The 114,594-nt window shown below is 70.3% G+C and carries 100 protein-coding genes and 1 pseudogene (2 of these 101 only partly in view); 43 read left to right on the forward strand and 58 right to left on the reverse strand.

What is annotated here, in order from left to right; translation table 11 throughout:
* A protein-coding gene (locus ACYUD3_RS14350) for a GNAT family N-acetyltransferase (protein WP_470969778.1) crosses the window boundary here: on the forward strand, window positions 1–225 show its final stretch. The gene continues 801 nt to the left of window position 1, outside the view; 225 of the gene's 1,026 nt are visible here — the last part of the coding sequence; the start codon falls outside the window, past its left edge; it ends in the stop codon at window positions 223–225.
* Window positions 226–412: 187 nt separating this feature from the next.
* Window positions 413–1,219 (forward strand): transglutaminase family protein, encoded by an 807-nt coding sequence (locus ACYUD3_RS14355; protein WP_470968981.1) that lies wholly within the window; start codon window positions 413–415, stop codon window positions 1,217–1,219.
* A gap of 34 nt (window positions 1,220–1,253) precedes the next feature.
* Here ACYUD3_RS14355 and ACYUD3_RS14360 read toward each other — a convergent pair whose 3' ends face one another.
* Both ACYUD3_RS14360 and ACYUD3_RS14365 read right to left on the reverse strand, forming a co-directional pair.
* Complete coding sequence (locus ACYUD3_RS14360) at window positions 1,254–1,529, reverse strand: DUF397 domain-containing protein (protein WP_470968983.1); 276 nt, start codon at window positions 1,527–1,529, stop codon at window positions 1,254–1,256.
* On the reverse strand, window positions 1,526–2,392 hold the full coding sequence (locus ACYUD3_RS14365) for a helix-turn-helix domain-containing protein (protein WP_470968986.1): 867 nt from the start codon (window positions 2,390–2,392) through the stop codon (window positions 1,526–1,528). The genes ACYUD3_RS14360 and ACYUD3_RS14365 overlap by 4 nt, the downstream gene beginning before the upstream one ends.
* Before the next feature lie 180 nt (window positions 2,393–2,572).
* Between ACYUD3_RS14365 and ACYUD3_RS14370 the strand changes: the two genes are divergently transcribed.
* From ACYUD3_RS14370 to ACYUD3_RS14385, 4 genes are read left to right on the forward strand one after another with little or no spacing between them, the layout of a single operon-like run.
* Window positions 2,573–3,481, forward strand: a complete 909-nt coding sequence (locus ACYUD3_RS14370; RefSeq protein WP_470968988.1) for an ABC transporter ATP-binding protein — start codon at window positions 2,573–2,575, stop codon at window positions 3,479–3,481.
* The gene (locus tag ACYUD3_RS14375) at window positions 3,478–4,218 is read left to right on the forward strand and encodes an ABC transporter permease (RefSeq protein ID WP_470968990.1); all 741 of its coding nucleotides are present in this window, start codon (window positions 3,478–3,480) and stop codon (window positions 4,216–4,218) included. The genes ACYUD3_RS14370 and ACYUD3_RS14375 overlap by 4 nt, the downstream gene beginning before the upstream one ends.
* Window positions 4,219–4,271: 53 nt before the next feature.
* Window positions 4,272–5,399: a sensor histidine kinase gene (locus ACYUD3_RS14380; RefSeq protein ID WP_470969781.1), complete on the forward strand. Its 1,128-nt coding sequence runs from the start codon at window positions 4,272–4,274 to the stop codon at window positions 5,397–5,399.
* The gene (locus tag ACYUD3_RS14385) at window positions 5,396–6,016 is read left to right on the forward strand and encodes a response regulator transcription factor (RefSeq protein ID WP_470968993.1); all 621 of its coding nucleotides are present in this window, start codon (window positions 5,396–5,398) and stop codon (window positions 6,014–6,016) included. Before ACYUD3_RS14380 ends, ACYUD3_RS14385 begins: the two co-directional genes overlap by 4 nt.
* Window positions 6,017–6,053: 37 nt before the next feature.
* Here ACYUD3_RS14385 and ACYUD3_RS14390 read toward each other — a convergent pair whose 3' ends face one another.
* Both ACYUD3_RS14390 and ACYUD3_RS14395 read right to left on the reverse strand, forming a co-directional pair.
* Window positions 6,054–6,857: a protein kinase family protein gene (locus ACYUD3_RS14390; RefSeq protein ID WP_470968995.1), complete on the reverse strand. Its 804-nt coding sequence runs from the start codon at window positions 6,855–6,857 to the stop codon at window positions 6,054–6,056.
* Between the two features lie 7 nt (window positions 6,858–6,864).
* On the reverse strand, window positions 6,865–7,743 hold the full coding sequence (locus ACYUD3_RS14395) for a radical SAM/SPASM domain-containing protein (RefSeq protein ID WP_470968997.1): 879 nt from the start codon (window positions 7,741–7,743) through the stop codon (window positions 6,865–6,867).
* 553 nt (window positions 7,744–8,296) lie between these two features.
* On the opposite strand from ACYUD3_RS14395, the gene ACYUD3_RS14400 reads away from it, so the two are divergent.
* A complete protein-coding gene (locus ACYUD3_RS14400) occupies window positions 8,297–9,109 on the forward strand; it encodes a hypothetical protein (RefSeq protein WP_470968999.1) in 813 nt (270 codons plus the stop codon).
* Window positions 9,110–9,215: 106 nt separating this feature from the next.
* Window positions 9,216–10,115, forward strand: a complete 900-nt coding sequence (locus ACYUD3_RS14405; RefSeq protein WP_470969001.1) for a MurR/RpiR family transcriptional regulator — start codon at window positions 9,216–9,218, stop codon at window positions 10,113–10,115.
* A gap of 6 nt (window positions 10,116–10,121) precedes the next feature.
* Here ACYUD3_RS14405 and ACYUD3_RS14410 read toward each other — a convergent pair whose 3' ends face one another.
* The 5 genes from ACYUD3_RS14410 to ACYUD3_RS14430 all read right to left on the reverse strand — a co-directional run bounded on the left by ACYUD3_RS14410 (window position 10,122) and on the right by ACYUD3_RS14430 (window position 15,483).
* On the reverse strand, window positions 10,122–11,372 hold the full coding sequence (locus ACYUD3_RS14410) for a pyridoxal phosphate-dependent aminotransferase (RefSeq protein WP_470969784.1): 1,251 nt from the start codon (window positions 11,370–11,372) through the stop codon (window positions 10,122–10,124).
* A gap of 136 nt (window positions 11,373–11,508) precedes the next feature.
* Complete coding sequence (locus ACYUD3_RS14415) at window positions 11,509–13,818, reverse strand: peptidoglycan binding domain-containing protein (protein WP_470969004.1); 2,310 nt, start codon at window positions 13,816–13,818, stop codon at window positions 11,509–11,511.
* Between the two features lie 154 nt (window positions 13,819–13,972).
* Entirely contained in the window at window positions 13,973–14,380 is a 408-nt protein-coding gene (locus tag ACYUD3_RS14420; RefSeq protein ID WP_470969006.1) for a DUF6113 family protein, read from the reverse strand.
* On the reverse strand, window positions 14,380–15,237 hold the full coding sequence (gene mshB, locus ACYUD3_RS14425; RefSeq protein WP_470969009.1) for an N-acetyl-1-D-myo-inositol-2-amino-2-deoxy-alpha-D-glucopyranoside deacetylase: 858 nt from the start codon (window positions 15,235–15,237) through the stop codon (window positions 14,380–14,382). Before mshB ends, ACYUD3_RS14420 begins: the two co-directional genes overlap by 1 nt.
* 51 nt (window positions 15,238–15,288) lie before the next feature.
* The gene (locus ACYUD3_RS14430) at window positions 15,289–15,483 is read right to left on the reverse strand and encodes a hypothetical protein (protein WP_470969011.1); all 195 of its coding nucleotides are present in this window, start codon (window positions 15,481–15,483) and stop codon (window positions 15,289–15,291) included.
* A 185-nt stretch (window positions 15,484–15,668) separates the two neighbouring features.
* Here ACYUD3_RS14430 and ACYUD3_RS14435 point away from each other — a divergent pair, with 185 nt between their 5' ends.
* Window positions 15,669–17,810 carry a S9 family peptidase gene (locus tag ACYUD3_RS14435; RefSeq protein WP_470969013.1) on the forward strand — a complete coding sequence of 714 codons (2,142 nt, stop codon included), beginning with the start codon at window positions 15,669–15,671 and terminating at the stop codon, window positions 17,808–17,810.
* A gap of 182 nt (window positions 17,811–17,992) precedes the next feature.
* Here ACYUD3_RS14435 and ACYUD3_RS14440 read toward each other — a convergent pair whose 3' ends face one another.
* The 5 genes from ACYUD3_RS14440 to ACYUD3_RS14460 all read right to left on the reverse strand — a co-directional run bounded on the left by ACYUD3_RS14440 (window position 17,993) and on the right by ACYUD3_RS14460 (window position 23,992).
* Complete coding sequence (locus tag ACYUD3_RS14440; protein WP_470969016.1) at window positions 17,993–19,078, reverse strand: ABC transporter ATP-binding protein; 1,086 nt, start codon at window positions 19,076–19,078, stop codon at window positions 17,993–17,995.
* The gene (locus ACYUD3_RS14445; protein ID WP_470969019.1) at window positions 19,071–20,045 is read right to left on the reverse strand and encodes an ABC transporter ATP-binding protein; all 975 of its coding nucleotides are present in this window, start codon (window positions 20,043–20,045) and stop codon (window positions 19,071–19,073) included. The genes ACYUD3_RS14440 and ACYUD3_RS14445 overlap by 8 nt, the downstream gene beginning before the upstream one ends.
* Before the next feature lie 418 nt (window positions 20,046–20,463).
* The gene (locus ACYUD3_RS14450) at window positions 20,464–21,444 is read right to left on the reverse strand and encodes an ABC transporter permease (protein WP_470969021.1); all 981 of its coding nucleotides are present in this window, start codon (window positions 21,442–21,444) and stop codon (window positions 20,464–20,466) included.
* Complete coding sequence (locus ACYUD3_RS14455) at window positions 21,437–22,360, reverse strand: ABC transporter permease (RefSeq protein ID WP_470969024.1); 924 nt, start codon at window positions 22,358–22,360, stop codon at window positions 21,437–21,439. The genes ACYUD3_RS14450 and ACYUD3_RS14455 overlap by 8 nt, the downstream gene beginning before the upstream one ends.
* Window positions 22,361–22,366: 6 nt before the next feature.
* The gene (locus tag ACYUD3_RS14460; protein ID WP_470969026.1) at window positions 22,367–23,992 is read right to left on the reverse strand and encodes a peptide ABC transporter substrate-binding protein; all 1,626 of its coding nucleotides are present in this window, start codon (window positions 23,990–23,992) and stop codon (window positions 22,367–22,369) included.
* 208 nt (window positions 23,993–24,200) lie between these two features.
* On the opposite strand from ACYUD3_RS14460, the gene ACYUD3_RS14465 reads away from it, so the two are divergent.
* From ACYUD3_RS14465 to ACYUD3_RS14485, 5 genes are all read left to right on the forward strand, one after another.
* A complete protein-coding gene (locus ACYUD3_RS14465; protein ID WP_470969029.1) occupies window positions 24,201–26,138 on the forward strand; it encodes an ABC transporter substrate-binding protein in 1,938 nt (645 codons plus the stop codon).
* Window positions 26,139–26,248: 110 nt separating this feature from the next.
* Complete coding sequence (locus ACYUD3_RS14470; RefSeq protein ID WP_470969787.1) at window positions 26,249–27,226, forward strand: ABC transporter permease; 978 nt, start codon at window positions 26,249–26,251, stop codon at window positions 27,224–27,226.
* Window positions 27,223–28,110 carry an ABC transporter permease gene (locus tag ACYUD3_RS14475; RefSeq protein ID WP_470969032.1) on the forward strand — a complete coding sequence of 296 codons (888 nt, stop codon included), beginning with the start codon at window positions 27,223–27,225 and terminating at the stop codon, window positions 28,108–28,110. Before ACYUD3_RS14470 ends, ACYUD3_RS14475 begins: the two co-directional genes overlap by 4 nt.
* Window positions 28,107–29,054 carry an ABC transporter ATP-binding protein gene (locus tag ACYUD3_RS14480; protein ID WP_470969035.1) on the forward strand — a complete coding sequence of 316 codons (948 nt, stop codon included), beginning with the start codon at window positions 28,107–28,109 and terminating at the stop codon, window positions 29,052–29,054. Before ACYUD3_RS14475 ends, ACYUD3_RS14480 begins: the two co-directional genes overlap by 4 nt.
* Complete coding sequence (locus ACYUD3_RS14485) at window positions 29,036–30,016, forward strand: ABC transporter ATP-binding protein (protein WP_470969037.1); 981 nt, start codon at window positions 29,036–29,038, stop codon at window positions 30,014–30,016. The genes ACYUD3_RS14480 and ACYUD3_RS14485 overlap by 19 nt, the downstream gene beginning before the upstream one ends.
* 55 nt (window positions 30,017–30,071) lie before the next feature.
* On the opposite strand, the gene ACYUD3_RS14490 is transcribed toward ACYUD3_RS14485, so the two are convergent.
* The 7 genes from ACYUD3_RS14490 to ACYUD3_RS14520 all read right to left on the reverse strand — a co-directional run bounded on the left by ACYUD3_RS14490 (window position 30,072) and on the right by ACYUD3_RS14520 (window position 40,658).
* Window positions 30,072–31,220 carry an ABC transporter ATP-binding protein gene (locus ACYUD3_RS14490; RefSeq protein WP_470969039.1) on the reverse strand — a complete coding sequence of 383 codons (1,149 nt, stop codon included), beginning with the start codon at window positions 31,218–31,220 and terminating at the stop codon, window positions 30,072–30,074.
* Window positions 31,213–32,262, reverse strand: coding sequence for an ABC transporter ATP-binding protein (locus ACYUD3_RS14495; RefSeq protein ID WP_470969042.1), 1,050 nt, complete (start codon window positions 32,260–32,262; stop codon window positions 31,213–31,215). The genes ACYUD3_RS14490 and ACYUD3_RS14495 overlap by 8 nt, the downstream gene beginning before the upstream one ends.
* A gap of 11 nt (window positions 32,263–32,273) precedes the next feature.
* Entirely contained in the window at window positions 32,274–33,218 is a 945-nt protein-coding gene (locus tag ACYUD3_RS14500) for an ABC transporter permease (RefSeq protein ID WP_470969044.1), read from the reverse strand.
* On the reverse strand, window positions 33,211–34,143 hold the full coding sequence (locus ACYUD3_RS14505; protein WP_470969046.1) for an ABC transporter permease: 933 nt from the start codon (window positions 34,141–34,143) through the stop codon (window positions 33,211–33,213). The genes ACYUD3_RS14500 and ACYUD3_RS14505 overlap by 8 nt, the downstream gene beginning before the upstream one ends.
* A 140-nt stretch (window positions 34,144–34,283) precedes the next feature.
* Window positions 34,284–35,906, reverse strand: coding sequence for a peptide ABC transporter substrate-binding protein (locus ACYUD3_RS14510; RefSeq protein ID WP_470969049.1), 1,623 nt, complete (start codon window positions 35,904–35,906; stop codon window positions 34,284–34,286).
* Window positions 35,907–36,454: 548 nt separating this feature from the next.
* Window positions 36,455–38,362, reverse strand: a complete 1,908-nt coding sequence (gene typA / locus ACYUD3_RS14515; protein ID WP_470969052.1) for a translational GTPase TypA — start codon at window positions 38,360–38,362, stop codon at window positions 36,455–36,457.
* 145 nt (window positions 38,363–38,507) lie between these two features.
* Window positions 38,508–40,658, reverse strand: coding sequence for an ABC transporter family substrate-binding protein (locus tag ACYUD3_RS14520; protein ID WP_470969054.1), 2,151 nt, complete (start codon window positions 40,656–40,658; stop codon window positions 38,508–38,510).
* A gap of 369 nt (window positions 40,659–41,027) precedes the next feature.
* Between ACYUD3_RS14520 and ACYUD3_RS14525 the strand changes: the two genes are divergently transcribed.
* The 5 genes from ACYUD3_RS14525 (at window position 41,028) to ACYUD3_RS14545 (ending at window position 46,548) form a co-directional block, all read left to right on the forward strand.
* A complete protein-coding gene (locus tag ACYUD3_RS14525; protein ID WP_470969056.1) occupies window positions 41,028–41,309 on the forward strand; it encodes a hypothetical protein in 282 nt (93 codons plus the stop codon).
* 19 nt (window positions 41,310–41,328) lie between these two features.
* Complete coding sequence (locus ACYUD3_RS14530; RefSeq protein ID WP_470969059.1) at window positions 41,329–42,162, forward strand: hypothetical protein; 834 nt, start codon at window positions 41,329–41,331, stop codon at window positions 42,160–42,162.
* Window positions 42,163–42,177: 15 nt separating this feature from the next.
* The gene (locus ACYUD3_RS14535; protein ID WP_470969061.1) at window positions 42,178–44,217 is read left to right on the forward strand and encodes a fumarate reductase/succinate dehydrogenase flavoprotein subunit; all 2,040 of its coding nucleotides are present in this window, start codon (window positions 42,178–42,180) and stop codon (window positions 44,215–44,217) included.
* Window positions 44,214–44,987, forward strand: coding sequence for a succinate dehydrogenase/fumarate reductase iron-sulfur subunit (locus tag ACYUD3_RS14540; RefSeq protein ID WP_470969063.1), 774 nt, complete (start codon window positions 44,214–44,216; stop codon window positions 44,985–44,987). The genes ACYUD3_RS14535 and ACYUD3_RS14540 overlap by 4 nt, the downstream gene beginning before the upstream one ends.
* A 172-nt stretch (window positions 44,988–45,159) precedes the next feature.
* Complete coding sequence (locus ACYUD3_RS14545) at window positions 45,160–46,548, forward strand: hypothetical protein (protein ID WP_470969065.1); 1,389 nt, start codon at window positions 45,160–45,162, stop codon at window positions 46,546–46,548.
* A gap of 36 nt (window positions 46,549–46,584) precedes the next feature.
* On the opposite strand, the gene ACYUD3_RS14550 is transcribed toward ACYUD3_RS14545, so the two are convergent.
* The 7 genes from ACYUD3_RS14550 to ACYUD3_RS14580 form a co-directional block, all read right to left on the reverse strand.
* The gene (locus ACYUD3_RS14550; RefSeq protein ID WP_470969067.1) at window positions 46,585–49,251 is read right to left on the reverse strand and encodes a SpoIIE family protein phosphatase; all 2,667 of its coding nucleotides are present in this window, start codon (window positions 49,249–49,251) and stop codon (window positions 46,585–46,587) included.
* 256 nt (window positions 49,252–49,507) lie between these two features.
* Window positions 49,508–49,942 carry an ATP-binding protein gene (locus tag ACYUD3_RS14555; RefSeq protein ID WP_470969070.1) on the reverse strand — a complete coding sequence of 145 codons (435 nt, stop codon included), beginning with the start codon at window positions 49,940–49,942 and terminating at the stop codon, window positions 49,508–49,510.
* Between the two features lie 167 nt (window positions 49,943–50,109).
* Window positions 50,110–50,499 carry a (deoxy)nucleoside triphosphate pyrophosphohydrolase gene (locus ACYUD3_RS14560; RefSeq protein WP_470969072.1) on the reverse strand — a complete coding sequence of 130 codons (390 nt, stop codon included), beginning with the start codon at window positions 50,497–50,499 and terminating at the stop codon, window positions 50,110–50,112.
* Window positions 50,500–50,514: 15 nt separating this feature from the next.
* A complete protein-coding gene (locus tag ACYUD3_RS14565; RefSeq protein WP_470969074.1) occupies window positions 50,515–50,706 on the reverse strand; it encodes an SPOR domain-containing protein in 192 nt (63 codons plus the stop codon).
* A gap of 328 nt (window positions 50,707–51,034) precedes the next feature.
* Window positions 51,035–51,787, reverse strand: a complete 753-nt coding sequence (locus tag ACYUD3_RS14570) for a GntR family transcriptional regulator (protein ID WP_470969077.1) — start codon at window positions 51,785–51,787, stop codon at window positions 51,035–51,037.
* A 154-nt stretch (window positions 51,788–51,941) separates the two neighbouring features.
* Window positions 51,942–53,078: a DUF4190 domain-containing protein gene (locus ACYUD3_RS14575; RefSeq protein ID WP_470969079.1), complete on the reverse strand. Its 1,137-nt coding sequence runs from the start codon at window positions 53,076–53,078 to the stop codon at window positions 51,942–51,944.
* 320 nt (window positions 53,079–53,398) lie between these two features.
* The gene (locus ACYUD3_RS14580) at window positions 53,399–60,097 is read right to left on the reverse strand and encodes a DUF3320 domain-containing protein (protein ID WP_470969081.1); all 6,699 of its coding nucleotides are present in this window, start codon (window positions 60,095–60,097) and stop codon (window positions 53,399–53,401) included.
* Window positions 60,098–60,678: 581 nt separating this feature from the next.
* Here ACYUD3_RS14580 and ACYUD3_RS14585 point away from each other — a divergent pair.
* The gene (locus ACYUD3_RS14585) at window positions 60,679–62,832 is read left to right on the forward strand and encodes an N-6 DNA methylase (protein ID WP_470969084.1); all 2,154 of its coding nucleotides are present in this window, start codon (window positions 60,679–60,681) and stop codon (window positions 62,830–62,832) included.
* 49 nt (window positions 62,833–62,881) lie between these two features.
* On the opposite strand, the gene ychF is transcribed toward ACYUD3_RS14585, so the two are convergent.
* The gene (gene ychF / locus ACYUD3_RS14590; protein WP_470969086.1) at window positions 62,882–63,970 is read right to left on the reverse strand and encodes a redox-regulated ATPase YchF; all 1,089 of its coding nucleotides are present in this window, start codon (window positions 63,968–63,970) and stop codon (window positions 62,882–62,884) included.
* Window positions 63,971–64,148: 178 nt separating this feature from the next.
* Between ychF and ACYUD3_RS14595 the strand changes: the two genes are divergently transcribed.
* Entirely contained in the window at window positions 64,149–64,775 is a 627-nt protein-coding gene (locus ACYUD3_RS14595) for a DUF6542 domain-containing protein (RefSeq protein WP_470969088.1), read from the forward strand.
* 83 nt (window positions 64,776–64,858) lie between these two features.
* On the opposite strand, the gene ppgK is transcribed toward ACYUD3_RS14595, so the two are convergent.
* Both ppgK and ACYUD3_RS14605 read right to left on the reverse strand, forming a co-directional pair.
* Complete coding sequence (gene ppgK / locus ACYUD3_RS14600; protein WP_470969091.1) at window positions 64,859–65,599, reverse strand: polyphosphate--glucose phosphotransferase; 741 nt, start codon at window positions 65,597–65,599, stop codon at window positions 64,859–64,861.
* Between the two features lie 81 nt (window positions 65,600–65,680).
* On the reverse strand, window positions 65,681–66,688 hold the full coding sequence (locus ACYUD3_RS14605; protein WP_470969093.1) for a 4-hydroxy-3-methylbut-2-enyl diphosphate reductase: 1,008 nt from the start codon (window positions 66,686–66,688) through the stop codon (window positions 65,681–65,683).
* A gap of 113 nt (window positions 66,689–66,801) precedes the next feature.
* On the opposite strand from ACYUD3_RS14605, the gene ACYUD3_RS14610 reads away from it, so the two are divergent.
* The 4 genes from ACYUD3_RS14610 (at window position 66,802) to ACYUD3_RS14625 (ending at window position 70,491) form a co-directional block, all read left to right on the forward strand.
* Complete coding sequence (locus tag ACYUD3_RS14610) at window positions 66,802–68,178, forward strand: APC family permease (protein WP_470969095.1); 1,377 nt, start codon at window positions 66,802–66,804, stop codon at window positions 68,176–68,178.
* A gap of 56 nt (window positions 68,179–68,234) precedes the next feature.
* Window positions 68,235–69,500 (forward strand): exodeoxyribonuclease VII large subunit, encoded by a 1,266-nt coding sequence (gene xseA, locus ACYUD3_RS14615; RefSeq protein WP_470969098.1) that lies wholly within the window; start codon window positions 68,235–68,237, stop codon window positions 69,498–69,500.
* Window positions 69,497–69,724, forward strand: a complete 228-nt coding sequence (locus tag ACYUD3_RS14620) for an exodeoxyribonuclease VII small subunit (protein WP_470969100.1) — start codon at window positions 69,497–69,499, stop codon at window positions 69,722–69,724. The genes xseA and ACYUD3_RS14620 overlap by 4 nt, the downstream gene beginning before the upstream one ends.
* Window positions 69,725–69,900: 176 nt before the next feature.
* Window positions 69,901–70,491 carry a malonic semialdehyde reductase gene (locus ACYUD3_RS14625; protein ID WP_470969102.1) on the forward strand — a complete coding sequence of 197 codons (591 nt, stop codon included), beginning with the start codon at window positions 69,901–69,903 and terminating at the stop codon, window positions 70,489–70,491.
* Between the two features lie 76 nt (window positions 70,492–70,567).
* Here the strand turns inward: ACYUD3_RS14625 and ACYUD3_RS14630 are convergent, their stop codons facing one another.
* A complete protein-coding gene (locus ACYUD3_RS14630) occupies window positions 70,568–71,089 on the reverse strand; it encodes a DUF4245 domain-containing protein (RefSeq protein WP_470969104.1) in 522 nt (173 codons plus the stop codon).
* A 132-nt stretch (window positions 71,090–71,221) separates the two neighbouring features.
* On the opposite strand from ACYUD3_RS14630, the gene glpX reads away from it, so the two are divergent.
* Entirely contained in the window at window positions 71,222–72,256 is a 1,035-nt protein-coding gene (gene glpX, locus ACYUD3_RS14635; RefSeq protein WP_470969106.1) for a class II fructose-bisphosphatase, read from the forward strand.
* A gap of 77 nt (window positions 72,257–72,333) precedes the next feature.
* On the opposite strand, the gene ACYUD3_RS14640 is transcribed toward glpX, so the two are convergent.
* Together ACYUD3_RS14640 and ACYUD3_RS14645 are read right to left on the reverse strand one after the other, a co-directional pair.
* Window positions 72,334–72,708 (reverse strand): WhiB family transcriptional regulator, encoded by a 375-nt coding sequence (locus ACYUD3_RS14640; RefSeq protein WP_470969109.1) that lies wholly within the window; start codon window positions 72,706–72,708, stop codon window positions 72,334–72,336.
* A 129-nt stretch (window positions 72,709–72,837) separates the two neighbouring features.
* Window positions 72,838–73,500: a DUF1707 SHOCT-like domain-containing protein gene (locus ACYUD3_RS14645; RefSeq protein ID WP_470969111.1), complete on the reverse strand. Its 663-nt coding sequence runs from the start codon at window positions 73,498–73,500 to the stop codon at window positions 72,838–72,840.
* Between the two features lie 190 nt (window positions 73,501–73,690).
* On the opposite strand from ACYUD3_RS14645, the gene ACYUD3_RS14650 reads away from it, so the two are divergent.
* From ACYUD3_RS14650 to ACYUD3_RS14670, 5 genes are all read left to right on the forward strand, one after another.
* Window positions 73,691–75,358 carry a fumarate hydratase gene (locus ACYUD3_RS14650; protein WP_470969114.1) on the forward strand — a complete coding sequence of 556 codons (1,668 nt, stop codon included), beginning with the start codon at window positions 73,691–73,693 and terminating at the stop codon, window positions 75,356–75,358.
* Window positions 75,359–75,454: 96 nt separating this feature from the next.
* Window positions 75,455–75,892 (forward strand): hypothetical protein, encoded by a 438-nt coding sequence (locus tag ACYUD3_RS14655; protein ID WP_470969116.1) that lies wholly within the window; start codon window positions 75,455–75,457, stop codon window positions 75,890–75,892.
* A gap of 64 nt (window positions 75,893–75,956) precedes the next feature.
* Window positions 75,957–77,342 (forward strand): class II fumarate hydratase, encoded by a 1,386-nt coding sequence (locus tag ACYUD3_RS14660; RefSeq protein ID WP_470969119.1) that lies wholly within the window; start codon window positions 75,957–75,959, stop codon window positions 77,340–77,342.
* Between the two features lie 83 nt (window positions 77,343–77,425).
* Window positions 77,426–78,112, forward strand: a complete 687-nt coding sequence (gene fomD / locus ACYUD3_RS14665) for a cytidylyl-2-hydroxypropylphosphonate hydrolase (protein WP_470969121.1) — start codon at window positions 77,426–77,428, stop codon at window positions 78,110–78,112.
* Window positions 78,113–78,407: 295 nt separating this feature from the next.
* Window positions 78,408–80,459: a SpoIIE family protein phosphatase gene (locus ACYUD3_RS14670; RefSeq protein WP_470969123.1), complete on the forward strand. Its 2,052-nt coding sequence runs from the start codon at window positions 78,408–78,410 to the stop codon at window positions 80,457–80,459.
* A 49-nt stretch (window positions 80,460–80,508) separates the two neighbouring features.
* Here ACYUD3_RS14670 and ACYUD3_RS14675 read toward each other — a convergent pair whose 3' ends face one another.
* Window positions 80,509–82,860, reverse strand: a complete 2,352-nt coding sequence (locus ACYUD3_RS14675; RefSeq protein ID WP_470969126.1) for a transglycosylase domain-containing protein — start codon at window positions 82,858–82,860, stop codon at window positions 80,509–80,511.
* 215 nt (window positions 82,861–83,075) lie between these two features.
* On the opposite strand from ACYUD3_RS14675, the gene ACYUD3_RS14680 reads away from it, so the two are divergent.
* From ACYUD3_RS14680 to ACYUD3_RS14700, 5 genes are read left to right on the forward strand one after another with little or no spacing between them, the layout of a single operon-like run.
* Window positions 83,076–83,978: an SPFH domain-containing protein gene (locus ACYUD3_RS14680; RefSeq protein WP_470969128.1), complete on the forward strand. Its 903-nt coding sequence runs from the start codon at window positions 83,076–83,078 to the stop codon at window positions 83,976–83,978.
* Entirely contained in the window at window positions 83,975–84,211 is a 237-nt protein-coding gene (locus tag ACYUD3_RS14685) for a type II toxin-antitoxin system antitoxin (RefSeq protein ID WP_470969130.1), read from the forward strand. The genes ACYUD3_RS14680 and ACYUD3_RS14685 overlap by 4 nt, the downstream gene beginning before the upstream one ends.
* A gap of 48 nt (window positions 84,212–84,259) precedes the next feature.
* Window positions 84,260–84,784, forward strand: coding sequence for a PadR family transcriptional regulator (locus ACYUD3_RS14690; RefSeq protein WP_470969132.1), 525 nt, complete (start codon window positions 84,260–84,262; stop codon window positions 84,782–84,784).
* The gene (locus ACYUD3_RS14695; protein ID WP_470969135.1) at window positions 84,781–85,470 is read left to right on the forward strand and encodes an ABC transporter ATP-binding protein; all 690 of its coding nucleotides are present in this window, start codon (window positions 84,781–84,783) and stop codon (window positions 85,468–85,470) included. The genes ACYUD3_RS14690 and ACYUD3_RS14695 overlap by 4 nt, the downstream gene beginning before the upstream one ends.
* Entirely contained in the window at window positions 85,467–87,839 is a 2,373-nt protein-coding gene (locus tag ACYUD3_RS14700; RefSeq protein WP_470969137.1) for an ABC transporter permease, read from the forward strand. The genes ACYUD3_RS14695 and ACYUD3_RS14700 overlap by 4 nt, the downstream gene beginning before the upstream one ends.
* Before the next feature lie 85 nt (window positions 87,840–87,924).
* On the opposite strand, the gene ACYUD3_RS14705 is transcribed toward ACYUD3_RS14700, so the two are convergent.
* Window positions 87,925–88,878 (reverse strand): LysR substrate-binding domain-containing protein, encoded by a 954-nt coding sequence (locus tag ACYUD3_RS14705; RefSeq protein WP_470969140.1) that lies wholly within the window; start codon window positions 88,876–88,878, stop codon window positions 87,925–87,927.
* 144 nt (window positions 88,879–89,022) lie between these two features.
* On the opposite strand from ACYUD3_RS14705, the gene ACYUD3_RS14710 reads away from it, so the two are divergent.
* Window positions 89,023–89,574 (forward strand): peroxiredoxin, encoded by a 552-nt coding sequence (locus ACYUD3_RS14710; protein ID WP_470969143.1) that lies wholly within the window; start codon window positions 89,023–89,025, stop codon window positions 89,572–89,574.
* A gap of 2 nt (window positions 89,575–89,576) precedes the next feature.
* Window positions 89,577–90,116: an alkyl hydroperoxide reductase gene (locus ACYUD3_RS14715; protein ID WP_470969145.1), complete on the forward strand. Its 540-nt coding sequence runs from the start codon at window positions 89,577–89,579 to the stop codon at window positions 90,114–90,116.
* 24 nt (window positions 90,117–90,140) lie between these two features.
* On the opposite strand, the gene ACYUD3_RS14720 is transcribed toward ACYUD3_RS14715, so the two are convergent.
* From ACYUD3_RS14720 to ACYUD3_RS14745, 6 genes and pseudogenes are all read right to left on the reverse strand, one after another.
* Window positions 90,141–91,595: an AI-2E family transporter gene (locus ACYUD3_RS14720; protein WP_470969147.1), complete on the reverse strand. Its 1,455-nt coding sequence runs from the start codon at window positions 91,593–91,595 to the stop codon at window positions 90,141–90,143.
* 140 nt (window positions 91,596–91,735) lie between these two features.
* Window positions 91,736–92,434 carry an aggregation-promoting factor C-terminal-like domain-containing protein gene (locus ACYUD3_RS14725; RefSeq protein ID WP_470969150.1) on the reverse strand — a complete coding sequence of 233 codons (699 nt, stop codon included), beginning with the start codon at window positions 92,432–92,434 and terminating at the stop codon, window positions 91,736–91,738.
* Window positions 92,435–92,844: 410 nt separating this feature from the next.
* A complete protein-coding gene (locus ACYUD3_RS14730) occupies window positions 92,845–94,170 on the reverse strand; it encodes a PhoH family protein (RefSeq protein ID WP_470969152.1) in 1,326 nt (441 codons plus the stop codon).
* A gap of 324 nt (window positions 94,171–94,494) precedes the next feature.
* Entirely contained in the window at window positions 94,495–95,268 is a 774-nt protein-coding gene (locus tag ACYUD3_RS14735) for an isoprenyl transferase (protein WP_470969154.1), read from the reverse strand.
* A 626-nt stretch (window positions 95,269–95,894) separates the two neighbouring features.
* Window positions 95,895–96,575 carry an SAM-dependent methyltransferase gene (locus ACYUD3_RS14740; RefSeq protein ID WP_470969790.1) on the reverse strand — a complete coding sequence of 227 codons (681 nt, stop codon included), beginning with the start codon at window positions 96,573–96,575 and terminating at the stop codon, window positions 95,895–95,897.
* 126 nt (window positions 96,576–96,701) lie between these two features.
* Window positions 96,702–96,911, reverse strand: a pseudogene (locus ACYUD3_RS14745) (SAM-dependent methyltransferase); the annotation flags it as partial.
* A 46-nt stretch (window positions 96,912–96,957) separates the two neighbouring features.
* Here ACYUD3_RS14745 and ACYUD3_RS14750 point away from each other — a divergent pair.
* Window positions 96,958–97,311, forward strand: a complete 354-nt coding sequence (locus ACYUD3_RS14750; protein WP_470969157.1) for a DUF192 domain-containing protein — start codon at window positions 96,958–96,960, stop codon at window positions 97,309–97,311.
* A gap of 72 nt (window positions 97,312–97,383) precedes the next feature.
* Window positions 97,384–97,620, forward strand: a complete 237-nt coding sequence (locus ACYUD3_RS14755; protein ID WP_470969159.1) for a hypothetical protein — start codon at window positions 97,384–97,386, stop codon at window positions 97,618–97,620.
* A 1-nt stretch (window position 97,621) separates the two neighbouring features.
* On the opposite strand, the gene ACYUD3_RS14760 is transcribed toward ACYUD3_RS14755, so the two are convergent.
* From ACYUD3_RS14760 to ACYUD3_RS14825, 14 genes are all read right to left on the reverse strand, one after another.
* Window positions 97,622–98,233, reverse strand: coding sequence for an OmpA family protein (locus tag ACYUD3_RS14760; protein WP_470969160.1), 612 nt, complete (start codon window positions 98,231–98,233; stop codon window positions 97,622–97,624).
* 8 nt (window positions 98,234–98,241) lie between these two features.
* A complete protein-coding gene (locus ACYUD3_RS14765; protein WP_470969163.1) occupies window positions 98,242–98,820 on the reverse strand; it encodes a hypothetical protein in 579 nt (192 codons plus the stop codon).
* A gap of 28 nt (window positions 98,821–98,848) precedes the next feature.
* A complete protein-coding gene (locus tag ACYUD3_RS14770; protein ID WP_470969792.1) occupies window positions 98,849–99,484 on the reverse strand; it encodes a pilus assembly protein TadG-related protein in 636 nt (211 codons plus the stop codon).
* Window positions 99,481–99,639, reverse strand: coding sequence for a Flp family type IVb pilin (locus ACYUD3_RS14775; protein WP_470969795.1), 159 nt, complete (start codon window positions 99,637–99,639; stop codon window positions 99,481–99,483). The genes ACYUD3_RS14770 and ACYUD3_RS14775 overlap by 4 nt, the downstream gene beginning before the upstream one ends.
* Before the next feature lie 121 nt (window positions 99,640–99,760).
* Complete coding sequence (locus tag ACYUD3_RS14780) at window positions 99,761–100,564, reverse strand: response regulator (RefSeq protein WP_470969165.1); 804 nt, start codon at window positions 100,562–100,564, stop codon at window positions 99,761–99,763.
* Window positions 100,561–101,940 carry a sensor histidine kinase gene (locus ACYUD3_RS14785; RefSeq protein WP_470969168.1) on the reverse strand — a complete coding sequence of 460 codons (1,380 nt, stop codon included), beginning with the start codon at window positions 101,938–101,940 and terminating at the stop codon, window positions 100,561–100,563. The genes ACYUD3_RS14780 and ACYUD3_RS14785 overlap by 4 nt, the downstream gene beginning before the upstream one ends.
* 5 nt (window positions 101,941–101,945) lie before the next feature.
* Entirely contained in the window at window positions 101,946–102,833 is an 888-nt protein-coding gene (locus ACYUD3_RS14790; protein ID WP_470969170.1) for a DUF5936 domain-containing protein, read from the reverse strand.
* Between the two features lie 17 nt (window positions 102,834–102,850).
* Complete coding sequence (locus tag ACYUD3_RS14795; RefSeq protein WP_470969172.1) at window positions 102,851–103,795, reverse strand: type II secretion system F family protein; 945 nt, start codon at window positions 103,793–103,795, stop codon at window positions 102,851–102,853.
* Between the two features lie 94 nt (window positions 103,796–103,889).
* On the reverse strand, window positions 103,890–105,227 hold the full coding sequence (locus ACYUD3_RS14800) for a CpaF family protein (protein WP_470969175.1): 1,338 nt from the start codon (window positions 105,225–105,227) through the stop codon (window positions 103,890–103,892).
* A gap of 9 nt (window positions 105,228–105,236) precedes the next feature.
* A complete protein-coding gene (locus tag ACYUD3_RS14805; RefSeq protein ID WP_470969177.1) occupies window positions 105,237–105,614 on the reverse strand; it encodes a TadE/TadG family type IV pilus assembly protein in 378 nt (125 codons plus the stop codon).
* The gene (locus tag ACYUD3_RS14810; protein WP_470969798.1) at window positions 105,611–105,937 is read right to left on the reverse strand and encodes a pilus assembly protein; all 327 of its coding nucleotides are present in this window, start codon (window positions 105,935–105,937) and stop codon (window positions 105,611–105,613) included. The genes ACYUD3_RS14805 and ACYUD3_RS14810 overlap by 4 nt, the downstream gene beginning before the upstream one ends.
* A 725-nt stretch (window positions 105,938–106,662) precedes the next feature.
* Window positions 106,663–107,904, reverse strand: a complete 1,242-nt coding sequence (locus tag ACYUD3_RS14815; protein WP_470969179.1) for an AAA family ATPase — start codon at window positions 107,902–107,904, stop codon at window positions 106,663–106,665.
* A gap of 10 nt (window positions 107,905–107,914) precedes the next feature.
* Window positions 107,915–108,622, reverse strand: coding sequence for a Flp pilus assembly protein CpaB (gene cpaB, locus ACYUD3_RS14820; RefSeq protein WP_470969181.1), 708 nt, complete (start codon window positions 108,620–108,622; stop codon window positions 107,915–107,917).
* Between the two features lie 50 nt (window positions 108,623–108,672).
* A complete protein-coding gene (locus tag ACYUD3_RS14825; protein ID WP_470969184.1) occupies window positions 108,673–109,551 on the reverse strand; it encodes a hypothetical protein in 879 nt (292 codons plus the stop codon).
* Between the two features lie 440 nt (window positions 109,552–109,991).
* Here ACYUD3_RS14825 and ACYUD3_RS14830 point away from each other — a divergent pair, with 440 nt between their 5' ends.
* Window positions 109,992–111,353 (forward strand): M14 family metallopeptidase, encoded by a 1,362-nt coding sequence (locus tag ACYUD3_RS14830; RefSeq protein WP_470969186.1) that lies wholly within the window; start codon window positions 109,992–109,994, stop codon window positions 111,351–111,353.
* A 13-nt stretch (window positions 111,354–111,366) separates the two neighbouring features.
* On the opposite strand, the gene ACYUD3_RS14835 is transcribed toward ACYUD3_RS14830, so the two are convergent.
* The gene (locus tag ACYUD3_RS14835) at window positions 111,367–112,005 is read right to left on the reverse strand and encodes a hypothetical protein (RefSeq protein WP_470969189.1); all 639 of its coding nucleotides are present in this window, start codon (window positions 112,003–112,005) and stop codon (window positions 111,367–111,369) included.
* Window positions 112,006–112,107: 102 nt separating this feature from the next.
* Between ACYUD3_RS14835 and ACYUD3_RS14840 the strand changes: the two genes are divergently transcribed.
* Complete coding sequence (locus ACYUD3_RS14840) at window positions 112,108–113,382, forward strand: amino acid deaminase (RefSeq protein ID WP_470969191.1); 1,275 nt, start codon at window positions 112,108–112,110, stop codon at window positions 113,380–113,382.
* Between the two features lie 25 nt (window positions 113,383–113,407).
* On the opposite strand, the gene ACYUD3_RS14845 is transcribed toward ACYUD3_RS14840, so the two are convergent.
* Complete coding sequence (locus ACYUD3_RS14845) at window positions 113,408–114,286, reverse strand: S1 family peptidase (RefSeq protein ID WP_470969193.1); 879 nt, start codon at window positions 114,284–114,286, stop codon at window positions 113,408–113,410.
* Between the two features lie 153 nt (window positions 114,287–114,439).
* On the opposite strand from ACYUD3_RS14845, the gene ACYUD3_RS14850 reads away from it, so the two are divergent.
* On the forward strand, window positions 114,440–114,594 hold the start of the coding sequence (locus ACYUD3_RS14850) for a pyridoxal phosphate-dependent aminotransferase (RefSeq protein WP_470969196.1). The gene runs 1,057 nt beyond the window's last position; only the first 155 of its 1,212 coding nucleotides appear in the window; its start codon is at window positions 114,440–114,442; its stop codon lies beyond the right edge, outside the window.

Here is a 114,594-nt window from a genome sequence, read left to right on the forward strand (position 1 = left end):
GACGGGCGGTGGGCCGGGTTCTCGGCGGTGGAGGTCGATCCGGCGCTGCGCCGGCGGGGCCTCGCGACCCGGGTCATGGCCGCGCTGGCCGCGCGGGCGCTGGAGGAGGGGGCTTCGGCGGGGTGGCTGCAAGTGGAGGAGGGGAACGCGGGGGCTCGGGGGTTGTACGAGGGGCTGGGGTTCGGGGTTCATCACTCGTATCACCACTATCGGGGGGTGGCGTGAGGGGCGGGGGCGGGGTCTGCGGGAGCGGGCAGGCTGGGGTCTCGGGGGCTGGGGCCGGGGTCGCTGGGGCTCGGACGGACGCGAGCCTGATTGTCGGCCGGGTCGGCGTGAGGGGCGGGAGTGTGGGTGCTCGGGTCGGTGTGAGGAGCCGCGGCTGCTCCGGCGTACGAGGCGAGGTGCCCGGCGTATGAGCTTCACCCCCGATGAAGTGCGCCGGCTCTTCGCCGAGGAGGCCCGTGCCGGGCGGCCCGATCTCGTCGCCCTCTGTCTTCTGATCGGTGCCGCCGCCGAACCCTCCCTCTCCCAGGCCGACTTGGACGCCGCGCAGGCGGAACTCGACCGGCTGGCCGGGGAGTTGCCGTACCGGCCGGGCGGGGCGCGGGAGTGGGCGCAGGCCGTGCGGGAGCTGCTGGGCGAGCGGTACGGGTTCGGCGGCGGCCCCTCCGACTACGAGCGGCTCGACTCCTCGCTGCTCCACCAAGTCCTGCTCCGGCGGCGGGGGTTGCCCATCCTCCTGTCCGTGGTGTGGATGGAGGTGGCCCGGCGGGCGGGCGGCCCGGTGCACGGGATCGCGGCGCCGGGCCACTTCCTGGTGGGCTTCGGCGATCCGGCGGACGCCGGCCGGGTCGTCGTCGACCCCTTCACCGGCGGCCGGCTCCTGACACCCGCCGAGTCGGCCCGCGGCGCCGGCCCGAGCGGCCCCGCGGAGCCCTTGGCCGTCGTCGCCCGCATCCTCAACAACATCCGCGCCTGGTCCGCCGGCCGCCTGGAGCGCACCTCCGTCGCCCTGTGGTCCGTGGACCTCTCCCTCCTGCTCCCCTCCCACTCTGCCCAGCTGCGCTACGAGCGCGCTCAACTCCTGGTCCAGTCGGGGGACTTCGTGACGGGGGCGCGGGAGCTGGAGGCGTACGCGGAGATCGTGGGGGCGGTGGACGAGGGGGCCGCGCGGCGGGTACGGGGGGAGGCGCTGGCGGCTCGGGCGCTGCTGAACTGAGCGGACCTCGTGTGCGTGTGGCCGCTCGGGGCGGTCAGCGCTCCGAGGTGTATGTGACGAAGGCGGACCAGGTGGCGGGGCGAACGTCGAAGACGGGGCTGCCGGTGCGGAACTTGGAGTCGCGGATGTGGATGTGGCAGGGGGTTTCGGCGATCTCTACGCAGGAGTCGCCCTCGGGGCCGTCGCTGTAGCTGCTCTTGAACCAGTTCAGCGCGACCTCGACGCAAGACTCGCCGTCCGGGCCGCTGCTGTAACTGCTCTTGAACCACGCCAGTTCGGACAGGTCACCGGCGGAGGTCTTGCGGATCATGTTTCTCCCAGCAGTTGCTCGATAAAGGCCAGCGACTCACGCGGGGCAAGCGCCTGTGCCCTGATGGCGCTGTACCGCAGCTCAAGGATGCGCAGTTGCCTCGGATCGGAGACGGGGCGGCCGTTGTAGGCCCCTTCGGAGCGTCCCACCGCCGTGCCGTCGTCGAACTTCAGCACCTCGATCTTGCCGCTCAGCCCCGGATGGGCACCAGAGTCCGTCGGCATGACCTGGAGTGTGACATTGCGCAGCCGTGTCACCTCCAGCAGGTACTCAAGCTGGCGACGCCAGACCATTGTGCCTCCGACCTGTCGGCGCAGAGTCACCTCTTCCTGGACGAAGCTGAGCAAGGGCGCCGGTTCCCGCGCGAAGATCGATTTACGCTCCATACGGGCCGCCACCAGCCGCTCCAGATCGGCATCTGTGTAGGCGGACTGGGACACTTCGAACAACGCCCGCGCATGCTCCGGCGTCTGCAACAACCCGTGCAGACTCAGCCCGACATACACCCCCATCTCGACAGCCTTCGCCTCCGACGCCTTCAAGTCCCGCACCTTCTTGGGGTACCGGACCTTCTCCACGTTCTCTTTCAGAGCGACGATCGTGCCCTTGGCATCCAGCACCCTGTCCGAGTCGTCGAGGAAACCAGGACTGGGAATCCGCTCCCCGCGCTCGATCTTGTAGATCATGTCCTCGCTGTAGCCCACGGCCTTGCCGAAGTCCGCCGCCCGCACCCCCTTGTTCTCCCGGTGCGCCTTGATCTGCTTCCCGGCGGTCTCCAGCACCTCCTTCCCCCATACATCGCCCGGCTCAAGCATCCATCCCTGCTCGTCATCGTCCACCTCACCCTGCGGCTCCACCGACATACCCACCCCTCACTTCACGCTGTGACCATTCCGCGACGCCTGGTACCCGTACAACGCCGCACCCCCTCAAGACAGGACGGGACAGCGCCAAGACAATCGCGGCCCCGCATGACATCTGTCATCCCCCACTCCGGACACCGGACACTGCCCCCACCCCACCCCCGCCCCCACCATGGCCGTATGACAACGACAGCTTCAGTGGTCGCGTTCGACCAGGTGAGCAAGGCCTACGGTGCGGTCAAAGCCGTGGACGGGCTCAGTCTCAGTCTGCGGCCGGGGGAGACCGTGGCGCTGCTCGGGCCCAACGGGGCGGGGAAGTCGACGACGCTCGATCTGCTGCTCGGGCTGAAGCACGCCGACTCCGGCAAGGTCAGCCTCTTCGGCCTCACCCCGCGTGAGGCGATCGTCGCCGGGAAGGTCGGCGCGATGCTCCAGAGCGGCGGCCTGATGGACGAGGTGACGGTCGCCGAGCTCGTACGGCTGGCCTGCGCGCTGCACCCGAGGCCGTACCGGCCCTCCGACGTGCTCTCGCGCGCCGGGATCACCCAGATCGCCGACCGCAAGGTCAACAAGCTCTCCGGCGGCCAGGCGCAGCGGGTGCGGTTCGCGCTGGCGACGGCCGGGGACAGCGATCTGATCGTGCTGGACGAGCCGACGACCGGGATGGACGTCACGACCCGGCAGGGCTTCTGGGCGACCATGCGGGAGCAGGCCGACCAGGGGCGTACGGTCCTGTTCGCGACGCACTACCTGGAGGAGGCCGACGCGATCGCCGACCGGGTGCTGGTGCTGCACCGGGGGCGGCTGCTCGCGGACGGCACGGCGGCGGAGATCAAGGCGAAGACGGGGCTGCGCAAGATCTCCTTCGACCTCGACGGCGACCTCCCGGGCGCGCTCAGGGACCTGCCGTTCCTCACCACCATCGACGTCTCCGGCCGCACGGTCCGCATCCAGTCCACCGACGCCGACGCGACCGTGCACGCCCTCTACGGCCTCGGCCTCTACCCCCGCAATCTCGAGGTCTCCGGGCTCGGCCTGGAGCAGGCCTTCGTCGCCATCACCGCCGCCGAGGAGGCGAAGCAGCAGTGAACAGCCTCATCCGGCTCGAACTGACCCGGGCCCTGCGCAACCGCAGGTTCATGTTCTTCTCCGTGATCTACCCGTCGGTCCTCTTCCTGCTGATCGCGGGCAGCGCGAACGGCACGGACCGCGTCGGCGACACGGGACTGACCCTCCCGACCTACATGATGGTCTCCATGGCCTCCTTCGGCGCCCTCACGGCCGTCCTCATGGGCAACAGCGAACGCATCGCGAAGGAACGCGAGAGCGGCTGGGTACGGCAGCTGCGGCTGACGACGCTGCCGGGGCACGGGTACGTGCTGGCCAAGACCGCCGGTTCGGCGGTGGTGAGCCTGCCGTCGATCGTGGTCGTCTTCGCGGTCGCGGCCGTCGTGAAGGACGTACGCCTGGATGCCTGGCAGTGGCTCGCGCTGACCCTCGCGATCTGGGCGGGCAGCCTGGTCTTCGCGGCGCTCGGCGTGGCCCTCGGCTACCTGGCCAGCGGCGACGCGGTCCGCCCGATCACGATGATCATCTACTTCGGGCTGTCCATCCTGGGCGGCCTGTGGATGCCTACGACGACCTTCCCCGGCTGGCTCCAGTCGATCGCCAAGTGGGTGCCGACGCACGCGTACGCCTCCCTGGGCCGCGCGATCGAGCGGAGCCAGGCGCCGGCCGCCGAGGACGTCGTCGTCCTGGTCCTCTTCTTCCTGCTCTTCGCGGGCGGGGCGGCCTGGCTGTACCGGAAGGACACACTGAAGGCGTGAATGACGACCTGACAGGACTCCCCCCGGGGGCGCGCGAGGAGCTGGCGGCCGGTATGGGCCGGCCGCCGCGCACGCTCGCGGAGGCGTGGCGCAAGCTGGTCTGGATCGTGCCGTGGCTGATCTTCCTCGGCTCGCCGGTGCAGGACCTGACCTCCGGTAAGCACAGCGGTCCGGCGACGCTTCTGGGCTGGTTCGCGCTGGGGTCCTTCACCGTCGTCTACCTGTGCCTGGTCTTCCGCAACATGGGCCGCCCCTTCGGCGGACGCGCGATCGGGGTCCTGGTCCTCCTGCTGGGCACCCTGGCCGTCACCCTCTGCCTCACCCTGGGCAACGCCTGGATCGGGCTGTTCGTATACGTCTCGGTGACGCTCGGGACGACGCTGCCGCTGCGCGCCGCCTACTGGGGGATCGGCGCGAACGCCCTCGCGATGATCCTGGTCGGCCTGCGCGAGAGCGACTTCGACTGGAGCCTGCTGCTGATCGTCGTCCTGCTGGGCTTCGCGATGACGGGCGTGAAGCAACTGGTGCAGACGACCATCGAGTTGCGCCGGGCGCGCGCGACGGTCGCCGGGCTCGCGGCGAACGAGGAGCGGCTGCGGCTGGCGCGGGACCTGCACGACCTCCTGGGCCACTCCCTCTCCCTGATCACCCTCAAGAGCGAGCTGGCCGGGCGGATGCTGCCGGAGCAGCCGGAGCAGGCGGCGCGACAGATCGCGGACATCGAGCAGGTCAGCCGGCAGGCGCTGGTGGACGTGCGGGAGGCGGTCTCGGGGTACCGGCGGCCCCGGCTGGCGGCCGAACTCGCGGGCGCGCAGGTCGCGTTGAGCGCGGCGGACGTCATCGCCGCGGTGCCGGTGCCGCCCGATCTGACGGACGTGCCGGAGGAGAGCGAGGCGGCGCTGGCGTGGGCGCTGCGGGAGGCGATCACCAACGTCGTACGGCACAGCGGGGCCGTGCGCTGCACGGTGGAGCTGGTGCGCCGGCAGACGCTGGACGGGCCGGTGCTCGAACTGTCGGTGGAGGACGACGGGCGGGGCGGCGCGGTGCCCGCGAGTCCGCCGGGCAACGGTCTGACGGGGCTCGCGGAACGCCTGGAGAAAGCGGGCGGGAGCCTGGAGGCGCGGCACGTGAAGCACGGCTTCCGCCTGGTCGCCCGGGTCCCCGTAAGATCCGCCCCATGACCAGCCGCCCGATCAAACTCCTCCTCGCGGAGGACCAGTCGATGGTCCGCGAGGCGCTGGCGGCCCTGCTGGGCCTGGAACCCGACATCGAGGTGGTCGCCCAAGCGGCCCGGGGGGACGAGGTGTTGGGGGCGGCCCGTGCCCGACCCGACCTGGACGTCGCCCTGTTGGACATCGAGATGCCGGGCCTGACCGGGATCGAGGCGGCGGCTCAACTCCACGCGGAGTTCCCCGCGTTGAAGCTGATCATCCTCACGACCTTCGGCCGCCCCGGATATCTGCGCAGCGCGATGGAGGCGGGGGCGGACGCGTTCCTGGTCAAGGACGCTCCGGCGGCCCAGCTGGCGGCGGCGGTGCGCAAGGTGCTCGCCGGGGAACGGGTCATCGACCCGGCCCTGGCGGCGGCGGCCCTGGCGGACGGGGCGAACCCCTTGAGCGAACGGGAACGCGAGGTACTGCGCGCGGCGGCGGACGGCTCCACGAACGCGGAACTGGCGGCGGCGCTGCATTTGTCTCAGGGGACGGTGCGGAATTATCTGTCTACGGCGATCCAGAAGCTGGCGGCTCGGAATCGGGCGGAGGGGGTGCGGATCGCTCGGGAGAAGGGGTGGTTGTAGGGGGCGGATTCCTGGCGCCGGGTGCGGTACGGCCTCATCAGGGCGCTGACCGCCGACGATGGGCCACCCAGGTCTGCGCGGCCGAGACCATGGCCTTCAGCCAGGGTTCCTCGGGCCGCCGGCCGGCGAACGTCCGGTACATGCGCAAGCTGGCGGCGGCGAAGGCGTCGACCGCTCTCGGCGAGGCTTTCGCCCAGGCCTCGCTCCGGGCGGCCCACGCCTCCGCAGCCGCCGGGCTGTGCCCTGCCGCCACCAGCTGGAGCGTCAGCAGGGCCGGATCGATGAACCCCGCGCCCCGGGTGGGCCAGGCCCAGTCGACGGCCCACATCCGCCGCTCGTCCATGATGAGGTTGCCGGGGTTGATGTCCGTGTGGAGCAAGGTGTCACCCCGGAACAGCTCGGCCTCCGCCGGGCCGTCAGCGAACCGGTCCCAGCGGGTCTCCGTCCACCACCACGCCACCTCGGGCAGCTCGACCTTCCCGATCCGCGCGACGAGGTCGGCGATCGCGGGCAGGTCGGGGGAGTCCGGCGAGAAGTCGGACGGCCTTCCCCGGACGGCGTCGAAGAGCAGCACGGCCCAGTCGTCGTCCTGGATCCACCACACCAGGCGCGGCGCCAGGGGACGGACGTAGGGGTTGATCTCCCGCTCACGGACGAGGGAGTCGAGACGCCCGCCCGGCCTGTTGCGCACGGCCTTGACGAAGAAGGTCCCTTCGGGGGACTCGACCAGGGCCGTCAGGTCCGAGCTGAAACCCCGTTCGGTGCGCCGGATCCCGTGCACCGGACCTGTGCGCCGGCTGATCAGCGGGAGAAGCTCGGATGCGAGGTGGCTGGTGCTCATGCGCCCTTCAGTTCCTCGGCGTGCACTCGCTGCCGGGGAAGCCCGGCGAGCATTCGTCGTCGTTGTCGTCCGGACCGCACGGTTTGGCGCTCACGCCCCGCCCTGCCCGGATGGTGGCGTTGGCGTACGCCATTGCGGGGCCGCCGAGAATAGCGGCCAGCGAGGAAGTCTGGACGTTTCCCGCGCGCAGCCAGGTCGAGAAGACACACGGGGAGACCGAACCGTCCGGGCCGACGCAGGCCCGGCCGGTACCGCACCGCCCGCAGAGGCCGGCCGTGCCGGGCTCCTGCCCGTCCGCCCCGCGTCCAAAGGGGCGGATGTGGTCGACACGGACCTCGTCCACCCCCAGGGCCGCGAGCTCCCGCCGGGTCTCGTCGCCGGAGTCGGAAGGCCCGGTGACGATCACGGAGACGCGGATCGGGATGCCGTACTCCACGGCCCTCAGGATGTTCGCCCGGGTCCGGGCGTGACTCGGGCGTCCCGTCAGCGCGTTGTGCCTGCCCTGGTCGGGGGAGTAATACGAAGTGGCCAGCGAGACACCGGAACGCCGCAGAAGCGGCCACCATGCCTCCGGGACGTGGACGAGATTGCTGTAGACCTCCGTTTTCAGACCGAGGCTCAGCGCGTGTCCGATCAGCTCCGGCGCGTCGGGGTGCAGCGTCACCTCACCCCCGGTGAACTGCACGCCTGGGATGCCGAGCGAGGCGGCCTGGTCGAGCACGCTCGTCCAGTGCTCGGCGGTCATGCCGCCGTGCGTTCCGTCCGGTCCCGACCCGTTGTGGCAGTGGGCGCAGTTCAGCTGGCACTTCCGGGTCAGGTCCAGCCACAGGAACCGGGGCGGGGCGGACTTCGGTCCGGTGGCCGGTGTTTCCGCGAGCACAGTCATGGTCGTCCCTCTCAAGGCGACTGGTTCTTTTCGGTGAGCCCAAGTGAAAGCGCGCGCAACAGAGTTGGACAGGTGACAGGCTGTAGACAAGTTGCCGACACGGTGTAGACGCGGGTGGGCCGATGCGTACAGGTGACCTGATCCGAGAGCGCCGCGAAGCCATGTTCCTGAGCCACGCGGGACTGGCGCGGGAGCTGAGCATCGCCCGGGGCTGGCATCCTCGGGCCCTTCACCGCAGTCAGGTGGCGCGGTGGGAGAAACCAGGCGGTCCCGAGCCCAAGACATGGCGTCCCTACCTCGAACAGGTGCTCCGCGTCGACCTGTCCGGTTACCGTGATCGGACCCCGTCTCCAGCGGGTAGCACTCCTGTGGAAGGGGTTGATCCTGTGGACCGTCGAGCGTTCATCGGAGCCGGTGCCGTTCTGGGACTGTCGGTCGCTGCCGCACCGCCTGCGATGGCCCAAGGCCGTCGGCTGGGAAGTCCGACATCGATCGCTTCTCCCAGCGGCTCGTCGATCTGAGGCGGCTCGACGACTACAACGGCAGCACGGCGGTGCTTCCGCTGGCCGCGGAAGAAGCGCAGGCCCTTTCCGGGCTCGCGAGGAACGGAAGTTACGGGGAGTCCACCGCCCGGGGGCTGCTCAGCCTGCTCGGCGAGCTGTACCAGTTCTCGTCCTGGGTCGCCTTTGACAGCGGGCGGGAGGAGAAGGCCCGACAGCTGGCGCAGGCCGCCGCGGCGGCCGCCGCCCAGGCCGGGAACCGCACCTTGGCCTCCACCGCGCTCTCCGAACTGTCGTACATCACGGCGTCTTCGAAGAACCCCCGAGAGGGCGTGGCCATGGCGCGCGCGGCCCTCGCGAACGCCCCCAAGGACATGCTCCCCGCCGTCGAGGTCGTTCTCGCCGACCGGCTCGCATGGGCATGTGCCCGCACCGGAGACGCCGGGGGGGCCGACCAGGCGCTGGGGATCTCGGCACAGGCCCACGACCGCCGTGACCGCGACGCCGTGCCGGAACCGGACACGGTGTACTGGATCAACAGGGACGAGTCCCAGATCATGGCGGGACGCTGCTGGGCGGAGCTGAAGAGGCCGGACAAGGCGGTACCGGTGCTGGAAGGGCTGACGGCTCCGTACGACGATTCACACGCGCGCGAAGTCGCCCTGTACCAGGCTTGGCTCGCCGGTGCTCATGTGGACGCGGGCGACCTGGATCGCGGGGTTCACGCGGCGGGCAGGGCCATGGAGCTGTCCCGGAGCACCGCCTCCGCGCGGCTCACGGCCATGCTCGACGACATGGTGAGCCGTTTCGAGCCGTACAGGAATGCCCTCCCTGTGCGGGAACTGCTGGGTGCCTGGGGTAGCTAGAGGGCGCCCTTGCGCGGCGACTTCTCATGGGCCAACGGCTCAGTTACAGGGGCGCTGCCCGGTCTCCGCACCCCCCGCCCGCCCCTCGTCGAGAGACAATCCCCCCATGCCCCCAGCCTCCCCCCGCCCCACCCCCCAGACCTTCGACGACCTCCTCGCCGAGTTGCGCCGCCGGGAGTCCTCGCTGACTCCCTCGCAGCGGCGGCTGGCCGAGCGGGTCATGGCCGATCCGGAGGGGGTCGCGTTCATGACGGTGTCCGAGCTGGCCTCGGCGGTCGGGGTGAACGAGGCGACGGTGGTGCGGTTCGCCGCCGGGCTCGGGCTCGACGGGTATCCGGGGCTGACCCGGCTGTGCCGTGAACGGCTGCGCGAGCAGGCCCAGTTGCTGCGCCGGTACCGCAGCCTGGAGCAGCTCGGCGCGGAGGGCGGCGCGCCGCTGGAGCGGACCGTCGCCCTCGACCAGGCCAACATCGCGCGCACCTTCGCCCGCATCCCCGAGGAGACCTGGACGGCGGCCGTCTCCGCGCTGGCGAACTCCCCCCGGGTGCACGTGATGGGCCTGCGCAAATGCCACGCGCCCGCGTACCTCCTCGGCTATCTGCTCGGCATGCTCCGCGAGGACGTCCATACGGTCACGGCGTCCGCCGGCGGCCTCACCGACGAGCTGCGCCGCATCCGCGCGGACGACTGTTTCGTCGCCGTCTCCATCCACCGCTACAGCGCGGAGACGGTCGAGGCGCTGCGGTGGGCGCGCTCCAGAGGCGCCCGCTGCGTCGCCCTGACCGACAATCCGGCGTCCCCGCTGGCGGCGACCGCCCACGACACGTTCTACGTCGACGCCGCCGGCCCGTCCGTCCTGCGCTCGATGACCGCGTTCACGTCCCTGACACAGGCACTGGCGGCGGGCGTCGCGCAGGAGAGGGGGCACGAGGCCCGGTCGACACTGCTGCGGGAGGAGGAGCTGCTGGAGCGGTTCGGGGTTTATGCGGGGGGCGGGGAGGGGTGAGGGATATCAACCCCGCCCCACAACCCCCTCCAACACCCCCCTCAACTCCCCCAACACCCCCGCCACCCAAGGCAACTCCACCGCCCCCTCCCCCTCCCCCAGCGCCGCCCACCGCTCCCCCTCCGTCTCCCCGTACAGCAGACTCGTCGCCACCCTCACCCGCAGCGCCCCCGGCTCGTCCCCGAACGCCTCCCCCGCCAGCACCCCGACCCCGTACCGCTCCAGCAGGGCGGACGCCAACTCCGCGCCGGTGCCGATGCCTTGGGCGGCGAGGGCGTCCCGGAGGGGCTCGAAGTCGGGGTACAGGTAGAAGCCCGCTTCCGGCGCCCTGCACACCGCCCCCGCCCGCACGAACTCGGCGTGCACGGCCCGCGCCACCGCCCCGTGCAGCCGCCGGGCGGCGTCGATGTGCCCGGTGACCTCGGGCGGATCACCCAGGACGTACGCGGCCACCGCCTGCATCGGCGCGGCGAGGCTCGACCAGATCTCGCTCGCGACGCCGGTCAGATCCCGCGTCAGCGCCCGCCCCCACGCCCCGTCGGGCACCCGCGCGAACCCGATCCGCCAGCCGCCCAGCGCCATGGACTTGCTCAACCCGCTGGTGACGACGGTCCGTTCGGGCAGATACGGCAGCGCGCTGGGCGCGGCCCCGCCGTCGTGGCACAGCTCGGCGTAGATCTCGTCGCAGACGACGGCCAGCCCGTGCCGCCCGGCGGTCTCGCACACCGCGCGGACGTGATCGGCGCGGGCGACCGTACCGGTCGGGTTGTCCGGGACCGTCAGCAACAGGACGCCCGGGGCCAGCCCTTCGGCCCGCGCGCGCGTGAGGGCGTCGTCCAGCAGCGCCGGGTCGGGGACGCCCCCGGACTCGGCGGGGACGGGCACATGGACGGTCCGCTTGCCGGCGAGGGCGGCCTGGGCGGCGTAACTCACCCACGCGGGACGCGGCAGCACCAGGTCCCCGGGCAGCACGGTGAGCAGCGCGAACAGCAGCGCCTTGCTGCCGGGCGCGAACAGCACCTGCTCGGGCCGGGTCGGCGTACCCCTGCGCGCGAACCAGCCGGCCGCCGCCTCCCGGGCCTCGTACGAGCCGACGACCGCGCCGTAGCCGTTGCGCCGCGCCGCCCCCGCGAGGACGCCGGCGACCGGGTCGGGCACCGGCAACCCGGCCTCCCCGAAGCCCAGATGGAGCACTTTCTCACCGGCCGCCTTGCGGGCCCGGATCGTCTCGTTGATGGCCAGGGTCGCCGAGTGCATCGTCACCGGGGGGCTCCTCAGAGTCGGGTGCGGCAATTCTATGTGCACAGAGATGCTTACGTGCAATTAAATTTGCACAGCTCGTCAAAAGAACAGCGCCCCCGGCCGGTGAAAGGCCAGGGGCGCCGCTCCCCGATCAGGTCGGGTTGGTCTCGATGACCCCCACCCGCTCCGCCGTCGTCTTGCCGACCAGCGCCTTGCGCAGCGCGTTGACGACGTCCTGGGGCAGCAGCGCCCGCTTCCCGGTGGCGGTGGTGATCTGGACGCCGTCGAAGGTGCTGCCGTACGCCTCCTTCAGGGCCTCCAGGTTGTACGAGTCGACGAGCTTGCCGTCGACCGCCTTGAAGCTGATGATCTTCGGCAGCGACTTGGGGCCGAACAGGATGCTCTGGGCGCCGCCCGCGGTCTGGACGGTGACCCGCGCGGACATCGCCGGCTCGGCGAACTCCTTCATCTCGCGGTCGACTTCGGCGTTGGAGACGGTCGGCTGCCGGCTGGTCGTGGGCACGCTCACGACGGTCGACTTCCCGGTCTCGACCTGCGTGCGGTACGCCGCCTCGACCGCGGGGACGGCCTTGGCGGTGTCGATGCCCTCGCCCGCCTTGCCGTAGACGGCGACGGCCTTGCCGTCCTCGAACTTGATGGTGCCGTCGGAGACCGAGCCGGTGCCGCCGGCCGCGCTCTCGATGGCGGCCTGGAGCTTCTCCTCGTCGACCGGCATGTCGGGCGCGACGACGCGCTGCTGCCCGAAGAGGGCGCCGATGACGGAGACCGGGTTGTAGTCGCTGCCGGAGGCGGAGTCGACGGTCGCCGGGATGTCGAACTGGAGGCCCGCCTGGTCGGGCTGGAGGGTGATCTCCTTGTCGCCGACCTTGAGCTGGACCTTGGCGTTCTGGGCGCGCGTGCCGAAGGCGTCGTCGAGCTTCTTGACGGCCTCGTCGCGGGTGCCGCCGCCGATGTCGACGCCGAGGACGGTGGTGCCCTTGGGGACGTCGGAGTGGTTCATGAGCAGGCCGGCGCCGTAGACACCGGCGCCCGCGACGACGACCAGGCCGACGAGGAGGCCGAGCTTGCCGCGGCCCTTCTTCTTGCCGGAAGCCTTGCCCTTGGCGGGCGTCTTGGGCGCCGGGGTCTGGCTCGCCGGGGGGACGACCGGGATGCCGCTGGTGACGGTCTGCCCGGAGACGTTGCCGTCCGCGCGGAAGCCGGCCGGGGCGGGGGACTGCTTCTGGGGGGTGAGGATCGCGGTGTCGTCACTGAGCCCGCCGCCGGGGAGACGGCCGGTGCCGGGGACGCCGGTCGCACCGGGGGCGCCGGGTACGCCCGTTGCTCCCGGCGTACGGCTCTGCGGCGGGGCCGTCGCCGCCTGCGGGGAGACGAGGCCGTGGGTGAGGCCGGGGCCGCCGGGGCCGGGGGCCGTGCCGGGGACGCCGGGGCCCGGGAGGATCGCGGGGGCGTCGCCGGTGACGGCGGAGGTGGGGCCGTTCGGGCCGAGGGGGCCGCCGGGGCCGAGGGGACCGTTGGGGCCGCTGGGGATGCCCATGCCGTCGGTCTCGGGGTATCCCCCGCCGAGGCCGGCCGTCGGGATGCCCCGCCCGTTGGTGTCCGAGTAGCCGTTCCCGTTCGGGGAGGAGAAGTTGTGCTGGTCCGGGAAGGGGTTCTGGGCAGTCGTGCCGTTGCCCGGGAACGCGTGCTGTCCCGTCGTGCCGCTCTCGGAGAACTCGTCGCCGGGGTCGGGGAATTCGCGGGCCATGGTCCCGAAGTCCGGTGCGCCGCCGGGGGAGTTCGCGGAGCCGCCGGCCGAGTTCGCCGCGCCGCCCGCCGAACCGCCCGCGCCGCCCGCCGACTTGTCCGCCTCCGCGCGGGCCACCGCCTCCGTCACGTCGAAGGACCCGGTGCCACCGCCGTGTCCGGGCGCGACGGGACCGCCGGTCGCGCCGCCGGGCAGGCCGGGCCGCTTGCCGGGAGCCGTCATGGCGCCGACCACTCCGCCGGGCCGGGCCCCCGCCGCGCGGGGCGCCGAACCGCCGGGGATACCCGCGCCGTTGGTCCCGCCGCCGCCCGGACCGCCCTTGGCGGGGCCGGACCTGCGCGGCGCGAACCAGTCGCTGGTCTTCTCCTGCGCGCCCGGCGCGGACGGCTGCGCGGGCACCTCGGGCACCACGGGCATGGCCGCGGTCGCCTCGGCGTCACCGCCCTCGGTCTCGCCCTCGCCGACGGGCTTGCGCACGACGACCGGCGGAATGGGCCGGGAGCCGGGGATGTTGATCCGGATCCGGGTCGTCACCGTGGTCTCGGTCTTGCGTTCCTCCGGCCGCGCGGCCGGACGGCCCGCGTCCGCACCGCCGTCGGACACCATGGGCGTCCCGTACGGAGGCGTGCCCGAGGGGTACGCGGCTCCGGCGCCGCGCCCGTCGGTGGACGGAGTGTCAGTTTCACGACTCAAGGCAGGTTCTCCAGGTTGGCTCCGCCGACCGCGCGACCTCACGGGCGGCTCGGCGGCGCTGCACCACGATACTGGCCGCGTCCGGCCCGTATCCCCCGGCCGCCCGGGAAACCCACACCGGATGGGCACGCGCGCACACGCGCGAAGTGGTACGTCACTTCCCAAGTCGGGCGGCGCCGCCGATCGGTTGCCGCCCGGCGCCGATCGTGGCGCAGATCACAGCGAGCGCCATGCCGCCCAGCAGGAACAGATACGAGCCGCCGCCCGCGCCGAACATGAAGTCGCCCTCCGGCCGTCCGGCGGTCAGCAGGACGACGGCGATCATCCACCCGGCGGCGGGCGCGACGGCCCCGGCCCGCGCGTCGGTCGCCCGCGCGCCCCCGACGAACAGCCCGGCGGCCCCGGCGAGCGCGAGGAGCAGCCCGCCGGGGAACCAGCCGGCCTGGACGAGCGCCCCGGCGATCCCGGTGACCGCGCCGAGCAGCAGCAGCCCGGCGTAGGCGGCGGCGCGGGGGAAGGAGGGGAGGGTGAGGGGCTGGGCGATGCGGTCCTGGTGCGCCATCACGCGACCCCCTCGAAGAGGTCGCTCTCGCGGCCCGCGCCGCCGCGTTCGCCCTTGACGAGCTGGTAGTACTCGTTCGTGAACAGCGGCTGCGCGAGGAAGTTGGAGAGCGCGAAGTACCGGTCGCCGGGCGCGACTTCGAGCTGGGTGACGTGCGCGCGCAGGGCGGCGGCCTTTGCATCCGCGTACGCGGCGCCGGAGATCTCGGTGGTGATCACGTCATCAGGAACCACACCGGGCACATCACCGATCGCCGCGGCCTTGTCGAACGGCAGCCCGGCGAGGTCCCCTTCCAGCCGCGCGAACCCCTCCTCCGCGACGGACCGCGGGACGCGGTTCCAGTAGACCTTCGGTACGACGATCCCGTCGTCCCCGGCGAGCTCCACGGCCCGCATAGCGATGCGGTGGGCCTGGATGTGGTCGGGGTGGCCGTACCCCCCGTTGTCGTCGTACGCGACCACGACCTGGGGCCGTACCTCGCGGATCACGTCGAGGAGCTGCCCCGCGGCGGCGTCGACGTCGGCCTGCCAGAAGCAGGCGGGGTCGTCGTTGTCGGGGAAGCCCATCATCCCGGAGTCGCCGTAGCGGCCGGCGCCGCCGAGGAGGCGTACGTCGCGCACGCCGAGGGCGGCCATGGCGGCGGCGAGCTCCTGGCGGCGGTGGGTGCCGAGGGCGGCGCCGGAGAGGTGCGCGAGGTTTGGCGGGATGACTTCCCCGCGCTCCCCGAGGGTGCACGTCACCAGGGTCACATGGGCCCCTTCGGCCACGTACTTGGCCATGGTGGCGCCATTGTTGATCGACTCGTCGTCGGGGTGGGCGTGCACCAGGAGGAGGCGCCGGGCCGGGAGATCCGTCATGGGGCCAGCCTACGAGGTGGCCCCATGCCGTGAAGTGTCAGGCAGCGGGGGTCAGAACTTGATGCTGCCGATCATGCTGGCCACGCTCGACGTCAGATCGCTGATCGTGGGTGCGACGGTGGAAGAGGCGAGATAGAAGCCGAGCAGCATGCAGATGACGGCATGCCCTCCCTTCAGCCCCGACTTCTTGATCAGCAAGAAGACGACGATCGCCAGCAGCACCACCGCCGAAATCGAGAGTGCCACGGCGGCTCACCTCCAAGGACCCGGATACATGGGGGACAGAGCGGGAGAACGTGTGAATCCATACAACAGCCAGCAGGTTCATACCCACATGGCGCTAGTGATCATAGCTACGACTATGCGCGCATCTGTCGGCGCACGGACGCGCAAGGGGGCGCGCGGCCATTCATCCGCCATAGGGTCGTGGCATGACGATCGAGCCCGATTCTCCGTCCGTCTCCTTCCCCCGCAGGCACGCCCGTACCCAGCGTTTCAGCCTCGGCGCGCCGCGTTCGTTCACGGTCGCACCGGACGGCACGCGGGTGGCGTTCCTGCGTTCGTCCTCGGGCACGGACCGCGCCAACTCCCTGTGGACGCTGGACCCTTCGACCGGCGCCGAACACCAAGTCGCGGACCCCTCAACCCTGTTGGGCGGATCGGCGGAGAACCTCCCCCCGCAGGAGCGCGCCCGCCGTGAGCGCCTGCGCGAGGGCGGCGCCGGCATCGTCGCCTACGCGACCGACACAGCCGTGCAGTTGGCGTCTTTCGCCTTGTCAGGCCGCCTTTTCACGACGGACCTGGCCTCCGCCGAGACGGCTGAACTCCCGTCCCACGGCCAGGTGTTCGACCCCCGCCCGGCCCCGGACGGCCGCCACATCGCGTACGTCGCCGGCGGCACCCTCCGCGTGACCGGCGCCGGCGGCGAGGACGACCGCGCGCTCGCCGAACCCGAATCCCCGTCCGTTTCCTATGGATTGGCCGAGTTCGTCGCGGCCGAGGAGATGGACCGCCACCGCGGCTTCTGGTGGTCGCCGCGGTCGGACCGGCTGCTGGTCGCGCGCGTGGACGACACGCCGTTGGAGCACTGGTGGATCGCCGACCCGTCCCACCCGGAACGTGAGCCACAGCACATCCGCTACCCGCTGGCGGGCACAGCGAACGCGATCGTACGCCTGTTCGTGATCGCACTCGACGGGACCCGTACGGAAGTCGCCTGGGACCGCGCCCGTTTCCCCTATCTGGCGCGAGTGCACTGGTCAGCGGCGGGTGCGCCGCTCCTGCTGGTCCAGGCGCGCGACCAGCGCAGCCAGCTGTACCTGGCGGCCGACCCGGAGACGGGGGCCACCAGGATGGTGCACGCGGACGAAGATCGGATTTGGCTGGATCTTTTCCATGGCGTGCCCTGCTGGAGCCCTTCGGGACAGCTCGTGCGCATCGCGGACGAGGCCGGCGCCCGCGTCCTCGCGGTCGGCGAACGCCCGCTGACCACGGCGCAGTTGCAGCTGCGAGCGGTGCTGGACGTCTCGGCCGACGACGTTCTCGTGTCGGCCGCCGCCGGGGAGGAGGCGGCCGATCCGGAACTCGGCGAGGTGCACGTCTACCGCGTCAACGAACTGGGCGTGGAGCGGATCTCCACCGAGCCGGGCGTGCACAGCGCCGTGCGCTCCGGCCCTGTCACGGTACTCGTGTCGGCGACGCTCACTCACGCGGGGCCGGTGGCAAGGGTGCTGCGGGACGGAAAGGTGGCGGCGACGGTGACGTCGTACGCGGAACACCCCGGTATGTCCCCGCGCGTCCGCCTGGCGACAGGGGGCGCGCGCCGGATTCCGTGCGCCGTGCTCCTGCCGCGGGACCACGCCGGAGACACCCCCCTCCCCGTCCTGATGGACCCCTACGGCGGCCCGCACGGCCAGCGCGTCCTGTCGGCCCACAACCCCCACCTCACGTCCCAGTGGTTCGCCGACCAGGGCTTCGCGGTGGTGGTGGCCGACGGCCGCGGCACTCCGGGCCGCTCCCCCGCCTGGGAGAAGGCGGTACGGGACGAGCTGGCGGCGGTGGTCCTGGAGGACCAGGTGGCCGCCCTCCAGTCCCTGGCGGGCGACTTCCCCCTGGACCTGAGCCGGGTCGGCATCCGGGGCTGGTCCTTCGGCGGCTACCTGGCGGCGCTGGCGGTCCTGCGCCGCCCGGACGTCTTCCACGCGGCGGTGGTGGGCGCCCCCGTGACGGACCTGCGCCTGTACGACACCCACTACCAGGAGCGCTACCTGGGCCTGCCGGCCGAGCAGCCGGACGTCTACCGGCGCAACTCCCTGGTGGACGACGCCGGCCTGGTCGACGCGGCGGAGCAGCACCGCCCGATGATGATCATCCACGGCCTGGCGGACGACAACGTGGTCGTGGCCCACTCCCTCCGCCTGTCCTCGGCCCTCCTGGCCGCCGGCCGCCCGCACTCGGTGCTGCCGCTGTCCGGGGTCACCCACATGACCCCGCAGGAGGAGGTCGCGGAGAACCTCCTACGCCTCCAGCTGGACTTCCTGCGCAAAGCGTTGGGCGTGAATCAGCCGAACTGAGGACCTCCGGGTACAGCAACGGGCCGGGACGACATGGCGCGTCCCGGCCCGTTTACGGCACCCGCACGGCCGTACGTTGTTCAGCGTGACGCGTCCGTATATCGGAACGGCGTCGGGGAAGTTGCCTGCGTGTTAACGCAGTTAGGGTACGTTGGGGCGGTTTTGTGACCACGTTTCCTTGATCATCCGGGGTCACCGGGGGCCGTCTCGGAATCGGCGGGCGACCCCTCCTCAGGCGGCACGACCTGCCGCTCCTCGGCGAAATGACAGGCGGAGTCATGCACGGCCGGCCCGGTCCGGTCCCGGAACGCGGAGGGCACGGCGAGCCGGGGCACCTCCCGCTCGCACCGCTCCTGAGCCTTCCAGCACCGGGTACGGAACCGGCACCCGGACGGCACGTTGGTCGGCGAGGGCACATCCCCGCTGAGGATGATCCGGTCCCGCCGCTCCCGGGCGGCGGGGTCGGGCACGGGGACGGCGGAGAGCAGCGCCTGGGTGTACGGATGCGTCGGATGGTCGTAGATCTCGGCGTCCTTGCCGATCTCCACGATCCGCCCCAGGTACATCACCCCCACCCGGTCCGAGATGTGCCGCACGATCGACAGGTCGTGCGCGATGAACACGTACGACAGGTCGAACTCGTTCTGCAACCGCTCCATCAGGTTGATGACCTGCGCCTGCACCGACACGTCCAGCGCCGACACCGGCTCGTCGGCCACGATCACCTCCGGCCGCAGCGCCAGCCCCCGCGCGATCCCGATCCGCTGCCGCTGCCCGCCGGAGAACTGGTGCGGATACCGGTTGACGTACTCCGGGTTGAGCCCGACGACATCCAGCAGCTCCTGCACCCTCCGCCGCCGATCCCCCTTCGGCGCCACCTCAGGATGGATCTCGTACGGCTCCCCGATGATGTCGCCGACGGTCATGCGGGGGTTGAGGGAGGTGTACGGGTCCTGGAACACCATCTGGATGTTCCGCCGGACGGCCTTCAGCGCCCGGCCGGTCAACTTGGTGATGTCCTCACCCTTGTACTTGATCGACCCCGCGGTGGGCCGCTCAAGATTGACCAGCATCTTGGCAACAGTTGACTTGCCGCACCCTGATTCCCCGACGATACCGAGGGTCTCTCCACTATTGAGCGTGAAATCAACCCAATCAACCGCCTTGACGGCACCGACCTGTTTCTTGAGGAGAACGCCTTGAGTCAGCGGATAATGCTTGACCAGTCCACGAACTTCCAGGATCGGCTCAACTGTTGATTCAACCATTGAGACACTCCCTCCAGAAGTGACAGGCACTGGCACGGTGTTCGCCGGCCTCGTGCAGCGGCGGTACATCCGTCCGGCAGACATCTTGAGCCATCGGACACCGAGGGTTGAACGCGCAACCCATAGGGATGTTCATCAAGTTGGGCGGCAATCCCTTGATCGCGTACAGCTCCTGCCCCTTCTGATCAATACGGGGGATGGAATCAAGCAGTCCCCGCGTATACGGATGAGCCGGCGCCTTGTAGATGTCGTGCACAGGAGCTTGTTCAACGATCCGCCCGGCATACATGACGGCAATACGATCGGCGACATCGGCGACGACCCCGAGGTCATGAGTGATAAGGATCAGCCCCATGTTGTACTCACGCTGCAACTCCGCGAGCAGATCCATGACCTGGGCCTGAACGGTCACGTCCAGAGCGGTGGTCGGCTCATCGGCGATGATCAGCGCCGGCTCCAGCGCGAGCGCCATCGCGATCATGATGCGCTGCCGCATCCCCCCGGAGAACTGATGCGGATAGTCACCGACCCGCTGCTTGGCCCCCGGAATCCGCACCCGCTCCATCAGCTCAACAGCCTTACCACGGGCGTCTTTCCGTGACATCCCCCGATGCACCTCGAACATCTCCCCCAGCTGAGCCCCCACACTCAGCACAGGATTGAGCGAACTGAGCGCATCCTGAAAAACCATGGCCATCCGAGCCCCACGAACCTGCCGCCGCTCATCCTCTTTGAGCAACAGCAGATCCCGCCCCTGAAAAAGAATCTCCCCAGCACTGATCCGCCCAGGAGGAACATCAAGAATCCCCATAATGGCCTGAGCGGTAACAGACTTCCCAGACCCGGACTCCCCAAGCACAGCAAGAGTCTCCCCGGCATCAACGCTGTAGGACACCCCATTGACGGCCCGAGCAACACCGTCCCGGGTATGAAACTCCACATGCAGATCACGCACTTCGAGCAACAAGGGAAGCTCACCTCATTTCAATGGCGGGGTGGCGCAGGGCGGACGGGAGGCCAGCCGGCGGGGCCGGGCGGGAAAGCCGCGAACGGCGGAAGGAGGAACGGCGGGAAGGCGGGGGAAGCCGCTGACGGCGGGAGGGCAGGACGGCGGGAAGGCGGGGGAAGCCGCTGACGGCGGGAGGGCAGGACGGCGGGAAGGCGGGGAAACCCGCGAACGGCGGGAAGGGGACACGGCGGGGGGTGTCCCGCCCGCAGCGTCCGGCGTGAAAATAGGGCTCTTCTGAACAGGGAGAACCGCCGGACCGAGGACGGGACACCCCCCGCCGGGTCCCCGCCCCACGACGAAGGCATGGGCGCTACACCAGCCCCCACCGACCCCGAGCAGGCCGCCGCAGGCACCCCCACCCCACCCACCCACACCTTCACCGCAGCTTCGGATCAAGAGCGTCCCGCACCGCATCCCCCAGCATGATGAACGCGAGCACAGTGATGGCAAGCGCCCCGGACGGCCAGAGAAGAGCATGCGGGGCATTACGGATATAGGGCGAGGCGGCAGAGATATCGATACCCCAGGAAACGCTGGGCGGCTTGAGCCCGACCCCCAGATAAGACAGCGTCGCCTCAAGAGCGATATACGTGCCCAGCGCGATGGTGGCAACCACGATCACCGGAGCGACAGCGTTAGGCGCGATATGCCGCAGCAACATACGAGAGTTCGAGGCACCAAGCGCCCTGGCCGCCTGAACATAATCGTTCTGCTTGGCAGTGATGACCGACCCTCGGGCGATACGCGAGATCTGAGGCCAGCCGAGCAGAACCATGAACCCGATGACGGGCCAGATGGTGTTGCTGGTGACGACGGACAGCAGAACCAGCCCGCCCAGCACCACAGGAATCGCGAAGAAGATGTCGGTGATACGGGAGAGGATCGAATCCCAAACCCCACCGAAGAACCCGGCAAGCCCCCCGAGAACGCTGCCGAACAGGGCAACCCCCAGCGTGGCAAGAACACCCACCGCGACAGATGTCCGAGCCCCATAAACGGTCCGCGTATAGACATCACACCCTTGCCCGTCATACCCGAAGGGATGCCCGGAGGACGACCCCTCCTGCGCCTTGGCGAGATCACACTTCAGCGGAGACCCGGAGGCGATGGCGGAGGGCCAGAGGGAGATGAAGACGAGGAAGAGGATGACGAGGGCGGAAACGAGGAAGACGGGATTACGCCGAAGGTCAAGCCAGGCGTCGGACCAGAGAGACCGAGGCTTACCGGAAGGACCGGAACCAGCACCCCCCGGAACCCCCCCTTTCTCCAAGCTGTTGCCCTCACTGACCGCCAGATCCATCGCCCCACCCATACCGGTACCGGCGATAGCGACCTCAGGCTCCTGCGGCTCAGGCATAACGAATCCTAGGATCGAGTACGGCATACAGCAGATCGACGAGCAGATTGGCGACGAGGAACACAAGAACCAGGACCGTCACAAACCCCACGACGGTCTGAGTGTTCTGCCGAAGAATTCCTTGGTAAAGCTGATACCCGACCCCATGAATATTGAAGATCCGCTCGGTGACGATCGCACCCCCCATCAACGCCCCCACATCGGTCCCGATGAACGTGACGACCGGAATAAGGGAGTTACGCAGAAGATGCCGAACGACAACCCGCCGCCGAGGCAATCCTTTAGCGATCGCCGTACGAACATAATCCGCCCGCCGATTCTCAGCGATGGAGGTCCGGGTCAGCCGAGTGACATAGGCAAGTGAGACGGACGCCAACACCAGCCCAGGCACAAACAGCTCCCCGAACTCCGCATCAGCGGAGACGGACGGCTTGATCCACCCCCACTCCACCCCGAGCAGTAGCTGGAGAAGAAGGCCCGTGACAAACGTAGGCACGGAGATGACCACCAGCGTGACCAGCAGAACCCCCGTATCCACAGGCCGCCCCCGCCGCAACCCAGTCACCACCCCCAACGAGATCCCCACAACGATCTCGATGAGAACAGCCACGACGGTCAGCCGAATGGTGACGGGAAACGCCGTCGACATCAGCTCGGTGACCTTCTGCCCGTTGAACGCGGTCCCGAAATCCCCGGTGAACACGTTCCCCATGTACGTCAGGTACTGCTGAATGACAGGCTTGTCCAGCCCGAACTCCCGCTTCAGCTGCGCGGCGGTACCGGGATCACACTGCCGCTCACCGCACAGCCCGGCAATGGGATCCCCCATCACATTGACCATGAGAAAGATCAGCAGCGTGGCCCCGACGAACACGGGAACCATCTGGAGCAGCCGCCGGACGACATAGCGCCCCATGCCGGCTCAGCCGACCTTGATCTCGTTGTACACCGGGACGGAGAACGGATTGAGCTTGACGTTGGAGAGCCGGTCGGAGTACCCGGCGCTGCCGTTCTGGTACCAGAGCGGAATGGCGGCCATGTTGTCCCGGACGACTTCCTCGGCCTTCTGGAAGTCGTGGACCGCTTTCCCGGTGTCGGTCTCGGCGTTCGCTTGGTCGACGAGTTTGTCGAAGTCCTTGTTGGACCACTTCCCGTCGTTGGACGAGGCGTCGGTGTAGTACAGCGGCTGGAGGAAATTCTGGATGAGCGGATAGTCCATCTGCCACCCGGCCCGGAAGGGCCCGCTCATCTTGTGCTGGGTGATCTGGTTCCGGAAGTCGGCGAACGTACCGATGGGATTCCCGACACAAGCCTTCTCATTCCCCAACGCGTTGTTGATGGAGTTGCAGACGGCGTCGACCCACTCTTTGTGCGAGCCGGTATCGGCGTTGTAACTGATCTTCACCTGCCCCCCAGGAATCCCACCCCCTTCCTGGACAAGCTTCTTGGCCTGAGCGGGATCATATTCACAAGAAGCACCGCACAACCCGGCCTTGTACCCCCCGGCGGCGCCGAGCACCGGAGAGGTCCAGTCAGTGGCAGGAGTGCGGGTCTTCTGGAAGATGGTCTCGGTGATCTGCTGCCGGTTGATCGCCATGGAAAGCCCTTGACGCACCTTGTCGGACCCACTCTTGTTCCACCGCGCGTCGTAATAAGGAAACGCGAGCGTCTGGATGATCCCGGCAGGAGTGTTGAGATACCGGTCCCCGAGATCCTTCTTGACGTTCTTGAGCTGCGCGGCGGGAACGTCGTCGACGAGATCGAGATTCCCGGCCATGAGATCGGTGTAGGCGGTGTTGTTGTCGGTGTAGACCTTGAGATCGACACCGCCGTTCTGCGCTTTGTCGCTCCCCGGATAGGCGTCCCACTTCTTGAGGCTCATCTGGGAGCCCTTGGTGTAGGAGCCGATCATGTAAGGACCGTTCCCGACCGGCTTCTTCAGCCAGCCGGCGTGGTCGGTGAAGAACGTCTGGGGCAGCGGGGCGAAGGCGTTGTAGCCGAGAGTGTCGGGGAAGGTGGAGAACTTCTGGGTGAGGGCGACGGTGAAGGTGCGGTCGCCGGTGACTTTGAGCCCGGAAAGGGTGCCGGCGGTCTGGGCGCTGCCGTCGTCGGGGTGGGTTTTGGCGTAGCCCTGGATGTAGCTGAAGAAGTAGGCGTTCTTCTGGTTGTTCTTGAGGCTCGCCGCGTAGTTCCAGGCGTCGACGAAGGATTTCGCGGTGACTTTCTCGCCGTTGCTGAAGGTCCAGCCGTCTTTGACGGTGACGGCGAAGTTCTGCGAGTCGGTGGTGTCGATCTTCTCGGCGAGCATGTCGTTGGCTTTGCCGGTGACGGGGTCGTACCGCTTGAGGCCCCGGAAGACCATGTCGAGGACTTTGCCGCCCTGTACCTCGTTGGTGTTGGCGGGCTCCAGGGGGTTCTGGGGGTCGCCCCAGGAGGCGCTGAGGGTGCCGCCCGTGTCGCTGCCGCCGCCCCCGCCTCCGCAACCGGTCGCCATCAGGGCGACCGCCGCCGCGCCGACGGCCCACTTGGCGTGCGTGGCTCCGCGCATGGATGCCCTCCTCGTCCCCGCGCGGGCCGCTGTGCCAGCCGCCCTGCGCAATGATCCGTTACCGGCCAATATCGCTACCCTCCGGCCATACGGCACATTCGGCGCGCCCATCTGCGGGACGACAGCCCGTACACCTGAGGGATTACGGGCCGTCAGGGCCCCACCTGGGAGGCGTCAACGGTAGAGACCAATGAGGTATGACGATCCGATGATCGGTGTGTTTCCGCAGGCCACATGGGGTGCGCGGCCCGTTGACGGCTTCACCGCGCCCCTGGTAGACACCCTCCGACAGGCGGTCCCCCCGGGTGAGCGAGGTCCTGTGAAGACGATCAGACGGTTCTGCTTACGCGCGCTCGCCCTGGCCCTGCCCACAGCGCTGCTCCCCACAGCCGCACTGCTCCCCACAGCGCCACAGGCCCAGGCCGCCGACACCGCCGGCACCGCCGGCACCACCCTCACCGCCGCCGTCGCCCAGAGCGTCGACTCCCTCAGCCCCTTCCTCGCCACCCGCCTGACCAGTACGAGCGTCCTGCGGCTGATGTACGAGTACCTGACGGACTACGACCCCGGCGACGCCCACCCGGTCCCGGGCCTGGCGACGGCGTGGTCCGCCTCCCCCGACAAGCTGACCTGGACGTACACGATCCGCGCGGACGCGACCTGGTCGGACGGCGAGAAGGTCACCGCCGAGGACGCGGCCTGGACGTTCACGAAGATGATGAAGGACCCGAAGGCGGCTGCGGCGAACGGCAGTTTCGTCGCCGACTTCGCGCAGGCGACGGCTCCGAGCCCGACGCGGCTGGTGATCCGCCTGAAGCGGCCGCAGGCGACGATGACCGCCCTGGACGTCCCCATCGTCCCGAAGCACGTCTGGGAGAAGGTCGGCGACTTCTCGTCGTTCAACAACGACAAGAAGTTCCCGGTGGTCGGCGACGGCCCGTACGTCCTCACGGACTTCAAGCCCGACAGCTACGTCCGCCTCAAGGCGAACAAGGACTTCTGGCGCGGCGCCCCGAAGTTCGACGAGCTGCTGTTCCGCTACTACAAGGACGGCGACGCGGCGGTGGCGGCGCTCCAGAAGGGCGAGGTCGACTTCGTCTACGGCCTCACCCCGGCCCAGGCGAACGCCCTCGACGGCCGCGCGCACATCAAGGTCAACGACGCCCCCGGCCGCCGCTTCTACGCCCTGGCCGTCAACCCGGGTGCCCGCGCCAAGGACGGCACCCGCTTCGGCGACGGCTCCCCGTCCCTCCAGGACCCCCGCGTCCGCGAGGCCCTGTTCCGCGCGGTGGACCGAACCGCCCTGATCGACAAGGTGTTCCAGGGCCACGCGGTGGAGGGCGAGGGCTACCTCCCGCCCCGCTTCGCCCCGTACTTCTGGAAGCCGACGGCGGCCCAGAAACGTACGTACGACCCCCAACGCGCGGCCCAACTCCTCGACGAGGCGGGCTACAAGAAGAACGCGGACGGCCGACGCACCGGAAAAGACGGCAGACCGCTCTCCTACCGCATCCTCTGCCACGCAACCGACCCCAACGACAAGGCGGTCGGCCAGTACCTCAAGGAGTGGTGGGCCCAACTCGGCATCGGGGCCAGCCTGGAGTGCCTGGACAACGTCAGCGACCCCTGGCTGGCCGGCCGCTACGACCTCGCCTTCGACGGCTGGTCGGTGAACCCCGACCCCGACTTCGTCCTGTCGATCCACACCTGCGCGGCCCTCCCCGCGACCCCGAAGGAGACGGCGTCGACCGACAACTTCATCTGCGACAGGCAGTACGACGCCCTGTACGCCCGCCAGTCGGCCGAGTACGACCCGGCGAAACGCGCCGCTCTGGTCAAGCAGATGGAGTCACGGCTGTACGACCTCGGCTACATGAACGTCATGGCGTACCCCGACGCCGTGGAGGCGTACCGCACGGACCGGATCGCGGCGATCGAGACGATGCCGAGGGCGGCGGGGAACATCTTCGGGCAGGACGGCTACTGGAGCTGGTGGTCGGCGGTACCGGCGGCGGCCGACAAGGGCTCCTCGTCGGGGACTTCGGCCGGCGTCCTCGTCGGCATCACCGCCCTGGTCGTCCTGCTGCTCGGCGCCGGGGTGTTCGCGGGGCTGCGGCGACGGGCGAACGCGGAGGACAGGGAGTGACCGAGGCGGCTGCCCCCAAAGAGGGGTCCTCCAAAGAGGCTTCCCCTCAAGAGAGTTCGCCCGGAGAGCCCGGCAAGGCTTCCGCCGAGGCGACTTCCCGCCCGGCGGCGATCCGCTATCTCCGCTACGGCGCCACCAAGTTGACCGGCGCCCTCGTCTCCCTCCTCGCCGTCCTGGTGACCGCCTTCTTCCTGTTCCGGCTCATCCCCGGCGACCCGGTGAAGACGATGACCGGCGGCCGGCCGGTGTCGTCGGAGCAACTGGCCCAGTACCGCAAGGAGTTCGGCCTCGATCTCCCCCTCTGGCAGCAGTTCACCGACTACTGCGGCAAGGCGCTCACCGGGGATCTCGGCACGTCGTACCAGTTCCGCGCCCCGGTCGTCGACAAGATCTCCGAAGCCCTCCCGAACACCCTCCTGCTCACCGGAACGGCCTTCGTCCTGTACACCGCCCTCGGGGTCGTGCTGGGCACCCGCTCGGCGTGGCGGCACGGGAGTGTGGCCGACCGCCTCAACACCGGTCTGGCGCTGACCCTTTACTCGGTCCCGTCGTTCTGGCTGGGCCTGCTGCTGATCGTCGTCTTCGCGGTGGGCGCGGGCCCGGTCCCGGGGCTGTTCCCGACGGGCGGGATGGAGTCGGGCGGCGAGAGCGGCTTCGCGTACGCCGTCGACGTCGCCCATCACCTCGTCCTGCCGGTCGTCACGCTGGTCGCCGTCGAGTACGGGCAGACGCTGCTGGTGACGCGGTCGGCGCTGCTGGACGAGATGGGTGCGGACTATCTGACGACGGCGCGGGCGAAGGGGCTGCGGGACGCGCTGGTGCGGCGGCGGCACGCCGTGCCCAACGCCCTTCTGCCGACGGTGACTCTGGTCTTCGTGAACCTGGGCCGGACGGTCGCGGGCGTGATCCTCGTGGAGACCGTGTTCTCCTGGCCGGGCCTGGGCGGGCTGTTCTACCAGGCGCTGTCCGTCCCCGATCTGCCGCTCGTACAGGGCCTGTTCCTCTTCTTCGCCTCGGCGGTGATCATCATGAACACGGTGGCCGACCTGGTCTATCCGCTGCTCGATCCGAGGGTGGCGGCGCGATGAGCGGTTCGCTGGCCTGGCAGCGCCGGCGGCTGAGCGCGGGCCGTTTCTGGCGGTCGTACCGAGCGCATCGGGCGGGGGTCGCCGGGCTCGTGGCGCTGGCCGGGTTCGCGGTGGTCGCGGTGGGGGCGCCGTTGTTCGTCGGGGCCGATGTGACGAGTGTGGTCCGGGCGCCGGGGCGGCCGTTGGAGCCGCCGGGCGGGGAGTTCTGGCTGGGGACCGACCGGTACGGGCGGGATCTGCTCGGGCTCGTGGTGTGGGGGGCGCGGGTGTCGTTGCTGGTGGGGCTGTTGGCGGCGGTGCTGTCGGTGGCGATCGGGGCGCTCGTCGGGGTGACCGCCGGGCATTTCCGGGGGGTGTACGCGACAGTCGTGATGCGGGTGACGGACTGGTTCCTGGTGATGCCGACGCTGGTGCTGGCGACGGCGCTGGCGACGGTGATGTCGCGTTCGCTGGGGACGATGGTCCTCGCGATCGGGGTGACGTCCTGGCCCACGACGGCCCGGCTGGTGCGGGCGCAGACGCTCGCGGTCCAGGCGCGGCCGTACATCGAGCGGGCGACGGCGCTGGGCGGGGGGCATCGGCACATCATGGTCCGGCATGTGCTGCCGAACGTGATGCCGCTGGTGCTGGCGCAGACGACGCTGATGGTGTCGTCGTCGATCCTCGCCGAGGCGACGCTCGCGTTCCTCGGGCTCGGGGACCCAACTGTGGTGTCCTGGGGCGGACTTCTCCAGGACGCGCGGGAGGCGGGGGCGGTGAGTGCCGGGGACTGGTGGTATCTCGTGCCGCCGGGGATCGCCGTCGCGGGGGTCGCGCTGGCGTTCACGCTGTGCGGGCGGGCCGTGGAGTCGGTGCTGAACCCCCGGCTGGGGGTGGGGAGTTGAGTGCGCTGGAGGTGCGGGGGCTGACGGTGACGTATCCCGGGGGCGCGGCGGCCGTGCGCGGGGTCGACCTCGATCTGACGGAGAGTCAGAGGATGGGGATCGCCGGGGAGTCGGGGTGCGGGAAGTCGAGTCTGGCGCTGGCGCTGCTGCGGTTGCTGCCGGCCGAGGCGCGGGTGTCGGGGCGGGTGCTGCTGGACGGGGAGGACGTGCTGGGGATGCGGTGGGGGCGGCTGCGGGCGGTGCGGTGGGCGGGGGCGGCGGTGGTGTTCCAGGGGGCGATGCACGCGCTGAACCCGGTGCACCGGGTGGCGGACCAGATCGCCGAGCCGATCGTTCTGCACAGCGGGGCGACCTCAACTGCCGCCCGGCGCAGGGCGGGTGAGCTGCTGGAGCAGGTGGGGCTGCCGGGGGTGCGGGGGCGGGCGTATCCGCATGAGCTGTCCGGGGGGCAGCGGCAGCGGGTGATGATCGCGATGGCGCTGGCGTGCGGTCCCGGCCTGATCGTCGCGGACGAGCCGACGACCGCGCTGGATGTGATGGTCCAGGCTCAAATCCTGCGTCTGATCGGGGAGTTGGTGGACCGGGAGGACCTGAGCCTCATCATGATCAGCCATGATCTGGCGGTGCTCGCGGAGACCTGTGACCGGCTCGCGGTGATGTACGCGGGCCGCGTGGTCGAGGAGGGCCCGGCCCGCGAGGTGTACGAGGCCGCCCGCCATCCCTACGCCAAGGCCCTGTCCTCGGCGTTCCCGCGCGTGGGTGACCCGGCGTCCCGCTTCACCCCGAGGGGGCTGCCCGGCGATCCCCCGGACCCGTCGGATCTGCCGGCGGGCTGTGCGTTCCACCCCCGCTGCGAGGTGGCTCTGAGCAGCTGCGCGGTACAGGACCAACTCCTGCGCGCGGCAGGGCGGGAGAGGAGGGCGGCGTGCGTCCACGTGAGCTGACGCTGCTGAGCGCCGAGCAGTTGAGGGTGACGTTCCCCGGCCGCCGGGGCGGACCTCCCGTGCGGGCGGTGGACGGGGTGGAGTTGACCGTCCACGCGGGCGAGATCCTGGCCCTCGTAGGCGAATCGGGCTGCGGCAAGACGACGTTGGCGCGCGCCCTGCTGGGCCTGGTGCCCCCGGCGGAGGGCACGGTGTCCTTCGCCGGCACCCCTCTGTCGTACACCTCCCGTGCCCTCAAGTCCTACCGCCGCAAAGCCCAGTTGATCCTTCAGGACCCCAGCGGTTCGCTGAATCCGCGGCACACGGTGTACGACGCGGTGGCGGAGGGGCTGCGGATCCATGGCTGCGGCGGGGACGAGCGGGCCGCTGTCGCGGAGGCGTTGGCGCGGGCGGGGCTGCGGCCTCCTGAACGTTTCTTCCTGCGCTATCCGCATGAGTTGTCCGGGGGGCAGCGGCAACGGGTGGTGATCGCGGGGGCGTTGGTCCTGGAGCCGGAGCTTCTGGTGGCCGACGAGCCGGTGGCGTCGCTGGACGCGTCGGTGCGGGGCGAGATCCTGGCCCTGCTGCTGCGCCTGCGCCGGGAGTTGGGCCTGGCGGCGCTGGTGGTGACCCATGACCTGGGCCTGGCGTGGAACATCGCGGACCGGGTGGCGGTGATGTACCTGGGCAGGATCGTCGAGACGGGCCCGGTGGAACAAGTCCTGACGGCACCTCAACACCCGTACACACAGGCCCTGTTGTCGGTCCTCCCAGAATCCCCGACCCCACCGACGATCCTGACCGGCGAACCCCCGGACCCGTCCCACATCCCCCCAGGCTGCCGCTTCCAGCCCCGCTGCCCGGTGTTGCTGAACGGGGAGGCGGAACGGGCGGGGGTGGCGGGGAGATGCCGGGGGGAGGAGCTGCCGGTACTGACGGGGGACGGGGTGGCCTGCCACTACAACTCCGCTTCGAGCCCCTGAAAACACCGGTTCCCGGCACCCAACCCTCAGGTGCCGGGAACTGTGGACCAAGAAGCTACGCCGCGTGCACGACGTCCTTCTCCTCTGCGAAGTGGCACGCCGACTCGTGCGCCGCCGGAGTGTCCTGGTCCTTGAAGCGTTCGGGGATCGCCAGGAGGGGGACCTCCTCCGCGCACTTGTCCTGGGCCTTCCAGCAGCGGGTGCGGAAGCGGCAGCCGGAGGGGGGGTTGGCCGGGGACGGGACGTCGCCGGTGAGGATGATCCGGTCGCGGTTCGCGCGGGCGTCCGGGTCGGGGACCGGGACCGCCGACAGCAGCGCCTGGGTGTAGGGGTGCGTCGGGTGCTCGTAGATCTGCTCGTCCGTGCCGATCTCGGCCAGCTTGCCGAGGTACATCACGCCCACGCGGTCCGAGATGTGCCGGACGATCGACAGGTCGTGCGCGATGAAGATGTAGGACAGGTTGAACTCGTCCTGCAAGCGCGCCATCAGGTTGATGACCTGCGCCTGGACGGAGACGTCCAGGGCGGAGACCGGCTCGTCGCAGATGATGATCTCGGGGTTGAGGGCCAGTCCGCGCGCGATGCCGATGCGCTGGCGCTGGCCGCCCGAGAACTGGTGCGGGTAGCGGTTGATGTACTCGGGGTTGAGGCCGACGACGTCGAGGAGTTCCTGGACCTTGCGGCGGCGGTCGCCCTTGGGGGCCACCTCGGGGTGGATGTCGAACGGCTCCCCGATGATGTCGCCGACGGTCATCCGGGGGTTCAGGGACGTGTAGGGGTCCTGGAACACCATCTGGATGTTGCGGCGGACGGCCTTCAGCGCGCGCCCGGACAGCTTGGTGATGTCCTGGCCCTTGTAGAAGATCTCGCCGGCGGTGGCCCGCTCCAGGTTCATCAGGAGCTTGGCGACGGTCGACTTGCCGCAGCCGGACTCGCCGACGATGCCGAGGGTCTCGCCCTGGTGCAGGTCGAAGGAGACGCCGTCGACGGCCTTGACGGCGCCGATCTGCCGCTTGAAGAGGATGCCCTGGGTGAGCGGGAAGTGCTTTTGCAGATTGCGGACCTGCAAAATCGGCTCCCCGCGCTCGACGGGTGCCTCGATGGCGCTGACGGCCTCGTCCTCGGTGGCCGCGGCGACGACGTCGACCTCGGAGACGTTGGGCGTGGCGTCCCGCTGGTCGTCCTTCTTGGCGGGCTCAGCCATGGAGTGTCTCCTTCCAGAAGTGGCAGGCCGAGGCGCGGCCGGCGAGGTCGGTGCCGTCCTGCTCGGTGACCGGCGCCAGCGGCGGCACGGTCTCGCGGCAGATGTCCTGGGCCTTGGGGCAGCGCGGGTTGAAGGCGCAGCCGGTGGGGACGCGCAGCAGGTTGGGCGGCAGGCCCTTGATCGCGTAGAGCTCCTGGCCCTTCTGGTCCAGGCGCGGGATCGAGTCCAGCAGACCCCGGGTGTAGGGGTGGGCGGGGCGCTTGTAGAGCTCGCCGACGGGGGCGCGCTCGACGATGCGGCCCGCGTACATCACCGCGATCTCGTCGGCGACGTCGGCGACGACGCCGAGGTCGTGGGTGATGAGGATGAGCCCCATGTTGTACTCGCGCTGGAGCTCGGCGAGGAGGTCCATGACCTGGGCCTGGACGGTGACGTCGAGGGCCGTGGTGGGCTCGTCGGCGATGATGAGGTCCGGTTCCAGGGCGAGCGCCATGGCGATCATGATGCGCTGGCGCATACCCCCGGAGAACTGGTGGGGGTAGTCGTTGACGCGGGCGGCGGCGGCCGGGATCTTCACCCGGTCCATCAGCTCGATCGCCTTGGCCTTGGCGTCCTTCTTGGACAGGCCCTGGTGGACGCGGAACATCTCGCCGAGCTGGTAGCCGACGGTGAGCACCGGGTTCAGCGAGGACAGCGCGTCCTGGAAGATCATGGCGATCTTGCTGCCGCGCAGCTTGCGGCGCTCGTCGCCGGACATCTTCAGCATGTCCTGGCCGCGGAAGAGGATCTCGCCCTGCGGGATGCTCGCCGGGGGCATGTCGAGGATGCCCATGATGGCCTGCGCGGTGACGGACTTCCCGGACCCGGACTCACCGAGCACGGCGAGCGTCTCACCGGCGCTGACGCTGTAGTTGACCCCGTTGACGGCTCTGACGACGCCTTCGCGGGTCTTGAACTCGACGTGGAGGTCGCGGACTTCGAGCAGCGGGCCGCTGTCGCCCTCACGCGGCGAGGGCACGGATACTTCTTCGATGACGGTCACGTACGCCTCCCTCAGCGCATCTTCGGGTCGAGGGCGTTGCGAACGGCCTCACCGAGCATGATGAACGCCAGCACCGTGATGCTGAGCATGATCGACGGGTAGAGCATGATCCACTGCGCGACGCGGATCTGGTTGCCGCCGTCGGAGATGTCGTTGCCCCAGGACACGCCGTTGAGGCCGAGGCCCAGGTAGGACAGCGTGGCCTCGGCGCCGATGTAGGCGCCCAGCGAGATGGTGGCGACGACGATGACGGGGGCGAGGGTGTTCGGCAGGATGTGCCGGAACATGATGCGCGGGGTGCCGGCGCCCAGGGCCTTGGCGGCCTGGACGTAGTCGGCCTGCTTGGTGGTGATGACCGCGCCGCGCATGACGCGGGCGATCTGGGTCCAGCCGAAGAAGCCGAGCGCGCCGATGACGACCCAGGCGGTGCGGTTGGTGAAGGAGTTCAGCGCGACCATCGTGCCCAGCAGGAACGGGATGCCGAAGAACACGTCGGTGAGCCGGGACAGGATGGTGTCGACGATGCCGCCGAAGTAGCCGGCGATCATGCCGACGAGCCCGCCGACGACCGTGACGAGGATCGTCGTGCCGAAGCCGACGGCCACGGAGGCGCGGGTGCCGTAGATGACGCGGGCGTAGACGCTGCGGCCCTGCTGGTCGTAGCCGAGCCAGTCGGCGGTGGCTATCTGGCCGAGCTTGGGTTTTTGCAGGTAGTGCTTGGTCAGGTCACCGAGGTTGGGGTCGGTGCCGGTGAACCAGCCCGGGAAGAAGGTGATCGTCAGCAGGAAGAGGATCAGCACGCCGGAGATGATGAAGATCGGGCTGCGCCGCAGGTCGGCCCAGGCGTCGCCCCACAGGCTGCGGGCCTTCTCGGGCTTCGCCGCCACTGCCGCCGCCGGGGCGGGGGCCGTGTCCTCGACGGTGCTCTCGGGAGCGGTCTTGGTCACGTCAGGCATAACGAATCCTCGGGTCCAGGACCGCGTAGAGCAGGTCGACGATCAGGCTGGCGACGAGGTAGACGAGGACCAGGATGGTCACCAGGCCGACCAGGGTGGTGCCTTCACGGCGGGTGATCGCCTCGGCGATGGTGCCGCCGACACCGTGCAGGTTGAAGATGCGCTCGGTGACGACGGCGCCGCCCATGAGCGCGCCGAGGTCGGTGCCGAGGAAGGTGATGACCGGGATCAGCGAGTTGCGCATCAGGTGGACGCCGACGACGCGGCGGCGCGGCAGTCCCTTGGCGATCGCCGTACGGATGTAGTCGGCGCGCAGGTTCTCCGCGATGGAGGTGCGGGTGAGCCGGGTGACGTAGGCGAGCGAGGTCGTGCCGAGGACCACCGCGGGCAGGATGAACTGGCTGAGGTCGGTGTCGTCGTTGACGCTCGGCGCGACCCAGCCCAGCTGGTCGGCGAAGACCATCTGGAGGATGAAGCCGAGGACGAAGACGGGGACCGAGATCAGCAGCAGCGAGACGAGCAGGATGCTGTTGTCGGTGAGCCGGCCGGCGCGCAGTCCGGCGAGGACGCCGAGCGCGAGACCGAGGACGGCCTCGATGGCGAAGGCGAGTCCGGCCAGCCGCAGCGTCACCGGGAAGGCGTCGCCGAGGACGTCGGTCACGGCGCGTCCGCTCGCTATCTGGGTGCCGAAGTCGGCGTGCAGGATCATGTCCCGCATGTAGTGCCAGTACTGCACCATGATGGGCTGGTCGAGTCCGTACTCGTGTCTCAGCGAGGCGATGACCTGAGGGCTGCCGCCCTTGTCGCCGAAGAGGCCCGCCACGGGGTCACCGGGCAGGGCGTAGACCATCAGGAAGATCAGCAGGGTTGTCCCGATGAACACCGGGATCATCTGGAGCAGTCGTCGTGCGACGTAGCGCCCCATCGTGCCTCCATGTCGATCACGGCAGCGCAGGCGGGCCCTTTCCTCGCGCACCCGTGGATGATGCGTGTGGAAAGGGCCCCCCAGCCACTGCCGTCACCCGGGGCGCGGTGCACCGCGCCCCGGGGTAAACGGGCTTGTGGTTACTTCTTCTTGACCTCGACGCCGGTCAGGATGGGGTCGCCGTCCTGGGCGTACTTCACACCGGTGACGTTCTCGGAGTAGCCGGCGTTGACCTTGTAGTACCAGAGCGGGATGCTCGGCATGTAGTTGGCCAGCTGCTTCTCGATGGCCTGGTAGTCCTTCACCGACTCGTCGAGGGTCGTGGCGGCGTCGGCCGCGGCGATCTCCTTGTCGACGGTCGGGTTGGAGAAGCCACCCTGGTTGCCGTCCGACTTGGTGCCGAACAGGTCACGGATGAAGTTGGCGTTCATCGGGTAGTCGAGGACCCAGCCCGAGCGGTACAGCGACTTGACCTGCTTGGCCTTGCGGGCCTGGAGGTCGGTCTGGAAGTCCGGCTTGGAGTCGCCGGTGCACTTCACGCCGGTGGCGTTGGTGATCGAGTTGCAGACCGCCTCGACCCAGTCCTTGTGCCCGCCGTCGGCGTTGTACTGGATGGAGATGGCGTTGCCGGGGACGCCGCCACCCTCCTTGATCAGTTCCTTGGCCTTGGCGGCGTTGAACGTGGTGACGTCGCCGGCCGCGTTCGGCTGGTAGCCGAGGACGCCCTTGGCGACCCAGCCGGTGGCCGGCTCACGGGTGCCCTGGAGGACGGTCTTGGTGATCGTGTCGCGGTCGATCGCCATCGACAGGCCCTGGAGGACCTTGGGGTTGATGTCCTTCCACTGCTTCGTGTAGAAGGCCACGGCAATCGACTGGATCGCGGAGTAGGCCTGGCTCACGGCGCGGTCACCGAGGTCGGCCTTGTAGACCGGGAGGTCCTTCGGCGCGACCTGGCGCAGGACGTCGACGTTGTTCGACTTCAGGTCCTGGTAGGCGGTCTCCAGGCTGGAGTAGTTCTTGAAGATCACCCCGCCGTTCTGCGCCTTGTTCGGACCCTGGTAGCCGTCGAACTTGGCGACCTCGATCGACTTGTTGTGGTCCCAGCTGACGAACTTGTAGGGACCGTTGCCGACCGGCTTCTGCCCCGCGGCGGCCGGGTCCTTGTAGAAGGACTCGGGCAGCGGGTCGAAGACCTCGTAGCCGAGCTTGTAGACGAAGTACGGCAGCGTCTTGCTGAGCGTGATCGTGAAGGTGTTGTCGTCGACGACCTTCAGACCCGACAGGCTCGTGGCCGTGGGCTTGCCGGTCGCGGGGGCGACCTGGTCGTAGCCCGCGATGTCCGAGAACCAGAAGCTGTTGGTCTGCTTGTTGGCGGGGGCGGCGGCCCAGTTCCACGCCTTGACGTAGGACTCGGCGGTGACCGGGGTGCCGTCGTGGAACTTCCAGCCCGGCTTGAGCTTGACCGTGAAGGTCTTGCTGTCCTTGGTGTCGACCGACTGGGCGTTCACGTACGTGATCTTGCCCGTGGAGTCGTAGTCGACGAGCCCGGCGAACAGCGAGCGGATGACGATGCTGCCGTTGGACTCCATGGTGTTGGCCGGCTGGAGCGGGTTCTCCGGCTCGCCGACCTCGATGGAGAACTTGCCGTTCGGGTCGATCGCGGCCTTGCTGCTGCCGCTGTCGTTCCCACCCCCACAGGCGGTCGCGCCCAGTGCCACTACCGCAGCTATCGCCACCCACTTGGCGCTCTTGGCACCGCGCATGGGTTCCTCCTCATGAGTCCTGATGTTCAACCGCAAGGGGGGCACACGTGGCAGATCACCGATACCTGAAATCGGAGATGGCCAGTCGCCCGTATGTGCTCGACCCGAGCTCTACGCGCCTAACTATCTGCCATGCGGAGTGGCCGAACCACACCCTCAAGGTCTCGGTTCGATCACACCTGGCGTGTACTTCTTCCAAAATCCGGACAAACGGTTTGCAGATAGATCGCTGCGAAACGGACTTGTTACACATCTATCGATGGGGACTGTCCGCATTCCGGACACAGCGAAGGAGAAATTCAATTGCGACTTACTGTCGCCTTGTGCGGGGGGCGTCGCGTCATGCCCGCACCCGCTCTCCCAGCAGATTAGTAGGGAAAACAGCCCGGGTGCGGCTTCCCGGCGAGGATGAAGGGTTTTCCCTATGTCCCCCTAAAGCCCACACCCTTCACACCGCCCCCACGCAACACGCCTGACACACGCCGCACACACGACATGGGCCGGGCCCCCGCCAAGACGGCGGGGGCCCGGCCCAATGCGCTGTGCGACTAGCCGTGCTTGGCCCGGCTGGCGGCCCGGGCGCGCTCGCGCCCGTCCAGCGCCACCTTGCGGATGCGCACCGCCTCCGGGGTCACCTCGACGCACTCGTCGTCACGGCAGAACTCCAGGGACTGCTCGAGCGACAGCTTGCGCGGCGGGACGATCGCCTCGAACGAGTCGGCCGACGAGGACCGCATGTTCGTGAGCTTCTTCTCCTTGGTGATGTTGACGTCCATGTCGTCGGAGCGCGAGTTCTCGCCGACGATCATGCCCTCGTACACCTCGGTGCCCGGCTCCGTGAACAGCACGCCGCGCTCCTGGAGGTTGGTCATCGCGAACGCGGTGACGGCACCGGAGCGGTCGGCGACCAGGGAGCCGTTGTTACGGGTCTGGAGGGTGCCGAACCAGGGCTCGAAGCCCTCGTGGATGGAGTGGCCGATGCCGGTACCGCGGGTCTGGGTCAGGAACTCGGTCCGGAAGCCGATCAGACCGCGCGAGGGCACGACGAACTCCATGCGCACCCAGCCCGAGCCGTGGTTGGACATGTTGTCCATCCGGCCCTTGCGGACACCCATGAGCTGCGTGACCGCGCCCATGTGCTCCTCGGGCACGTCGATCGTCATGCGCTCGACGGGCTCGTACGTCTTGCCGTCGACGTCCTTCGTGACGACCTGGGGCTTGCCGATGGTCAGCTCGAAGCCCTCGCGGCGCATCTGCTCGACCAGGATGGCCAGCGCCAGCTCGCCGCGGCCCTGCACCTCCCAGGCGTCGGGGCGCTCGGTGTCGAGGACGCGCAGCGAGACGTTGCCGACCAGCTCGCGGTCGAGGCGGTCCTTGACCTGGCGGGCGGTGACCTTGCGGTCCTTGACGGCCGCCTTGTTGTCGGCGCCCTTGCCGGTGCCGCCGCGGCCGACCAGCGGGGAGGTGTTGGTGCCGATGGTCATGGAGATCGCGGGCTCGTCGACCGTGATCAGCGGCAGCGGGACCGGGTTCTCGGGGTCGGCGAGGGTCTCGCCGATCATGATGTCCGAGATACCGGCGACCGCGCAGATGTCACCGGGGCCCGCCTTCTCGGCCGGCTTGCGGGTGAGCGCCTCGGTCATCATCAGCTCGCTGATGCGGACGTTGCTGACCGAGCCGTCGCGCTTGATCCACGCGACCGTCTGGCCCTTGCGCAGCTCGCCCTGCTCCACGCGGACCAGCGCGATCCGGCCGAGGAAGTTGTCGGCGTCGAGGTTGGTGACGTGCGCCTGGAGCGGCGCCGCCTCGTCGTACGTGGGGGCCGGGATGTGCTGGAGGATCGTCGAGAAGAACGGCTCCAGGCTGGTGGAGTCGGTCGGGACCGTGCCGTTCTCCGGCTTGGTCAGCGAGGCGATGCCGTCCCGGCCGCAGGCGTAGACGATCGGGAACTCGATCTGCTCCTCGTCCGCGTCGAGGTCGAGGAAGAGGTCGTAGGTCTCGTTGACGACCTCGTCGATCCGGGAGTCCGGGCGGTCCGTCTTGTTGATGCACAGGATGACGGGCAGCCGCTGCTGGAGCGCCTTGCGCAGCACGAAACGGGTCTGCGGGAGCGGGCCCTCGGAGGCGTCGACGAGCAGGACCACGCCGTCGACCATCGACAGACCGCGCTCCACCTCACCGCCGAAGTCGGCGTGGCCGGGGGTGTCGATGATGTTGATGGTGATGACGTCCCCCCCGTCCTTCGGGTGGTACTTCACCGCCGTGTTCTTCGCCAGGATCGTGATGCCCTTCTCACGCTCCAGGTCGTTCGAGTCCATCATGCGGTCGTCGACCGAGTCGAGCTGATGCGCGGCGAAGGCGCCGGCCTGCTTCAGCATGCCGTCGACGATGGTGGTCTTGCCGTGGTCGACGTGGGCGACGATGGCGACATTACGGATGTCGTGGCGCGTGGCCATGGGTGGCGTACTCCTGGAGTGTGCGGAAGGCCTCTGCTGCGACACAGACCCTGCCGGGCTTGACACGCCACGGCCTCACCCAAGTCTACGTTCCCCCGGGCGTGCGGGCTCGCCGGGCCCGGGGGACCCCCTCCTCAAAGGCCCCTCAGCGCCCGCCGGGCGACGCCGACGCCCCCGCCGCGCCCTTCTTCAGGAACCCCATGTCCTCGAAGACCGGGGTCTGGAAACCGAAGGCGCCGGCGTTGGCGAGGTCCTTGCGGGCGGCGGTCAGCTGGGGGCGCTGGTAGAGGGGGATGGAGCCGGCGGCGGCCCAGATCCGGGCGTCGGCCTTGCGGATCAGGGTGCGCTCCTCGTCGCCGTCCAGGGTCGATACCGCCTGGTCGAAGAGCTGGTCGACCTGGTCGGTGCCGACGCGGGTGTAGTTCTGCTCGACGTTCAGGGAGCCGTCGGCCGCCGGGACCGGCTTGGCGTAGATCGGGCGGGCGTCGGTCGCGGGGAAGGCGGAGGCGGGCCAGGAGTACAGGGCCATGTCGTACTGGCCGGAGGCGACGTGGTCCTTGAAGTAGCTCTCGTCGGCGACCTTCGTCACATCCGTGCGGATGCCGATCTTCGCAAGCATCCGGGAGACCCGGTCGGCGACGACCCGCAAAGACTCCGAGCCGGGGCCCGAGGGGACGACGAACTTCAGCGTCAGCGGCTTGCCGTCCTTGGCGAGGGCCGCCGCGTTGCCGCCCTGCGCGGGGGCGCTCGCGCCGGGGGCGGCGGTCCCCTTGGGCGCGTAGGCACCGGCGGCGCCGCCCTGCTTGGCGTACTGCTTGGCGTCCTCGGCGCGGCGGGGGGACTCGTCCGAGGGTGCCTTGTTGTCCTCGCCGACGATGTACGCCCCGTCGCTGCCCCCCTCCGACTCCGACTCGGTGCGCTCGCCCTGCGAACCGGCCGTCTTCTTCTGCTCCTTGACCGGCCCCCCGGCGACCCACCCCGCGTCGGTGAGCAGCGCCTGCGCCTCCGCGGTGTCCTGGTCGCCGAGCGCCCCGCTGCTGTCGGTGTACGCCTCCTGCCCGGACAGCGCGAGATGCGAGCCGACGGGGACGGCCGGCAGGCCGAGCGGCTTGAGGACGGCCTCCGCGAGTTCGGTGCGGTCCAGGGCGCGGGCGACGGCCCGGCGCACCCGCTCGTCGGCCAGCGGCCCGCTCTCCCCGTTCAGCGCGAGCTGCGTGTACGCCGGTTCCAGGGAGCGCCGCACCTCGAAGCCCTTGAGCGCGTCCTGCTGCTTGTCCCAGACGGCGATGGCGGTACGGAGCTTCTTGCGGGCGTAGGTCTCCTCGTCGGCGGCCTCCTCGTCGGAGCCGTGGGCGACGGCCCAGGAGCGCAGCGCCTTCGCGGCGGTACGGCCGCTGCCGGGGCCGCCGAGCGGACCGGAGGCGCCCTTGCCCTTGGCGGCGGCGTCGATCCGGCCGGCGAGCGCGGTGTCGACGTCGGCGAGGTCGACCTGTCCGTCGGCGAGGGCGGCGGCGCGCTTGTCGCGGGGGACGGCGGTCAAGACGATCTCGGTGAGCTTGGCGGGCCTGCCCCACCAGCGGGGGTTGCGGGTGAGCTGGACCGAGCCGTCCTTGCGGTCGACCTTGGCGAGCTTGAACGGGCCGGCGGTGGTCTTCAGGCCGCGCCGGCCGGCCTCGTTGAAGGCGTCCGGGGTGCCCATGACGTCCTTGGGGTACAGCGGGGAGAACAGGGAGCGCCAGTCCGCGTAGGGGCGGGCGAAGGTGACCTTGACCTCCAGGTCGTTGGCGCCGCGCTCGACCTTCTCGATGCGGTCGTACCCCGCGTTGCGGGCGGTCCAGTAGGCGCTGTCCTTGCCGGCGAGGGCGCGCCACTGGGCGGCGAAGTCGGCGGCGCCGATCTCGCGGCCGTCGCTCCAGACGGCCTGCTGGTTCAGGCGGTACAGGACGACCTGCTTGGGTTCGGTGCCGACGACCTTCGCGGACTCCAGGTAGTCGGCGTCGCGCCGGGGGCGGCCGTCGGCGTCGAGGCGGTACATCGCGGGCAGGACGGCCTGGGCGACGCGGGTGCTGGTCGCGTCGGCGTCGGCCTGGAAGGTGTTGAAGGTGTCGGGGACGGCGTCGACGGCCCAGCGCAGCGTGCCGCCGTCGGCGACCTGGGCGCGTTCGGCCTTGGCGATCTGCTGGGCGGCGAGGGGGGAGCTGTCGTTGTCGCTGCCGCAGCCGGCGAGCAGGGGGACCGCGAGCACGCCCGCGGCGAGGAAGGCGACCGAGCGCATCACCGCGCGTGTGCTGACCATCTCTGTACCTCCGGTGAGGCACCGACGGGGGGCGCCCCTCGATCTGCATATGAACCGATCGACACCTGATCGGATGTAAAGCGCGCTTTACACGCCGCCACTGAAGAGGAAGCACCCGCCCGAACGCGTCCGACACGACACGAATCGCCGGCAACCCCACCCGCACGGCGCAACGCGCTTCGCACCCCGGCGCGCGATCCGGCCCCTCACGCCTCCCGTGTCACCCAATCCGTGCACACCGCTTCCCAGCGCCCGCTGTGACTTGGGACACTCGCAGGCGCATGAGCGTCACCGCCCGGGGCCCTCGCCGGCCCGATCCGCCGGACACGGCCCCAGGCCCACGCCGGCCCACGGAAGTGAGGTCACGTCATGTCCGTGCACGACGAACTGACGTCGGTCCAGCGCTGCCTGGAGGATCTGCTGCGCGCCCTGGGCCGGCTGGAGAAGCAGCTCGACCCGGGCGTCCTCGAGGTGCGCCGCGTCCGCGCGGACGCCACGCATCTGCGCGAGAGCCTGGCGCTGCTGCGCGAGGTCACCCCGGCCCCGCCCGCCCGCCGCCCCGACCTGCTCCCCATCCCCGACACCCCGTACGACAGCTCGCTGTGGACGGACTCGGACGACGAGGGAGTGGGCAGCCGGCACCGACCCTGACCACCGACGGGAGTCATCCTTGGCAACCGACACGGAACCCGGTACGGAATCCCATCCCCCGCGCGGCGGCGTCCGGCACGCGAGCCGCGCCGCCATCGCCGCGCCCCATCTGCGCACCGACCGCTGGTGGCTGGCCCCGGCCGCGACCGCCGCCGGCCTGCTGGCCTTCATCGCCTACTCGACCTGGCGGGCCTTCGCCGACTCCCACTATTACGCGGCCCCTTACGTGTCGCCGTTCTACTCCCCCTGCCTGGCCGAGAACTGCGTGACGATGCGCTCGGGCCCCAACTGGGAGCTGTTCGGGAGCTGGTGGGGCCTCTCGCCCGCGATCCTCATCCTGATCTTCCCGCTGGGCTTCCGGCTGACCTGCTACTACTACCGCAAGGCCTACTACCGCGGCTTCTGGGCGTCCCCGCCGGCCTGCGCGGTCGCCGAACCGCACACGAGGTACTCCGGCGAGACCCGCTTCCCGCTGCTCCTCCAGAACCTGCACCGCTACTTCTTCTACGCGGCGCTGCTGGTCGCCTGCACGCTGACCTACGACACCGTCCTGTCGTTCCGCGACGAGCACTACAACTGGGGCCATATGGGCCTGGGTTCCCTGGTGTTCCTCGTCAACATCACACTGATCTGGGCGTACACGCTGTCCTGCCACTCCTGCCGGCACATCGTCGGCGGCAAGCTGCGGCACTTCTCCAGACACCCGGTGCGGTACCGGGCGTGGCGGCTGGTGGGGAAGCTGAACGAGCGTCACATGCTGCTGGCCTGGGCGTCGTTGGTGAGTGTGGGGGTCGCCGACTTCTACGTGTATCTCGTCTCATCCGGTGTCTTCAGTGATCCGCGATTCTTTTAGAAGGGGGGGCTTCTGATGTCGGTGGTCGAGCGCCAGCAATGGGACGTGGTCGTGATCGGGGCGGGCGGCGCGGGCCTGCGGGCCGCGATCGAGGCGCGCGAGCGGGGCGCCCGTACGGCCGTGATCTGCAAGTCGCTGTTCGGCAAGGCCCATACGGTGATGGCCGAGGGCGGGATCGCGGCGGCGATGGGGAACGTCAACGCGGGCGACAACTGGCAGGTCCACTTCCGCGACACGATGCGCGGCGGGAAGTTCCTGAACCAGTGGCGGATGGCCGAGCTGCACGCCCGCGAAGCCCCGGACAGGGTCTGGGAGTTGGAGACGTGGGGCGCCCTCTTCGACCGTACGAAGGACGGCCGTATCTCGCAGCGCAACTTCGGCGGCCACGAGTACCCGCGCCTGGCCCACGTCGGCGACCGCACCGGCCTGGAGCTGATCCGCACCCTGCAACAGAAGATCGTCAGCCTGCAACAGGAGGACCACCGCGAGAGCGGCGCCTACGAGTCACAGCTGAAGGTCTTCCAAGAGCACACGGTGACAAGGCTGTTGAAGTCCCCCGACGGCCGCGTGGCGGGCGTCTTCGCGTACGACCGCGAGTCGGGCCGCTTCCTCGTCCTGGAGGCGCCGGCCGTGGTGATCGCGACCGGCGGGATCGGCAAGTCGTTCAAGGTGACGTCCAACTCCTGGGAGTACACCGGCGACGGCCACGCCCTGGCCCTCCTCGCCGGCGCGCCCCTGCTGAACATGGAGTTCGTGCAGTTCCACCCGACCGGCATGGTCTGGCCGCCGTCCGTGAAGGGCATCCTCGTCACCGAGTCGGTGCGCGGCGACGGCGGGGTGCTGCGCAACTCCGAGGGCAGGCGCTTCATGTTCGACTACGTCCCGGACGTCTTCAAGGAGAAGTACGCGGAGTCGGAGGAGGAGGGCGACCGCTGGTACGACGACCCCGACCACAACCGGCGCCCGCCCGAACTGCTCCCCCGCGACGAGGTGGCCCGCGCCATCAACTCCGAGGTCAAGGCGGGCCGGGGCTCCCCGCACGGCGGGGTCTTCCTGGACGTGTCGACCCGGATGCCGGCGGAGGTGATCCGGCGCCGGCTGCCGTCCATGTACCACCAGTTCAAGGAGCTGGCGGACGTCGACATCACCGCCGAGCCGATGGAGGTCGGGCCGACCTGCCACTACGTCATGGGCGGCATCGCGGTCGACTCGGACACGGCGGCGGCGCGGGGGGTGCCGGGCCTGTTCGCGGCGGGCGAGGTCGCCGGCGGCATGCACGGCTCGAACCGGCTGGGCGGCAACTCCCTGTCGGATCTGCTGGTGTTCGGACGCCGGGCGGGGTGGCACGCGGCGAACTATGTGGACGATCTCGAGGGGCGGCCGGTGGTGGGGGACGGGGTGATCGAGGCGGCGGAGGTGGAGGCGTTGCGGCCGTTCTCGGCGGAGGGGGGGTCGGCGGGGGCTGTGCCGGCGGCGGGGGCTGTGCCGGCGGGGGGCGCTGTCTCGGCGGTCTCTGCGGCGGGGGCTGCCGCGGAGGCTTCTTCGGGAGGCGCCGTGTCGGCAGGCGCCGCCGCCTCACCGGCCCCGCCGGAGAACCCCTACACCCTCCACCAGGAACTCCAGCAGACCATGAACGACCTGGTCGGCATCATCCGCCGCGAGGGCGAGATGCGCCAAGCCCTGGAGAAACTCGCCGAGTTGCGCGTACGGGCGCGGCGGGCCGGGGTGGAGGGCCACCGCCAGTTCAACCCGGGCTGGCACCTCGCGCTGGACCTGCGGAACATGCTGCTGGTCAGTGAGTGCGTGGCGAGGGCGGCGCTGGAGCGCACGGAGTCGCGCGGCGGCCACACCCGCGAGGACCACCCCACGATGGAACGCACCTGGCGCAACGCGAACCTGATCTGCCAACTCACGGACCCCGAGGGCGGGTTGACGGCCGGCGACCAGATCTCCCTGACCCGCGAGACCACCACCCCCATCCGCCCCGACCTGCTCGCCCTCTTCGACAAGGAGGAGCTGGTCAAGTACCTCGCCGAAGAGGAGCTGTACGAATGAGCGGCTACGAGGCCCACTTCAGGGTGTGGCGGGGGGACACCGGCGGCGGGGACCTGGAGGATTTCACGGTCGAGGTGAACGAGGGCGAGGTGGTCCTGGACATCATCCACCGGCTCCAGTCCACGCAGGTCCCCGACCTCGCCGTCCGCTGGAACTGCAAGGCGGGCAAGTGCGGTTCGTGCTCGGCGGAGATCAACGGCAGACCGCGGCTGATGTGCATGACGCGGATGTCGGTGTTCGAGAGGACGGAGACCATCACGGTAACTCCCTTGCGGGCCTTCCCCGTTGTGCGGGACCTCGTGACGGACGTCGGCTTCAACTACCAAAAGGCGCGCGAGGTACCGGCGTTCGTACCGCCGCAGAAACTCGGCCCCGGCGAGTACCGCATGTTCCAGGAGGACGTCGACCGCTCGCAGGAGTTCCGCAAGTGCATCGAGTGCTTCCTCTGCCAGGACACGTGCCACGTGGTGCGCGACCACGAGGAGAACAAGTCCGCCTTCGCGGGCCCGCGCTTCCTGATGCGCGTCGCGGAACTGGACATGCACCCCCTGGACGCGGCCGAGACCACGGGCCTGGACCGCAAGAGAACAGCCCAGGAGGAACACGGCCTCGGCTACTGCAACATCACCAAATGCTGCACAGAGGTCTGCCCCGAGGGCATCCACATCACCGACAACGCCCTGATCCCCCTGAAGGAAAGAGCGGTCGACCACAAGTACGACCCCCTGGTCTGGCTGAGCGCGAAGATCAGGAGGCGCCCAGGATCCTGAGCAGCTCAGCGAGGTCGTAGCCGGCGTACAGCTACCGGGGTGCGCGCATCTCACGGCGGTCAGCCGGGCGCGCGCCCCTGCTCCGACCCGTCGTCCCCACCCTCATCACACCCCCCACCTCCCCCTCCCCCGGTCGCGCCCGCGCATTCGTGGCCATACCCTCCGAAATGTGATGCCCTCCTCCCTGATCCGTGGCCGCCCGAAGCGGGCTCGGGCGGTGATATGGGTGCGGGTGGTGCAGACGGTGCTGGGCGGGCTGGTGGGGGTGGTGTGGCTGGCGTTGCCCGGGGCGACCGCCGATCACGGGATCTCCCGGGAGCCGGCCGCCGAGGGCCACGCCTCCGCCGCCGACCTGGTCCTCCCCCTGGCCGCCGGCGCGGTCGTCTGCGCGCTCGCCGCGTACGGTTATCTGCGCCGCGTCCGCCGCAGCCGCCTGCGCACCACCCCCGCCTCCGCCGGCACCCGGCACGTCGGCGCGTACGTCGCCCCGCCGCACCCGCCCCCGCTCGCCGACCTCGACGCCGAGTCCCGTGCGGCCCTGGTCGGCGCCGACAACCTGCTGCGCGCCCTGCGCGAGGAACTGGCGTTCGCCCCCGACGAGGCGAACCCCCAGGTAGCAGCGGCCGCCGCGGAACTGACCACCGCGTTCGCGATCCGCCGCCGGTACGACGAGGGCGTACCCGGCGAGGAGAACGCCCGCCGGCACGCGCTGACGGGGATCGTGGGCCGCTGCGCGGAGGTACGCCGGCTGGTGGAGCAACCGCGCACGCGGAGAGCCGCCGGGGACAGATTCGAACGCCGGGGCGGCGAGGAGGAGCGGTTCCGGGAGCGGGAGCACGCCGGGGACAGAAGCGGCTCCGCTCAGGAACACGCCGGGGGCGAGAGCCGGGCACCTGACTCCACCGCTCCCGGAGTACGGCCACCGCAGCACACCGCCCCGTCGGCCTGCACCCCCGCCCTCCCCCTAGCCGAATCCCGCTTCCGCGAGCTCACCGCCCGCACCCCCGCCGTAGCAGCCCTCTACACCGACCTCACCGATCGATACGCCCCCTCCGCGACCGAATCGGTGGCCGGTTACCCCGAGTTGGCGAAGGACCAGCTGGTGACCGCGACGACCGAGCTGAACCTGGCGCACCAGGACCCCGCCCGGCTGCGGGCCGCGCGCAGCGCGATCGTGCGGGCGTCGGTGCTGCTGGCGGCCGTCCCCCGGCTGGCGGCGGTCCTCCAGGAGGCGGCGGCACTGACGGCCGTCCCCGGCGACGACCCGCTGGAGGCGCTGCGGACGGCGGCCGACGCCCCCGCGCGCGGCGCGCTGCTGGTGGCCCGGGAGTCGGTCGCGGCGGCGGAGGACTTCATCGCCGTCCACCGCGAAGCGGTCACCGCGGGCCCCCGCACCCTGCTCGCGGCGGCCCGCGAACTCCTCGCGACGGACACCACCCGCGCGGACACACTGGGCCGCGAGGCACGGGCCCGGGCGGAGCAGGACGTACGGCTGCGGGGAGCGGCGGGGACGGACGAGACCGCCGCCGACGACACAGGCGGCCTCACCTCGGAGCCGTGACCCACGACCCACGACCCACACTCCAGCGAGCCCCCCTCAGAACAGACTCAGCAACGCCTCCGCCGGATCGACCAACCCGTTCCCCCCATCAGGCAACGGCAGTTCGAACCACACCGTCTTCCCCAGCGGCGTCCGCCGAGACCCCCAGGCCGCCGACAGCAGCCCGACCAGCTGGAGCCCCCGACCCCCCTCGTCCGTGTCCCGGGCCCGCCGTCTGCGCGGCTGGACCAGACCCGAGTCCCACACCTCGCACACCAGCGTCCGGTCCAGCAGCAGCCGCAGCCTGATCTCCCCCTCGCCGTACCGCAACGCGTTGGTGACCAGCTCGCTGACGAGCAACTCCGTTGTGTCGACGAGGGGTTCGAGATCCCAGGAGAGCAGCTGCGCGCGAGCGTACTCCCGGGCCCGCCCCACACTGCGCGGCTCGCGCGGCAGCGTCCAGTCCCCCACCGACTCGGCGGGCAGCCCCTGGACGCGGGCCATCAGCAGGGCGATGTCGTCCTCGCCGTGATGGGTGTCGAGGGTGTTGAGGACGTGGTCGCAGACGTCCTCGAGCGGCCGGGCCGGATCGGTCAGCGCGCCGACGAAGGCCTGGAGCCCCTCGTCGAGCGGATGGTCCCGGGACTCCACCAGACCGTCGGTGTACAGCGCGAGCAACGCCCCTTCGGGCAGCTCGACTTCGACCTCCTCGAACGGCTCCCCGCCGACCCCGAGCGGCATGCCGGGCGGCACGTCGAGCATCAGCGCGGGCTCGCCGGGTTCGACCAGCACGGGTGGCAGATGGCCCGCGTTGGCGAACGTACAGCGGCGGGTGACGGAGTCGTACACGGCGTACACGCAGGTCGCGAGGTACACCTCGGAGAGGTCGGCCTCACGGGGGCGGCGGGCGGCCCGAGTCGCCTGCTGGACCCCGCCGGGGGTGCCGAGGCCGCGGGCGATCTCGTCCAACGCCGAGAGCACTTCGGCCGGTTCGAGATCGAGGAGGGCCAACGTCCGTACGGCCGTACGCAGTTCGCCCATCGCGACGGCGGCGCGCAGGCCGCGGCCCATGACGTCGCCGACGACCAACGCGGTGCGGTGGCCGGGGAGTTCGATGACGTCGAACCAGTCGCCGCCGACCTCGCTGGGGCGGCCGGTGGCGACATTGCCGGGGAGGTAGCGGCAGGCGATGTCGAGCCCGGAGGCGACCGGGTCGCCGGGCGGGAGGAGGGAGCGTTGCAGTATCAACGCCCGTTCGTGCTCGCGCCGGTAGAGCCGCGCGTTGTCGATGCAGACGGCCGCCCGCGCGGCCAGCTCGACGGCCAGATCCCGGTCCCGGTCCCCGAACGGCTCGCTCCCCTTGGTCCGCGAGAACTGCGCGAGCCCCACGACGGTGTCGTGCGCGACCATCGGCACGGCGAGCGTGGACTGCACCAGCCCGCCTTCCTCGCCGGGCAGATGCTGCGGCCGGGCGGTGCGCAGGGCGTCCGCGCGGGGGGAGTTGAACGGGAAGTGGTGGACGGCGCCGACGGGCACGGGGGCGTCGCCGGTGGCGGTGAACGGGATGTCGGAGACGGCCGAGGCGAACGCGACGCGGCGCAACTCGGCGCTGCCGTCGGCGAGTCCGGGCGGGGTCTCGTCGCCGGCGAGGAGACCCTGGTAGAGGTCGACGGTGGCGAGGTCGCAGAAGCCGGGGACGACGACGTCGAGGAGTTCGCGGGCCGTCGTCTCCAGGTCGAGGGAGTTCCCTATCCGGGCGCCCGCCTCGTTCAGCAGGGCGAGATTGCGCCGGGCGGCGGCGGCCTCGCGGGCGGCGGCGCGGCGGGCGGTGATGTCGGTGCCGAGCCAGGCGATGCCGATGGGACGGCCGGAGCCGCTGTGCACCCGGTAGAGGTTGATCGACCAGTGCCGGCGCTCCTGCGAACCCGGGACGAAGCCGGTGACGTGCATGTCGGTGATCGAGTCGCCGGTCTCCAGCACCCGCTTCATGATCGCGGTGACCCGGTCGGCCTCCGAGCGGGCCAGATACTCCTGCACCACCCGGCCCCGGTGGTCGTCCGGCGTCCCCCCGAACAGCGAGGCGAACCGCTGGTTGGCCCGCCGCACCTTCAACTCCGGGTCGATCAGCAGGAACCCGAACGGCGATTGACCGAAAATCGCCTCCGAAGCAGCCAAGTCGGTCTCGATGCTGCGCAGCGTGCGGACGTCGACGACGATGCAGACGGCGGCCCGGTCGCCGTCGGGGGTGGCCGTCGGCATGACGTACACCTCGGCGAGCCCGCGCTCCCCGGCCCGGCCCGGCACGTCGAACGGCACGACGCCGGTCCACTCGCGCCCGTCGAGGATCTCCGCCATCTTGCGCTGGCTGCGTTCGCGCAGGTCGGGGTCTATGAACGCGGCGATCGGGTCCATGCCGACGGCGCGTTCGGCGGGGATGCCGAAGATCTGCTCGGCGCGCAGGCTCCACTGGTCGACGAGTCCGTCGGGGCCGATGGAGAAGGACGCGACGCGGATGTAGTCGTAGATGGAGCCCGGGGGGCTGGTCTGCCAGACCGCGTCGCCGTCCGCGGGGTCCACGGGGGCCGGCAGGCCGGCCGGGGTGTGCGGGGACGCGGGGGGCCGGGACACGGGGTGGCGGGCAGGGCTGTCCGCGCCCGCGGCTTTCGCCTTCGCGCCGCCCGACGGGTCCTGCGACTCCGTGGCCTTCGCTGGTATCTCGCTCACGCGAACCGTCCCCTCCAGCTCACCGCGCCCGGCCGGTCACCGTAAAGCGGCTGCCCGCAGTATCCAGCACTACGGGGCCGCTCGGCACGGTGTTCACGATCACAGCACGGTCCCGATGCTTTTTGGACCGTGCCGCACGAACACTTCCACTCTTCTAACCAGCGGACACCTCGTCGAATCACCACGCGCACAACAGGTCGGTGGCCGATTTCGTTCGGTCGACGGACCGGGGTCCCGCGTACCCCCGCGCGAGGTCTCACCGGGGCACCGCCAGCTCGAACCACACCGTCTTGCCCGCCGCCCGCGGGCGGGTGCCCCAGCGGTGCGCGGCGGAGGCCAGCAGCTGGAGCCCCCGGCCGTCCTCGTCCTCCTCCCGCGCGATCCGCTCCCGCGGCGGGTCGGGCAGCGGGTCGGAGACCTCGACCAGCAGTACGTCGCCCAGCCCCGCCGGGCGGCGCACCAGCCGTACGCCGATGGGGCCCGAGGCGTGTCTGAGGGAGTTCGTCACCAGCTCGCTGACCAGCAGCGTGGCGGTGTCGGTGACCTCGTCGAGGCGCCAGCCGCGCAGCTGGCCGCGGACGACGGCGCGGGCGGCGCGGACCGCGCCCGGGTCGGCGGGGAACGTCCACTCGACGCAGTCGCCTTCGGTGTCGATCACGCCGATCACATCCCAGCCAGCGAGGTGTCCCATGTCCGGATTCGTGGGGTTAATGGGCACATACCCGATATCTCGGGGGCGATACCGGGGTGGTGGGCGCACTGTGGCACGTACAGCGCAACGCGCTCCGCTGGGTGGGGCCGAGTGCGCCCGACGCTTCGCTGGAGGGGGCCGGGCGCCTAATAGCTCGGGTGCTCCCCTTAAAGGCCTACTGCCTTCACCGCTTCTACGTCCTGGGCCAACCACTCCACATCCCACAGCTCGCCCGGCGTCAACCAGCGCAGTTCGTCGTGGTCCTGGAGTGGTTTCGGGGCCGGGGAGTCCGGGCGCAGCTGTGCCCTCCACACCTGCAAGACATAAGGCGCCCTCAGTGGCCACTCCCCCGCCACCCGCTCCCCCACGACCACCTCGACCCCCAACTCCTCGCGCAGCTCGCGCTCCAGAGCCTGCTCCGGGGTTTCCCCTTCCTCCAGCTTGCCGCCGGGCAGCTCCCAGCGGCCCGCGAGGTCGGGGGGTGCGCTGCGGCGGGCGGACAGGAGGCGGCCGTTCGCGAGGAGGGCGGCGGCTACCACGAGGATGCGTTCCGTCATGCGCGGGAGCCTATGTCAGGCGCGGCCTCCGTCGCCGTTCGTGGGGACGCGCTCGACGCAGTACAGCTGCTGGGGGCCGCCGATGCCCAGACTGTCGGCGATCTTCTGCGCCTCCGCCTTGGTCGCGAACCGGCCCACGCTGTAGCGGTTGCCGTTGTCGTCCTGGCGTATGACGCTCCAGGGCAGAGAGATGGTGCCGTCGGTCATCGCGCCCCTCCGCTTCCCATATGCGTCCCACCCGCTGAGGAAACCTCACTCCGCATATGCCCGAGCGTACGCCCAACCTTCACGCACCGAACACGGCTTCTCACAAACGGGTACGCAACCAGCCAGACCGAAGGGGGCGCACAGTCCTGAACACGCCCTGCGGGGACGGCGATCCGCCCCTTCTCCGCCGCCTCGGGTGCATACGGGGAGAGCTGCGAGAACGACCGGAATCGACCTGATCCGCACGGTCCGCGCGGCCCGCGCCCTCCGGCACATCCGCCTCAGGGGGCGCACGCCGCCCCAGGACCGCCGGCGGGGAGCGGTCCGGCTACCGGACCGGGAGGTGATAGGCGACGCGGTAGCGATCGGCCGGAATCACCACGTCGGCCGTCTCGACCGGGCGCCCGGAGGCGTAGTACGTGCGCTGTACGACGATCACGACGTGGCCCGGGACGCCGCCGAGGACGAGGAGTTCCTCGGCGAGGCCGGGGCGGGCGCCGACCTCCTCGGTGACGTTGTCGACGATGACGTCGATCGCGCGCATCCGCTCGACGACGCCCATGCCGCCGAGGGGGCCCTCCTCGGGGAGCATGACCGGGGTGCGGCCGGTGACGGAGAGGGGTTCCCAGGAGGTGGACAGCATCATCGTGCGCCCCGCTTCCCGGAAGACGTAGCGGGTGCACATCACGCGGTCGCCGGGGTCGACGGCGAGGCGTTCGGCGACGGCGGGGCCGGCCTCGGCCTGTTCGCTGCGCGACTCCCAGGTGCCCCGGATCTGGCCCTCGGCCTGCTCCTGCCTGAAGAGCGTGGCCCCGCCGGAGGGGCGGAAGCCGGAGCGGGCGATGCGGCGCGGGACGGGGCGCTCGCGCACATACGTCCCCGAACCGGAGCGGCCCTCGACGAGGCCTTCGGCCATGAGGACCTTGCGGGCCTCCAGGGCGACGGTGTCCGAGACGCCGTACTCCTCGCGGATCCTGGCCTGGGAGGGGAGGCGGGTGTGCGGCGGCAGCGACCCGTCGGTGATCTTCTTGCGGAGGTCGCCCGCGACGCGCAGATACGCCGGCTGTTCACCGAATGTCACTGGCCGCTCCCATCGCGCTGTACAGACAGCTACAGCGTGGCAACCGTGGGTTCGGCCATGCAAGCAAAGGCCAGAGAATCACTCGATGTGATGACACACTCCGGGGTGGCGCTTTACGCAGGCACTTTCTCCCCGCTATAGGGGAGTTCACACCTCAGACGCTCAAACCGCCGCCGTCACCCCTGTCACTGCCGCTGCCGCCGGTGTCCGAGTCGGTCGCCGGGGGCTCGGTCGCGAGGCCGAGCGCCTTGCGGGCGTCGACGGTCGTGTCGCCGTCGACGTACGCGTAGCCCGAGTCGTAGTACCCGTAGAAGTCGTCCGGGCCGGTGGCCGCCGCCGCGCGGGACCAGTCCTTCTCGGCGTTCGTCATGTCCTCGGTCAGCGCGTCGATCGAGGGGCGGGCGGCGTTCGGCCAGGGGAAGATCTTCAGGACGGCGATCTGGTCGGAGAGGGTGTCGCGGACGTTCTTCGCCCAGGCGGTGTTGGCCGCCAGGTCGTCCTCCGCGTAGTCGGACGGCTCGGCGGCGAGCGCGTCGTCGACGGCCGTCATCGCGTTCAGGAACGCGACCTGATCGCCGTTCAGGTTGCTGCCGTCCCGGCGCAGCGAGCCGGTGAGGGTGCCGCCCTCGTCCTCGCTGGCGAAGACGCAGGTGATCTCGCGGTCGCCGTACCCCCAGCTGTCCTCGGTCGGCGTCAGCGAGTAGACGTCCGCCTCCTTGGGCACCGCCCACGGGTCCATCGCGTAACCCGCCTTGCGCGCACGGCACTTGCTGTCCGCGTCGAGCCCCGCGTGCCCCGGGTAGGTGTCCCCGTCCAGCGCGATGACGGCGAACACCTCACCGTCGTGCGCCTCCTCGCAGGGCACCTCGTCGACGTCGTACACCTCGCTGTCGTCCAGCGTCCCGTACGGCAGGTCGAAGCAGTCGCCGGCGGCCAGCTCCGTGACCGTACCGGTCCCCGCCGCCGCCTCCTTGACGCCGTCCCACGCGCGCGAGACGACGTTCGTCGACAGCACCACCACCCACAGGGCCAGCCCCACCGACGACAGCACACCCCCCGCGATCGCCATCCCCTTCCCACGCTCCTTGCTGCGCCGGATCTGCAACAGCGCGATGACCCCGAGGACCAGCCCGAGAGCGGGCACGAAGCAGAGGGCACCCAGGACGAGGGCGGAGATGGCCACACCGTTGACCGGGGTGGAGGGGTGGTGGGGGTAGCGGGGCGGGGGGTAGTAGGCGGCGGGGGGTGCGGGTACGGGTACGGGTCCTGCGGGTGCCTGCCGGCCTTCCACCGGCGCACGGAACGGATTCTCCGGAGATCCCTGAGTGCCCTGCGGGCCGGACGGCGGGGGTATGGACACAGGCACCGGGCTCCTGGTTCGGACAGGTGTACGGAAACGGGTGGGGCTGGGCGCATCGTAAGGGGGTGGGGGGGTGGGGTGGTAATGGGTATGCGGGGCAGAGCGGAGGCCGCAAAATTTGCCGACCTCCCGCCCTGGGCGACGAAGCGGTACGACCCCGCCTTCCGAGCAGCCCTGGAACACAGACAAATAAGCCTGTTCTCGATTAATTCCGTAACCTGATTACGGCAACCGTCCCACCCTGAAGTGCATTACCTGTAAAACCTACCGGAAAATCCCCCCTGCTGCTCCGTCAATTCCCCGGACTCGACCAGCGCTTCGATATCACCTGACAGCGCTTCCCTGATATCGGAGCCGAGACGCGCCCACCCGAAGAAGCGTGCCGTCTCACGCAGCAATTCTTCACGCAGCGCACCCGGACTTTCCTCGACCGTCTTGCGTACGACGAAGCGGCGCTCGGCCGCCGGCACCTGGCCGACCTTGCGCTCACAAAACTCCGTCGGCGTACGGGCGAATGTGACAGCCCGGCCCGGAAGGTCGTACGAGGAACCCGTCCGCGTAAGGCGGCCCTGCCGGGCGAGACGGCTCAGAGCCCGTTTGACGCGGTCTTGGATCACCGTTCCCGAGCGGGCGATCCCCCACGCGGACCGGACCCTGGTGAAGATCAGTTCTTCCTCGATCGGGCCTTCGACATCGACCGCGTGCAAAATCACTTCGGCCACCGCCGGCCCGGCGTCCGGGTCCTGAAGACCGATGTCCCACGGCAGTCCGTGCTCCTCGCAGGCGCGCACCCTCAGTTCGGCCAGGCCACCCGGCTTCGTGTCGCGGTACGGGCGGCTCCATGCCGCCGGTTCCTCCACGACCGGTACGAACACGACGGCCGGAGGCGGCTCAGCGATCAGCTCGTCTCCGTCGGGCTGTGCCACCACGCGTGTGGAACCGGAAACCGCGGAGTCATCCTCTTCTCTCCTGCCGTACGGGTCCCGCGCACACGCCGTCTCCACGGCTGTACGCAGCCGTGCCATCGCCTCCTTCCGGTTGCGGTACCAGTCCGTGCCCCAGATCCGGTGGAGGGTCCAGCCCAGATCGCGCAGGACCGACTCACGGAGCCGGTCACGGTCCCGGGCCGCTCTGGAGGAGTGATACATCGCGCCGTCGCACTCGATGCCCAGCGCGTATGTGCCGGCCGCGGCGGGGTGGCGTACGGCCATGTCGATACGGAAGCCCGCGACGCCCACCTGCGGCTGTACCGAATAACCCCAGCCACGGAGTACGTCGATGACCTCCTCTTCGAAGGGGCTCTCCGGTTCTGCGTCCGGATCAGCGGCGTCCGTTTCCAGGATCTGCGGGCCATGCTGCGCGTATTCCAGATACCGCTTCAGTTCACGCACGCTGTAATTCGTGCTTTCCGACAGGTCGCCGCCATGGAAAGAGGCAACGACCTCCATACGACGGCGAGCTCGCGTCACGGCCACGTTGAGCCGCCGCCAGCCCCCCTCCCTGTTGATGGGGCCGAACTCCTGTCTCAGCCTGCCCTGCTCGTCAGGGCCGTAGCCGACCGAGAGGATGATGACGTCGCGTTCGTCGCCCTGGACGGTCTCCAGGTTCTTGACGAAGAATCCGCCCAAGCGGTCCTCCGTGAAGAAGTGCTCGAGGTCAGGGCGGGACGCCCGAGTCTTCTGAACCGCTTCCTCGATCGCTTCGGCCTGGGCCTTCGACAACGCCACCACACCAAGCGTGCGACCGGGGCGGGTCGCGAAGTGGTGCATGACGCGCTGGGCGACGAAAGCAGCCTCGCGCGGATTGTTGCTGCGGCCCCCGCGGTCGTACACGCCGTCGGTCTTGAAGAACTCCACCCCGACGTCCGGACTCCGCTCGAGCGCACCGGGAAAAGTCACCATCGGGGCATCGGCGTAGAAGTCGTGGTTGCTGAAGGCGATGAGGTTCTCGTGCCGGCTTCGGTAGTGCCAGCGCAGCGAAAGGCTGCGCAGGACTCCACTCGCCTTGCAGGCGTCGAGGATCGATTCGAAGCTGTCAGCGGTGTCGTCGTCCCACTCGTCGTCCTCGTCGCTGTCCGTACCGGCGTTGAAGAACGAGGTAGGGGGGAGCTGCTTCTGGTCCCCTGCCACGATCAGCGCGTCACCACGGTAGATCGAGTTGACGGCGTCCTGTGGCAGTACCTGGGACGCCTCGTCGAAGATGACCACGTCGAAGCGGAAATCGGGCGGCAGGAACTGGCTCACCGTCAGCGGGCTCATCATGAAACAGGGTTTGATGCGCTGCACCGCAGGGCGGGTCCTGTCCAGAAGAAGCCGGACCGGCATATGGCGGCGCTGTTTCTGTGCCTCGCTGCGGATCGTGTTCATCGACCCCACTTTTGAAGTGCCGCGCGGGCGCCTTCCGTTGCAGGCCGCGATGACCTCGGCGTGCGCCGCTTCGACAAGATCGCGGTCCACGGTACGGAACCGCTCCACCAACTGGTCGCGCTCGGCCGCTCGCATGGGCATCAGCCGTGCGTCCACGGCGAATTGATGCTCGATCCAGGCGGTGAGGACGGCCCGTTCCACCGCCGGCCGGAAGTCGCCCGCCGAGACGCCGCGCTGAGCGAACTGGGCCGGGAGTCCGTCAAGACCGTATTCACGCAGTTTTGCCAGGCCTTGCGCGCAGGACGTCCATGCCTCCGGCCCGTACGGATCGCAGTGGAGGCGGGACAGCGATTCCCCGGCCGAGGACAATGACGCGCCCAGAGCACTGCGGATCTCGCCCGCTCGCTCGGGTTCGAAGCAGTCGGCGAGAGCGTCGCCCAGCCGTCGCCAGTCATCTCGGCGTTTCGTCAGCAACAGATCGGCGGGCGCCGTCAGCATGGTGCGGGCCGCCGCCTCGGGCAACGGTCCTGAGCTGCCCCCGTGTGCGATGCGCCGAACCTGCTGAGCCCAGTCGACCGCGCCGAGCACGGCGTCGCGGCTGGTGTCGGCGCCTCGGTAGAGCTCACCGAGCAGTACGCGGTAGTCGACGTCCCGCTGTGTGAACTCCGCTTCAGTGGTACGGGCGCCGGCCACTGCCCGTACCGCCGCACGTGCCCCGGCGAGCGTCAGTGTGCCCGTCGGGGTCTCCGTGACGCGTGCCACCGCGTGAACGAGTTCGGCCGCGTCCTCGAAGGGCTCCACATGGGCGCGCAGCCACTGTGCGATCCCATCCGGCGAGCGGACCGCGAGCGCCGGTGCCTCGACGGCCAGGTGTGGTTGCCGCATCTGCTCGTTCCAACGGTCCAGCTCCGTACGCACCGCTTCCGCTTGGCGCAGCAGATCATGCGGAACCTGACGGCCTGCGGTCAGTGCTTCGGCCAGCCGTGCGCGCCGTTCGGGTGCTTCGAGCGTGTCGGGAGCGAGACGGGCGACCATGGCCGCCGTGTCCAGAGCTGCGCTCAGCGCGGCCGTGTCCGTATGTCCTTGTGCCGCGTACGGGCCGAGCAAGTCGCGTTCGCGGTCGGTGGCGCAAGGGCTCTGCTGATGGCGGAGCAGGTCCTGCGCCGATCGCAGGAGCTGCCCCCGGGAGTCTGTGGTGCCCTCGCCGAGGTCCGTCGAGTCCGTGTCCAAGGCCCGGTACCAGGGGCCGAGGAGCCCGCGATCGGCAGCCTCCGCCGCTTTGAAGGCCGCCGTCTCCTGGTGCGCCGCGTGGGCGGCCAGGACAGCGGTCCTGGCGGTGGCGACCGTGTGCTCGAAGCCCGGATCGCCGACGCCGCGACCGGTCGACGTGACTGCTTCCAGGAAGGAGGCGGCCTGGCGGAACGGGGCCAGGTGAGAGCTCAGCCAGCCGGCCGCGTCCGCGAGACGGCACTTGGTGAGCTCCGTCGTGTACGGCGACAAGGGGGCCCTGCTCAGTTCTTGTCTCCAGGCGGACAATTCACGGGTGAGCTCCGTTCCCTGGGCCCGCAGTTCGGGGGTGGCCGTGTTTCCGTGGGCCAGCTGTGCGGCGAGGAGGCTTCGCCCGTAGGGGTCCGCAAGGGTGTGGGGCGCCAAGCGGTGGATCGTCTCGGCATGGGCCAGGGCAGCGCGTGCTCCTGCCACGTCCGGCATCTCGCCGTCCGGGCACCGGGCGTGGCTGCCGAGCGTCTGGGCGTGCTCCGTCGCGAGTGTGCGCAGCCGGGCATGAGCTGTGTGCCAGGCGACGGCAAGAGGCAACTTCTTGTACAGGTCGCTGTGCCACGAGCCCGTATGGGTCAATGCGGCGATGGTCTTCCGGTCGGCGCGGACATCGCTTGAGAACAACCCGCCGATGCCGCGCGCGCCGTCCAGAAGACGCCGGGCCACCTGGGGCAGTCCGGCGAAGGCCGCGGTACGCGCGGTGAATGTTTCTCGCGCTGCCGCCTCGGCCGCCGCCAATTCCTGTGCTGCTGTGTCGATCTCTCCGACAACTGACCGCACATGGGCCCGCTCAGCGGGGTCGAGCCACGCGGCCGGCGCCCGGTTCGAGTGAGTGGCGGTCGCGACGAGCGCGGCGATGTCCTCGGCCTCAGCCGTCGTCGCCGGCTGGGGGCAGCCGAGCAGCGCAGCGGCCGAGTCCGCGTGCCGGCCGGCCGACTCCACTGTGCGGGCCAGGGACTCGAACCGGTCCGAGAACTCCGTGGCCCGCTGCCGACCGATCCCGGCGACATCCAGTCCGGGCGGTACGAGACGGGTGAGCGCCTGTTCCTTATCGGGTTTCCGCGCGCTCAGTCCACTCAGACCGTTCCAGCCCGGGCCCGCCTCAGCCGAGGCGAGCGCCTGTGCGGCCAGCACGTTCTCACGTCGGGTGAAGAATTCGTCCAAGGCGTCCGCGACGACGGCGACGGCGGCTCGTTCGGCCTGCGCAACGCCATCGGGAACGAGCCACCGGTCCAGTGGGCGATGTTCCTGGCCGGCGAATCCGATCACTTCGCACACGACACGTGCGGCTTCGAGCGTCTCCGGCTCACCGAGACCGGTGCGGGCGCAGAGGCCGACAAGGTCCTGGTGCGTACGCCGTAGCCCGTCCGCGGCGGATTCGAACTCCCGGGCCAGTTCTTCGGCTCGCTTCTCGGTGAGACCTGTCAGATCGATGCCGGGCGGTGTCATCGTGGGCAACGCCCGTTCGGCATCGCCCGCTTCCGGTTTCAGTCTGGGAGAGAGCTCGGACCAGCGCCGGCCGGCCTCCGCCTGCGCCGCGGCACGGCTGCGGTGCACTCTGCGCAGTTCCGCAGTGAATGCGTCGACTCCGTCGTCCACCGCACGGGCGAAGTCATTCGTGGTCAGCCAGGTCTCCGGCACCGCGCTGCGGGAGGCGAGCAGGTTCACCAAGCCGACAAGCCGTTCGATGCCAGGGCCGTCGTACGCCTGCTCGCCACCGGGTGTCAGGTCGCTGTAGCGCGCCAGGGCTGTCTCCAGACCCTCTCGTGCGGCCATGGCCTGTTCCAGGGCGGGCCGTGGGTAGGGGCCTTCGGGACGCAGCTCCCGCCAGGGGAAGGCGGGATCGGCAACTGCCTCCCATGCCTCAGCGATCGTCTGTGTCGCTTCACCGATCAGGCGCAGGTCACGCGCGTCGAGACGCTCGGCACGGAAAACTCCGCATGCTGCGCGGTCTGTTTCCGCGGTCGTCGACAGATACGCCACCGGGGCGTCGGACAACCGGCCGAACCGCCCGATGACGTCATGCAGGGTCTGCCCCAGCGGCTCACGGATCTCGTTCATGGCATCGGCGTAGCCACTGAGTGCCTGCCGGGTCTCACGAACCTGTGCCAGGGCTTCCTGCGAGAGCTGCGATGCCCGCGGCTCCTCCTCCAGGGCCCGGCCCAGCGCCTGAGCCACTGTCTTCCGGCTCGTACTGTGGCTGTGCAGAGCGAGGACATACGAGTCGAGCCCCACCGAGCGCAGCCTGTTGAGCACCACGTCGAGGGCCGCTGCCTTCTCGCTGACAAACAGCACGCTGCGGCCCGCGTGCATGAGAGCCGCGATCATGTTGGTGATGGTCTGGCTCTTACCGGTGCCAGGAGGGCCGTCCAGCACGAAAGACCGGCCTGCCACAGCCGCGGCCACTGCTTGGCGCTGGGAGGCGTCGGCGTCCAATACCAGCGGGCTGTCCTCCGGCGGGCTCAGTTCGTCGATCCGGTCGAGATCGAGCGCCTCGAAGGAGAACCGGTCCGGGGCAAGGCCTGCGCTCGGGCCGAGCGCCACGGCCCGCACCAAGTCGCTGGCAAGGATGTGAGCCTCGTTGTCCCGCAGATCCTGGTACATCGACTCCTTGTGCGAGGCGAAGAGAGCGAGCACCACACGGGGCAGGACTTCCCAGCCGCTCTTACCCGCGACCGCGCGAGCGGCGGCATCCAGTACCCCGGCGACATCCAGCGGGTCCTGATCTGTCACCGGGGTCCAGTCGATGGAGAACTGCTCCAGCTTCACCCGCAGCGCCGGGTTGAACTTGGGGTCCTCCTCGTCGTTGAGACGAAGTCTCATCCGTCCATTGGCCATGCGCTCGATCTGGACCGGCAGAAGAATCAGTGGGGCGTCGCTGCTGGATTCAGCCCCGTCTTCCCGCCAACGAATCATGCCTACACCGAGGCTGAGCGTCCACAGGCCATAGTCGTTGAAGAGCTGAGTCGATTTGCCGCGCAGGGTGCGCAGCGCGCGGAGCAAGTCAGGGCCTGTGGTCTTCTGCGTCACGATCCCGCGTGCGGCAGCGGCCGGCAACGCCACCGGCTCCGAGTCCGCTGCCGGCTCCTCGTCGGGGAGCGAGGCGAAGTCCCAGCCCGATTCGATCTTTTCGACCAGTTCTTCGGCCGGAGGGTACGAGATCTCCAGTGTCGCCGACCGGGTGTGCCGGAAGTTGAGCAGCCGGTTACGCCCGCTCAGATCGACCAGGGATGTCCGCCATCCTTCCAGCTTCGCTCTGAGCCGTTCAAGGTCTGAACCCCCGCCGAAGGCGCCCGGAATCGTCACGCTGTTCCCTGGATCTCGTCGTCTCGGGGGCCGGACAGGGCGCGGGTGAACCCCCGCCCACAGCCGTTGAACTCCCCCATCTCCCCTGAACGAGAAATTTTACGGGCAACGCTGCGGACAGTGAAGGCACCGCTACAGATCAGCCAGCGCACACCCGAGACCAAGGCTGTGTCCCGCCTCACACTCGAGACCTCCTGCGCCCCCAAGTCGCCGCACATCACAGCCTTCCCCACACCCCTATGAGCAGCAAGAACCCTGGAGGAAGAATGCGCAGTATCACTGCGCATGGACGTCCCTTGGGCGAACAGGCCCATCGGGCATCCAAGCTGGTCGCTTCCTCGCTGCTAAATTCCTCACCACGGCGCCTCCCCGCAGGGAACTTCAAGGAGGCACCATAGTGCGCAGAGATGCTGCGCACTTACGAGAGGGGGCCGAAGGATGAAGGCGTTCTTCGATCTGCTGGGAAAGGCGATGCAGAGCACTGGAACGACACTGCGACTGTGTCTGCTGATGCTCGTGCCGGCAGCCGCGTACGTCATGAGCCAGTTGAAGTGAGCCGGCGTCCGAGCGAGGAGTCCCTGGTGGAGAGCACAGAAACCGAACACCCCGCCACAGCGGTCGTCGACCGGCTATGGCGTGCGTACGCCCCCTTTCAAAGAGGTCGAAGCACGGACCGCGACCTCACCGCGATGCTCACCATGGTGTTGCTCGCGGGATTCATCGACTCGAAGGACCCCAGCGACGAACTCGTCAAGCGATGGTCCAGAGCCGCTGCGGAAGCACGTATCGGCTACTCCCCGCTACAGGATCTGCGGGCCCTGGCCGCGCTCACCGCCAAAGACGAGCGGTTCCCCACCCAAGCTCCCCGGCACCTCGAGGGGGCTTTCGCCGACGACGGCACAACAGCGGACGACCTGCCGTGGACGGCGCCTTTCCTCGCCTCGCTCCAGCAGTCGCCGACAGCCACCGAGGCCGGGCTCGAAGAAGTCAGCGGCATGCTCCTGGAGCGGTTCGCCTCCGAGAGCACCGGCCCGACGGGCGAGTACCACACCCCGCAGGCACTCACGCGTCTGGTCGTGGAATCCCTTTCCCCGCAGCCGGGTGACCGCGTGCTGGACCCCGCCTGCGGCACCGGGGGTTTCCTCGCCGCCGCCGCGCAGTACATCGCGGAGCAGGGCCATGCCGGCGACACCTCGATCGAGGGCTATGCCCTCGATCACCGCAACACCCACCTGGCCGCGCTGAACCTGGTCATACACGGGGTCGACCGGCCCCAAGTACACGCCACCGATCCCAGCACCTTGTTCCGGAGCCTGGGTGACGAGATGGCCGATCTCGTACTGAGCAATCCGCCGTTCAACCTGCGGGTCCAAAGTCTCGAGCACGTCAGATGGCCTTTCGGTGCGCCGCCCGAGTCGAACGCGAACTTCGCATGGCTCCAACTCGCCTGGACCCGGCTGAGCGCGAAGGGGAAAGCCGCCGTGATCATGCCGGTGGGTGCTGCCTCCGTACGAGGCCGCGAGGCGGCGATCCGCAAGGAGATGCTGACCGGGGGGGCGCTTCTCGGCATCGTCGCGCTGCCGTCCGACCTCTTTCCCCGAACAGCCGTCCCCGTTCACCTCTGGCTGCTCGCCCGCGACAAAACCCGCCACATGCCTGCCGCCGATACGGACTCGGTCCTTTTCATCGACGCAAGCCACCTGGGCTCTCAAGCTCCGCGACAAGCGCACGGGCTCAGCTCCACGGACGTGGGACGCATCAGCGACCGGTTCCACACATGGCTGCGGTCTCCCCGCACGGTCCCGGACGAGCCTGGCTTCTCCCGCACGGTCTCCTACAGCGAGATCTTGAAGAATGCGGACTGTCCCCTCGACCCCAGGCTGCACGTGCCATCAGCGAAGGAGCGACCGTCCACCGCGCTGGGCACCCTCCGCCTGCTCGAGGAACTGACGGAATACGCCGAGGCGACGACCATGGCGACCGGTCTCCTTCGCGAAAGTTTCGACCAGGGTGCGCGAGTAGCCCACAGCCACCCCGTGGTCCCGCGCACTTCGCTTCAAGACATCAGGAAAGGCACCGGAGGAGAGAACCGCGAAGCCCTGGCCTTGCTGCTCGCGGGCCCATCGGGCAGCCTGATCCGCGCCGAGCACTACGTCGACGCCGACGGCGTCCCTGTCGTCATGCCCAAGGACCTTGCGGGAAACGGCTTCAGCGCGGCCGGCATCCGTCATATCAGCGAGCGGCACGCCGCGAAGCTGGAGCGCTTCCGGCTCCGCCCCGGCGATGTCGTCCTGGCACGCCGTGGGGAGTTGGGGCGCGCCGCCGTCGTCCGAGAAGAACAGGACGGCTGGGTATGCGGCACTGGATGCTTCATGTTCCGTCCCCCTTCACACCTCGACTCCGAGTATTTCGCCGCATACTTGCGCAGTCCGGAGGCACGGGCATGGCTGGAGACCCACTCCACCGGGAGCATGAAGATGAAGACCATCTCCCTCGACGTTCTCTGCGAGCTGCCTGTGCCACTGCCTGACCTCGCGATCCAGCAGACGATCGCCGGCACAATGGCGCGACTGGACGAACAGGAGCGTCTGCTGCGCGAGCAGCTCAGCCTGGTGCAGCGCATCCGGCACAGCGCGTTGGACGGAGACCTGATTCCTCCGCCGCAGGAACGAGACACCCACCGGGATCAGCCGGATCATCGACAAGCACCTGGCCTACCCGGCGCCCGGCGCTGACGCTCAGGGCCGGGCTCCCGGCAGCCCGGCCTCTTTTCGTGCGGGTACGTCAGACGTTGAACCGGAACTCCACGACATCCCCGTCCTGCATGACGTACTCCTTGCCCTCCATCCGAGCCTTCCCCTTCGCCCGCGCCTCCGTCACCGACCCCGTCTCCACCAGGTCCGCGAAAGAGATGACCTCCGCCTTGATGAAGCCCTTCTGGAAGTCGGTGTGGATGACTCCCGCCGCCTCGGGGGCGGTGGCGCCCTTCTTGATGGTCCAGGCGCGGGATTCCTTGGGGCCGGCCGTCAGGTAGGTCTGGAGGCCCAGGGTGTTGAAGCCCACGCGGGCCAGCGTCGCGAGGCCCGGCTCCTGCGCGCCCACCGACTCCAGCAGCTCCAGCGCGTCCGCCTCGTCCAGCTCCGCGAGGTCCGCCTCCAGCTTGGCGTTGAGGAAGATCGCCTCGGCGGGGGCGACGAGGGCGCGCTGCGCGTCCTTGAACGCGTCGTCGGTCAGCTCGTCCTCGTCGACGTTGAAGACGTACAGGAACGGCTTGGTCGTCAACAGGTGCAGATCGTGCAGGAGTTCGGCGCGCTCGGTGCCCTGGACGATGCCCGCGGAGAACAGGGTCTCGCCCTTCTCCAGGATCCCCTGCGCCGCCTCGACCGCCGCGACCTTGGGCGCGACGTCCTTCTTGATCCGGGACTCCTTCTGGAGCCGCGGCAGGACCTTCTCGATGGTCTGGAGGTCGGCGAGGATCAGCTCGGTGTTGATCGTCTCGATGTCGTCCTTGGGCGAGACCTTGCCGTCGACATGGACGACGTTCTCGTCCTTGAACGCCCGGATGACCTGGCAGATCGCGTCGGACTCACGGATGTTCGCGAGGAACTTGTTGCCCAGGCCCTCACCCTCCGAAGCACCCCGCACGATCCCCGCGATGTCGACGAAGTCGACGGTCGCCGGAAGGATCTTCTGGGAGCCGAAGATCTCGGCGAGCTCGCCGAGGCGGGCGTCGGGGACGCCGACGACACCGACGTTGGGCTCGATCGTGGCGAACGGGTAGTTGGCCGCCAGCACGTCGTTCTTGGTCAGGGCGTTGAACAGGGTCGACTTGCCGACATTCGGCAGACCGACGATTCCGATCGTGAGCGACACGTTGCGACTTCCCGTTGACGAGGGTGACGAAAGGAGGGGGCGGCCCATATGCCGGCCGATCCCCCAGTCTACGGCGTGCCCGCCGCCGCGCCCCGCCCCGCGTCGAACGCATGCCCGCGCTCCGCCCACGGCGTGTCCGAGCCCGGATTCACCACATAAGCCGACCTAAGTTGGTCCAGTGGAGCAACCCAGGAGCCACCGTCCGTCCCCGTCCGGCCCCCCGAGACCGCAGCCGCCCCAGCAGCGCGGGCGCGGTCCGCGGCCCGCCGCGCGGCAGCAGGTCAGGGCCCGCGGGACGGCCGCGCGCGGCGGGAACGCGCGCGCGGCGAGCGCCCGCGCGGTGGCGGTCCCCCGCCGCCGCAGGCCCTCCGGTTCACCCGTACGCCGCCCCCCGGCGCCGGCCCTGGCCCGCTTCCCCAACCCCCGCCTCACCGGCCTCGGCTGCGGCCTCCTCAGCGGGCTGCTGATGCTGCTCCTCGGCTTCCTCGACGCCCAGCTCCTCGGCGCCTCCCTCACCGTCTACGGCGTCCTCTTCGTCCCCGTCTGCCTGCTGATCGCCTTCTGGGTGCGCCGCGGCGACCTGCTCTCCGCCCCCGTCGTCCTCCCCCTCGCCTTCACGGCCGGCCTCTTCACGCTCTGCGCCGCCGACGACGGCCTCGGCAACCGCCTGATGGCCCTGGTCACCGCCCTCGCCACCCAGGCCGCCTGGCTCTACGCCGGCACCCTCACGGCCCTGGTCACCTCAGCGGTACGCCGCCTGCGGCTCGCGCCGGAACTGCGGGGGCCGGTGCTCGGACGGAGGTGAGCCCGCCACAAAAAGAGCCGTCCTAAAAAGAGCCGTCCTCAGGACAGCACCGGCGCCCCCTCAAAAACCCCTAAGGGCCCCCCTCACCCCGCCGCCCGCATCGCCGCCCCCACGATCCCCGCGTTGTTCTGCAACTCCGCCGCGACGATCTCCGCCTTGATCCCCTCGACGTACGGCAGGAACTTCTCCGCCTTGCGGCTCACCCCGCCGCCGATGATGAACAGCTCCGGCGAGAACAGCATCTCCACGTGCGCCAGGTACTTCGTCACCCGGTGCGCCCAGTGCTCCCAGGTCAGATCGCCGTCCTCCTTCGCCTTGCTGGAGGCCCGCGTCTCCGCGTCATGGCCGTGCAGCTCCAGATGGCCCAGCTCGGTGTTGGGCAGGAGTGCGCCGTTGACGAAGACGGCGCTGCCGATGCCCGTGCCGAACGTCAGAAGGATGACCGTGCCCTGCCGGCCGCGCCCGGCGCCGAAGTTGACCTCCGCGACACCCGCCGCGTCCGCGTCGTTGACGACCGTCACGGGCAGGCCGCCGAGGCGCTCGGAGAAGAGGGCGCGGGCGTCGGCGTCGATCCAGGACTTGTCGACGTTGGCGGCCGTGCGGATCGTCGACCCGCCGGTCACCACGCCCGGGAACGTGAGCCCCACCGGGCCGGTCCAGCCGAAGTGGTCGACGACCTGTTTCACGCCGTCGGCCACTTTGTCCGGGGTCGCCGGATGCGGGGTGAGCACTTTGCACCGCTCCTGGGCGAGATCGCCCTTGTCCAGGTCCACGGGCGCACCCTTGATCCCGGATCCTCCGATGTCCACGCCGAAGATCTGCATGCGACCACGTTACGACGGCCCACTGACAGTCACCCGTCCGGTGCCGTGCAGGCCGCTCCCCGAGCCGCCCGAGCCCCTGTCTCAGGCCTCCCCGGTCCCGCTGCCGCCCCGCTCGGCGACGAGGTTCGCCGCCTCCTCGCGCAGGTCCCGCCGCAGCTCCTTCGGCAGCGAGAAGACGATGGACTCCTCGGCGGCCTTGACCAGCTCGACGTCGCCGTAGCCGCGCGCCGACAGGAACTCCAGGACCTCCTCGACGAGGACCTCGGGGACGGACGCGCCGGAGGTGACGCCGACCGTGGTGACGCCCTCCAGCCATGCCTCGTCGATCTCGCCGGCGAAGTCGACGAGGTACGACTCCCGGGCGCCGGCGAGCTTGGCGACCTCGACGAGGCGCACGGAGTTGGAGGAGTTGCGGGAGCCGACGACGATCACCAGCTCGGCCTCGGCGCCCATCTGCTTGACGGCGAGCTGCCGGTTCTGCGTGGCGTAGCAGATGTCGTCGCTGGGCGGGGAGATGAGCTGGGGGAACTTCTCCTTGAGGGCGTCGACGGTCTCCATGGTCTCGTCGACGGACAGCGTCGTCTGGGACAGCCAGACGATCTTCGACTCGTCGCGGACGGTGATCTTCTCGACGTCCTTGGGGCCGTCGACGAGCTGGATGTGGTCGGGGGCCTCGCCGGAGGTGCCGATGACCTCCTCGTGGCCCTCGTGCCCGATCAAGAGGATGTCGTAGTCCTCCTTGGCGAAGCGGACGGCCTCTTTGTGCACCTTGGTGACCAGGGGGCAGGTGGCGTCGATGGTGGCGAGGCGTCCGCGCGCGGCCTCTTCGTGGACGGTGGGGGCGACGCCGTGGGCGGAGAACATGACGATGTTCCCGGGCGGCACCTCCTCCGTGCGCTCGACGAAGACAGCGCCCTTGTTCTCCAGGGTCTGCACGACGTACTTGTTGTGGACGATCTCGTGCCGGACATAGACGGGGGCCCCGTACTGCTCCAGGGCTTTCTCGACGGCGATCACGGCGCGGTCCACACCCGCGCAGTAGCCCCGGGGGGCGGCGAGCAGGACACGGCGGCGCGGCGAAGCGGTCATGCGCCCCATCGTACGGGTGCGCCCGGGGGGTCAAAGATCCGCCGGCTGGGGAGACTGGCGGGTGGCGGGAAGGGCGGGGCGGTACGCGACGCGCGCGGGAGCGGAGGCAGCTGATGTCCGACACCGGTACGCATGTCCGTACGTCCGGCGAACGGCCTGAGGGGCTGCGGCGCAGTCTGGGCTTCCGGGACCTGGTCGTCTATGGGCTGCTGTTCATCGCGCCGATGGCCCCGGTGGGCGTGTTCGGCACCCTGGACGCGAAGTCGCACGGGGCGGTGGCCCTGGTGTACGTCGTCGCGACGATCGCCATGGCGTTCACCGCGTTCAGCTACGCGCAGATGGTGCGGGTGGCCCCTTTGGCAGGGTCGGTGTTCGCCTACGCGCGCGCGGGGCTCGGCAAGGGGGCGGGGTTCGTCGCCGGGTGGATGGCGCTGCTGGACTACGTCCTCATCCCGGCGGTCGCCTATCTGTTCTCCGGGATCGCGATGAACTCCCTGGTCCCGGACGTGTCCCGGTGGGTGTGGACGGCCCTGGCGGTCGTCGTGACGACCTTGCTGAACCTGTGGGGGGTGCGGACGGCCGCGCGGGTGGGGTTCCTCGTCCTCGCGATGGAGATCGTCGTCCTCCTGGTGTTCGTCGTCTCGGCGGTCGTCGTCCTGGCGCGCGACGGCGCCGAGCGGGGCTGGCTGTCGCCGTTCGGCGGGGACGGCTCCCAGGGGGCGTTCGCGTTCTCGGCGGTGCTCGGCGCGGTGTCGGTGGCCGTCCTGTCGTACCTGGGCTTCGACGCGATCGCCTCGTTCGCGGAGGAGGTCACCGGGGGGTCGGCGAAGGTCGCGCGCGCGTTGCTGTTCTGTCTGGCCCTGGCGGGCGTCCTGTTCGTCGCCCAGACCTACCTGGTGGCCCTCCTGGAGCCCCTGTCCTCGGCCCAACTGGCCACCGATCCGGGGAAGCAGGGGTCGGCCTTCTACGACGCCGTGGACGCGTCCGTGGGGACGTGGCTGCACGATCTGGTGGCCGTCAGCAAGGCGGTCGGCGCGGCGTTCGCCGCCCTGGCGGGCCAGGCCGCCGCCGGGCGGCTGCTGTTCGCGATGGCCCGCGCGCGCAGGCTGCCCGGTGTCCTCGCGCGGGTCGACGCGGGCGTCCCCCGGGTGGCGCTGCTGTCGTCGGCGGTGATCACCCTGGTCGCGGCGGTGTGGGCGGCCCGCCGGGACGACGGTCTGGATCATCTGGTGTCGGTGGTGGACGTCGGCGCGCTGACGGCGTTCACGCTGCTGCACGCGAGTGTGGTCGGCTGGTTCGTGGTGCGCCGCGCCGGGGGGCCGGTGAGCTGGTGGCGCCATCTGGTGGTCCCGCTGCTGGGGGCGGCGATCACGGTCGCGGTGATCGCCGAGGCCTCCGGGACGGCCCAGGTGGTGGGCGCGGTGTGGCTGGCCGTGGGTCTTGCGGTGCTGGTGGCGCAGCGGGGGCGGGACGTCGTCGAGGCCGGCTGAGCCGGGGTCGCGCAGCGTCGGGGCCCGTTGTCAGTGGCGGCCGTTACTCTCGGCGCATGGCTGTCAACACGTCCGCGGAGACCCCGCTGCCCGTCGGGGAGGTGTCCCGGCTGATCGGCGGGTGGATCGACCGGCTGGGCGCCGTGTGGGTCGAGGGGCAGATCACGCAGTTGTCGCGCCGCCCGGGGGCGGGGGTGGTGTTCCTGACGCTGCGGGACGTGGCGCACGACATCTCGGTGGGTGTCACGTGTTACCGGTCCGTCTTCGACTCCGTGGCGGACGTCGTCGGCGAGGGCGCGCGGGTGCTCGTCCACGCGAAGCCGGAGTGGTACGCGCCCCGGGGGCAGCTGTCCTTGCGGGCCGCCGAGATCCGGCCGGTCGGGGTCGGTGAACTGCTCGCGCGGCTGGAGCAGTTGAAGAAGTCCCTGGCCGCGGAGGGGCTGTTCGCGGACGGGCGCAAGAAGCCGCTGCCGTTCCTGCCGCAGCTGATCGGCCTGGTGTGCGGGCGGGCGTCGGCGGCCGAGCGGGACGTGCTGGAGAACGCGCGGCACCGCTGGCCGGCGGTCCGTTTCGAGGTGCGCAACGTCGCCGTGCAGGGCGTGCACGCCGTCTCCCAGGTGGTGCAGGCCGTCAAGGAGCTCGACGCCCTGGACGCCGTCGATGTGATCGTCGTCGCGCGCGGGGGCGGGAGCGTGGAGGATCTGCTGCCGTTCTCCGACGAGCAGTTGGTGCGTACGGTCGCGCGGTGCCGTACGCCGGTGGTCTCGGCGATCGGGCACGAGCCGGACCATCCGCTGCTGGACTATGTGGCCGATCTGCGGGCCTCCACGCCCACCGACGCCGCCAAGAAGGTCGTGCCGGACGTCGGGGAGGAGCTGGAGCGGGTGCGGATGCTGCGGGGGCGGGCGCGGCGGTGTGTGGAGGGGTTCGTGGAGCGGGAGGAGCGGGGTCTTGCGCACGCGCTGGCGCGGCCGTCGATACAGGATCCGCACCGGATGATCGACGAGCGGGCCGACCAGGTGGCGTCGCTGGCCGAGCGCTCCCGGCGCACGCTGCGGCATCTCCTGGACCGCGCTGACAGCGAGCTGACCCACACGCACGCGCGCGTGGTGGCCCTCTCCCCCGCCGCCACGCTGAAGCGGGGGTACGCGGTCCTCCAGCGGGCCGACGGGCACGCGGTGCGCGCGCCGGACGAGGTGACGGCGGAGGAGACCCTCCGCGCGCGGGTCGCCGGGGGCGAGTTCCAGGTGAAGGTCCAGGCAGGAACACAGGCAGACGCAGCAGGCACGGCAGGCACAGAGGAGCAGGGGACACAGGGATGAGCAGCGGTACGGAAGAGACGCTCGGGTACGAGCAGGCGCGGGACGAGCTGATCGACGTCGTGCGGCGGCTGGAGGCGGGCGGCACGTCACTGGAGGAGTCCCTCTCCCTGTGGGAGCGCGGCGAGGAGCTGGCGAAAGTGTGCCGGAGATGGCTGGAGGGCGCGCGGGCCCGGCTGGACGCGGCGCTGGCGGAGGAAGAGGAGGGGGCGGACGAGGAGGGGTGAGCGCCCTTCCTGAGGCGAGCGCCCCCCGTGGCGAGCGTGCTTCCTGAGGCGAGCGCCCCCCGAGTGAAGCGGGTCACCCCACCCTTTGTTGAACGTTGAACTTCTGTGGCGTACTGTCGTCCCCGTCAGCCGGTCCGGCGCCCCGGACCCGGACGCACCCCCTCAGAAAGTCAGCTATGTCTCTCGTGCTTGACCCCGCCGCCCAGGACCTGCTGTTCCGTGAGGCGCACACCGCGAACGCGTTCACCGCGGAGCCGGTGACCGACGAGCAGGTCCAGGCGATCTACGACCTGGTCAAGTTCGGCCCGACGGCCTTCAACCAGACCCCGCTGCGCATCACCCTGGTCCGCTCCCCCGAGGCCCGCGAGCGCCTGGTGCGGCACATGGCCGAGGGCAACCAGGCCAAGACGGCCGCCGCCCCGCTGGTCGCGATCCTCTCCGCGGACAACGAGTTCCACGAGGAGCTGCCGGCCCTGTTCCCGGCGTTCCCGCAGGCCAAGGACCTCTTCTTCGGCGAGCGCCCCGCGCGTGAGAGCGCCGCCGGGCTGAACGCCGCCCTCCAGGCCGGCTACTTCATCGTCGGCGTGCGCGCCGCGGGCCTCGCGGCCGGCCCGATGACCGGGTTCGACGGCGAGGGCATCCGCAAGGAGTTCCTGGACGGCGACCACACCCCGCTGATGGTCGTCAACATCGGCAAGCCGGGCGAGGGCGCCTCCTACCCGCGCTCCCCGCGCCGGGCGTACGAGGACGTCGTCACGACCGTCTGACGCCGCTGAGAGCGCCGCAGCGCGACAAAAGGCCCCCGGATGCGTCCGGGGGCCTTTTCGTGGACGAGGGCGGCGCTCAGGCCGTCTTGAGAGCGCGGGCCATCTCGCCGAGGCGGTCGTAGGAGGCGGTGCCGGAGACGACGGTGGTGGCGCCGCCGGCCTCGCGGACCAGGGCCTTGTACCGGCCGCCGGAGTAGCGGGTCCAGGTCTCGCCGTTGATCTGCTCGGTGGTCTCCGTGGCCGTCGCGCCCTGGGTGGCGTCGTCGGTGAACTCCTTGGCCTTCTTCGCGGCCTGCTCGACCTGGACGTACTGGCCGTCGGGGGCGCGGAAGCCGAGGTGCCAGGTGTCGGCGTCGGCGCCGTTGAAGCGGACCGACGTCGCCTTCCAGGTCTCGGGCAGCCCCTGGGGCGCGGCGATCGGATAGGACGCGGCGCGGCGGGCCGTGGCCAGCTCGACCGTGTAGTCCACGCGCGCCAGTTCCGGTTCCTTGTCGTCGTGCGGGATGAACAGGTAGATCACCCACGCCGCCAGCACGATGATCCCCAGCGAGAGGATCATGTCCCGGGCCGTCTTCTGCTTGCCGTTAGCGCCTGCCACGCCTCCTATGGTCGCAGGTGCCCTTTCCGCTCATCCGTGGGGTCCCCTGCTCATTTTGTAAGACTGGGGATAAAGTCGGGAGTCGAACCCCCGTCCGGCCGTCGCCGTACAGACCCAGAAAGGTGCGCTCCGATGACCGAGCACCATCACCTGCCGTCCGAACTCGACGTGCCCGCCGAGGCGCCCGACCGCAACCTCGCCCTGGAGCTGGTCCGGGTGACCGAGGCCGCCGCGATGGCCGCCGGGCGCTGGGTGGGCCGCGGGGAGAAGAACGGCGCGGACGGCGCCGCGGTGCGCGCGATGCGGACCCTCGTGTCGACCGTGTCGATGAACGGCGTGGTCGTCATCGGCGAGGGCGAGAAGGACGAGGCGCCGATGCTGTTCAACGGGGAGCGGGTCGGGGACGGGACCGGGCCCGAGGTGGACATCGCGGTCGACCCCATCGACGGGACGACGCTCACCGCGAAGGGGATGCCCAACGCGATCGCCGTCCTCGCGGCGACCGAGCGGGGGGCGATGTTCGACCCGTCCGCCGTGTTCTACATGGACAAGCTGGTCACCGGTCCCGAGGCGGCCGACTTCGTCGACATCAACGCGCCCGTCTCCGTGAACATCCGCCGGGTCGCCAAGGCCAAGCGGGGCACCCCGGAGGACGTGACCGTCGTCATCCTCGACCGGCCGCGGCACGAGGGGATCATCAAGGAGGTCCGGGAGGCCGGGGCGCGGATCAAGCTGATCTCCGACGGCGATGTCGCCGGCTCCATCCTCGCGCTGCGCGAGGGCACCGGCATCGACCTGCTGCTCGGCGTCGGCGGCACCCCCGAGGGCATCATCTCCGCGTGCGCCGTCAAGTGCCTCGGGGGGACGATCCAGGGCAAGCTGTGGCCCAAGGACGACGAGGAGCGGGCCCGCGCGATCGACGCCGGGCACGATCTCGACCGGGTGCTGACCACCGAGGACCTCGTCACCGGCGAGAACGTGTTCTTCGTCGCCACCGGGATCACCGACGGGGAGCTGCTGCGGGGGGTGCGGTACCGGGCGGAGACGGCCACCACCGACTCGATCGTCATGCGGTCCAAGTCGGGGACCGTGCGGCGGATCGACTCCGAGCACCGGCTGAGCAAGCTGCGGGCCTACAGCGCGGTCAACTTCGACCAGGCCAAGTGATCAGGCCGCGCAAGGAGCGCGGCACCGGCGGCAACTGAACGCGGCGGACAAGGGCGCCGCAAGGCGCCCTTCCCGTCTCAACCCGCCTGCGCGATCCGCCCGTTCGCCCTCGCCGCCTTCTTCAGCTCCAGCTCCCTGCGTCGGCGCCGCGCCAGCACCACCCGGCGCTCGGCCGCCGTGAGGCCGCCCCAGACGCCGTAGGGCTCGGGCTGGAGGAGGGCGTGTTCGCGGCACTCGACCATCACCGGACAGCGGGCGCAGACGCGTTTGGCGGCCTCCTCACGGGACAGCCGGGCCGCGGTGGGCTCTTTGGAGGGGGCGAAGAACAGTCCGGCCTCGTCGCGGCGGCACACGGCCTCGGTGTGCCAGGGGGCGTCTTGGTCCCTGTCCCGCGCCGGCGCCCGCTGAGCCGGAACGGCAGCTACCAGGGACGAATGCGACGGTTGCAGCACGGTCTACTCCTGACGACGGCTTCGCGAGCGAGAGACGATTGCGAGAGGCGATGCAGCAAGGCCTACCCGCTGTACGCGCACCTATGCACTGAGTTCCGAACCGTCGGCTTCCCGCAACTGCCGCTCCCCTCAACGCTCCAGACGCCGGTCCACCTTGCGCTGCACCCGATCCAGAATGTCCGCCACGAGCCGGCCGCGCCGGGGCTTGCCCTCGATGCTGCCGAGGACCGCCCAGCCGTCGAGGCAGACCACCGGCGCGTCCGGGTCGCCCGCGTCCAGCTGACGGACGTCGAAGCTGCCGAGGACGCCGCCGCCGGTGCCGTACAGCGAGACGTTCTCCGGGACGCGGACCTCGACGCTGCCGAAGACGGCGTACGCCTTGATGACCACCTGCCGGTACTCGAACAGGGCCTCGCTGAGGTCGATCTCCACGCTGCCGAAGACCGCCCAGGCCCGGATGTGCCGCCCCGCGCGCCAGCGCCCGCGCCGGGTGGCGCTGCTGAAGACGGCCACGACGCTGTCGTCCGGGTCGGCCGGGAGGGGGGCCGGGTACGGGCGGGGGCCCTGCGCCGGGCGCGCGCCGTGGGCGGCCGGCAGGTCCTGGACGTAGGACTCCAGTTCGCCGACCGTCTTGGCCGCCAGGGCGCCCTCGACCCGCTCGGCGTGCTCCTGCGCCGTGAGGCGGCCCTCGGCCAGGGCGTCGCGCAGGAGGTCGGCGATCCGGTCCCGGTCCGCGTCCGAGGCGCGCAGCTCGGCGGGCGGCGCGGGTGCGGTGTGCTTCTGAAGGTCCACGACAGCAGGATAGGCCCGACACGATAGATCGCGATAGCCCCTATCGGGTGATCCCGCCGCGGGCACACCTTTGATCGTCATCGAACCAAGGCTTGCCTCACCACGGCCCTGTCCGCGGCAGGTTCTACGCTGGAAGGCGCCTGTCGATGGCAGGCCGACCGTCGTTGGTTCGAGTGAGGAATGGGCACCGATGCCTGAGTTCGCGTACACCGATCTGCTCCCCCAGGGCGAGGACACCACTCCGTACCGGCTGGTGACCTCCGAGGGTGTCTCCACCTTCGAGGCCGACGGGCGGACGTTCCTCAAGGTCGAGCCGGAGGCCCTGCGCGCGCTCGCGGCGGAGGCCATCCACGACATCCAGCACTACCTGCGCCCGGCGCACCTCGCGCAGCTGCGGCGGATCGTCGACGACCCCGAGGCGTCCTCGAACGACAAGTTCGTCGCCCTGGACCTGCTGAAGAACGCCAACATCGCCGCCGCCGGCGTGCTGCCGATGTGCCAGGACACCGGCACCGCGATCGTCATGGGCAAGCGCGGCCAGAACGTGCTCACCCAGGGCGGCGACGAGGAGGCACTCAGCCGGGGCATCTACGACGCCTACCTGAACCTCAACCTCCGCTACTCCCAGATGGCCCCGCTGACCATGTGGGAGGAGAAGAACACCGGCTCCAACCTGCCCGCCCAGATCGAGCTGTACGCCACCGACGGCGGCGCCTACAAGTTCCTCTTCATGGCCAAGGGCGGCGGCTCCGCGAACAAGTCGTTCCTCTACCAGGAGACCAAGGCCGTCCTCAACGAGGCGTCCATGATGAAGTTCCTCGAGGAGAAGATCCGTTCGCTCGGTACGGCCGCCTGCCCGCCGTACCACCTGGCGATCGTCGTCGGCGGCACGTCGGCCGAGTACGCCCTGAAGACCGCCAAGTACGCCTCCGCGCACTACCTGGACAACGCGCCCACCGAGGGGTCGCCGCTCGGGCACGGGTTCCGGGACACCGACCTGGAGGAGAAGGTCTTCGAGCTGACCCAGAGGATCGGCATCGGGGCGCAGTTCGGCGGCAAGTACTTCTGCCACGACGTCCGGGTGATCCGGCTGCCCCGGCACGGCGCGTCCTGCCCGGTCGCCATCGCCGTCTCCTGCTCCGCCGACCGGCAGGCCGTCGCGAAGATCACCGCGGAGGGCGTCTTCCTGGAGCAGCTGGAGACGGACCCCGCGCGGTTCCTCCCCGACACCACCGACGAGCACCTGGACTCCGCCGAGGACGTCGTCCGCATCGATCTCAACCAGCCGATGGACGACATCCTGGCCGAGCTGACCAAGTACCCGGTCAAGACGCGGCTCTCGCTGTCGGGGCCGCTCGTCGTCGCGCGGGACATCGCCCACGCGAAGATCAAGGAGCGGCTCGACGCGGGGGAGGAGATGCCGCAGTACCTGAAGGACCACCCGGTGTACTACGCGGGTCCCGCGAAGACGCCCGAGGGGTACGCGTCGGGGTCGTTCGGGCCGACCACGGCCGGGCGGATGGACTCCTACGTGGAGCAGTTCCAGGCGGCCGGCGGCTCCAAGGTGATGCTCGCCAAGGGCAACCGCAGCAAGCAGGTCACCGAGGCGTGCGGGGCGCACGGCGGCTTCTACCTCGGCTCCATCGGCGGTCCCGCCGCGCGGCTCGCCCAGGACTGCATCAAGAAGGTCGAGGTCGTCGAGTACGAGGAGCTCGGCATGGAGGCCGTGTGGAAGATCGAGGTCGAGGACTTCCCGGCGTTCGTCGTCGTCGACGACAAGGGCAACGACTTCTTCCAGGACCCGGCGCCCGCGCCGACGTTCACCACGATCCCGGTGCGGGGTCCCGGCCTGGCGTAGCGACTGCCGTGCGCTGAAGGGCATTTGCCTCTGTTCCAGGCGCCGCCGCCCTTTCGATACTGGGGCCTCACCCCCCACGATCGAAAGGGCGCACCCATGTCCAGCAGGAGTCTCCCCCGCCGTCCCAAGCTGACGTCCGCGGCCGGTCTCGCGGTGGCGTCGGCCGCGGCGCTCGGGCTCGTCCTCGGGGCCGGCGGCGTCGCGTCGGCCGGCGTGCAGTGGCAGGTCCAGCTGCTCAACGCGAACCTGCCGGGGAACACGGGCAGTGTGCAGGTCGTGTACTCGGCCTCGGGCCAGACCACCTGTGTGAAGCCCGCCTCGGGTTCGAAGACCACCGATACGGGCGTGGTCAACCGGTGGGGCAACGTCCTCACCTTGACCGCGTACAGCGACGGGGCCTGCCAGGGGGCCTCCCTGGGCGGCGCCACCTACAAGTTCGGCAAGGACGACGACGTCGCCGAGAACCACCTGAACTGCACCACCGTCGCGGTGGGCGTGCGGACCGCCGAGCACCACTTCCGTCTGTGCGGCTGACACGGATCGGGTGAACTTGTCCCGCTTCAGGAACAAGCGCCCGGCCCCGCCCGCTGTACAGGGCATGAGCGACTACCGCATCGAGCACGACTCCATGGGCGAGGTCAGGGTCCCGGCGCACGCGAAGTGGCGGGCCCAGACCCAGCGGGCCGTCGAGAACTTCCCGGTCTCCGGGCAGACCATCGAGCGCGCCCACATCCGGGCCCTCGCCCAGATCAAGGGCGCCGCCGCCAAGGTCAACGCCCGCCTGGGAGTGCTCGACGCGGAGGTCGCCGAGGCGATCCAGGAGGCCGCCGCCGAGGTCGCCGAGGGCAGGTGGGACGAGCAGTTCCCGGTCGACGTCTTCCAGACCGGCTCGGGGACGTCGTCCAACATGAACGCCAACGAGGTCATCGCGACCCTGGCGAGCGAGCGGACCGGGAAGGACGTCCACCCCAACGACCAGGTGAACGCCTCCCAGTCCTCCAACGACGTCTTCCCCTCCTCGATCCACATCGCCGCGACCGCCGCCGTCACCCATGACCTGATCCCGGCCCTCGGTCACCTGGCCGCCGCCCTGGCGCGCAAGTCCGAGGAGTTCGCGGACGTCGTCAAGTCGGGGCGCACGCATCTCATGGACGCGACCCCGGTCACCCTGGGCCAGGAGTTCGGCGGGTACGCCGCCCAGGTGCGCTACGGCGTCGAGCGGCTCGAGGCCTCCCTCCCCCGGCTCGCCGAACTCCCCCTGGGCGGCACGGCGGTGGGCACCGGCATCAACACCCCGCCCGGGTTCTCCAAGGCCGTCATCGAGGAGGTCGCGCGCGCCACCGGGCTGCCCCTCACCGAGGCCCGCGACCACTTCGAGGCGCAGGGCGCGCGGGACGGGATCGTCGAGACCAGCGGGCAGCTGCGGACGATCGCCGTGGGGCTCACCAAGATCGCCAACGATCTGCGCTGGATGGCGTCGGGGCCGCGCACGGGGCTCGCCGAGATCTCCCTGCCCGACCTCCAGCCGGGCTCCTCGATCATGCCGGGGAAGGTGAATCCCGTCGTCCCGGAGGCCGTTCTCATGGTCGCGGCCCAAGTCGTGGGCAACGACGCGACGGTGGCGACGGCGGGGGCGGCCGGCAACTTCGAGCTCAACGTCATGCTGCCGGTGATCGCCAAGAACGTCCTCGAATCGGTCCGGCTGCTCGCCAACGTCTCCCGGCTGCTCGCGGACCGCACGGTCGAGGGAATCGTCGCGCACCGCGAACGGGCCCTGGAGTACGCCGAGTCGTCGCCGTCGGTCGTCACGCCGCTGAACAAGTACATCGGGTACGAGGAGGCCGCGAAGGTCGCCAAGAAGGCGCTGGCCGAGCGCAGGACGATCCGGGAGGTCGTGCTGGAGGGCGGGTACGTCGAGCGGGGCGACCTGAGCCTCGCACAGCTCGACGAGGCACTGGATGTCCTGCGGATGACACGGCCGTAACCTGCGGCGACGGGGCTTTAAGATCGCGAGAACCATGGCCCGAGCCTTGGGCGTCACCGGTGAGGGGCCCCTAATATCTGGTCATGACAGACGACGGAGCGTTGAGACCCGTGGAACAGGCGGTGGGCCACTGGGCGCCCGGCAGTCGCATCCTGTGGCGCTACCGCGAGAACGGGGGCGCGCGCTTCCACATCGCGCGGCCCGTCACGGTCGTCCGGGACGATCCCGGACTGCTCGCGGTCTGGCTGGCGCCGGGCACGGAGTGCGTGAAACCGCGGCTCACGGACGGGACGGCCGTGCACGAGGAGCCGCTGGAGACCCGGTACACCAAGCCGCGCACCGCGCAGCGCGAGCGCTGGTTCGGCACCGGGGTGCTGAAGCTGGCCCGGCCGGGCGAACCGTGGTCGGTGTGGCTGTTCTGGGAACCGGGCTGGCAGTTCAAGAACTGGTACGTCAATCTGGAGGAGCCGCTGTCGCGTTGGGACGGCGGGGTGGACTCCGAGGATCACTTCCTCGACATCTGCGTGTATCCGGACCGGAGTTGGGACTGGCGGGATGAGGACGAGTTCGCACAGGCACAGCGGGTGGGGCTGATGAACCCCGAGGGAGCCGCGAGAGTGCGGGCGGCCGGACGGGCCGCGGTGGAGGTGATCCGGTCCTGGGGGGCGCCTTTCCGGGACGGCTGGGAGTCCTGGCGTCCCGATCCGTCCTGGAGTGTCCCCATCCTGCCGCAGGACTGGGACTCCGCCCCCGCGCAACTGGCGTCATGAGACCCTTGATGCGCCCCCGGATGGGAAACGTAGGATCGTCGTCCGCAAGGGCGAACAGCAGCAACTCCCGGAGCAGACGCCAGGTCTGACCGAATGTCACCGAGGGGCGGCAGGACGTGAGCGTGGGATACGAGGGCAACACGGGCACGGGCGGCGAAACGTCGTCTCCCGGGGCCGCCGCTTCCCCTGGGCTCGCGGGAATCCCGTTCCAGGGACACGTATTCCGGGTATCGGGTTTTCTGCGGGACCAACTGCGCGTACGGCGCGCAGCCCCGGACGGACGGATTCGACACGCGTGACGGAGCACCCGACCTCCTTCGAGCGCCCTCAGGGCACAGGCCCCACGGACCCCCGCGGGGCGCTCCTGCGTTCCCCGGCGCACCCACCGGGCACCGCGGCGGCGGCCTTACCGACACCGCCGTACGAGCCGTATGACAAGGGCAAGGACCAGGACATGGACCCCACAGGGTCCGACACCGAGCACTCGCAGCCCGACGCCCCCGAGCTGACGGGCACGCACAGACCCCGGCCCGCGCCGGACGGCATCCCCGTGCAGCCCGGCGGCGCGCAGCACGCTCCGCAGGAGCGGCGCCGGGGCCAGGGGCCGGCGCCGGGCGAGGTGTCGCCGATGCGGCGCGACGGCGACCGGCTGCGCTTCGTGGGCGCCGCCACCCGGCGGATCGCGCGCGGACTCGACCTGGACGAGATCGTGATGGGGCTGTGCCGGGCGACCGTGCCGACCTTCTCCGACGCGATCCTCGTCTATCTGCGCGACCCGCTGCCGGTCGGCGACGAACGGCCGACGGGCCCTGTCGTGCTGCGGCTGCGCCGTACCGACCGGATCCCGGCGGACGGGGACACGGAGGCGGGGTTCCTCATCCCGGCGCCGCTGCCCGAGCCGCCGGAGATCAGCGAACTGTCCGCCGCGATCGCCGAGTTGTGCGAGGTGCGGCAGGGCGGGGCGCTGAACGAGGTGCTGCGCGGGGTGCGCCCGGTGTTCGCGGACGCGCCGGCCGCCCGGGCGGCGCTGCCCGAACTCCTCGGCGAGGACACCCAGTTGGTCGTCCCCGGCGGCCAGCGGGCGATCCTCGCGCCGCTGCGCGGGCGGCGCCGGGTGATCGGCGCGGTCGTCTTCATCCGCCGCCCCGACCGCTTCTCCTTCGAGCCGGACGACCTCCTCGTCGCCGCCCAGCTGGCCACGCACAGCGCGCTGGGCATAGACAAGGCGGTCCTGTACGGCCGTGAGGCGTACATCGCCGACGAGTTGCAGCGCACGATGCTCCCCGAGACCCTCCCGCGCCCCACGGGTGTGCGGCTGGCCTCGCGCTACCTCCCGGCCGCCGAGACGGCCCGGGTCGGCGGCGACTGGTACGACGCGATCCCGCTGCCCGGCAGCCGGGTGGCGCTGGTCGTCGGCGACGTCATGGGCCACTCGATGACGTCCGCCGCGATCATGGGCCAGCTGCGCACGACGGCCCAGACGCTGGCCGGGCTCGACCTGCCGCCGCAGGAGGTGCTGCACCACCTCGACGAGCAGGCCCAGCGGCTCGGCCACGACCGGATGGCGACCTGCCTCTACGCGGTGTACGACCCGGTCTCGCACCGGATCACGGTCGCCAACGCCGGTCATCCGCCGCCGGTGCTGCTGCATCTCGGCGGCCGGGCCGAGGTGTTGCGCGTGCCGCCGAACGCGCCGATCGGAGTCGGGGGAGTCGACTTCGAGGCGGTCGAGCTGGACGCCCCGGCCGGCGGCACCCTGCTGCTGTACACCGACGGCCTGGTCGAGTCCCGGCTGCGCGACGTCTGGACCGGTATAGAGGCGCTGCGCGAGAAGCTCGCCGCGACCGCCCAGCTGACCGGCCCCGACCATCCGCCGCCGCTGGAGGCGCTGTGCGACGAGGTGCTGGACATGCTGGGCCCCGGGGACCGCGACGACGACATCGCGCTACTCGCCGCCCGCTTCGACGGGATCGCGCCCAGCGATGTCGCGTACTGGTTCCTGGAGCCGGAGGACGCCGCTCCCGGCCGTGCCCGCCGGCTCGCCCGAAGGGCCCTGGCCCGCTGGGGACTTGAGGAACTCAGCGACTCCGTCGAGCTGTTGGTGAGCGAGGTCGTCACCAACGCCGTGCGCTACGCCTCCCGGCCGGTCACCTTGCGGCTGCTGCGCACCGATGTGCTGCGCTGCGAAGTCGGCGACGACGTGCCGCAGTTGCCCCGGCTGCGCAACGCCCGCGCGACCGACGAGGGAGGGCGCGGCCTGTATCTCGTCAACAAGCTGGCCCGGCGGTGGGGAGCCACGCGGCTCAGCACCGGCAAGGTCGTGTGGTTCGAGCTCAACAGGAGCTGAGCGCAGAAGAGAAGGCCCCCGGAGCACCGGGGGCCTTCTCGTGTGCCTACTACTGGTTCGTTCTCGGGTCGAACGGGTTGGACGGGTCGGTCGGGGCGTTCGACGTCGACGGCTCCGGGGAGTTCGACGGCTCGGGCGAGCTGGACGGCTCCGGGGATTTCGACGGGGTCGTGCTCGGGGACGCCGACGGGCTGGGCGACTTCGAGGGGCTCGGCGACGGGCTCGGGGACGGCGAGCTGCTGGGCGTCGGGGACGGGCTCGCCGTCTGGACGGCCGCGCCCTGCGTGGTCTCCAGGTCGAACTTGGACACCGTGTCGGAGACCCCGAAGGTGTACTGGGCCCAGATCTGCGCCGGGTAGCCACCGCCGTTGATGCGGCCCTTGCCGGGGATGAGCCCGGTCGCGCCGGTCAGGCCGACCTGGGCGTGGGACTTGGCGGACTCGCCGAACAGGCCGACCGAGGTGACCAGGTCGGGGGTGTAACCGGTGAACCAGGCCGACTTGTTGTTGTCGGAGGTACCGGTCTTGCCGGCCACCTTCTGCCCGTTGCGGTCCGGGTTGTCCCGCACGGACGTCTGCGCCGTACCGTCGTCGACCACGCCGGTGAGGACGGAGGTCACGGTGTCGGCGGCCTCGCGGGTGACGACCTGGGCGCCGATCGGGTTCGGCTTGATGGTCATGGTCGAGGACTCGGCGTCCGCGATGAGCGCCGGCGTGACCTTCTTGCCGTGGTTGTCGAGGGTCGCGTACACCCCGGCCATCTGCAACGGGCTCGCGCCCATCGTGCCGAGGGTCTGCGCGGGTACGGCCTTCAGGTCCGCGGTGTCCATGCCGAGGTCCTTGGCGGTCTTGAGGACCTGGTCCATGCCGACGTCGACACCGAGCTGGGCGAAGACCGAGTTGATGGACTTGTTCATCGCGGTCTGGACGGTGACGGGACCGTAGTCCTGGTCGTCCTCGTTCTCGGGCGCGAAGCCGATGTCACTGCCGACGACCGGGCGCTTGCTCGTCCCGTCGTAGATCGAGTTCGCGCTGATCAGGTCGCCGTCCTGGGTCTTGGCGCCCTTGTCGAGGGCGGCGGCGAGGATGACCGGCTTGAAGGTCGACGCGGGCTGGTAGTCGGCGCGGGTCGCGTTGTTGACGTAGTGCTCCAGGTAGTCGGTGCCGCCGTACATGGCGACGACCTTGCCCGTCTTCGGGTCCACCGAGACGGCGCCGGCCTGGACGTCGGCGTCGACCGCGCGCTTCTTCGCGTCGAGCTTGCCGGTGAGCTGCCGCTTGACCGACGACTCCAGCGCGGCCTGCTTCTTCTTGTCGATGTTGAGGGTGATGGTCCAGCCGCCGCGGTCCACCAGCGCCGCGGCCTCGGCGGTCGTGGAGACCTTGCCCTCGGCGATCAGCTGCCGCTGGAGCTCCTCCTTGGCCGCGTCGACGAGATAGCCGACCTGGCCCTTCTTGCCGGCGGCCGGCTTGGGGTCCTTCGGCACCGGGAACTTCATCGCGTCCCGCGCGGTCTTGTCGAGCCACTTCTCCTCGACCATGTTGTTCAGGACGTAGTTCCAGCGGTCCTGGACGAGCTTCTTGCCGGTGTCGGTGGCCACCGCCCAGTCGTACTGGCTGGGCGCCTGGAGCAGGGCGGCGAGGTAGGCGCCCTGCTGGACGTTCAGCTTGTCGGCGTCGACGCCGTAGTAGGCCTGGGCGGCGGCCTGGATGCCGTACGCGCCGCGGCCGTAGTAGCTGGTGTTGATGTACCCGGCGAGGATGTCGTCCTTGGTCTTCTGGCGGTCGAGCTTCAGGGAGATGACGATCTCCTTGAGCTTGCGGGTGACCGTCTGCTCCTGCGTCAGGTAGTAGTTCTTGACGTACTGCTGCGTGATGGTCGAGCCGCCCTGCGCGCCGCGTCCGGCGAGGGTGTTGAGGATGCCTCGCGCGGTGCCCTTGAGGTCGACGCCGGCGTCCTTGTAGAAGGTCTTGTTCTCGGCGGCGACGAAGGTCAGCTGGACGGACTTGGGGACCTTCGCGAGGGAGACGTTCTCGCGGTTGAGGTCGCCGTCGCGGGCGAGGACGGTGCCGTCGCTGTAGCGGAAGACGTTGCTCTGCTTCAGGGCGTCCGCGTTGCCCTCGGGGACGGTGATCATCATGTAGGCGGCGATGAGCCCGCCGATGGTCAGCAGCGCGAGGCCGAGGACGGTCCCGAGGACCTTCTTCCACGTGAACAGCCGCCGGAAGAAGCCGCGTTCTTTCTTACCGGCTTTCTTACCGCGCTTTTGCGCCGCGCGCCGGGCGGCGGCCCGTCCGCCGGGCGCCGGGGATATCTCGACGGGCGGCTCCTCGGCCGGACGGTTCCTGGGCGCGGCGCGGCCACCGCGCTGACGCGCACGTCTGTCGTCCGCTCGTCCCATGAGTCCGCTCGCTCCGCTTCCTGCTCGGTGGTCACGCCTGTCCCCGGAGGCAGGCCAGCTCCGAAAACTAACATCGCTCTCTATGACAAACGACGTGACGGGGGGTTTTGGGGTTGCCGTGGGACCGAAAAGAGGGTGGCGGCTCACAGGCATAAAGTGCTATCACTTAGCTAGACCAAAGCTAGCGATAGACAGTGACTCACGGGGGACGACCCATGACCGAACAGACAAATCCCATCAAGGAGTTCCCGGCGCACAGCGTCGGCGGCGGGCTCGCGCTGCTCGGCGGGCTCGGCGGGCTCCTCGCGGGCGTCGCGGCGATCGTCGCCGCCTCGACGGCCGTGACCGCCACCGCCGGCAAGGCCGTACTGATCACCGGCGGCATCCTCCTCGCCCTGGCCGCGTTCGTCTCGCTGTGCGGGCTGAACACGGTCGCGCCGGGCGACACCCGGGTCGTGCAGCTCTTCGGGCGCTACCGGGGGACGATCCGGGAGGAGGGACTGCGCTGGGTGAACCCCTTCACCTCGCGGCAGAAGATCTCCACCCGGGTGCGCAACCACGAGACGGCCGTGCTGAAGGTCAACGACGCGTACGGCAACCCGATCGAGCTGGCGGCGGTCGTGGTATGGAAGGTCCGCGACACCGCGCAGGCCACCTTCGAGGTCGACGACTTCATGGAGTTCGTCTCCACCCAGACCGAGGCGGCCGTGCGCCACATCGCGATCGAGTACCCCTACGACGCCCATGACGCGGACGGCCTCTCGCTGCGCGGCAGCGCCGAGGAGATCACCGAGAAGCTCGCCGCCGAACTGCACGCGCGGGTCGCGGCGGCCGGGGTGCAGATCATCGAGTCCCGCTTCACGCACCTCGCGTACGCGCCGGAGATCGCCTCCGCGATGCTCCAGCGGCAGCAGGCGGGCGCGGTGGTCGCGGCGCGGCGGGAGATCGTGGACGGGGCCGTGGGGATGGTCGAGGCGGCGCTGGCCCGCATCTCGGAGCAGGGCATCGTGGAACTGGACGAGGAGCGCAAGGCGGCGATGGTGTCGAATCTGATGGTGGTCCTGTGCGGGGACCGCGCCCCGCAGCCGGTGCTGAACACCGGGACCCTCTACCAGTGACGGATCCTTCCGAGGGGGCAGCCCCCAAGGGCCGGCCGCAGCGCAAGCAGGTGCTGCTGCGGCTGGACCCGGCCGTGCACGACGCCCTCGCGCGCTGGGCCGGGGACGAACTGCGGTCGGCGAACGCCCAGATCGAGTTCCTGCTGCGGCAGGCCCTGAAGGACGCGGGCCGCCTCCCCAAGGACACCGGGCCCCTCCCCCGCCGGGGCCGCCCGCCTGTCACAGAACAGTGACACAGGCTCTATACACACCGCGTATACACCTTGCGTATAGTCCTGCCCATGTCCATCGGTCACACCCTTCTGGGACTCCTTGAGTCCGGCCCCCGGCACGGCTACGACCTGAAGCGGGCCTTCGACGAGAAGTTCGGTCAGGACCGGCCGCTCCACTACGGCCAGGTCTATTCGACGATGTCGCGGCTGCTGAAGAACGGCCTCGTGGAGGTCGACGGCGTCGAGTCCGGCGACGGCCCCGAGCGCAAGCGGTACGCGATCACCGACGCCGGCGTCACGGACGTCGCCCGCTGGCTCGCGACCCCGGAGAAGCCGGAGCCCTACCTCCAGTCGACGCTCTACACGAAGGTCGTCCTCGCGCTGCTGACGCACCGCGACGCGGGCGACATCCTCGACGCGCAGCGCGCGGAGCACCTGCGCGGCATGCGCATCCTCACCGACCGCAAACGCAAGGGCGACCTCGCGGACCAGCTGATCTGCGACCACGCCCTGTTCCACCTGGAGGCCGACCTGCGCTGGCTCGAACTCACCGCGGCCCGCCTGGAGAAGCTCCGTCAGGCGGTGGCCGAGTGAGCGCCCCCGCAGGCTCCCTGCTCGTCGCCGAGGACGTCCGCAAGGCGTACGGCCCGACGCTCGCCCTGGACGGCGCCGGTTTCTCGATCCACCCGGGCGAGGTGGTCGCCGTGATGGGCCCCTCGGGCTCCGGCAAGTCGACGCTGCTGCACTGCCTCGCGGGGATCGTGACCCCGGACTCGGGCTCGATCCGCTACGACGGCCAGGAGATGGCCACCATGAACGACGCCCGCCGCTCGGCCCTGCGCCGCTCGGAGTTCGGGTTCGTCTTCCAGTTCGGGCAGCTGGTCCCGGAGCTGACGTGCGTGGAGAACGTGGCGCTGCCGCTGCGGCTGAACGGCACCTCCCGCAAGGAGGCCGAACGCGCCGCGCTGGGCTGGATGGAGCGCCTTGAGGTCGACGGCATCGGCGGGAAGCGGCCCGGGGAGGTCTCCGGCGGTCAGGGCCAACGCGTCGCGGTGGCACGGGCGTTGGTGACCGCGCCGAAGGTGGTGTTCGCGGACGAGCCGACCGGCGCCCTGGACTCGCTGAACGGGGAACGGGTGATGGAGCTGCTGACGGAGGCCGCCCGCTCGGCGAACGCGGCAGTCGTCCTCGTCACGCACGAGGCGCGGGTCGCCGCCTGGTCGGACCGCGAGATCGTCGTGCGCGACGGGAAGTCGCGGGACATGGAGCGGATCGCATGAGGGGGTGGGTCCGTGACCTCGGGCTCGGGATGCGGTTCGCGTTCGCCGGGGGGCGCGAGGGGTGGCTGCGGGCCGGGCTGACAGCCGTCGGGGTGGGGCTCGGGGTGGCGCTGCTGCTGCTGACGACGGCGCTCCCGAACGCGCTGGAGGTGCGCCATCAGCGGGAGGAGGCGCGCCGGGACTACTCCTACGACTTCGCCGTGCACCCGACGCCGAAGTCGGACGCGACGGTGATCGTCGCCAAGGCGGACACCACGTTCCGCTCGGAGCCGGTGCGCGGGCGGCTCGTGGAGCCCGAGGGGGCCAAAGCCCCGCTGCCGCCCGGGGTTTCGGCGTATCCGACGCTCGGGGAGATGGTCGTCTCACCGCGGCTGAAGGAGCTGCTGGACTCCGCCGGGGGGCGGCTGCTGCGGGAGCGGCTGCCGTACGCGGTGGCGGGGACGATCGGGGAGCAGGGGCTGATCGGCTCGCACGAACTCGCCTACTACGCCACGGCGTCGGGGCTCGCGCCGAAGGTCCACGGCACGGAGGTGACCCGGCTCGACGCGTTCGGCAAGCCGCTGCGCGACGGCGGCGGGAAGATCGTCGAGGAGAGCTCCGAGGCCTCCGACCCGGTGCTGATGCTGCTCAACCTGCTCGTGATCGTGGTGCTGTTGATGCCGGTCGCGGTGTTCGTCGCGGCGGCCGTGCGGATCGGCGGGGAGCGGCGCGACCGGCGGCTCGCGGCGCTCAGGCTGGTCGGCGCGGACGGCCGGATGGCCCGGCGGATCGCGGCGGGCGAGGCGCTGGCGGGCGCGCTGCTGGGGCTGGTGCTGGGCACCGGCTTCTTCCTGATCGGCCGTCAGATCGCGGGCTCGATCGAGCTGTTGGGGTACAGCGTGTTCCCCAGCTACCTCAACCCCTCACCGCTGCTCGCCCTGTTGGTGGCGGTGACGGTCCCGGCGGCGGCGGTCGGGGTGACGCTGCTGGCGCTGCGCGGGGTGGTCATCGAGCCGCTGGGCGTGGTCCGTACGGCGCGGCCGGCGCGGCGCCGGCTGTGGTGGCGGCTGGTGCTGCCGCTGGCGGGGCTCGCGATGCTGTACCCGATGATCGGGCAGGGCCGCTCGGGCGGCACCTTCAACGAGTACCTGACCAGCGGCGGTGTCGTCCTGCTGCTGATCGGCGTCACGGCCCTGCTGCCCTGGCTGGTGGAGACGGCCGTCGCCCGCCTCGGACAGGGCGGGGTGGCCTGGCAACTCGCCGTGCGCAGGCTCCAGTTGAGCAGCGGTACGGCCGCCCGGATGGTCAACGGGGTCGCGGTCGCGGTGGCCGGGGCGATCGCGCTCCAGATGCTGTTCACCGGCCTGGAGGGCGACTACACCAAGGCCACCGGCCAGGATCTGCGGCGCGCGCAACTCCAGGTGGACTCCTCGTCCTACCGGCAACTCTCCGAGACGCAGCGGCAGTTGGCGGCGACGCCGGGGGTGCGGCACGTCGTCGGGCTGTCCGAGGGCTATATCGGCGAGCGGTCCTTCCGCGACGCGAGCTTCGAGGGCGCGATCCTGGGCGCCCGGGTGACGGTGGGCGACTGCGTGAGCCTGCGCGAGGTGGCGCGGATCACCACGTGCCGGGACGGTGACGTGTTCGTCCTGGACGCCGCGGGCGACCCGGACCCCGACACCGCGCAGCTGGTCAGGCCGGGCACCCGGACGTACTTCTCGCCGGACGCGGACGACGCCCCCGAGGCGACCTGGACCGTCCCCGCGGGGCTGCGGCACGCCGAGGCGGCCGACGATCCGACCGGCAACCTGCGCGGCGGCGTGCTGATGACGCCGAAGGCGCTGCCCGAGGGCGCCGGGCGGTCGCTCACCGGCAGCGTCTACCTCTCGCTGGACAAGTCGGTGCCGGACGCCTTCGAGCGGGCGCTGAACACCGCCGCCCGGATCGATCCGCTGAACCAGCCGATGGTGTGGCGGACCACCGAGCGGGCCGAGAAGTACACGTCGATCCGCACCGGCCTCTTGATCGGCGCGGCCTGTGTCCTGGGCCTGATCGGCGCGAGCCTGCTCGTCACCCAGCTGGAGCAGCTGCGCGAGCGGCGCCGGCTGCTGTCGTCGCTGGTCGCCTTCGGCACCCGGCGGCGCACGCTGAGCCTGTCGGTGCTGTGGCAGACGGCGATCCCGGTCAGCCTGGGCCTGGTGCTGGCCGCCGGGATCGGCACGGGACTGGGCGCGGTGCTGCTCGGCATGACCGGCGCGACGATCCGCGTGGACTGGAACGCGGTCGCGGCGATGACCGGGATCGGGGCGGGCGTCGTCCTGCTGGTGACGCTGCTGAGCCTGCCGCCGCTGCTGCGGCTGCTCCGGCCGGACGGGCTGCGCACGGAGTAGGGGCGGGCGCTACCGAGCAGGGCCCGGTGCGGGCGAGTTGGGGCCCCTTGCCGCGAACGCCCTTACCGCAACGCCCCCTTGGCGCTCACGCCCCCAACACCCGTACCGGCAACGGCCGTAGCGCCTTCCTCAGGGCCGCCGCCAGTTCCGTGTGCTCCGCCGCCCGTGCCGCTCCGGTGCGGGCTGCGAGGGCGATGCGGCGGGAGGGGGCCGGGGCGGTGAAGGAGCCGGTCTGGAGGTGGGGGTTGCGGGCGGTCTCCACCGTGACGGCCGTGCGGGGCAGCAGGGTGCAGCCGAGGCCGCCCGCGACCAGCTGGACGAGGGTGGACAGGCCGGCGGCCGTGGTGGTGACCGGGGCGTCCTCCCGGCCGGCCTCGCGGCAGATGTCGAGCGCCTGGTCCCGCAGGCAGTGCCCCTCGTCGAGGAGGAGCAGCGTCAGCCCCTTCAACGCCTCGCGGGGGATGCCCTGTTGGCCGCCGAGGGGGTGGCCGAGCGGAGTGACGAGCACGAAGTCCTCGTCGAACAAAGGGAGTTCGACCACCCCGGGCACCCCGAGGGGCACGGCGAGCAGCAGCAGGTCGAGGCGTCCGGCGGCGAGCCCGTCCAGCAGGCTCGACGTCTGTTCCTCGTGCACCTGGAGTTCGAGCGCGGGCCAGCGGTCGTGGACGAGGTCGATGACCGTCGGCAGCAGATACGGCGCGACCGTCGGGATCACGCCGAGCCGCAGCGCCCCGGTGAACGGCGCCCGCACCGCCTCCGCCTCCTCAAGGAGCGCCCCGACCTCCGCGAGCACCGCCCTGGCCCGCACGGCGATGCGCTCGCCGGCCGGGGAGAGCAGCACTTTGCGCGTCGTACGCTCCAGCAGGGTCAGCCCCAGGGTCTCCTCCAGGGCGGCGACGGCGCCCGAGAGGGCGGGCTGGCTCATGCCGATGGCCGCCGCGGCGTCGCGGAAGTGCAGATGCTCCGCGACGGCGGCGAAGGCCCGCAGCTGGGCCAGACTGGGCGGCTTTCTCCTGGCCCCCGTATTACTCACGGTCACTGATAGCTACCTCCGATCAACACGTCCGAGTGTAGCTATTTCCGTAATCAATGCACCTTGTGCGAGCATCTGCATCGTCCAACCCCCGGGATACGTCCGCGATCCGGACGTGTTCTCGCTGCAACCTCGATGCAAGGAGCGCTAGTGCTCACTGTCGGTGACAAGTTCCCCGAGTTCGAACTGACCGCCTGTGTCTCGCTGGAGAAGGGCAGGGAGTTCGAGACGATCACTCACAAGACCTATGAAGGTTGGAAAGTGGTCTTCGCGTGGCCCAAGGACTTCACCTTCGTGTGCCCCACCGAGATCGCCGCGTTCGGCAAGCTGAACGAGGAGTTCGCCGACCGTGACGCGCAGGTGCTCGGCTTCTCCGGGGACTCGGAGTTCGTCCACCACGCCTGGCGCAAGGACCACGCCGACCTGCGCGACCTGCCGTTCCCGATGATGGCCGACTCCCGGCACGAGCTGATGCGCGACCTCGGCATCGAGGGCGAGGACGGCTTCGCCAAGCGCGCGGTGTTCATCGTCGACCAGAACAACGAGATCCAGTTCTCCATGGTGACCGCCGGCTCGGTCGGCCGTAACCCCAAGGAGGTCCTGCGGGTCCTCGACGCGCTCCAGACCGACGAGCTGTGCCCCTGCAACTGGACCAAGGGCGAGGACACCCTCGACCCGGCCAAGCTCCTGGCGGGTGAGTGACCTTGTCGCTCGACAGCCTCAAGTCCGCGATACCGGACTACGCCAAGGACCTGAAGCTCAACCTGGGTTCGGTCATCGGCAACTCCGAGCTGCCCGCGCAGCAGCTGTGGGGGACGGTCCTCGTGACGGCCATCGCCTCGCGCTCGCCGCTCGTCCTGCGTGAACTCGCCCCGCAGGCACGGGAGATGCTCTCGCCCGAGGCGTACAAGGCGGCCAAGTCGGCCGCCGCGGTGATGGCGATGAACAACGTCTTCTACCGCACCCGGCACCTGCTCTCGGACCACGAGTACGGCACCCTGCGGGCCGGGCTGCGGATGAACGTCATCGGCAACCCCGGTGTCGACAAGGTCGACTTCGAGCTGTGGTCGTTCGCGGTCTCCGCGATCAACGGCTGCGGCATGTGCCTCGACTCGCACGAACAGGTCCTGCGGAAGGCGGGAGTCGACCGCGAGGTGATCCAGGAGGCGTTCAAGATCGCCTCGGTCATCCAGGCGGTCGGCGTGACGCTGGACGCGGAAGCGGTGCTGGCCGAGTTCGAGTAGGCGCTGTCAGTCCAGGGACCCCGCTCACTCCGTGTGGGCGGGGTTTTCGGCGCTCGCGTCGGCCTCACTCCTGGGGGCTGCGCCCCCAGGCCCCCCTTCGGCCTGAACGGCCTCGTCCTCACACGCCGGACGGGCTGGATTTCGCGCGCCCTCGCCGAACTGGTGCCGAGCGTCCGCGAGTTCATCCCGCTCCGCCGCGTACCCCCGCAGATACCCCACCACCGTGTTCGTCACCGCCACCAGCGGCACCGCCACCACCGCTCCCCCGATACCCGCGATCATCCCCCCGCACGCGACCGACAGGATCACCGCCAGCGGGTGGACGCGGACCGCGCGGCCGAGGATGAACGGCTGGAGGATGTGGCCCTCGATCTGCTGGACCGCCAGGACGACCGCCAGGGTCATGACGGCGGTGAAGACGCCCTGCGTCACCAGCGCGACCACCACCGCCAGCGCGCCGGAGGCGACCGCGCCGACCAGCGGGATGAAAGAGAACAGGAAGATGAAGACGGCCAGCGGGACGGCCATGGGGACGTCGAGGAAGTAGATGCCCAGGCCGATGAAGATGGCGTCGATGAGGGCCACCATGACCGTGCCCCGGACGTAGGCCGTGAGGGTCGCCCACGCGCGCGGGCCCGCGCCGGCGACGCCTTCGCGGGCGGCGGCGGGGACGAGCTTGAGGGTCCACTCCCAGATGCGGCGGCCGTCGTACAGCAGGAACAGGGTCGAGAAGGCCGCCAGGAGCAGGCCGGTCAGGGCCTCCACCACGACCGTCACGCCCTCCAGGCCCACCGACGTGATGGAGTCGGTGTTGTTGCCGACGGCCTCGCGGAGGTTCTTGGCGATCGCGTTGATCTGCTTGTCGGTGACGTGGAAGGGGCTGTCGAGCAGCCAGCGGCGCAGATCGTCGATGCCGGACTGGATCTGGTTGGACAGGTCGTCGATGTTCTCCATGACCTGCCAGGTCACGAACCAGCCGAGCAGCCCGATGATGACGAACCCGAAGATCGCGGTAAGAGCGGTCGCGGGCCCGCGCGGCACACCCCGGCGGCGCAGCAGCGCGACGGCGGGCTCCAGCAGGGCGGTGATGAGGAGGGCGACGACGAAGGCGAGGACGACGAGCTGGACGGCGCTGATGACCCGCATGAGGACCCAGACGGTCCCGGCGAGGACGAGCAGCCGCCAGCCGGCCTCGGCGGCGACCCGCACTCCCCAGGGAACGGCCTGGGCGGGGTCGGGGCGCACGGGGGACGGCAACGACGGGCGGGGGGACTGGAGTTGGGCGGGAGCGGGGGCCGGGGCGGCGGGGGCGGACGCCCGCACGGCCTTCTCGGTCTTCCCGGTCTTCTCAGCAGGCGGGGGATGTTCGTCGAGGACGCCGCCGTCCCGCTCGACCTCGGCGCGCCGCTCGTCGAGCCGCTCGCCCATCTCGGTCAGCCTGGCTCCGACTCTGCCGAGCCACCCTGGCACTCGCGACATGATCCGTACCCGTCCTCTTCCCCCGTCTTTGCCCACCACTCCTCCCTGGGAGTCGGCTTGATGCAGACCGTACAGGGGTCGAGCCCCTTCCCTTAGGACGGGGAGGGGCTCGGAGAGGTTGAGCGGGGCCGGAGTCCGGCTCAGTACCAGTTGTTGGCCTGCCAGAACGACCAGGCGTCGCACGGGCTGCCGTAGCGCTCGTTCATGTAGTTCAGGCCCCACTTGATCTGCGTGGCCGGGTTGGTCTGCCAGTCGGAGCCGACGGACGACATCTTCGAGCCGGGCAGCGCCTGGAAGAGGCCGTAGGCACCGGAGGAGGCGTTGACGGCGCGGTAGTTCCAGCTCGACTCGTGGTTGACGATGTTGCTGAAGCACTGCCACTGGCCGGCGGCGACCATCTGGCGGGCCATCGACTGGATCTGGTCGATCGTGTAGGAGCTCTGGACCGGGAAGTCGCCCGTGGCCGCGGCCTTGGCGGCCTTCTCCTTGGCCTCGGCCGCCGCCTTCTCCTTGGCCGCCTCCTCGGCGGCCTCCTTCTTCGCGATGGCGGTCTCGGCGGCGGCCTTGCGGGCGGCGGCCTCGGCGTCCTTCTTCGCGCTCTCGTCGGCGGCCATGGCCTGGTAGGCGGCCTGCTGCGTCAGGGAAGCGGTCTGGACCTGCGCCTGCGCGCCCGCGGGGAGGTCCGCGAGAAGCGTGAGGTCGTCGGCCTTCGTCTGCGGGGCGTCCGCCGCGTCGTTGGTCTGCGCGACGCTGCCCGAGGCAACGCCGACGACGCTTCCGACGGCGGTGACCGCGGTGGCCGAGGCCACTGCGAACCCCCGGACCGAGATCCGGCTCACACGGTTTCCTTCCAGCAGCGTCCGGTTGAGGTGACCCTGACGGACGCGATCGTGCCCCTGGCGCTGGCCTCCGCTGTGGGTCACGGGAGGCGCGGGCCCGGCGGGCGGCTCCCTGGAAGGAGGGCGCACCGCGTGAAGAGTGGGCGGCATACGGCGTCGTTATGAAGTTTGTGGTGCCGTACCTCTGGTGGTACAGGAGTGCCGTATGCGGGGCCTGACAGAACCGAGACTCTGCCGTAACCCGACGCCGGGTGGCAATTCCGAGTTGCGTGTGAAAGCTCACATCGCTTGGAGCGCAAGGGATTTCAGCGTTTCCCGCACACAGAGCGGCGCCGCCCCGCTAGGCTCTCGGCCTTTGCGCGACGACGCCAACTCGCTTTCTTTCAAGGACCTTTCCGGTCCCTTTGCCACTAAATGCCGACGTCCTCCAGCATTTCAGTCACAAGGGCGGCGATCTGGGACCTCTCGGACCGGGTGAGGGTGACGTGGGCGAAGAGCGGATGTCCCTTCAGCTTCTCGACGACGGCGACGACGCCGTCGTAGCGCCCGACCCGGAGGTTGTCGCGCTGGGCCACGTCGTGGGTGAGGACCACCCGCGAGTTGGCGCCGATCCGGGAGAGGACCGTGAGAAGAACGTTTCGCTCGAGGGACTGGGCCTCGTCCACGATGACGAACGCGTCGTGCAGGGAGCGGCCCCGGATGTGGGTGAGGGGCAGCACCTCCAGCATGCCGCGCGCGGTGACCTCCTCGATGACCTCGCGGCTGGTGACGGCCGACAGCGTGTCGAAGACCGCCTGCGCCCAGGGGCTCATCTTCTCGGCCTCGGTGCCCGGCAGATAGCCGAGCTCCTGGCCGCCGACCGCGTACAGCGGCCGGAAGACCATCACCTTCTGGTGCTGGCGGCGCTCCAGGACCGCCTCGAGTCCCGCGCACAGCGCGAGCGCCGACTTGCCGGTGCCGGCCCGGCCGCCCATCGAGACGATCCCGACGTCCGGGTCGAGCAGGATGTCGAGCGCGATGCGCTGCTCGGCGCTGCGGCCCTTGATGCCGAACGCCTCCCGGTCGCCGCGCACGAGGCGGATGTTTCCCTCGGGCGTGATCCGGCCGAGCGCCTTGCCGCGCTCGGACTGGATGGTCAGCCCGGTGTGCACGGGCAGTTCGGCGGCCTCGGGGACGTAGATGTGCCCCTCTTCGAAGAGGATGTCCACCTGCTCGCCGGGCAGCGCGAGTTCGGACATCCCGGTCCAGCCGGAGGAGTCCGTGATGGCGAGTTCGGCACGGTACTCCTCGGCGAGGAGCCCGACCGAGGACGCCTTGATGCGCAGGGGCAGATCCTTCGACACGACCGTGACGTCGTACCCCTCGGCCTGGAGGTTGCGGGCGACCGCCAGGATGCGGGTGTCGTTGTCTCCCAGGCGGTAGCCGCTGGGCAGGATGCTGGGGTCCGAGTGATTGAGCTCGACACGGATGCTGCCGCCCAGCTCCCCGATGGGGATGGGGGCGTCGAGGCGGCCATGCTTGACCCGGTAGTCGTCCAGCAGGCGCAGGGCCTGCCGGGCGAAGTAACCGAGTTCGGGATGGTGCCGCTTGGCCTCCAGTTCGGTGACCACGACGATGGGGAGCACGACTTCGTGCTCCTCGAATCGGGTCATCGCGGACGGGTCGGCCAGCAGGACGCTGGTGTCGAGAACATAGGTGCGCCGGTCGGACTTGTGGCGCTTCGTGCTGGTCACCACGGAAGGACGTACCCCCTCGGATGAGGTCGGGGAGCGACGGAGTGGAGCTGGACCGGTCGTTGGCGCGTTTGCACGGGCCGAGGACCGGCCCTCCACTGCTTCTCCCGTGCTGTGGACCGCACGGTCGGGCTGGTGCAAAGGGCCTCCCGGGCGGACGGCCCCGTGCCGTCCGCTGAGATCCGACACCCGTGGGTCGGGTGTCGACCTGCTTGCCTTATGCCCTCTAATTTGCGCCGCCATGCCACGGCAAAGCGCGGCGTGCCGGTGAACTCCTTGTTACGTCTGTGGTGAAGAGGTGCGCGTGTCCTGCGAGGTGGGCGTGGGTCAGCCGCCGAAACGGCGGTGGCGGGCGGCGTAGTCACGCATCGCGCGCAGGAAGTCGACCTTGCGGAACGCGGGCCAGAACACGTCGCAGAAGTAGTACTCGGAGTGGGCCGTCTGCCACAGCATGAAACCGGACAGCCGCTGCTCGCCGCTGGTGCGGATGACGAGGTCGGGGTCGGGCTGGGCGCTGGTGTAGAGGTGACGGCCGATCATGTCGATGTCGACGGACTCGGCGAGGTCGTCCATGGAGACGCCCCGGTCGGCCGCGTCGTGCAGCATCGAGCGGACGGCGTCGGCGATCTCCTGCCGGCCGCCGTAGCCGATCGCGACGTTGACCAGTATTCCGCCGACGTCCGCGGTGGACTCCTCGGCCTCTTTCAGCGTGAGCTGCATCTGGTCGGGGAGGAGGTCCTTGGTGCCGACGTGGTGCAGCCGCCAGCGGCCGTCGGCGGCGAGGGTGCGGACGACTCCCTCGATGATGCCGAGGAGGGGGACCAGCTCTTCCTCGGGGCGGTCGAAGTTGTCCGTGGACAGCAGCCAGAACGTGACGACTTTCACATCGGTCTCCGCGCACCAGCCGAGGAACTCGGACATCTTCTCGGCGCCGGCGCGGTGGCCGTGGACGGGGCTGGAGCCGGAGGCTTTCGCCCAGCGGCGGTTGCCGTCCATGATGACGCCGATGTGGCCCGGTACCTGGGTGTGGTCGAGGTGGCCTTCCACCCGGCGTGCGTAGAGCCTGACCAGCAGGCCGCGCAGGTTGTCGCGCAGGTTCACGTGAATGTCAGCCCCTCTGAGGTCCGGTCCCCGCCGCGCCGGAGCTTACCCCTACTGGGAGTTGGGCCGATCGCAGAGGGTGGGGGGCGGATCTGGGGCTGGCGGGTGCGGGCTGTGGGGGGTGCTCGCGCCCACGCGGCGGAGCCGCACATCGATACGGCCCCGCGCCCCTTAGGCGGGTCCCCCGGCCCCTGCTTCCAAGCACCCACCCCTCTCATGAAAAAACGGGCCGGTCCGTGGGGGGGATACGGACCGGCCCGAGGGGGGGCTTCCACCATAACCCTTTGTGAGGGCTGCTGCGTGCATCAGCGCGTCACAACTACTCTCCGGAGTTGGGTGGCGACGCCGTACGGGGCCCTGAGGGGCTGTTCGCGGGGGTTTCGTGGCCGAAAGAGGGGGTCGCCCTGACGGGTGAGGGCGGGGGCGGGCGTTCGGTTGACGAGGGCGGGGCCGCGCAGCCCCCTCCACTGCGCGGCCCACGGGGTGCAACTTTGCTTGCGCGAATTACCTTGGCCGAATTTACGTGACGCCTGGGGGTGGAGGGACCTGTTCGCGATAACGATGTGGAAACCCTGTGGAGAGTATGCGGCGAGAACGGCGGTTCTCGGCCAATTCGTGCGCAGGCCTCAGGCCAGGGGCTTGCGGGCCTCGACGAAGGGGCCTTCGGCGGTGATCCGGTCGTGCAGCCGGCGCAGTTGGGGGCGGTACCGGGCGACCGTGAAGTCCGGGACCATCCACACGACCTTGCGGAGGAAGTGGACGACGGCGGCGATGTCGTGGAACTCCATGCGGAGGCGTTCGACGCGGAGGTCTACGACGTCCAGGCCGGCCTCTTGCGCCGCCGCGCGCTCGGTGTCGGGGTGGCGGTCGTGGCTGATGTCCGGGGGGAGGGGGCCGAGGAACTCCTCGACGAGTTCGAAGGCGCTACGGTAGCCGACGTGCTGCGCGAAGTAGGTGCCACCGGGGGTGAGGAGCCGGGAGAGTTCCCGCCAGTGCGGGGTGACGGGGTGGCGGCTGGAGATCAGGTCGAAGGTCGCGGGTTTGAAGGGGTAGGGGGCGGTGGTCTGGATGACCGTGGTGCGGCGGGGGGTGAGGAGGGCTGCGGCTTTTCTCGCGTTGGGGGGCCAGGGTTCGGTGGCGAGGGTGCGGGGTGGGCGACGGTCGGACCGACGCGGCAAGCTTTCGGCCCCGGCCGTTCGGACTTCGCCCCTGGCCGCTCGGGCTCGGGCCGCTCGGGCTCCGGCTCCGGCTCCGGCTCCGGCTCCGGCTCCGGCTCCGGCTCCGGCTCCGGCTCCGGCCGGTCGCACTTCGGCTCCGGCCGCTTGAGATTCGGCCCTGCCCGATCGGGCTTCGGCCCCGCCTGGTCGCGCTCCGGCCCCACCCTCTCGCACTCCGGCCCCGCCCAACCGCGCTTCGCCCCCGCCCGCTCCGGCTGCCGCCCTGTCCAAAGCGAAGGCCAGGACCTCTCCGCCGCCGGTTTCGATGTCCAGTGCGGTGGTCGCGTGCCGGAGGCGGGCGGCCAGGGAGGTGGCGTAGCCCCAGCTCGGGCGGGCCTCTGTCGCGCGGCCCGCGAACCAGGAGAAGTCCCAGCCCTCGGTGGGGGCGGATTCGCCTTCGGCGAGGAGGTCTTCGAAGGTGGGCATGGGGGCCGTCCGGGTAGGGGTGGGGCATGGAACTGGGGGTGGGTTCATGAAGCGCTGGCGGGACGGGCGGGGTGTGCTGGTCGTGGCGGGGGGTGCGCGGGTGCCCTTGGAGATTGCCACGTCGTACCGGGCCCGTACCAAGGGTTTGCTGGGGCGGGACGCCGTGGCGGGGGCCATGCTGCTGTCCCCCGCGTCCGGGATCCACACCTTCCGCATGCGGATGGCCATCGATGTGGCTTACCTGTCACGGGACTTGAGGGTGCTCGCGGTGCGGACGATGGCCCCGGGGCGGCTGGGGTTGCCCAGGGTGCGGGCACGGCATGTGCTGGAGGCGGAGGCGGGGGCGATGGCGGGGTGGGGGGTGGCGAAAGGGGTACGGGTCGAGGTGGACCTCAGCTGAAGGGGGCGTCTCCTGGAGGGCGGGCGTCTCCTGGGGGCGTGACGCGGGGGCCGGGGGCTCGTTGTCGTACGCATGCAGAAGATCATTCTTGTGGTGCTGCCGCTCGCCGCCCTCGTTCTCGCCGCCGTGCCCGCGCAGGCCGACGACGACTCCGGCTTCGGGGCCGGTGTGAACGCCGCGAACAACTGGAACTTCTCGGCTGCCGCCGTGTGTTTCCAGGAGCTGGCCGTGGTGCCGGTCGGCGGGGCGTGGAACGGGAACACCTTCAACCACTGCACCGACGGGAACGTCATCGACCACTCGAAGTGAGCTAGCTCCCCGTCTTCGGGAACGTGACCTCCACCCTCCTGTTCTTCTTGCGGCCCGCCTCCGTCGAGTTGTCGGCGATGGGGTACTGCTCGCCGTAGCCGCGGACGTCGAAGGTGATGCCGGGGTCGTTGAGGTCGTCGTCGAGGATCGCCTGTACGGCGTTGGCGCGCTGGCGGGAGAGGATGTCGCCGTGGGCCGAGGAGCCCAGGTTGTCGGTGAAGCCGAAGACCCGGACCAGGGTCGCGTTCTGTTTCCTGATCTCCTGCGCGATCGCTCCGATACGGGCCGCCGCGTCGGGACCGATCTTCGCGCTGTCCTTGCTGAAGAGGACTTCGGCCTGGAGGGCGAAGGTGACGTCCGCGTTGGTGTCCTCGCGGCGTTCGTCGCCCGTCTGGTCCTCGACGACCTGCTTGATGTCGAGGACCTTCGCCGGCGCGAGGGTGCCGCCCTGGGGGAGTTTGAGGCCGGGGTCGTTGGGGTCGACCTTCACGGGGGCGGCGGCGGAGGGTTCGGTGCCCGGGGGGACGCCGGGGGTGCCGTCGGCCCTCGCGGCGGGGGTGGTGAGGGCGAGGACCAGGAGGGTCGCGGCGACGAGGGTGCGGGTTCGGGTCATGGCGGGCCTCAGCCGGAGATCTTGAGGGGGGCGGAGGCGAAGGTGGGGAGTTGGAAGGTGACTTCGGTGGTGGTGGCGGGGGGCGCGGGGAACTGCATGTAGACCGCCAGCGTCTCGCCCGGCTTGAGCGGGCCCAGGTCGGTCGTCGTCAGCGGCCTGCCGTCGGTGTCGCGCAGCACGTAGTACCGCTTCTTGCCCTTGGCGTCGGTCAGCGTGGCGCCGCCGAGGGACCTGCCGTGCCGGACGATCTCAGTCTCGTCGCCGCGCAGGGCCACGGGGATGGTGATGGTCTTGGCGCCGTCGTTCTTGAGGACGCCGTTGACGGTGACGAAGCCCCCGGCGTCCCGCTGGGCCGACATGAGTTGGAGGACGAGGCCGTCCGCGCCCCGGAGTTCGGCCAGCGGGGTCTGCGCCTTGCCCTCCTGCGTGTCGGTGCCCGACCCGCCCTGGGAGGCGGAGGCCGATGTGCCGGGCTTCTTGCCGTCGCCGCCCCCGTCGCTGCATCCGGCCGCCGCAAGGGCGAGACCGACGGCGGCGGCCAGGGCGACCGCCCCCCTGCGGGCCTTCGTGGTGAACCGAATGCTCATGCCTCTGCTTCCTTCGTCGTGGTGGACTTCAGTCGGCCAGATGGACGTCGAAGAGGTCCCGAGGCTCGGGGAGCCGGCTGAGGTCGCGCGGATCCAGCGTCCAGCTGCTGCCGTCGTCGCAGGTGAGCTGCGGGAGCTGGACGACCGGGGGTTCCGGGTCCGCGCTGGGACTGGGCGTCGGGGCCGGCGTCGGGCTCGCGGGCGGCAGCGGCTCGAAGGTGCACTTCGGTACGACGACGGCGACGGCGTGCGCCGTCGCCTTCTGGTTCTCGGTGCCGGGGACGACGGAGTCGCCGACCGGCTTGTTCGTCGTCACGTCGACCGTGTAGCGCAGGACGCCCCGGAGGCAGCCGTCGAGGGTGGCGTCGTTCGCGGCGGCGAGCCGGGCCGCGCGGCCGCAGCCGTCGGTGAAGGGGCCGCCGTCGAAGATGTCCTGCCACTTGGCGGGGTCGAGGACGTTGTCCACCCAGTCCCCGGCGAGCTGGTCGCGGGTCTCCTGGCCGGCCGCGAGGGCCGCCGCGTCGGCCGCGGTCTGGGCGCCGCCCCGGTTGACGCCGGCCTGGCCGACCGCGAGATACGCGAACGCGAGGAAGAGCAGGCCCGCCACCACCGTGATGTAGATGGGGAAGGCCTGCCCGATGTCATTGCCCGGGCGCCGCCTCAGCCGCCGATGATGTCCGTGATCTTCTGGCTGATCGCGTCGAAGATCTGGCTGCCGAGGTCGGTCCCCGTGATCGCCAGCACGATCGCCACCACCACGGCGATGATCCCCAGATACTCGACCGCGGTCTGCCCCCGGTCCTCCCGCAGTTTCCTCATGCCGCTGTCCTCCGGTCGCCGCGCCGCTGCCCCCGTGTCCCGCGGGAGCGTAGGCCCCGGCGGCGGGGGCGGGCGAGGGTCCGTGGGCCCAAGGGCGGGCCCAAGTCCGGTCGCGCATCGGTCAGCTCACCCCCCGTACCGGCGGCGGCGCGGTGCCCAGCCACTTCGCGGCGGCCTCGGCGCGGCTGGTGCTGTGCAGCTTGGCGAAGATCCGGTTGATGTGGTTCTTGACGGTCTTCTCGCTGATGAAGCACGCGGCGGCGATCTGCTGATTCGTCAGCCCCGACGATATGAGGTCCATGATCTCCGCCTCCCTCGCACTGAGCCGGAACCTCCCCTTGTCCCGCACAGAATCTCCCACAAGCAGTTGCACTCGCGAAAGCGGTTTGCCGAAAGTGCCTGAAAATGGCGGGTCAGGTTCCTCTTCAGTGTGTGCAGTAGCACTCCCATGAAAGCTTCCGAGCACCGCGGCAGCCGCCGAGGGCGTGAAGTGCGCGGCCCCCCGGCCCACCTCCCGCACCGCCGCCACCAGCTCCTCCACCCCGAACTCGCCGTGCACGAGATACCCGCGCGCCCCCCGCCGCAGCGCCTCCCGCACGGTCTCCGGCTCACCGCTGTAGGTCAGCATCAGCACCGCCGCGAGCCGGGCGAGCGCGGGCAGCACGGCGAGCCCGCCGACGCCGGGCATCCGGACGTCGAGCAGGACGACATCGGGCCGGTGCGCCTCGGCCAGCTCGTACGCCGCCCGCCCGTCGGCCGCCTCCCCCGCGACGACGATGCCGGGCCGCGTACGCAGCAGCGCCGTGAGGCCGGCGCGGACGACGGGGTTGTCGTCGGCCACGATCACTTTCACCTGCGCGCCCTCTGCCGCCGGAGCCAGCTGCGCGCTCTCCGCCGCCGGCGCGCCCTCTTCCGGTGGGCTCATCCGAACCTCCTTCGCTGTGACCCGAGTTGAAGTTCCATGAGCACCTCGGTGCCGTCCGCGCCGCCGCCGATGTCCAGCCGCGCCCCCACCGCCGCCGCCCGCTCCGCCATCCCGAGCAGCCCGAACCGGCCGGTGCGGCGCAGCTCGCCGAGGCCGAGGCCGGGTGCCAGCCCTTCGCCGTCGTCGCGCACGGCGATCCGCAGCACCTCCCCCTCCCCCACCCCCGCGCGCACCTCCACCCGGCTCGCCCCCGCGTGCCGGTGCGCGTTGTCCATCGCCTCGGCCGCGATGGTGAGCAACTGGCGGGCCGTGTGCGGGGGGAGGGGTACGACGGTCTGCGCGCCGGTGGTCCGGCACGTCACGGGGAGGCCAGTGCGGGCCGTGAAGTCCGTTGCCTGGGCGGTGAGTTCACCGAGTACGTCGATGTCGGCGCCGTCGTCCTCGCGCAACTCCGTCAGCAGCTCCCGTGCCCGCACCGCCGCCTCCCGTGCCGCCCGGCCGATCAACTCCGCCTGGCCGCGCACCGCTTCGGGGTCCTCGGTGCGGGCGAGGCCCTCGGCGGCGAGGGCGACGCCGTACAGGGACTTGGTGACGGAGTCGTGCATCTCCCGTGCCAGGCGGGCGCGTTCGGCTGCCACCGCCTCTGTCGCCGCCAGGCGGGCGCGCGTTGACGTGAGGGCTTCGGTGGCGGTGCCGAAGCGGAGGAGGAGGCCGCGCAGGGCCGAACCCAGGGCTCCGGTGCTGACGCAGAAGCCGGGCAGCAACAGCCGTTCGGCGACGCCCGCTTCGGGGCGGGGGTTCAGCACCGCGTGCGCCAGCAGGAGGATCAGGCCTTGCAGCGAGGCGAAACAGGCGGCGGCCCGCCAGCCGTAGGCGATCCCGGCCAGCAGGGGTGTGCAGACGCTGACGTACGCGAGCGTGGTGTCCGGGCCCGCCGACACCAGCAGCAGCGAGCCGAGCAGCGTGTCTGCGGCGAGCAGCGCCGGGTGCCGCAGGAGGAGCGGGCCGAAGCGGTCCCAGTCGCGCAGGAGGGCGTACGACACCATGAAGGTGACGACGACGGCCGTGCCGACGAGGCGGACGCCCAGGCCGGGGGCGGCGTTGAGGAGCGCGGAGGGGGCGGCTAGCGCGATCATCGCGAGCCGGAAGCCGAAGACCTGGCGGGACAGGGCCTGGAGGGCGTTGAGCTGGAGGGTGAGGGAGGGGGGCTGGGGGGTGTGGGACAGGGGCCGGAGGGTGGGCAACTTGCTTTGGGCTCGCGTCAGTTGGCGCCTAGGCCGGAAGTCGGGCAACTCTCCTCGGGCTCGCGTCAGCCGGCGCCGGGGACGGTGTCCGGTCCGCCCCGCCGCCGGCTCCAGGAACTCCCCGGCCGCCATCTCCCCTACTTCCCCGTGATGGTGCCGAAGTCCGTGCCCGAGCCCAGCAGCAGGCCCGCGCCCAGGAGGAGCATCGTGGCCGGGACCATGAAGGTGGTGATCATCAAGGTGGCCCTCGGGACGGCACGGGCCGCTTTGCGGCGGGCGTTCTGGGCGTCGGTGCGGCGCATGTCCTTCGCGATCGCCACCAGCGTCTCCACGATCGGCGCGCCCAGCTCCTCGCCCTGCTGCAACGCCGTGACGAACATGGCCACTTGCTCGGAGTCGTTGCGCAGGCGCAGCTCCGCGAAGGCCTGGCGGCGGCTCACCCCGAGGTCCATCTGCCGCAGCGTGATACGGATCTCGTCCGCCCACGGGCCCTCGTACCGCGTCGAGACCCGGTCCAGGGCCTGCCGGAAGCCGAGGCCCGCGCTCACCACGACCGCCAGAACGTCCAGGAAATCAGGGAGAGTTCGCTCGATGACGTCTTTGCGGACGCGGATCGCCGCCCAGATGCCGACCTCGGTCCACAGGGCGCCGAAGGCCAGCATCAGCAGGGCCACCACGTAGTCGCCGCGCAGGAGGAAGACCAGGGCGCCGGTCGCGCCCAGGGCGCCGTAGACCGCTCTGCGCGCCGCGTAGCGGTCGATCGTCAGGCCGCCGGGGTTGCCCGCCAGGTCGATGCGGCGGCGGTACTTCGCGACCTGGCCCGGGCCCATCAGGCGCAGGACGGCGGGGGCGTAGCGCATGCCCATGCGGTCGACGAGGGAGTCGACCGCGCCGGTGCGGGTCGAGCCGACCTCCAGGGCCAGGGCCAGGTCGGGGGGGAGTTTCGTGTCCGCGCGGTACATGCGGACTCCCGTGAAGGCGCCCCAGACGGAGGCCGCCATCAGGAAGGCCAGGAGCAAGGCCATCGGTCAGCTCACCCCTCTCATACGTCGATTCGCGACATGCGGCGGATGAGGACGAAGCCGATCGCGTACAGGGCGAAGGCGATCAGTACGGCCGCCTGGCCCAGCGGTGACTCCGTCATGCGGTCCAGGGCGCCGTCCTTGACGCCGTTCATGAGGAACAACGAGCCGACGCCCAGGAGGGGAACGGCGTAGGAGGTCATGCTCACTTGGGAGAGCTGGGTGCGGATCTCCCTTCTCGTCTCCTTGCGTTCCTCCAAGGTCTCGGTCAAGTTCCTCAGCGCGCCCACCACTTGGCCGCCCGCCTTGTTGGACAGGACCAACGTGGTTACCAAGACGACGAGTTCGCGGGACGGGAGGCGTTCCGCCAGTTCACCCAAGGCGTCGTCCAAGGACTGGCCCACCGCCAACTGGCTTGCCACCTTCGCCAGTTCCTCGCCCGCCGGGGCCTCCAGCTCCTCCGCCGCCATGCCCAGCGCGGTGCGCAGCGCCAGGCCCGCCTGGGTGGCGTTCGCCAAGATGCGTGCCAGTTCCGGGAGTTGGTTGATGAAGCGCTCGATGCGCTTCTGGCGCTGCCAGTTGAGGAACTGGACCGCGATGCCGACGGCCAGGAGGCCGGCCAGCGGGCCGAAGAAGGGGGCCAGGACGGCCTGTCCGATCAGCCAGAGGCCGGCCACTCCGCCGAGGACGTACGCCGTGAACTCGCCCGGGGTGACGTCCAGTCCGGTCGCCACGAGGCGGCGTTCCAGGGCCGCGCCGGGCCTTGTGCGGCGGATGCGGCGGTCCAGGGCGCGGAAGCGGCGCCTGCGGCCGGGCGGGGGGAGCTGGCCGGTGTAGGAGAGGCGGTCGGCCAGCGCGGCTTGCTGGGCGCGGCCGGTGGCGTAGGCGTGCAGGCCCGCTACGGCGAGGGTGAAGGCCAGCAGGGTGGCGCCGGTGGTGAGGGTGGTGAGGGTGTTCAGGTCCATGGGGTCCTGCCTTGCGGGGCGGGGGCTTCGGGGGGCTTCGGGGCTCGGCTGGTCAAGTGGGCTTCTCCAGCTGGCGGTTGGGGTCGGGGTCTTCCTAGCGCGCCTCTCTCGTCGCCAGTTCCCCCGGTGTCCTCGCGATTCCGAACGCCTGCGGGACCGGCTGGCCCGCCAGATACAGGCGGTCCGCCGCCCTGCGCGGCAGCGGGAACGCCCGGAAGACGCCGTGCACCCTGCCGTCCGCCGTCATCGGCTGCGCGTCGAAGCGGGCCACCGTCGCCAAGCGGTACGGCTCGCCGCCGTGGCTGTCCAGCAGCGCGATCTCCGTGATCCGGCGGGCGCCGTCCGCGAAGCGGGTGAGCTGGACCAGTACGTCCACCGCGCTGTTGATCTGGTCGTGCAGCGCGATGAACGGGATCTCCACGTCCGACATCGACGCCAGCGTCTGGAGTCGCGTCAGCGCGTCCTCCGCGCTGTTGGCGTGCACCGTCGCCAGCGAGCCGTCGTGGCCCGTGGACATCGCCTGGAGCATGTCCAGCGACTCGCCGCCGCGCACCTCCCCCACCACGATGCGGTCGGGGCGCATCCGCAGGGAGTTGCGGACCAGGTCGCGGATCGTGATGTGCCCCTTCCCCTCCACGTTCGGGGGGCGGGATTCGAGGCGTACGACGTGCGTCTGCTGGAGCTGGAGTTCCGCCGAGTCCTCGATGGTGATGATGCGTTCGCCGTCCGGGATCAGGCCGGACAGCGCGTTCAGGAGGGTCGTCTTACCCGTGCCCGTCGCGCCCGAGACGATCACGTTGAACTTCGCCTGCACCAAGCCGGCCAGGAGGAACAGCATCGGTTCGTCAAGGGAGTTGAAGCCGACCAGTTCGTGGAGGGTGAAGGAGCGGGGGAAGCGGCGGATCGTGAGGATCGGGCCCGTCAGCGAGAGCGGGGGGATGATGACGTTGACCCGCTCGCCCGAGGGGAGGCGGGCGTCGACCATCGGATTCGACTCGTCCACACGGCGGTTGACGGTGGAGACGATGCGTTCGATGGTCTGCATCAGCTGGTCCGTGGAGGCGAAGCGGAGCGGCAACTGCTCTACTCTGCCGCCTCGTTCGACGAAGATCGCGTCGGCGCCGTTGACCATGATCTCGGTGATCGTGGCGTCCTCCAGCAGCGGTTCGAGGATGCCGAGGCCCAGGGCTTCGTCCACAACTCGTCTGATCAGCCTGGCGCGTTCGGTCGTCGAGAGGACCGGGCCCTCCCTGCTGATGATGTGGCCCAGTACGCGTTCCAGGCGTGCCCTTCGTTCGGCCGCCGCCAGCGAGGTCATCTCCGCCAGGTCGATCTCCTCCAGGAGCTTCGCCCTGTACGTCGCCACCAAGTGGCCCTCCTCCGCCCGAGTGCCGTTCTCCGCCGGGGAGTTGATCCTTGCGCGCAGGCTCATGGGGCTCCTTCAGTGGTCGGCCGGCATGGTGGCGGATTTCTGGGCCTGGCCGAAGTCCCAGCCGGGGAAGACGGAGGGGATGTCTACGGAGGAGGTGACCTGGACGGCGTCGCCCAGGTCCGCCGCCGAGCAGCTTGCTGTCAGCCATGAGCTGACTGCTGCCTGGCAGTCGGCCTGGTAGTTCCTGTGCAGGGATGCGCTGCGGGCGGCGGTTCTTGCCGCTGTGCCGGCTTGTTGGCCCGCGTAGGCGATGAGGCCCAACTGGATTGCGGCCAGGGCGACTATGAGGAGGATGGGGAGGAAGCCCAGGTATTCGATGGCTACTTGGCCCTGGTCGCCGGTGATTTGGCGGCGGCGGGCCGGGGGTGTTCTCGTCGGGCTTCTCATCTGTCCTCCTCTTCCACTGCTCCCGCGTGGCCGTGGACCGGGAGGGGGACGGAGAGGACGCCGGGGAACAGGATCGGTACGCGGAGGGTGACGTCTGCGGTCACGAAACCCGTGCCGCCGCACGTCACTTGGGCGCCGCCGCGCCAAGCTGTCGGCAGATCCTTGGTGCCCATCTGTTCGCACACCCCCTGTCGTGTCCCAGCCGGCGCCGCTGTTCCCGCGTTCACTGCGGCATCGGCTGCGTTACCCGCGAGGGTGTAGGTGTAACCGACCAGTACGCACTGCCAGATGGCGGCGAGGGTGGCGAGGATGGCGGGGAGCATGCCGAGGAACTCGACGGTTACTTGGCCTCGGTCGCCGGTGAGGGGGGTGGGCTTGGGGTTGTCGGCGGGTTTCTCGCCGGTGGGGTGTCGCCTGCGGTGGGGGGTGGGGCGGTGCCGCGCCGGGGGGTGTCCGTCCTCGGTCCGGCGGTTCCGCTTCTCATGCCGGGAGCCGGAGTTGACGCCGGCCGCTGCGGGCGGACACCCCCCGCCACGTCCCCTTCCCGCCGTACGCGGCTCCCCGCCCGCGCCGGGTCCTGCCAACACCGACGCGCCGTTCAACCCTCCCGCCGTACGCGGCCTCCCGCCCACGCCGGGTCCTGCCAACACCGACGCGCCGTTCAGCCCTCCCGCCGTACGCGGCTCCCCGCCGGCCCGGGGTTCCGCCAACACCGGCGCGCCGCCGTCCCCTCCCGCCATACGCGGCTCCCCGCCCGCGCCGGGTCCTGCCAACACCGGCGCGCCGTTCAACCCTCCCGCCATACGCGGCTCCCCGCCGGCCCGGGGTTCCGCCAACACCGGCGCGCCGTCGCCCCCTCCCGCCATACGCAGCCCCCCGCCAGCCCGGAGTTCCGCCAACACCGGCGCGCCGTCGCCCCCTCCCGCCATACGCGGCCTCCCGCCCATGGGGGGCTCCCCTGCATACGTCCCTCCCCCCACACCCCCCATCGCCAAGCTCCGCATCGCGTCCGCCCGCCCCGGCCCCTCGCCCTCCCTGCTTCCCATCCCTAATCCCTCCGCCGTCTGAAACCCGCCGTTCCCCGGTCCCCCGTCGCCCTGCGCCTCCTCGCCGGCAAGTTCGGTTTCGCCAGCTCCAGTTCCGCCGCCAGCGTCCACAGGGCCTGGCGGATCGGGCCCTTGGGGTCCAGGGCGTGCAGGCGGCCCGAGTCGACCGGGGCCTGTAGTTCCTTGAAGTGGGCCGGGATCGAGGTCGTCGCCAGCGCTGTGCCGGTGATTTTCTGGATCAGAGGGGGCTGGATCTCCGTGGTGCGGCTGTGGCGGTTCACCACCACCGTCGTCTCCTCCGCCTTGCGGATCTGCAAGCGGTCCCACATGCGGACCGTCCGTTTGGCGCCGCGTACCGCCACCACGTCCGGGGTCGTCACCAGGAGCGCCTTGTCCGCCGTCTCCACCGCCGCCGCCCCCGCGCCGCTCAGCTGGGCGCCGCAGTCGACGATCACCACCTCGTAGTGGGACCGCAGCGCGCCGACGATGTGGCGGGCCGCCCGGTCCGTCACCTCCTCCCCCCGCTCGCCCTCCCCGGGCGCCAGCAGCAGGTCGAGACCGGTGTCGTGGCGGAACACCGCCTCCGCAAGGATGCGCGGGGAGATGTCGGTGATGGCCGCCAAGTCCACTACGGAGCGCCGGAATTGGACGTCCAGGTAGGAAGCGACGTCGCCGGTCTGGAGATCGAGGTCGAGGAGAGCCGTCGCCCGGCCCGACGCCTGTGCCGCCAGGGCGAGTTGGATGGCGGTGACGGTGACGCCCACGCCGCCTTTCGCGCCGCTCACCGTGACGACCGTGCCGCCGGGGCCGGTGAACACGTCGGGGCCGTGGCCGAGATGGCGCCGTACGCCGGTGGACCACTGGGCGACGGCGTGGACGCGGGTGGCGAGGTCGTCGTAGGTCAGGGGCAGGGTGACCAGGCCGCGGGCGCCGGAGTCCATGGCCGCGGAGAAGAGGCCGGGGCCCGCGTCGGTGGTGACGAGGATGACTCCCACCGCGGGGAAGCGCAGGGCGATCTCGCGGACGAGTTCCAACGCCGGTACGGGGCCGACGCGTTCGTGGACGACGACCACTTCGGGGAGGTCGTCCACGGACTCGGCGGCGAGGCGGGCCAGCAGGTCGACCAGGGCTGTCGAGTCGCCCACCGGGGTCGCCGGTTCCGCGTCGGGGAGTTGGCTGAGGAGGGTGACGAGGGAGCGGGCCGCGTCCGCGTCGCCTACGGCCGGGAGAATCCTCGTGGGCATGACGGGCCTCTCACTTGTCCGTGGCGAGCTGGTAGGTGCGGTCCTGCTCGGGGACCGTGGTGGTGGTGCCGGGGGCGACCAGGGCGAGGCGGACCCGCTTGGCGAACGACTCGGCGTAGGTGACGCGTTGGGCGTCCAGGGTGGAGAGCGCGAAGGTGATGGGGACGGCCTGGGTGGTGCCGGTGGTGCGGCTGCCCTGGTCGGGGTCGAGGGCCGTCAGCTTGCCCACGTCGAGGACGCGGGCGTTGGTCACGATGATCTTCGAGACGTCGGGGTCGCCGCCGCGGGCGCCCTCGAAGGTGGCGTAGACGTTCACCGAGGCCCCGGCGGTGATCTTCCCGGCGACTCCGGTCGCCGCGTCGATCATGATGGCGACCTCCTGCTGGCCGGGGCGCAGGGCGGGCTGGTCGACGACCATGTCGGTCTGGAGGAGGGAGCCGGCGCGCAGGGTCGTCACGGCGATCTTGCCGCGGATCGCGGCGAGGTCGGTGACGGCGTTGTGCGAGAGCCAGCGTTTCGGCATCTCGATCTTCTCGAACTGGCCCTCGCTCAGCGCCGTGTAGGGCGCCACGTCGTCCTTGACCTGGTAGGCGCTCACCTCGGGGCCGACTTTGGACTTGACGTCGTCGATGACGGTGAGCACACCGGCGAACGCGCCGAGCGCGCACACCACCGACACGAGCAGAAGGATCACGCCGCGGCGCTGACGGGAGTTCATGAGCCGTGCAACCTCGTTGGGTGTCGGGCGGACGGGATTCAGAAGGCTCTTCAGCCGGCTGGGAGCGCGTGGCGGGGGCCGGCGCCCGCCGTGAGGGCCCGGGGGTCCGAAGAGGGGGGCGGGGACGCCGAGCAGAAGACGCAGCGGTCGCCGATCACGTCCAGGCCGCACCAGTGGCACGTCATCTGCCGTACGGACGTGACCAGTTGGTACAGGACGGAGAGGTCCGGCAGGTACGCGCAGAACTCGACCAGCTTCGGTGTGCCCCACCACGCCGGTGACTCCGCCGGCAGCGGGACCTCCCGTACGCCCTGCGCGCGCCATGCGGGGGCCAGCGTCTCCGTGACCCACTCCGTGGGCAGCTGGCCCGGCGCGTGCAGCAGCCAGGTCCCGAACTCCGGGCCCGCCAGGGGGATTCCGGGGGCCGCCTTCACCAACTGCGGCTGGGGGTGGGCCAGTACGGCGAACTGGCTGCCCGGCATCCATGAGCGGGCGTGCGAGGTGAGGGTGACCGGGACGTGGTCCAGTCTTGCCACCGAGGCGAGCAGCGCGCCCGCGTGGAGGTAGTGCGTCAGCAGGCGTCCCGCCGAGGCGATCACCCCCGGGCCCAGGTCGCAGGACGCCAACTGCCTCAGCTGGCGCGCCAGTACGGCCGTCGCCAGCGGGGGCAGGGCGGGCTGGAAGAGGGCCAGGCGGTCCGTCTCCAGCAGGGAGCGGATCATGTGCAGGCGCTGGCCGACCGCCGCGGGGGCCGCCTTCGGGCTGACGACGACGAGGTGACCGTACGCGTCGATCACGCCCTGGACCGTCGACACGGCCTGTTCCAGGGGCTGCCCGGCTATGTCTTCCAGGATGACGGCGGGGACGGTGCGCTCGTCCTGGGCCGGCAGGGCCAGCCCTACGCCGGTCACCGCAATGGCAGTTGGCACGCGCAGCTCCCCGAGATTCCCGCGAATCCGGCGCACGGGAGAGTTACTCCGGTGCGCCGGAATGACTTCATTGCGTGACTACCTCAGCACTGTATCCACGCCCCAGCGGCGGGAGAACAGGTTCCGGCTAGCGGTAACCAACTCTTCTCCGGCGCCTCACCCGTCAAGTCGGGGCAAAAGAGGGCGAGCCATCTCCATCAGGTCTCCACAGGGGGAGGGTTGACAGATGGGGTGCGGGATCCGGAAGGGGCGCGCGGGGTCTCCTCACCCGCCCCCTAGGGGTCTCCCCCCAGCCAACCCTTGGGGCTCTCTTGACCCGTTCATGCCACATCCCCGACCATGAGCGACACACCGCACAGCCGGTCCACAGCACCCGCTCCCCGCTCCACCCCCACCCGTGCCGGAAGATCCCGGACGGAACTGGAGACCAAGGAGACCTCATGCGACTTCGCGTACGCGGCTCAGGCACCCGGGGTGCCCGCGGCAGACGCACCGCCGCCCTCGCGACCCTGATCGCGCTGGCCCTCGCCGCCCCCGTCTCGGCGACCCTGCCCTCCGCCTCGGCCGAGAGCGCCGCCACCGCGGCCCCCTCGCCGGACGACATCCGGCAGTACGAGATCCACGCGCCCGGCAACACCACCGACCTGCGCACCGCGATCGCCCGGGCCGGGGTCAGCATCGACGAGGCCGACTCCGAGACCGTCGTGGTCTCCGGGCGCGCCGACCAGGCCCGCAAGCTCGCCGCGAACGGGTTCGAGATCACGCCGCTCGCCACCGCCCCCAACCGGCTCGCCGGCGATGAGGTGCGGCTCTTCGACTTCCCCACCGCGGACTCGAACTACCACAACTACGCCGAGATGAACGCGGAGATCGACCAGCGGCTCGCGGCCTACCCGTCCATCATGCGCAAGCAGGTGATCGGCAAGTCGTACCAGGGCCGGGACATCTACGCCGTCAAGATCAGCGACAACGTCGGCACCGACGAGGCCGAGCCGGAGGTGCTGTTCACCCACCACCAGCACGCCCGCGAGCACCTCACCGTCGAGATGGCCCTGTACCTGATCCGCGAACTCGGCGCCGGCTACGGCACCGACTCGCGCGTCACCAACCTGGTCAACAGCCGCGAGATCTGGATCATCCCCGACCTCAACCCGGACGGCGGCGAGTACGACATCGCCACCGGCTCCTACCGCTCCTGGCGCAAGAACCGCCAGCCCAACTCCGGTTCCACGGCGGTCGGTACGGACCTCAACCGCAACTGGGCCTACCGCTGGGGCTGCTGCGGCGGCTCCTCCGGGTCGACGTCCTCCGAGACCTACCGGGGCGCGTCCGCCGAGTCCGCGCCCGAGGTGAAGGTCGTCGCCGACTTCGTGCGCAGCCGGGTCGTCGGCGGGGTACAGCAGATCAAGGCCGCGATCGACTTCCACACCTACAGCGAGCTGGTGATGTGGCCGTTCGGCTACACCACCGCCGACACCACGACCGGGATGACCGCCGACGACAACGCCGCCTTCAAGGCCGTCGGGCAGAAGATGGCCGCGAGCAACGGCTACACCGCCGAGCAGTCCAGCGACCTGTACATCACCGACGGCTCGATCGACGACTACCTCTGGGGCACCCACAAGATCTTCGGGTACACCTACGAGATGTACCCGACGTCCAGCTCCGGGGGCGGTTTCTACCCGCCCGACGAGGTGATCGAGCGGGAGACGTCCCGCAACCGGGACGCCGTCCTGCAACTGCTGGAGAACGCGGACTGCATGTACCGGTCGATCGGGAAGGCCGCCCAGTACTGCTCCTGATCACCCGGAGGGGCTAAGCGGTCTCCTCCGCCTTGACCGAGTCGGCCTTCTTCTCGGAGGCCTCGTCCTCGGAGTCGGCCTTGTCAGAAGGCTCGGCCGGCTCCTCGGTCTCCTCCGCGCCGTCCTCGAAGTACGCGTCGAGGACGGCGTCCAGCTCGCTCTCCCACTCCGCGAACCGCGCCCGGCTCGCCGCCTCGATCTCTATCGGGTACCAGCGGCGGTCGGGCGTGTGGACGGTGATGGTGAACCGCCTGCCGAAGCGGGCGGTCTCCGTCTCCACGGCCCCGATCTCGTCCCAGCGGAACTCGCAGGCCTGGTCGTCGAGCGCGAGCCGGACGCCCTTGTGGTCGGCGACGATCCGCGCCCGCCGGTCGGCCGCCTCGAAGACGGGCCCGTCGACGGGTTCCGCTTCCTCGGCGACCTCTTCGGCCGGTTCCGGTGCGACGGCCTCGGTCGGCTCGGTCGGCTCGGTCGGCTCGGCCGGCTTCGCGTCCTCCGGTTCCGCCTCCGCCGCCTCCGCGGTCTTCCTGGGCTTGGGCTCCTTGGGCTCCTTGAGCTCCGCCGTCACGGGCGAGGTGAGCCCGGGGACGAAGGCCGGGTCGAATCCGGCGCCCTCCAGGGGCTTGCTGCTCGATCCTATGCGCTGGTCCACAGCGGGCAGTATGGTCGAAGATCCTGTGCCGCACACAGCCGACCCGCACTTCGTTATACGACAGCGCCGTATACGACGGCCCGTCCGAGCCCAGGAGAGACCGTGCCGCACTCCGGACCCCTCGCCCAGCTGGCCGCCGAGCGCCTGGACCACCGCTTCAAGGGGCTCCCGCCGGACGCCGACGGGCTCACCGTCTCCGAGCTGACCGCCCAGTCCAGAAATCTCTTCGACGGCGGTTTCACCACCCCCGTCCTCACCCTCTCCGCCGAGCGCCTGGACCACAACCTGGCCCTCATGGAGTCCTACACGGCCCGCCACGGCGTGCGCTTCGCCCCGCACGGCAAGACGACGATGGCCCCCCAGCTCTTCGCCCGCCAACTGGAGCGCGGCGCCTGGGGAATCACCGTCGCCATGCCCCACCAGGCCCGCGTGGCAAGGGAGTTCGGGGTGCGGCAGATCTTCCTCGCCAACGAGGTCGTCGACCCGGCCGCGTTGCGCTGGATCGCGCGACAACAGGACGCCGACCACGAGTTCCGGGTGATCTGCTACGTCGACTCCGTGCACGGAGTCGAGTTGATGGACGTCGCCCTCCAACAGGCCGGTGCCGTGCGCCCGTTGGAGGTCGTCGTCGAGCTGGCCGCCGGTCCCGAGGGGCGGACCGGGGCGCGGACGGAGGTCTGCTGCGGCCAGCTCGCGGAGGCCGTCCGGCGTACCCGCACGCTGCGGCTCACCGGGGTCGCCGGGTACGAGTCGCAGGTGCCGGACGCGTCCGCCGAGGCGGTGCTGGGGTGGACGCGGCGGCTCGTCGCGCTGGCCGGGGAGCTGGACAAGGCCGGGCTGTTCGCGGGGGCCCGGGAGATCGTCGTCAGCGCGGGCGGCAGCGAGTGGTTCGACGCCGTCGCCGAAGGGCTCGCCGATGTCCCCGAACTCTCCCTGCCCGTACTGAAGTTGCTGCGCTCGGGCGCCTACGTCTCGCACGACGACGGGCACTACCGGGAGCGGACCCCGTTCAACCGCGTCCCCGAAGAGGGCGCGCTGGAACCGGCGTTCCGGCTCTGGACGCAGGTCGTCTCCCGGCCGACCCCGGCCCAGGCGTTCGTCAACGCGGGCAAGCGGGACGCGCCGTACGACCTCGGCCTCCCGTTCGCCCAAGTCGTGCGCCGGGGTGAGGTGTTGATGCCGGCCGCCGGGATCGAGGTGACCGCGCTGTCCGACCAGCATCTGTGGCTGCGCACCGCGCCGGAGGCCGATGTCGAGGTCGGCGACTGGATCGGGTTCGGGCTGTCGCATCCGTGCACGACGTTCGAGAAATGGCCGCTGATTCCGGTGGTGACGGCGGAGGGGGCGGTGACGGAGTACGTGCGGACGTTCTTCTGACGCCCCCTCCGGCGGCTGCGGCGCGCTACGGCTTCGGCAGCACGCACCCGCTCGCGCTCAGGTTCAGCTGGTTGCCGGTCGTGAAGCAGGCCGGGATCTGGTACGTCTGCTGCGCGTAGTTGATGCCCTGGCGCACGGTCACCGCACCGGTCTCGGAGACCTCGCACGGGTTGTTGACGGTGCAGCTCGCGCCGTCCTCGTTGCCGGTGTTGTTGACGGCGACGACGTTGCCGGTGGCCTGGTCGACGACCGGGGATCCTGAGGTGCCGCCGATGGTGTTGCAGGCGGAGGTGTAGCGGACCGAGTCCTTCCAGGTCCAGTCGCCCTCCTTGAGCCGGTAGACGAAGCCGTCGACGTTGCAGCTGTACAACCGCTTCCAGTACCCGGAGGCGACGGTGATCGCGGTCCCGGCGGTCGGGTGGGTGTTCTGGACGGTGAGCGGCGCTATCCCGTACGAGCTCTTGATGGCCGCGTAGGTCGACGTCAGCTGGTAGATGGAGACGTCGATGTCGGTCATCGTCGCGTAGGCGAGCTTGCTCGCGCGCAGGGTGGCGACCTGGGTGCCGGCGGAGTTCAGCAGGCCGAAGGTGCGGGTGGAGGCCTGGTTGGTGATGACCTCACCGGGGTCGGGGAAGCCGGAGGTCAGGCAGTGGCCGTTGGAGAGGACCAGCGCCGGGTCGGTGTCGAGGGAGCCCGGAAAGCGGATCACCGAGCCGGAACAGTTGCTCAGCGCGACCGTTCCGGCCAGGGTGACCGCCTTGAGAGTGGGAGCGGCGGCGGCCTTGGTAACCGAAGAAGTCGCAACAGAAGAAGTCGACGCCTGGGCGGTCGTAGCCGCCGCTGCCGGTGCCGCGCCGACGGCGGCGAGGGCCAGCGCGGCCAGGGCGACGAGAGGCTTTTTCATGGGGGGTCCCCTCTGCATGACGGAAATTTGTCATGCACATCATCAACAGCCACCCCCTTCAGGACAAGCGGTCAGTTTCGGCCTGATCCTGTTCACCCCCACGTGGCGGAAAACACGCCCCGCCATGCGTTACCGGGCCGTAAGCTCCCAGACATGCAGGTGATCCAGTCCACAAAGCTCGCAAATGTCTGTTATGAGATCCGGGGCCCGGTCCTGGAGGAGGCGATGCGGCTGGAGGCGGCGGGGCACCGCATCCTCAAGCTCAACACCGGCAATCCGGCGGCGTTCGGCTTCGAGTGCCCGCCGGA

It is taken from the genome of Streptomyces sp. AMJ-169, from assembly GCF_055597585.1.

Bases quoted from the DNA above. Each gene is read 5' to 3' on its own strand.
- ACYUD3_RS14355 (WP_470968981.1), top strand. From the start codon at position 413: ATGAGCTTCACCCCCGATGAAGTGCGCCGGCTCTTCGCCGAGGAGGCC.
- ACYUD3_RS14360 (WP_470968983.1), bottom strand. From the start codon at position 1,529: ATGATCCGCAAGACCTCCGCCGGTGACCTGTCCGAACTGGCGTGGTTC.
- ACYUD3_RS14365 (WP_470968986.1), bottom strand. From the start codon at position 2,392: ATGTCGGTGGAGCCGCAGGGTGAGGTGGACGATGACGAGCAGGGATGG.
- ACYUD3_RS14370 (WP_470968988.1), top strand. From the start codon at position 2,573: ATGACAACGACAGCTTCAGTGGTCGCGTTCGACCAGGTGAGCAAGGCC.
- ACYUD3_RS14380 (WP_470969781.1), top strand. From the start codon at position 4,272: ATGGGCCGGCCGCCGCGCACGCTCGCGGAGGCGTGGCGCAAGCTGGTC.
- ACYUD3_RS14385 (WP_470968993.1), top strand. From the start codon at position 5,396: ATGACCAGCCGCCCGATCAAACTCCTCCTCGCGGAGGACCAGTCGATG.
- ACYUD3_RS14390 (WP_470968995.1), bottom strand. From the start codon at position 6,857: ATGAGCACCAGCCACCTCGCATCCGAGCTTCTCCCGCTGATCAGCCGG.
- ACYUD3_RS14395 (WP_470968997.1), bottom strand. From the start codon at position 7,743: ATGACTGTGCTCGCGGAAACACCGGCCACCGGACCGAAGTCCGCCCCG.
- ACYUD3_RS14405 (WP_470969001.1), top strand. From the start codon at position 9,216: ATGCCCCCAGCCTCCCCCCGCCCCACCCCCCAGACCTTCGACGACCTC.
- ACYUD3_RS14410 (WP_470969784.1), bottom strand. From the start codon at position 11,372: ATGCACTCGGCGACCCTGGCCATCAACGAGACGATCCGGGCCCGCAAG.
- ACYUD3_RS14420 (WP_470969006.1), bottom strand. From the start codon at position 14,380: ATGGCGCACCAGGACCGCATCGCCCAGCCCCTCACCCTCCCCTCCTTC.
- mshB (WP_470969009.1), bottom strand. From the start codon at position 15,237: ATGACGGATCTCCCGGCCCGGCGCCTCCTCCTGGTGCACGCCCACCCC.
- ACYUD3_RS14435 (WP_470969013.1), top strand. From the start codon at position 15,669: ATGACGATCGAGCCCGATTCTCCGTCCGTCTCCTTCCCCCGCAGGCAC.
- ACYUD3_RS14440 (WP_470969016.1), bottom strand. From the start codon at position 19,078: ATGGTTGAATCAACAGTTGAGCCGATCCTGGAAGTTCGTGGACTGGTC.
- ACYUD3_RS14450 (WP_470969021.1), bottom strand. From the start codon at position 21,444: ATGCCTGAGCCGCAGGAGCCTGAGGTCGCTATCGCCGGTACCGGTATG.
- ACYUD3_RS14455 (WP_470969024.1), bottom strand. From the start codon at position 22,360: ATGGGGCGCTATGTCGTCCGGCGGCTGCTCCAGATGGTTCCCGTGTTC.
- ACYUD3_RS14460 (WP_470969026.1), bottom strand. From the start codon at position 23,992: ATGCGCGGAGCCACGCACGCCAAGTGGGCCGTCGGCGCGGCGGCGGTC.
- ACYUD3_RS14465 (WP_470969029.1), top strand. From the start codon at position 24,201: ATGATCGGTGTGTTTCCGCAGGCCACATGGGGTGCGCGGCCCGTTGAC.
- ACYUD3_RS14475 (WP_470969032.1), top strand. From the start codon at position 27,223: ATGAGCGGTTCGCTGGCCTGGCAGCGCCGGCGGCTGAGCGCGGGCCGT.
- ACYUD3_RS14490 (WP_470969039.1), bottom strand. From the start codon at position 31,220: ATGGCTGAGCCCGCCAAGAAGGACGACCAGCGGGACGCCACGCCCAAC.
- ACYUD3_RS14500 (WP_470969044.1), bottom strand. From the start codon at position 33,218: ATGCCTGACGTGACCAAGACCGCTCCCGAGAGCACCGTCGAGGACACG.
- ACYUD3_RS14505 (WP_470969046.1), bottom strand. From the start codon at position 34,143: ATGGGGCGCTACGTCGCACGACGACTGCTCCAGATGATCCCGGTGTTC.
- ACYUD3_RS14510 (WP_470969049.1), bottom strand. From the start codon at position 35,906: ATGCGCGGTGCCAAGAGCGCCAAGTGGGTGGCGATAGCTGCGGTAGTG.
- typA (WP_470969052.1), bottom strand. From the start codon at position 38,362: ATGGCCACGCGCCACGACATCCGTAATGTCGCCATCGTCGCCCACGTC.
- ACYUD3_RS14520 (WP_470969054.1), bottom strand. From the start codon at position 40,658: ATGGTCAGCACACGCGCGGTGATGCGCTCGGTCGCCTTCCTCGCCGCG.
- ACYUD3_RS14525 (WP_470969056.1), top strand. From the start codon at position 41,028: ATGTCCGTGCACGACGAACTGACGTCGGTCCAGCGCTGCCTGGAGGAT.
- ACYUD3_RS14535 (WP_470969061.1), top strand. From the start codon at position 42,178: ATGTCGGTGGTCGAGCGCCAGCAATGGGACGTGGTCGTGATCGGGGCG.
- ACYUD3_RS14540 (WP_470969063.1), top strand. From the start codon at position 44,214: ATGAGCGGCTACGAGGCCCACTTCAGGGTGTGGCGGGGGGACACCGGC.
- ACYUD3_RS14545 (WP_470969065.1), top strand. From the start codon at position 45,160: ATGCCCTCCTCCCTGATCCGTGGCCGCCCGAAGCGGGCTCGGGCGGTG.
- ACYUD3_RS14555 (WP_470969070.1), bottom strand. From the start codon at position 49,942: ATGGGACACCTCGCTGGCTGGGATGTGATCGGCGTGATCGACACCGAA.
- ACYUD3_RS14560 (WP_470969072.1), bottom strand. From the start codon at position 50,499: ATGACGGAACGCATCCTCGTGGTAGCCGCCGCCCTCCTCGCGAACGGC.
- ACYUD3_RS14565 (WP_470969074.1), bottom strand. From the start codon at position 50,706: ATGACCGACGGCACCATCTCTCTGCCCTGGAGCGTCATACGCCAGGAC.
- ppgK (WP_470969091.1), bottom strand. From the start codon at position 65,599: ATGCAGATCTTCGGCGTGGACATCGGAGGATCCGGGATCAAGGGTGCG.
- ACYUD3_RS14605 (WP_470969093.1), bottom strand. From the start codon at position 66,688: ATGACCGCTTCGCCGCGCCGCCGTGTCCTGCTCGCCGCCCCCCGGGGC.
- ACYUD3_RS14610 (WP_470969095.1), top strand. From the start codon at position 66,802: ATGTCCGACACCGGTACGCATGTCCGTACGTCCGGCGAACGGCCTGAG.
- xseA (WP_470969098.1), top strand. From the start codon at position 68,235: ATGGCTGTCAACACGTCCGCGGAGACCCCGCTGCCCGTCGGGGAGGTG.
- ACYUD3_RS14620 (WP_470969100.1), top strand. From the start codon at position 69,497: ATGAGCAGCGGTACGGAAGAGACGCTCGGGTACGAGCAGGCGCGGGAC.
- ACYUD3_RS14625 (WP_470969102.1), top strand. From the start codon at position 69,901: ATGTCTCTCGTGCTTGACCCCGCCGCCCAGGACCTGCTGTTCCGTGAG.
- glpX (WP_470969106.1), top strand. From the start codon at position 71,222: ATGACCGAGCACCATCACCTGCCGTCCGAACTCGACGTGCCCGCCGAG.
- ACYUD3_RS14650 (WP_470969114.1), top strand. From the start codon at position 73,691: ATGCCTGAGTTCGCGTACACCGATCTGCTCCCCCAGGGCGAGGACACC.
- ACYUD3_RS14655 (WP_470969116.1), top strand. From the start codon at position 75,455: ATGTCCAGCAGGAGTCTCCCCCGCCGTCCCAAGCTGACGTCCGCGGCC.
- ACYUD3_RS14660 (WP_470969119.1), top strand. From the start codon at position 75,957: ATGAGCGACTACCGCATCGAGCACGACTCCATGGGCGAGGTCAGGGTC.
- fomD (WP_470969121.1), top strand. From the start codon at position 77,426: ATGACAGACGACGGAGCGTTGAGACCCGTGGAACAGGCGGTGGGCCAC.
- ACYUD3_RS14675 (WP_470969126.1), bottom strand. From the start codon at position 82,860: ATGGGACGAGCGGACGACAGACGTGCGCGTCAGCGCGGTGGCCGCGCC.
- ACYUD3_RS14680 (WP_470969128.1), top strand. From the start codon at position 83,076: ATGACCGAACAGACAAATCCCATCAAGGAGTTCCCGGCGCACAGCGTC.
- ACYUD3_RS14690 (WP_470969132.1), top strand. From the start codon at position 84,260: ATGTCCATCGGTCACACCCTTCTGGGACTCCTTGAGTCCGGCCCCCGG.
- ACYUD3_RS14700 (WP_470969137.1), top strand. From the start codon at position 85,467: ATGAGGGGGTGGGTCCGTGACCTCGGGCTCGGGATGCGGTTCGCGTTC.
- ACYUD3_RS14720 (WP_470969147.1), bottom strand. From the start codon at position 91,595: ATGTCGCGAGTGCCAGGGTGGCTCGGCAGAGTCGGAGCCAGGCTGACC.
- ACYUD3_RS14750 (WP_470969157.1), top strand. From the start codon at position 96,958: ATGAAGCGCTGGCGGGACGGGCGGGGTGTGCTGGTCGTGGCGGGGGGT.
- ACYUD3_RS14755 (WP_470969159.1), top strand. From the start codon at position 97,384: ATGCAGAAGATCATTCTTGTGGTGCTGCCGCTCGCCGCCCTCGTTCTC.
- ACYUD3_RS14760 (WP_470969160.1), bottom strand. From the start codon at position 98,233: ATGACCCGAACCCGCACCCTCGTCGCCGCGACCCTCCTGGTCCTCGCC.
- ACYUD3_RS14765 (WP_470969163.1), bottom strand. From the start codon at position 98,820: ATGAGCATTCGGTTCACCACGAAGGCCCGCAGGGGGGCGGTCGCCCTG.
- ACYUD3_RS14775 (WP_470969795.1), bottom strand. From the start codon at position 99,639: ATGAGGAAACTGCGGGAGGACCGGGGGCAGACCGCGGTCGAGTATCTG.
- ACYUD3_RS14780 (WP_470969165.1), bottom strand. From the start codon at position 100,564: ATGAGCCCACCGGAAGAGGGCGCGCCGGCGGCGGAGAGCGCGCAGCTG.
- ACYUD3_RS14785 (WP_470969168.1), bottom strand. From the start codon at position 101,940: ATGGCGGCCGGGGAGTTCCTGGAGCCGGCGGCGGGGCGGACCGGACAC.
- ACYUD3_RS14790 (WP_470969170.1), bottom strand. From the start codon at position 102,833: ATGGCCTTGCTCCTGGCCTTCCTGATGGCGGCCTCCGTCTGGGGCGCC.
- ACYUD3_RS14795 (WP_470969172.1), bottom strand. From the start codon at position 103,795: ATGGACCTGAACACCCTCACCACCCTCACCACCGGCGCCACCCTGCTG.
- ACYUD3_RS14800 (WP_470969175.1), bottom strand. From the start codon at position 105,227: ATGAGCCTGCGCGCAAGGATCAACTCCCCGGCGGAGAACGGCACTCGG.
- ACYUD3_RS14805 (WP_470969177.1), bottom strand. From the start codon at position 105,614: ATGAGAAGCCCGACGAGAACACCCCCGGCCCGCCGCCGCCAAATCACC.
- ACYUD3_RS14810 (WP_470969798.1), bottom strand. From the start codon at position 105,937: ATGCTCCCCGCCATCCTCGCCACCCTCGCCGCCATCTGGCAGTGCGTA.
- ACYUD3_RS14815 (WP_470969179.1), bottom strand. From the start codon at position 107,904: ATGCCCACGAGGATTCTCCCGGCCGTAGGCGACGCGGACGCGGCCCGC.
- cpaB (WP_470969181.1), bottom strand. From the start codon at position 108,622: ATGAACTCCCGTCAGCGCCGCGGCGTGATCCTTCTGCTCGTGTCGGTG.
- ACYUD3_RS14830 (WP_470969186.1), top strand. From the start codon at position 109,992: ATGCGACTTCGCGTACGCGGCTCAGGCACCCGGGGTGCCCGCGGCAGA.
- ACYUD3_RS14845 (WP_470969193.1), bottom strand. From the start codon at position 114,286: ATGAAAAAGCCTCTCGTCGCCCTGGCCGCGCTGGCCCTCGCCGCCGTC.